This is a genomic window from Enterobacter sp. WPR_3_1, from assembly GCF_003635055.1.
GTDB classification, from domain to species: Bacteria; Pseudomonadota; Gammaproteobacteria; order Enterobacterales; family Enterobacteriaceae; genus Enterobacter; species Enterobacter ludwigii.
In genome coordinates this window covers 1-115,343 of record NZ_RBXU01000016.1, presented here as the reverse complement: position 1 = coordinate 115,343, position 115,343 = coordinate 1, and the positions used below count along the sequence as shown (strand labels likewise).

Annotated in this window: 108 protein-coding genes (1 of these 108 running past the window's edge); 75 read left to right on the top strand and 33 right to left on the bottom strand. The window is 56.0% G+C overall.

Going from position 1 to position 115,343, the window contains the following annotated elements; all coding sequences use genetic code 11:
• The 3 genes from rpoH to livJ all read left to right on the top strand — a co-directional run.
• Positions 1–705, top strand: partial view of an RNA polymerase sigma factor RpoH gene (gene rpoH, locus BJ887_RS22535; RefSeq protein WP_014172011.1) — the 3' portion only. The gene continues 153 nt to the left of window position 1, outside the view; 705 of the gene's 858 nt are visible here — the last part of the coding sequence; the start codon falls outside the window, past its left edge; the stop codon is at positions 703–705.
• Between the two features lie 135 nt (positions 706–840).
• Positions 841–2,106, top strand: coding sequence for a 4-aminobutyrate--2-oxoglutarate transaminase (locus BJ887_RS22530; protein ID WP_121340474.1), 1,266 nt, complete (start codon positions 841–843; stop codon positions 2,104–2,106).
• 196 nt (positions 2,107–2,302) lie between these two features.
• The gene (gene livJ, locus BJ887_RS22525; RefSeq protein WP_074148115.1) at positions 2,303–3,403 is read left to right on the top strand and encodes a branched chain amino acid ABC transporter substrate-binding protein LivJ; all 1,101 of its coding nucleotides are present in this window, start codon (positions 2,303–2,305) and stop codon (positions 3,401–3,403) included.
• A gap of 86 nt (positions 3,404–3,489) precedes the next feature.
• Here the strand turns inward: livJ and panM are convergent, their stop codons facing one another.
• On the bottom strand, positions 3,490–3,882 hold the full coding sequence (gene panM, locus BJ887_RS22520) for an aspartate 1-decarboxylase autocleavage activator PanM (protein WP_020884545.1): 393 nt from the start codon (positions 3,880–3,882) through the stop codon (positions 3,490–3,492).
• Between the two features lie 424 nt (positions 3,883–4,306).
• Here panM and livK point away from each other — a divergent pair, with 424 nt between their 5' ends.
• The 10 genes from livK (at position 4,307) to ugpQ (ending at position 14,307) form a co-directional block, all read left to right on the top strand.
• Complete coding sequence (livK, locus tag BJ887_RS22515) at positions 4,307–5,416, top strand: high-affinity branched-chain amino acid ABC transporter substrate-binding protein LivK (protein WP_020884546.1); 1,110 nt, start codon at positions 4,307–4,309, stop codon at positions 5,414–5,416.
• A gap of 46 nt (positions 5,417–5,462) precedes the next feature.
• On the top strand, positions 5,463–6,389 hold the full coding sequence (livH, locus tag BJ887_RS22510) for a high-affinity branched-chain amino acid ABC transporter permease LivH (RefSeq protein WP_121340473.1): 927 nt from the start codon (positions 5,463–5,465) through the stop codon (positions 6,387–6,389).
• Entirely contained in the window at positions 6,386–7,663 is a 1,278-nt protein-coding gene (livM, locus tag BJ887_RS22505) for a branched chain amino acid ABC transporter permease LivM (protein WP_014172003.1), read from the top strand. Before livH ends, livM begins: the two co-directional genes overlap by 4 nt.
• Positions 7,660–8,427 (top strand): high-affinity branched-chain amino acid ABC transporter ATP-binding protein LivG, encoded by a 768-nt coding sequence (livG, locus tag BJ887_RS22500; RefSeq protein ID WP_014172002.1) that lies wholly within the window; start codon positions 7,660–7,662, stop codon positions 8,425–8,427. The genes livM and livG overlap by 4 nt, the downstream gene beginning before the upstream one ends.
• Position 8,428: 1 nt before the next feature.
• Positions 8,429–9,142 carry a high-affinity branched-chain amino acid ABC transporter ATP-binding protein LivF gene (gene livF, locus BJ887_RS22495; RefSeq protein WP_020884549.1) on the top strand — a complete coding sequence of 238 codons (714 nt, stop codon included), beginning with the start codon at positions 8,429–8,431 and terminating at the stop codon, positions 9,140–9,142.
• A 227-nt stretch (positions 9,143–9,369) separates the two neighbouring features.
• Positions 9,370–10,686 carry a sn-glycerol-3-phosphate ABC transporter substrate-binding protein UgpB gene (gene ugpB / locus BJ887_RS22490; protein ID WP_113656917.1) on the top strand — a complete coding sequence of 439 codons (1,317 nt, stop codon included), beginning with the start codon at positions 9,370–9,372 and terminating at the stop codon, positions 10,684–10,686.
• 73 nt (positions 10,687–10,759) lie between these two features.
• Positions 10,760–11,647 (top strand): sn-glycerol-3-phosphate ABC transporter permease UgpA, encoded by an 888-nt coding sequence (gene ugpA, locus BJ887_RS22485; protein ID WP_014171998.1) that lies wholly within the window; start codon positions 10,760–10,762, stop codon positions 11,645–11,647.
• Positions 11,644–12,489, top strand: a complete 846-nt coding sequence (gene ugpE / locus BJ887_RS22480; protein ID WP_014171997.1) for a sn-glycerol-3-phosphate ABC transporter permease UgpE — start codon at positions 11,644–11,646, stop codon at positions 12,487–12,489. The genes ugpA and ugpE overlap by 4 nt, the downstream gene beginning before the upstream one ends.
• A 1-nt stretch (position 12,490) precedes the next feature.
• Positions 12,491–13,561 carry a sn-glycerol-3-phosphate import ATP-binding protein UgpC gene (locus tag BJ887_RS22475; protein ID WP_020884551.1) on the top strand — a complete coding sequence of 357 codons (1,071 nt, stop codon included), beginning with the start codon at positions 12,491–12,493 and terminating at the stop codon, positions 13,559–13,561.
• Positions 13,558–14,307, top strand: a complete 750-nt coding sequence (gene ugpQ, locus BJ887_RS22470) for a glycerophosphodiester phosphodiesterase (RefSeq protein WP_121340472.1) — start codon at positions 13,558–13,560, stop codon at positions 14,305–14,307. The genes BJ887_RS22475 and ugpQ overlap by 4 nt, the downstream gene beginning before the upstream one ends.
• On the opposite strand, the gene BJ887_RS22465 is transcribed toward ugpQ, so the two are convergent.
• The gene (locus tag BJ887_RS22465; protein WP_020884553.1) at positions 14,288–14,674 is read right to left on the bottom strand and encodes a DUF2756 family protein; all 387 of its coding nucleotides are present in this window, start codon (positions 14,672–14,674) and stop codon (positions 14,288–14,290) included. The genes ugpQ and BJ887_RS22465 overlap by 20 nt on opposite strands.
• Positions 14,675–14,801: 127 nt before the next feature.
• Between BJ887_RS22465 and ggt the strand changes: the two genes are divergently transcribed.
• A complete protein-coding gene (ggt, locus tag BJ887_RS22460) occupies positions 14,802–16,544 on the top strand; it encodes a gamma-glutamyltransferase (protein WP_121340496.1) in 1,743 nt (580 codons plus the stop codon).
• Between the two features lie 39 nt (positions 16,545–16,583).
• On the opposite strand, the gene yhhY is transcribed toward ggt, so the two are convergent.
• A complete protein-coding gene (gene yhhY, locus BJ887_RS22455; protein WP_121340471.1) occupies positions 16,584–17,072 on the bottom strand; it encodes an N-acetyltransferase in 489 nt (162 codons plus the stop codon).
• A gap of 308 nt (positions 17,073–17,380) precedes the next feature.
• On the opposite strand from yhhY, the gene BJ887_RS22450 reads away from it, so the two are divergent.
• The 5 genes from BJ887_RS22450 (at position 17,381) to gntU (ending at position 22,330) form a co-directional block, all read left to right on the top strand.
• Positions 17,381–18,418, top strand: a complete 1,038-nt coding sequence (locus tag BJ887_RS22450; RefSeq protein ID WP_020884555.1) for an oxidoreductase — start codon at positions 17,381–17,383, stop codon at positions 18,416–18,418.
• A 122-nt stretch (positions 18,419–18,540) separates the two neighbouring features.
• On the top strand, positions 18,541–19,236 hold the full coding sequence (locus BJ887_RS22445) for a pirin family protein (RefSeq protein ID WP_014171990.1): 696 nt from the start codon (positions 18,541–18,543) through the stop codon (positions 19,234–19,236).
• Positions 19,237–19,336: 100 nt separating this feature from the next.
• Positions 19,337–20,332 (top strand): gluconate operon transcriptional repressor GntR, encoded by a 996-nt coding sequence (gene gntR / locus BJ887_RS22440; RefSeq protein WP_014171989.1) that lies wholly within the window; start codon positions 19,337–19,339, stop codon positions 20,330–20,332.
• Between the two features lie 126 nt (positions 20,333–20,458).
• Entirely contained in the window at positions 20,459–20,986 is a 528-nt protein-coding gene (gntK, locus tag BJ887_RS22435; RefSeq protein ID WP_020884556.1) for a gluconokinase, read from the top strand.
• A 3-nt stretch (positions 20,987–20,989) separates the two neighbouring features.
• On the top strand, positions 20,990–22,330 hold the full coding sequence (gene gntU, locus BJ887_RS22430; protein ID WP_014171987.1) for a gluconate transporter: 1,341 nt from the start codon (positions 20,990–20,992) through the stop codon (positions 22,328–22,330).
• Positions 22,331–22,380: 50 nt separating this feature from the next.
• Here the strand turns inward: gntU and yhgN are convergent, their stop codons facing one another.
• Positions 22,381–22,974, bottom strand: coding sequence for an NAAT family transporter YhgN (gene yhgN / locus BJ887_RS22425; RefSeq protein ID WP_003861574.1), 594 nt, complete (start codon positions 22,972–22,974; stop codon positions 22,381–22,383).
• 177 nt (positions 22,975–23,151) lie between these two features.
• Here yhgN and asd point away from each other — a divergent pair, with 177 nt between their 5' ends.
• The 6 genes from asd (at position 23,152) to glgP (ending at position 33,860) form a co-directional block, all read left to right on the top strand.
• Entirely contained in the window at positions 23,152–24,255 is a 1,104-nt protein-coding gene (gene asd / locus BJ887_RS22420; RefSeq protein ID WP_014171986.1) for an aspartate-semialdehyde dehydrogenase, read from the top strand.
• Positions 24,256–24,485: 230 nt separating this feature from the next.
• The gene (gene glgB / locus BJ887_RS22415) at positions 24,486–26,672 is read left to right on the top strand and encodes a 1,4-alpha-glucan branching enzyme (protein WP_020884557.1); all 2,187 of its coding nucleotides are present in this window, start codon (positions 24,486–24,488) and stop codon (positions 26,670–26,672) included.
• Entirely contained in the window at positions 26,669–28,648 is a 1,980-nt protein-coding gene (gene glgX, locus BJ887_RS22410; RefSeq protein WP_121340470.1) for a glycogen debranching protein GlgX, read from the top strand. Before glgB ends, glgX begins: the two co-directional genes overlap by 4 nt.
• Positions 28,649–28,665: 17 nt before the next feature.
• Positions 28,666–29,961 (top strand): glucose-1-phosphate adenylyltransferase, encoded by a 1,296-nt coding sequence (gene glgC, locus BJ887_RS22405; protein ID WP_020884559.1) that lies wholly within the window; start codon positions 28,666–28,668, stop codon positions 29,959–29,961.
• Positions 29,961–31,394: a glycogen synthase GlgA gene (glgA, locus tag BJ887_RS22400; RefSeq protein WP_014171982.1), complete on the top strand. Its 1,434-nt coding sequence runs from the start codon at positions 29,961–29,963 to the stop codon at positions 31,392–31,394. The genes glgC and glgA overlap by 1 nt, the downstream gene beginning before the upstream one ends.
• Before the next feature lie 18 nt (positions 31,395–31,412).
• Positions 31,413–33,860: a glycogen phosphorylase gene (glgP, locus tag BJ887_RS22395; protein ID WP_014171981.1), complete on the top strand. Its 2,448-nt coding sequence runs from the start codon at positions 31,413–31,415 to the stop codon at positions 33,858–33,860.
• Between the two features lie 87 nt (positions 33,861–33,947).
• On the opposite strand, the gene glpD is transcribed toward glgP, so the two are convergent.
• Entirely contained in the window at positions 33,948–35,456 is a 1,509-nt protein-coding gene (gene glpD / locus BJ887_RS22390) for a glycerol-3-phosphate dehydrogenase (RefSeq protein ID WP_025202849.1), read from the bottom strand.
• Positions 35,457–35,708: 252 nt separating this feature from the next.
• Here glpD and glpE point away from each other — a divergent pair, with 252 nt between their 5' ends.
• Genes glpE through BJ887_RS22375 form a run of 3 tightly spaced genes read left to right on the top strand, consistent with a single transcriptional unit; the run spans position 35,709 to position 37,694 of the window.
• Positions 35,709–36,041, top strand: coding sequence for a thiosulfate sulfurtransferase GlpE (gene glpE / locus BJ887_RS22385; RefSeq protein ID WP_041162890.1), 333 nt, complete (start codon positions 35,709–35,711; stop codon positions 36,039–36,041).
• Between the two features lie 47 nt (positions 36,042–36,088).
• Entirely contained in the window at positions 36,089–36,919 is an 831-nt protein-coding gene (gene glpG / locus BJ887_RS22380) for a rhomboid family intramembrane serine protease GlpG (RefSeq protein WP_121340469.1), read from the top strand.
• 16 nt (positions 36,920–36,935) lie between these two features.
• On the top strand, positions 36,936–37,694 hold the full coding sequence (locus BJ887_RS22375; RefSeq protein WP_008503060.1) for a DeoR/GlpR family transcriptional regulator: 759 nt from the start codon (positions 36,936–36,938) through the stop codon (positions 37,692–37,694).
• Positions 37,695–37,778: 84 nt separating this feature from the next.
• Here BJ887_RS22375 and malT read toward each other — a convergent pair whose 3' ends face one another.
• Entirely contained in the window at positions 37,779–40,484 is a 2,706-nt protein-coding gene (malT, locus tag BJ887_RS22370) for an HTH-type transcriptional regulator MalT (protein WP_121340468.1), read from the bottom strand.
• A gap of 585 nt (positions 40,485–41,069) precedes the next feature.
• On the opposite strand from malT, the gene malP reads away from it, so the two are divergent.
• Entirely contained in the window at positions 41,070–43,463 is a 2,394-nt protein-coding gene (gene malP, locus BJ887_RS22365) for a maltodextrin phosphorylase (RefSeq protein WP_121340467.1), read from the top strand.
• Positions 43,464–43,472: 9 nt separating this feature from the next.
• On the top strand, positions 43,473–45,554 hold the full coding sequence (gene malQ / locus BJ887_RS22360; RefSeq protein WP_121340466.1) for a 4-alpha-glucanotransferase: 2,082 nt from the start codon (positions 43,473–43,475) through the stop codon (positions 45,552–45,554).
• Positions 45,555–45,606: 52 nt separating this feature from the next.
• Here the strand turns inward: malQ and gntT are convergent, their stop codons facing one another.
• The 3 genes from gntT to gntX form a co-directional block, all read right to left on the bottom strand.
• The gene (gene gntT, locus BJ887_RS22355; protein ID WP_014171973.1) at positions 45,607–46,923 is read right to left on the bottom strand and encodes a gluconate transporter; all 1,317 of its coding nucleotides are present in this window, start codon (positions 46,921–46,923) and stop codon (positions 45,607–45,609) included.
• A 307-nt stretch (positions 46,924–47,230) separates the two neighbouring features.
• The gene (gene nfuA, locus BJ887_RS22350) at positions 47,231–47,806 is read right to left on the bottom strand and encodes a Fe-S biogenesis protein NfuA (protein WP_003861601.1); all 576 of its coding nucleotides are present in this window, start codon (positions 47,804–47,806) and stop codon (positions 47,231–47,233) included.
• A gap of 61 nt (positions 47,807–47,867) precedes the next feature.
• Positions 47,868–48,551, bottom strand: a complete 684-nt coding sequence (gntX, locus tag BJ887_RS22345; RefSeq protein WP_121340465.1) for a DNA utilization protein GntX — start codon at positions 48,549–48,551, stop codon at positions 47,868–47,870.
• 36 nt (positions 48,552–48,587) lie between these two features.
• On the opposite strand from gntX, the gene bioH reads away from it, so the two are divergent.
• Positions 48,588–49,361 carry a pimeloyl-ACP methyl ester esterase BioH gene (bioH, locus tag BJ887_RS22340; protein WP_121340464.1) on the top strand — a complete coding sequence of 258 codons (774 nt, stop codon included), beginning with the start codon at positions 48,588–48,590 and terminating at the stop codon, positions 49,359–49,361.
• 111 nt (positions 49,362–49,472) lie between these two features.
• Entirely contained in the window at positions 49,473–49,742 is a 270-nt protein-coding gene (locus tag BJ887_RS22335) for a YdgH/BhsA/McbA-like domain containing protein (protein WP_025202855.1), read from the top strand.
• A 30-nt stretch (positions 49,743–49,772) separates the two neighbouring features.
• Here BJ887_RS22335 and feoC read toward each other — a convergent pair whose 3' ends face one another.
• The 5 genes from feoC to greB form a co-directional block, all read right to left on the bottom strand.
• On the bottom strand, positions 49,773–50,012 hold the full coding sequence (gene feoC, locus BJ887_RS22330; RefSeq protein WP_121340463.1) for a [Fe-S]-dependent transcriptional repressor FeoC: 240 nt from the start codon (positions 50,010–50,012) through the stop codon (positions 49,773–49,775).
• 10 nt (positions 50,013–50,022) lie between these two features.
• Positions 50,023–52,341, bottom strand: a complete 2,319-nt coding sequence (feoB, locus tag BJ887_RS22325) for a Fe(2+) transporter permease subunit FeoB (RefSeq protein WP_014171967.1) — start codon at positions 52,339–52,341, stop codon at positions 50,023–50,025.
• A 30-nt stretch (positions 52,342–52,371) separates the two neighbouring features.
• Positions 52,372–52,599: a ferrous iron transporter A gene (gene feoA / locus BJ887_RS22320; RefSeq protein WP_020884570.1), complete on the bottom strand. Its 228-nt coding sequence runs from the start codon at positions 52,597–52,599 to the stop codon at positions 52,372–52,374.
• Between the two features lie 292 nt (positions 52,600–52,891).
• Entirely contained in the window at positions 52,892–55,222 is a 2,331-nt protein-coding gene (locus BJ887_RS22315; RefSeq protein ID WP_025202857.1) for a Tex family protein, read from the bottom strand.
• Between the two features lie 88 nt (positions 55,223–55,310).
• Complete coding sequence (greB, locus tag BJ887_RS22310; protein WP_014171964.1) at positions 55,311–55,784, bottom strand: transcription elongation factor GreB; 474 nt, start codon at positions 55,782–55,784, stop codon at positions 55,311–55,313.
• A 232-nt stretch (positions 55,785–56,016) separates the two neighbouring features.
• On the opposite strand from greB, the gene ompR reads away from it, so the two are divergent.
• Positions 56,017–56,736 carry a two-component system response regulator OmpR gene (gene ompR, locus BJ887_RS22300; RefSeq protein WP_006177890.1) on the top strand — a complete coding sequence of 240 codons (720 nt, stop codon included), beginning with the start codon at positions 56,017–56,019 and terminating at the stop codon, positions 56,734–56,736.
• The gene (gene envZ / locus BJ887_RS22295; RefSeq protein WP_014171962.1) at positions 56,733–58,079 is read left to right on the top strand and encodes a two-component system sensor histidine kinase EnvZ; all 1,347 of its coding nucleotides are present in this window, start codon (positions 56,733–56,735) and stop codon (positions 58,077–58,079) included. The genes ompR and envZ overlap by 4 nt, the downstream gene beginning before the upstream one ends.
• 47 nt (positions 58,080–58,126) lie before the next feature.
• Here envZ and pckA read toward each other — a convergent pair whose 3' ends face one another.
• The 5 genes from pckA to BJ887_RS22270 form a co-directional block, all read right to left on the bottom strand.
• Complete coding sequence (pckA, locus tag BJ887_RS22290) at positions 58,127–59,746, bottom strand: phosphoenolpyruvate carboxykinase (ATP) (RefSeq protein ID WP_014171961.1); 1,620 nt, start codon at positions 59,744–59,746, stop codon at positions 58,127–58,129.
• Positions 59,747–60,099: 353 nt separating this feature from the next.
• Complete coding sequence (gene hslO / locus BJ887_RS22285) at positions 60,100–60,978, bottom strand: Hsp33 family molecular chaperone HslO (RefSeq protein ID WP_014171960.1); 879 nt, start codon at positions 60,976–60,978, stop codon at positions 60,100–60,102.
• A 24-nt stretch (positions 60,979–61,002) separates the two neighbouring features.
• On the bottom strand, positions 61,003–61,404 hold the full coding sequence (gene hslR / locus BJ887_RS22280) for a ribosome-associated heat shock protein Hsp15 (RefSeq protein WP_020884572.1): 402 nt from the start codon (positions 61,402–61,404) through the stop codon (positions 61,003–61,005).
• The gene (yrfG, locus tag BJ887_RS22275) at positions 61,401–62,084 is read right to left on the bottom strand and encodes a GMP/IMP nucleotidase (protein ID WP_121340462.1); all 684 of its coding nucleotides are present in this window, start codon (positions 62,082–62,084) and stop codon (positions 61,401–61,403) included. Before yrfG ends, hslR begins: the two co-directional genes overlap by 4 nt.
• A gap of 67 nt (positions 62,085–62,151) precedes the next feature.
• Positions 62,152–64,287: an intracellular growth attenuator family protein gene (locus BJ887_RS22270; protein ID WP_032679110.1), complete on the bottom strand. Its 2,136-nt coding sequence runs from the start codon at positions 64,285–64,287 to the stop codon at positions 62,152–62,154.
• 326 nt (positions 64,288–64,613) lie between these two features.
• Here BJ887_RS22270 and nudE point away from each other — a divergent pair, with 326 nt between their 5' ends.
• A complete protein-coding gene (gene nudE / locus BJ887_RS22260) occupies positions 64,614–65,174 on the top strand; it encodes an ADP compounds hydrolase NudE (RefSeq protein ID WP_014171956.1) in 561 nt (186 codons plus the stop codon).
• Positions 65,175–65,246: 72 nt separating this feature from the next.
• Here nudE and mrcA read toward each other — a convergent pair whose 3' ends face one another.
• Positions 65,247–67,799, bottom strand: a complete 2,553-nt coding sequence (gene mrcA, locus BJ887_RS22255; RefSeq protein WP_020884575.1) for a peptidoglycan glycosyltransferase/peptidoglycan DD-transpeptidase MrcA — start codon at positions 67,797–67,799, stop codon at positions 65,247–65,249.
• Between the two features lie 119 nt (positions 67,800–67,918).
• On the opposite strand from mrcA, the gene BJ887_RS22250 reads away from it, so the two are divergent.
• From BJ887_RS22250 to trpS, 12 genes are all read left to right on the top strand, one after another.
• Positions 67,919–68,695, top strand: a complete 777-nt coding sequence (locus BJ887_RS22250) for a DNA utilization protein HofM (RefSeq protein ID WP_121340461.1) — start codon at positions 67,919–67,921, stop codon at positions 68,693–68,695.
• Complete coding sequence (locus BJ887_RS22245) at positions 68,692–69,180, top strand: PilN domain-containing protein (RefSeq protein WP_121340460.1); 489 nt, start codon at positions 68,692–68,694, stop codon at positions 69,178–69,180. Before BJ887_RS22250 ends, BJ887_RS22245 begins: the two co-directional genes overlap by 4 nt.
• A gap of 3 nt (positions 69,181–69,183) precedes the next feature.
• On the top strand, positions 69,184–69,645 hold the full coding sequence (locus BJ887_RS22240; RefSeq protein ID WP_059305537.1) for a hypothetical protein: 462 nt from the start codon (positions 69,184–69,186) through the stop codon (positions 69,643–69,645).
• Positions 69,635–70,039 (top strand): HofP DNA utilization family protein, encoded by a 405-nt coding sequence (locus tag BJ887_RS22235; RefSeq protein ID WP_047954768.1) that lies wholly within the window; start codon positions 69,635–69,637, stop codon positions 70,037–70,039. Before BJ887_RS22240 ends, BJ887_RS22235 begins: the two co-directional genes overlap by 11 nt.
• Positions 69,951–71,189 (top strand): DNA uptake porin HofQ, encoded by a 1,239-nt coding sequence (gene hofQ / locus BJ887_RS22230; RefSeq protein ID WP_121340459.1) that lies wholly within the window; start codon positions 69,951–69,953, stop codon positions 71,187–71,189. The genes BJ887_RS22235 and hofQ overlap by 89 nt, the downstream gene beginning before the upstream one ends.
• A 286-nt stretch (positions 71,190–71,475) precedes the next feature.
• Positions 71,476–71,997, top strand: a complete 522-nt coding sequence (gene aroK / locus BJ887_RS22220; RefSeq protein ID WP_003861630.1) for a shikimate kinase AroK — start codon at positions 71,476–71,478, stop codon at positions 71,995–71,997.
• 57 nt (positions 71,998–72,054) lie between these two features.
• Positions 72,055–73,143, top strand: a complete 1,089-nt coding sequence (gene aroB, locus BJ887_RS22215; protein ID WP_047355667.1) for a 3-dehydroquinate synthase — start codon at positions 72,055–72,057, stop codon at positions 73,141–73,143.
• A gap of 92 nt (positions 73,144–73,235) precedes the next feature.
• The gene (gene damX / locus BJ887_RS22210) at positions 73,236–74,564 is read left to right on the top strand and encodes a cell division protein DamX (RefSeq protein ID WP_121340458.1); all 1,329 of its coding nucleotides are present in this window, start codon (positions 73,236–73,238) and stop codon (positions 74,562–74,564) included.
• A 67-nt stretch (positions 74,565–74,631) separates the two neighbouring features.
• Entirely contained in the window at positions 74,632–75,444 is an 813-nt protein-coding gene (dam, locus tag BJ887_RS22205) for an adenine-specific DNA-methyltransferase (protein WP_014171946.1), read from the top strand.
• Between the two features lie 41 nt (positions 75,445–75,485).
• Positions 75,486–76,163, top strand: coding sequence for a ribulose-phosphate 3-epimerase (rpe, locus tag BJ887_RS22200; RefSeq protein ID WP_014885523.1), 678 nt, complete (start codon positions 75,486–75,488; stop codon positions 76,161–76,163).
• Positions 76,156–76,917, top strand: coding sequence for a phosphoglycolate phosphatase (gene gph, locus BJ887_RS22195; protein WP_020884582.1), 762 nt, complete (start codon positions 76,156–76,158; stop codon positions 76,915–76,917). The genes rpe and gph overlap by 8 nt, the downstream gene beginning before the upstream one ends.
• Positions 76,910–77,914 (top strand): tryptophan--tRNA ligase, encoded by a 1,005-nt coding sequence (gene trpS / locus BJ887_RS22190; protein ID WP_014171943.1) that lies wholly within the window; start codon positions 76,910–76,912, stop codon positions 77,912–77,914. Before gph ends, trpS begins: the two co-directional genes overlap by 8 nt.
• A gap of 100 nt (positions 77,915–78,014) precedes the next feature.
• On the opposite strand, the gene BJ887_RS22185 is transcribed toward trpS, so the two are convergent.
• From BJ887_RS22185 to nirB, 4 genes are all read right to left on the bottom strand, one after another.
• Positions 78,015–78,185: a YhfL family protein gene (locus tag BJ887_RS22185; protein WP_020884583.1), complete on the bottom strand. Its 171-nt coding sequence runs from the start codon at positions 78,183–78,185 to the stop codon at positions 78,015–78,017.
• A 145-nt stretch (positions 78,186–78,330) separates the two neighbouring features.
• The gene (gene cysG, locus BJ887_RS22180; protein WP_121340457.1) at positions 78,331–79,704 is read right to left on the bottom strand and encodes a siroheme synthase CysG; all 1,374 of its coding nucleotides are present in this window, start codon (positions 79,702–79,704) and stop codon (positions 78,331–78,333) included.
• A gap of 136 nt (positions 79,705–79,840) precedes the next feature.
• Positions 79,841–80,167 (bottom strand): nitrite reductase small subunit NirD, encoded by a 327-nt coding sequence (gene nirD / locus BJ887_RS22175; RefSeq protein ID WP_014171940.1) that lies wholly within the window; start codon positions 80,165–80,167, stop codon positions 79,841–79,843.
• Positions 80,164–82,707, bottom strand: coding sequence for a nitrite reductase large subunit NirB (gene nirB / locus BJ887_RS22170; protein ID WP_014171939.1), 2,544 nt, complete (start codon positions 82,705–82,707; stop codon positions 80,164–80,166). Before nirB ends, nirD begins: the two co-directional genes overlap by 4 nt.
• Positions 82,708–82,947: 240 nt before the next feature.
• Here nirB and BJ887_RS22165 point away from each other — a divergent pair, with 240 nt between their 5' ends.
• Entirely contained in the window at positions 82,948–84,264 is a 1,317-nt protein-coding gene (locus BJ887_RS22165) for a cytosine deaminase (RefSeq protein WP_121340456.1), read from the top strand.
• A 4-nt stretch (positions 84,265–84,268) separates the two neighbouring features.
• Here the strand turns inward: BJ887_RS22165 and tsgA are convergent, their stop codons facing one another.
• Positions 84,269–85,453, bottom strand: coding sequence for an MFS transporter TsgA (tsgA, locus tag BJ887_RS22160; protein ID WP_020884588.1), 1,185 nt, complete (start codon positions 85,451–85,453; stop codon positions 84,269–84,271).
• Between the two features lie 278 nt (positions 85,454–85,731).
• Here tsgA and ppiA point away from each other — a divergent pair, with 278 nt between their 5' ends.
• The 5 genes from ppiA (at position 85,732) to BJ887_RS22135 (ending at position 89,072) form a co-directional block, all read left to right on the top strand.
• A complete protein-coding gene (ppiA, locus tag BJ887_RS22155) occupies positions 85,732–86,304 on the top strand; it encodes a peptidylprolyl isomerase A (protein ID WP_014171936.1) in 573 nt (190 codons plus the stop codon).
• Positions 86,305–86,411: 107 nt separating this feature from the next.
• Positions 86,412–86,579: a YhfG family protein gene (locus BJ887_RS22150; protein WP_014171935.1), complete on the top strand. Its 168-nt coding sequence runs from the start codon at positions 86,412–86,414 to the stop codon at positions 86,577–86,579.
• On the top strand, positions 86,569–87,171 hold the full coding sequence (locus BJ887_RS22145) for a putative adenosine monophosphate-protein transferase Fic (RefSeq protein WP_025202869.1): 603 nt from the start codon (positions 86,569–86,571) through the stop codon (positions 87,169–87,171). Before BJ887_RS22150 ends, BJ887_RS22145 begins: the two co-directional genes overlap by 11 nt.
• Positions 87,172–87,201: 30 nt before the next feature.
• Positions 87,202–87,765, top strand: a complete 564-nt coding sequence (gene pabA / locus BJ887_RS22140; RefSeq protein WP_014171933.1) for an aminodeoxychorismate synthase component 2 — start codon at positions 87,202–87,204, stop codon at positions 87,763–87,765.
• 86 nt (positions 87,766–87,851) lie between these two features.
• Complete coding sequence (locus BJ887_RS22135) at positions 87,852–89,072, top strand: aspartate aminotransferase family protein (RefSeq protein WP_171032977.1); 1,221 nt, start codon at positions 87,852–87,854, stop codon at positions 89,070–89,072.
• Here the strand turns inward: BJ887_RS22135 and BJ887_RS22130 are convergent.
• Both BJ887_RS22130 and crp read right to left on the bottom strand, forming a co-directional pair.
• Positions 89,069–91,156, bottom strand: a complete 2,088-nt coding sequence (locus BJ887_RS22130) for a YccS/YhfK family putative transporter (protein WP_121340454.1) — start codon at positions 91,154–91,156, stop codon at positions 89,069–89,071. The two genes, BJ887_RS22135 and BJ887_RS22130, sit on opposite strands and share 4 nt — an antisense overlap.
• Positions 91,157–91,213: 57 nt before the next feature.
• Positions 91,214–91,846, bottom strand: coding sequence for a cAMP-activated global transcriptional regulator CRP (gene crp, locus BJ887_RS22125; RefSeq protein WP_000242758.1), 633 nt, complete (start codon positions 91,844–91,846; stop codon positions 91,214–91,216).
• A gap of 311 nt (positions 91,847–92,157) precedes the next feature.
• Between crp and BJ887_RS22120 the strand changes: the two genes are divergently transcribed.
• Positions 92,158–92,562, top strand: coding sequence for an OsmC family protein (locus BJ887_RS22120; protein WP_025202873.1), 405 nt, complete (start codon positions 92,158–92,160; stop codon positions 92,560–92,562).
• A 66-nt stretch (positions 92,563–92,628) separates the two neighbouring features.
• Here the strand turns inward: BJ887_RS22120 and BJ887_RS22115 are convergent, their stop codons facing one another.
• The 3 genes from BJ887_RS22115 to BJ887_RS22105 are packed head-to-tail and all read right to left on the bottom strand — an operon-like array spanning position 92,629 to position 94,766.
• A complete protein-coding gene (locus tag BJ887_RS22115) occupies positions 92,629–93,498 on the bottom strand; it encodes a phosphoribulokinase (RefSeq protein WP_014171927.1) in 870 nt (289 codons plus the stop codon).
• Between the two features lie 30 nt (positions 93,499–93,528).
• Complete coding sequence (locus tag BJ887_RS22110; protein WP_121340453.1) at positions 93,529–93,747, bottom strand: YheU family protein; 219 nt, start codon at positions 93,745–93,747, stop codon at positions 93,529–93,531.
• Positions 93,744–94,766, bottom strand: a complete 1,023-nt coding sequence (locus tag BJ887_RS22105; RefSeq protein ID WP_014171925.1) for a hydrolase — start codon at positions 94,764–94,766, stop codon at positions 93,744–93,746. The genes BJ887_RS22110 and BJ887_RS22105 overlap by 4 nt, the downstream gene beginning before the upstream one ends.
• Before the next feature lie 228 nt (positions 94,767–94,994).
• On the opposite strand from BJ887_RS22105, the gene mdcA reads away from it, so the two are divergent.
• The 8 genes from mdcA (at position 94,995) to mdcH (ending at position 102,040) form a co-directional block, all read left to right on the top strand.
• Positions 94,995–96,650: a malonate decarboxylase subunit alpha gene (gene mdcA, locus BJ887_RS22100; protein ID WP_014171924.1), complete on the top strand. Its 1,656-nt coding sequence runs from the start codon at positions 94,995–94,997 to the stop codon at positions 96,648–96,650.
• Positions 96,650–97,507 carry a triphosphoribosyl-dephospho-CoA synthase gene (locus BJ887_RS22095; RefSeq protein WP_020884594.1) on the top strand — a complete coding sequence of 286 codons (858 nt, stop codon included), beginning with the start codon at positions 96,650–96,652 and terminating at the stop codon, positions 97,505–97,507. Before mdcA ends, BJ887_RS22095 begins: the two co-directional genes overlap by 1 nt.
• Before the next feature lie 9 nt (positions 97,508–97,516).
• The gene (gene mdcC, locus BJ887_RS22090) at positions 97,517–97,816 is read left to right on the top strand and encodes a malonate decarboxylase acyl carrier protein (RefSeq protein WP_020884595.1); all 300 of its coding nucleotides are present in this window, start codon (positions 97,517–97,519) and stop codon (positions 97,814–97,816) included.
• Positions 97,809–98,642 (top strand): biotin-independent malonate decarboxylase subunit beta, encoded by an 834-nt coding sequence (locus BJ887_RS22085; RefSeq protein WP_014171921.1) that lies wholly within the window; start codon positions 97,809–97,811, stop codon positions 98,640–98,642. The genes mdcC and BJ887_RS22085 overlap by 8 nt, the downstream gene beginning before the upstream one ends.
• Positions 98,642–99,442 carry a biotin-independent malonate decarboxylase subunit gamma gene (mdcE, locus tag BJ887_RS22080; protein WP_040019062.1) on the top strand — a complete coding sequence of 267 codons (801 nt, stop codon included), beginning with the start codon at positions 98,642–98,644 and terminating at the stop codon, positions 99,440–99,442. Before BJ887_RS22085 ends, mdcE begins: the two co-directional genes overlap by 1 nt.
• 122 nt (positions 99,443–99,564) lie before the next feature.
• The gene (locus BJ887_RS22075; RefSeq protein WP_121340452.1) at positions 99,565–100,524 is read left to right on the top strand and encodes an AEC family transporter; all 960 of its coding nucleotides are present in this window, start codon (positions 99,565–99,567) and stop codon (positions 100,522–100,524) included.
• A gap of 2 nt (positions 100,525–100,526) precedes the next feature.
• Complete coding sequence (locus BJ887_RS22070; RefSeq protein WP_121340451.1) at positions 100,527–101,144, top strand: malonate decarboxylase holo-ACP synthase; 618 nt, start codon at positions 100,527–100,529, stop codon at positions 101,142–101,144.
• On the top strand, positions 101,144–102,040 hold the full coding sequence (gene mdcH, locus BJ887_RS22065; protein ID WP_041162885.1) for a malonate decarboxylase subunit epsilon: 897 nt from the start codon (positions 101,144–101,146) through the stop codon (positions 102,038–102,040). Before BJ887_RS22070 ends, mdcH begins: the two co-directional genes overlap by 1 nt.
• Here mdcH and BJ887_RS22060 read toward each other — a convergent pair.
• Together BJ887_RS22060 and BJ887_RS22055 are read right to left on the bottom strand one after the other, a co-directional pair.
• Positions 102,029–102,979 (bottom strand): LysR family transcriptional regulator, encoded by a 951-nt coding sequence (locus tag BJ887_RS22060; RefSeq protein WP_014171916.1) that lies wholly within the window; start codon positions 102,977–102,979, stop codon positions 102,029–102,031. The two genes, mdcH and BJ887_RS22060, sit on opposite strands and share 12 nt — an antisense overlap.
• A gap of 15 nt (positions 102,980–102,994) precedes the next feature.
• Entirely contained in the window at positions 102,995–104,899 is a 1,905-nt protein-coding gene (locus BJ887_RS22055; protein WP_020884600.1) for an ABC transporter ATP-binding protein, read from the bottom strand.
• A 138-nt stretch (positions 104,900–105,037) separates the two neighbouring features.
• Between BJ887_RS22055 and kefG the strand changes: the two genes are divergently transcribed.
• From kefG to slyD, 4 genes are all read left to right on the top strand, one after another.
• Entirely contained in the window at positions 105,038–105,589 is a 552-nt protein-coding gene (kefG, locus tag BJ887_RS22050; RefSeq protein ID WP_020884601.1) for a glutathione-regulated potassium-efflux system ancillary protein KefG, read from the top strand.
• Entirely contained in the window at positions 105,589–107,394 is a 1,806-nt protein-coding gene (kefB, locus tag BJ887_RS22045) for a glutathione-regulated potassium-efflux system protein KefB (protein WP_020884602.1), read from the top strand. The genes kefG and kefB overlap by 1 nt, the downstream gene beginning before the upstream one ends.
• Before the next feature lie 13 nt (positions 107,395–107,407).
• A complete protein-coding gene (locus BJ887_RS22040; RefSeq protein WP_013099038.1) occupies positions 107,408–107,608 on the top strand; it encodes a YheV family putative zinc ribbon protein in 201 nt (66 codons plus the stop codon).
• A 94-nt stretch (positions 107,609–107,702) separates the two neighbouring features.
• On the top strand, positions 107,703–108,293 hold the full coding sequence (gene slyD / locus BJ887_RS22035; protein ID WP_014171912.1) for a peptidylprolyl isomerase: 591 nt from the start codon (positions 107,703–107,705) through the stop codon (positions 108,291–108,293).
• A gap of 54 nt (positions 108,294–108,347) precedes the next feature.
• Here slyD and BJ887_RS22030 read toward each other — a convergent pair whose 3' ends face one another.
• Positions 108,348–108,566, bottom strand: coding sequence for a protein SlyX (locus tag BJ887_RS22030; RefSeq protein WP_020884603.1), 219 nt, complete (start codon positions 108,564–108,566; stop codon positions 108,348–108,350).
• Positions 108,567–108,803: 237 nt separating this feature from the next.
• Between BJ887_RS22030 and fkpA the strand changes: the two genes are divergently transcribed.
• The 9 genes from fkpA to BJ887_RS21985 all read left to right on the top strand — a co-directional run.
• Positions 108,804–109,625 carry an FKBP-type peptidyl-prolyl cis-trans isomerase gene (gene fkpA, locus BJ887_RS22025; protein WP_014171910.1) on the top strand — a complete coding sequence of 274 codons (822 nt, stop codon included), beginning with the start codon at positions 108,804–108,806 and terminating at the stop codon, positions 109,623–109,625.
• A gap of 166 nt (positions 109,626–109,791) precedes the next feature.
• Positions 109,792–110,514, top strand: coding sequence for a transcriptional regulator (locus BJ887_RS22020; protein WP_014171909.1), 723 nt, complete (start codon positions 109,792–109,794; stop codon positions 110,512–110,514).
• A complete protein-coding gene (gene tusD / locus BJ887_RS22015) occupies positions 110,514–110,900 on the top strand; it encodes a sulfurtransferase complex subunit TusD (RefSeq protein WP_020884604.1) in 387 nt (128 codons plus the stop codon). Before BJ887_RS22020 ends, tusD begins: the two co-directional genes overlap by 1 nt.
• Complete coding sequence (gene tusC, locus BJ887_RS22010; protein ID WP_014171907.1) at positions 110,900–111,259, top strand: sulfurtransferase complex subunit TusC; 360 nt, start codon at positions 110,900–110,902, stop codon at positions 111,257–111,259. The genes tusD and tusC overlap by 1 nt, the downstream gene beginning before the upstream one ends.
• Positions 111,260–111,266: 7 nt before the next feature.
• The gene (gene tusB / locus BJ887_RS22005) at positions 111,267–111,554 is read left to right on the top strand and encodes a sulfurtransferase complex subunit TusB (protein ID WP_014171906.1); all 288 of its coding nucleotides are present in this window, start codon (positions 111,267–111,269) and stop codon (positions 111,552–111,554) included.
• Positions 111,555–111,678: 124 nt separating this feature from the next.
• On the top strand, positions 111,679–112,053 hold the full coding sequence (rpsL, locus tag BJ887_RS22000; protein ID WP_000246815.1) for a 30S ribosomal protein S12: 375 nt from the start codon (positions 111,679–111,681) through the stop codon (positions 112,051–112,053).
• A gap of 96 nt (positions 112,054–112,149) precedes the next feature.
• A complete protein-coding gene (gene rpsG, locus BJ887_RS21995; RefSeq protein ID WP_003861706.1) occupies positions 112,150–112,620 on the top strand; it encodes a 30S ribosomal protein S7 in 471 nt (156 codons plus the stop codon).
• 96 nt (positions 112,621–112,716) lie between these two features.
• A complete protein-coding gene (gene fusA, locus BJ887_RS21990) occupies positions 112,717–114,831 on the top strand; it encodes an elongation factor G (protein ID WP_014171904.1) in 2,115 nt (704 codons plus the stop codon).
• A gap of 69 nt (positions 114,832–114,900) precedes the next feature.
• A partial coding sequence (locus BJ887_RS21985; protein ID WP_001674038.1) for a GTP-binding protein occupies positions 114,901–115,343 on the top strand: 443 nt, incomplete at its 3' end.

Below are 115,343 nucleotides of genomic sequence, written 5' to 3'. Positions count from 1 at the left end.
AAGCTGATCCTGTCTCACCTGCGCTTTGTTGTTCACATTGCTCGTAATTATGCGGGCTATGGCCTGCCGCAGGCGGACTTGATCCAGGAAGGTAACATCGGTCTGATGAAGGCTGTACGTCGCTTCAACCCGGAAGTGGGTGTGCGACTGGTCTCCTTCGCCGTGCACTGGATCAAAGCAGAAATTCATGAATACGTGCTGCGCAACTGGCGTATCGTGAAAGTCGCCACGACAAAAGCGCAACGTAAACTGTTCTTCAACCTGCGTAAAACCAAGCAGCGTCTGGGCTGGTTCAATCAGGATGAAGTTGAAATGGTGGCGCGCGAGCTGGGCGTATCCAGTAAAGACGTGCGTGAGATGGAATCCCGTATGGCCGCGCAGGACATGACCTTCGATATGTCCTCCGACGACGACGGCTCTGACAGCCAGCCAATGGCACCGGTTCTGTATCTGCAGGATAAAACCTCTAACTTTGCTGACGGCATTGAAGAGGATAACTGGGAAGATCAGGCCGCGAACAAGCTGACTTCAGCAATGGAAGGCCTCGACGAACGTAGCCAGGATATTATCCGCGCCCGCTGGCTGGACGAAGACAACAAGTCCACGCTGCAGGAGCTGGCCGACCGCTACGGCGTCTCCGCTGAACGTGTGCGTCAGCTTGAAAAGAACGCCATGAAAAAACTTCGCGCCGCTATCGAAGCGTAATTTCCGCGATGTTCCCGATAACCCTCGAATGCAAATTCGGGGGTTTTGTTTTTTTATCTCCCGCTCTGGCGAATTCCCTCCCCCTGGCAAACACTTACAGATGCGCTAAGCAGGTGACTTTCTCAGGGGGACAGGGTGAAAAACAGTGAACTGAATGACCGGCGTTTGCAGGCGACGCCGCGCGGTATCGGCGTGATGTGTAACTTCTACGCCGATAAAGCCGAAAATGCCACGGTGTGGGACGTCGAGGGTAACGAGTATATCGACTTCGCCGCCGGGATTGCGGTGCTGAATACCGGCCATCGGCATCCAAAAGTCATTGCCGCCATCGAAAAACAACTCCACGCATTTACCCATACGGCATATCAGATTGTCCCGTACGAAGGCTATGTGGCGCTTGCCGAGCGTATCAACCAACGTGTACCCGTTGATGGGCCTGCCAAAACGGCTTTCTTCTCTACGGGAGCAGAGGCGGTCGAAAACGCGGTAAAAATTGCCCGCGCGTATACCCGTCGTCCTGGCCTGATCGCCTTTGGCGGTGCCTTCCACGGCCGTACCTTTATGACGATGGCGTTGACGGGGAAAGTGGCGCCGTACAAACTCGGTTTCGGTCCGTTTCCCGGATCGGTTTATCACGCACACTATCCAAATGATCTGTACGGCGTCAGCACGGCAGAAGCGTTAAAAAGCCTCGAACGCATCTTCAAAGCAGACATTGCGCCGGACCAGGTGGCGGCCATTATCCTGGAACCGGTTCAGGGGGAGGGGGGATTCAACGTTGCCCCCGCCGATTTTATGCAGGCCCTGCGCGAACTGTCCGATACGCACGGAATTTTGCTGATTGCTGACGAAGTGCAAAGTGGCTTTGCGCGAACCGGCAAGCTGTTCTCGATGGAACACCATTGCGTGAAGCCGGATCTGATCACCATGGCGAAAAGCCTGGCCGGCGGGATGCCGCTCTCGGCGGTCTCTGGCCGGGCGGAAGTGATGGATGCCCCCGCACCTGGCGGGCTGGGCGGGACTTACGCCGGCAACCCGCTGGCGATTGCCGCAGCCCATGCCGTGCTGGATGTGATTGATGAAGAGGATCTCTGCACGCGCGCGGCGCATCTTGGCCATCATCTGGTGGAAGTGCTGAACAAAGCGAAGGGGGACTGTCCGTTTATCGCTGATATTCGTGCCCAGGGCTCAATGGTGGCGGTGGAGTTTAACGACCCGCAAACCGGGCTGCCGTCGCCGGAATTCACGCGTCAGGTCCAGGAGCGTGCGTTACAGGAAGGTCTATTGCTGCTGAGCTGCGGCGTGTACGGCAACGTTATCCGTTTCCTCTATCCGCTTACCATCCCCGAAGTTCAGTTCCGTAAAGCGCTGGATATTATCTCCGCGTCGCTGACACGTTAAAGCCCTGGCCCGGCGGTGATCCCTGCCGGGCTTATCATATATTCATTTCAAATTAGCTATTCCAAAATCATAAAAATGGGGTATGTTTTAGCAGAGTATGCTGAAAAAGCGCGACTGTCATACCTATAACTGAAATAAAGCGCTACACAACAACATCACGACAATCGTAATAACCATAATAATGGGGAATCTCAGGATGAATATGAAGGGTAAAGCGTTACTGGCAGGATGTATTGCGTTGGCATTCAGCACGATGGCACAGGCCGATATTAAAGTGGCTGTCGTGGGCGCGATGTCCGGTCCGGTAGCACAGTACGGCGACCAGGAATTTACCGGCGCAGAACAGGCGGTTGCAGACATTAATGCTAAGGGCGGCATCAAGGGCGAAAAACTGCAGATCGTAAAATATGATGATGCCTGCGACCCGAAACAAGCGGTTGCCGTGGCGAACAAAGTGGTGAACGACGGAATCAAATACGTTATCGGTCACCTGTGCTCCTCTTCCACGCAGCCCGCGTCTGATATCTACGAAGACGAAGGCATTCTGATGATCACCCCGGCTGCAACGGCGCCGGAGCTGACCGCACGTGGCTATAAGCTGACCCTGCGTACCACCGGTCTGGATTCAGACCAGGGCCCAACCGCGGCAAAATACATTCTGGACAACGTGAAGCCGAAGCGTATCGCGATTGTTCACGACAAACAGCAGTACGGTGAAGGTCTGGCGCGTGCCGTGCAGGATGGTCTGAAGAAAGGCAATGCCAATGTGGTCTTCTTCGACGGTATCACCGCCGGTGAGAAAGACTTCTCCACTCTGGTGGCACGTCTGAAGAAAGAGAATATTGATTTCGTTTACTACGGTGGCTATCACCCTGAAATGGGCCAGATCCTGCGTCAGGCACGTGCGGCTGGCCTGAAAACCCAGTTTATGGGTCCGGAAGGGGTTGCGAACGTTTCCCTGTCTAACATCGCCGGTGAGTCTGCTGAAGGCCTGCTGGTGACCAAACCGAAGAACTACGACCAGGTGCCTGCGAACAAACCGATCGTAGATGCCATCAAGGCGAAGAAACAGGATCCAAGCGGCGCGTTCGTCTGGACCACCTACGCTGCGCTGCAGTCTCTGCAGGCGGGTCTGAACCAGTCAGCCGATCCGGCTGAGATTGCCACCTGGCTGAAAGCCCACTCTGTCGATACCGTGATGGGTCCGCTTTCCTGGGATGCGAAGGGCGATCTGAAAGGCTTCGAGTTCGGCGTGTTTGACTGGCATGCTAACGGAACGGCGACTGACGCCAAATAAAAGCAAACGGCAACCTTTCGGTTGCCGTTTTAGTATTTGCACCCTCTCCTGTGGGAGAGGGGCGGGGTGAGGGCATCAGGCGGCATTCAGCAAACCTGACGTTTCTCCCACCCGTTTTCCTGCGCCGTAAACCCTAACGCCTGCATAAACGCCGCCATCACGCCGCGGTCTTCCACGCCCACGTCGGCCATCCACCAGGAGGTGACGTTCGGGTTTTCACGGATTATCTCTTCAATTAAATACTGCCCCACACCGCGACGACGGGTCACGTCACGTACGCGCAGTGAGTCCAGCGCCCCTTCGGTGCCGCTCAGGGTCACGCGAACCGCGGCGAGCAGACGCTCGTTAAAGCGTGCGGCGTAGATGCGGTGTGTCTCATCGACGCGGAGTGAAGAAGGGGAATATTCCGGCCAGATCTTGCCCAGGTCGATATGATCCTGGTCGCTAAAGGTCACCAGACGCACGATAGTCAGTTTCATTAGCTGCTTGTCCAAATCAAATTGAGTAGGGGCAGTGTACTCAATTTATTCCCTCAGCGGCTTCCTCTTTTTATCCCGGCTCACCAGGTGATTAGTTTTTTGGCAGCGCGAAGGGCAGTTTGAAAACACATGGATCGAAAAATAAGCAGAATTTTAACCTGAATGGCAGTGAATTATTCGGCGCTTTGTACCGTTATTTTATGCTGTAAACTGCAATTTTATTTGTTTATCTCTGCCCTATTTCAGAATATTATCTTTGCTTAATCGCCTGAAAAATAGAGATTTTAGTCTGGTTTTTATGAAAAAACTGCGCTAAACCATTAAAGGCGCTGGTAAAAATAGCGTTGTGCATTAAAAGTACAGAATGCTTTTTAACCATAATAAAACAAAATATATACACGACATCACGAATGGGGATTCAGAGATGAAAAGGAACGCGAAGACGTTAATCGCGGGGATGGTTGCATTGGCGATTTCGCATGCAGCCATGGCGGAAGATATTAAGGTTGCTGTAGTGGGTGCGATGTCCGGTCCTGTTGCCCAGTGGGGGGATATGGAGTTCAACGGTGCTCGCCAGGCAATCAAAGACATCAACGCCAAAGGCGGCATCAAAGGCGACAAGCTGGTTGGCGTGGAATATGACGACGCCTGCGATCCCAAACAGGCCGTCGCGGTCGCTAACAAAATCGTGAACGATGGCATCCAGTACGTGATTGGCCACCTGTGCTCGTCGTCCACCCAGCCTGCGTCGGATATCTACGAAGACGAAGGCATTCTGATGATTACCCCGGGCGCAACCAACCCTGAACTGACTCAGCGCGGTTATCAGCACATCATGCGTACTGCCGGTCTGGACTCGTCTCAGGGACCAACCGCCGCCCGATACATCCTCGACACCGTCAAGCCGACGCGCATCGCCATTATTCATGACAAACAGCAGTACGGCGAAGGCCTGGCGCGCTCCGTTCAGGACGGGCTGAAAAAAGGCGGCGCGAATATCGTCTTCTTTGATGGCATTACCGCTGGCGAGAAAGATTTCTCCGCGCTGATCGCCCGTCTGCAAAAAGAGAATATCGATTTTGTTTACTACGGTGGCTACTACCCGGAAATGGGTCAGATGCTGCGTCAGGCGCGTTCGGTCGGGCTGAAAACCCAGTTTATGGGACCAGAAGGCGTCGGTAACGCCTCCCTGTCGAACATCGCCGGGGACGCAGGCGAAGGCATGCTGGTGACGATGCCAAAACGCTATGACCAGGATCCTGCGAACAAGGCTATCGTAGACGCGCTCAAGGCGCAGAAGAAAGATCCAAGTGGTCCGTACGTCTGGATCACCTACGCGGCGGTGCAGTCTCTGGCAACCGCGCTGGATCGCACCGGCAGCAAAGAACCGCTGGATCTGGTGAAAGATTTAAAAGCACACGGGGCGAACACCGTGATTGGGCCGCTGAACTGGGATGAGAAAGGCGATCTGAAGGGATTTGAGTTTGGTGTCTTTAAGTGGCACGCCGACGGTTCGTCCTCGGTCGCCAAATAATTATCCCACCGCCCGGACCGCCGGGCGGGTATAAAAAGGTTTGCATATGTCCGAGCAGTTTCTCTATTTCCTGCAGCAGATGTTTAACGGCGTCACGCTGGGAAGCACCTACGCGCTGATCGCCATCGGCTACACGATGGTTTACGGCATTATCGGCATGATTAACTTCGCCCACGGCGAGGTCTACATGATCGGTAGCTATGTCTCCTTTATGACTATCGCCGCCCTGATGATGATGGGTATCGACAGCAGCTGGCTGCTGGTCGCCGCCGGGTTTGTCGGCGCGATTGTGATTGCCAGCGCCTATGGCTGGAGCATTGAACGCGTGGCGTACCGGCCGGTGCGTAGCTCCAAACGCCTGATTGCGCTGATCTCCGCCATCGGGATGTCGATCTTCCTGCAAAACTACGTCAGCCTGACGGAAGGCTCGCGCGACGTGGCGCTGCCAAGCCTGTTCAACGGTCAGTGGGTGGTCGGTGCCAGCGAGAACTTCTCTGCCTCTATCACCACCATGCAGCTGGTGATCTGGGTGGTGACCTTCGTTGCGATGCTCGCCCTGACGGTCTTTATCCGCTACTCGCGTATGGGACGCGCCTGCCGTGCCTGCGCAGAAGATCTGAAGATGGCGAGCCTGCTTGGCATCAACACCGACCGCGTTATCGCCCTGACCTTTGTGATTGGGGCAGCGATGGCGGCGGTCGCGGGTGTCCTGCTGGGGCAGTTCTACGGCGTTATCAACCCGTACATCGGCTTTATGGCCGGGATGAAAGCTTTCACCGCGGCGGTCCTGGGCGGTATCGGCAGTATTCCAGGCGCGATGATTGGCGGCCTGATCCTGGGCGTGGCCGAAGCGCTCTCCTCCGCGTATCTGAGTACGGAATATAAAGATGTGGTGTCGTTTGCCCTGCTGATTCTGGTTCTGCTGGTAATGCCTACCGGTATTCTGGGTCGTCCGGAGGTAGAGAAAGTATGAAACCGATGCATTTCGCAATGGCGCTCCTCTCAGCCGCCATGTTCTTCGTGCTGGCAGGCGTCTTTATGGGCGTCCAGTTAGAGCTGGACGGCACAAAACTGGTGGTGGATACCGCCGCCGACATTCGCTGGCAGTGGATATTCATTGGCACCGCGGTCGTGTTTCTGTTCCAGATGCTGCGTCCTGTGTTCCAGAAGACGCTGAAAAGTGTCTCCGGTCCGAAATTCGTTCTGCCGGCTCTCGACGGCTCAACCGTTAAGCAGAAGCTGTTCTTCGTGGCGCTGCTGGTGGCTGCGGTGGCGTGGCCGTTTGTGGTCTCTCGCGGTACGGTCGATATCGCGACCCTGACCATGATCTACGTGATCCTCGGTCTGGGCCTGAACGTGGTGGTGGGGCTGTCTGGCCTGCTGGTGCTGGGCTACGGTGGTTTCTACGCCATCGGGGCCTATACCTTCGCGCTGCTGAACCACTATTACGGTCTCGGCTTCTGGACCTGTCTGCCGCTGGCGGGCCTGGTCTCCGCCGCGGCGGGCTTCCTGCTGGGCTTCCCGGTCTTACGCCTGCGCGGTGACTATCTGGCGATTGTGACTTTAGGCTTCGGCGAAATCGTGCGTATCCTGCTGCTCAACAACACCGAAGTGACCGGCGGCCCGAACGGGATCAGCCAGATCCCGAAACCGACCTTCTTTGGTCTGGAGTTCAGCCGTACGGCTCGCGAAGGGGGCTGGGATACTTTCAGCAACTTCTTTGGCGTGAAGTACGATCCGTCCGACCGGGTGATTTGGCTCTATCTGGTGGCGCTGCTGCTGGTGGTGCTTACCCTGTTCGTGATTAACCGTCTGCTGCGTATGCCGCTGGGCCGTGCGTGGGAAGCGCTGCGTGAAGATGAAATCGCCTGCCGTTCGCTGGGCCTCAACCCGACCCGCATCAAGCTGACTGCGTTTACCATCAGCGCCGCGTTTGCCGGTTTTGCCGGTACGCTGTTTGCCGCGCGTCAGGGCTTTGTCAGCCCCGAATCGTTTACCTTTGCCGAATCTGCCTTTGTACTGGCGATTGTGGTGCTCGGCGGTATGGGCTCGCAGTTTGCCGTTATCCTGGCGGCCATTCTGCTGGTGGTCTCCCGTGAGCTGATGCGCGACTTTAACGAATACAGCATGCTGATGCTGGGTGGTTTGATGGTGCTGATGATGATCTGGCGTCCGCAGGGCTTGCTGCCGATGACCCGTCCACAGCTGAAGCTGAAAAACGGGCAAGCGAAAGGAGAGCAGGCATGAGCCAGCCATTATTATCCGTTAACGGCCTGATGATGCGTTTTGGCGGCCTGCTGGCCGTCAACAACGTGAATCTGGATCTGCACAAGAAAGAGATTGTCTCCCTGATTGGCCCTAACGGCGCGGGGAAAACCACGGTCTTTAACTGCCTGACCGGTTTCTACAAGCCGACGGGTGGCACCATCAAGCTGCGCGACCAGCATCTGGAAGGGCTTCCGGGCCAGCAGATTGCCCGCATGGGGGTGGTGCGTACCTTCCAGCACGTGCGTCTGTTCCGCGAGATGACGGTGATAGAGAACCTGCTGGTGGCGCAACACCTGCAGCTCAAAACCGGCCTTTTCTCTGGCCTGCTGAAAACCCCGGCCTTCCGCCGTGCTCAGGATGAAGCGCTCGACCGCGCCGCCACCTGGCTCGACCGTATCGGCCTGCTGCAGCATGCGAACCGTCAGGCCAGCAACCTGGCCTACGGTGACCAGCGCCGTCTGGAGATCGTGCGCTGCATGGTGACGCAGCCAGAAATCCTGATGCTCGATGAACCGGCGGCAGGGCTTAACCCGAAAGAGACCAAAGAGCTGGACGAGTTGATTGCCGAACTGCGCGATCATCACGACACCACCATCCTGCTGATTGAGCATGATATGAAGCTGGTGATGGGCATTTCTGACCGTATCTACGTGGTAAACCAGGGCACGCCGCTGGCAAACGGGACGCCGGAAGAGATCCGCAACAACCCGGACGTGATCCGTGCATACCTGGGCGAGGCATAAGATGGAAAAAGCGATGTTAACGTTCGACAAGGTTAATGCTCACTACGGCAAGATACAGGCGCTGCACGATGTCAGCCTGCATATCAATCAGGGCGAAATCGTCACCCTGATTGGCGCGAACGGTGCGGGTAAAACCACGCTGCTCGGCACCCTGTGCGGCGACCCGCGCGCCACCAGCGGGCGGATTGTCTTTGATGGCAAAGATATTACCGACTGGCAAACCGCCAGAATCATGCGTGAAGCGGTGGCGATTGTCCCGGAAGGGCGTCGCGTCTTCTCACGCATGACGGTGGAAGAGAACCTTGCGATGGGCGGCTTCTTTGCTGACCGCGACCAGTACCAGTCCCGCATCAAATGGGTCTATGAGCTGTTTCCGCGTTTGTGGGAGCGCCGTATTCAGCGGGCCGGCACGATGTCCGGTGGTGAACAGCAGATGCTGGCGATTGGCCGCGCGCTGATGAGCCAGCCGCGTTTGCTGCTGCTGGATGAACCGTCGCTCGGTCTTGCGCCGATCATCATTCAGCAGATCTTCGACACCATCGAACAGCTGCGTAAAGAGGGGATGACCATCTTCCTCGTCGAGCAGAACGCCAACCAGGCGTTGAAGCTCGCCGACCGCGGCTACGTGCTGGAAAACGGCCACGTGGTGCTCTCCGATACCGGCGACGCGCTGCTGGCAAACGAAGCGGTGCGAAGCGCCTATCTCGGCGGCTAGATAAAAGCAAAAGCAAAAAGGCAACGTCAGTTGCCTTTTTTCATGCAGGGCACCAGACCGCACCGAACTTACCCCAACCGCCTTCACACAACCATCATCCGCCTGACGTTTTGTTGTCATCTCACTGTAAAGAAACAGTTATTTTTCTGTCATTCGAGCATGTCATGTTACCTCGCGAGCATAAAAACGCGTGATATCGCGCATCCGGCACAATAAGAGAGATGACAATGACATCGTTACGACACACAGCTTTGGGTCTGGCAATGGGGCTGACTTTTGCGGCGAACGCAATGGCTGTCACCACCATTCCGTTCTGGCATTCCATGGAAGGGGAGTTGGGTAAAGAAGTTGACTCCCTGGCGCAGCGTTTCAACGACACCCATCCGGATTACAAAATTGTGCCGGTGTACAAAGGTAACTACGAGCAGAGCCTGAGCGCGGGCATTGCCGCTTTCCGTACCGGTAATGCACCTGCGCTGCTTCAGGTTTACGAAGTCGGTACTGCGACCATGATGGCCTCTAAAGCCATTAAACCGGTCTACGAAGTGTTTAAAGACGCAGGTATCAACTTCGACGAATCTCAGTTCGTGCCGACCGTGGCGGGTTACTACACCGATTCCAAAACCGGTCATCTGCTGTCTCAGCCGTTTAACAGCTCCACGCCGGTGCTGTACTACAACAAAGACGCCTTCAGGAAAGCCGGTTTAGATCCGGAACAACCGCCAAAAACCTGGCAGGACCTGGCGGCGTACACCGCTAAGCTGAAAGCGGCGGGGATGAAGTGCGGCTACGCCAGCGGCTGGCAGGGCTGGATCCAGATTGAAAACTTCAGCGCCTGGCACGGCCTGCCGGTGGCCACCAAAAACAACGGCTTCGACGGCACCGACGCGGTACTGGAGTTCAACAAGCCAGAGCAGGTGAAGCACATCGCTCTGCTTGCCGATCTCAACAAGAAGGGCGATTTCAGCTACTTCGGGCGTAAAGACGAATCCACCGAGAAGTTCTACAACGGTGACTGCGCGATTACGACCGCCTCTTCCGGCTCTCTGGCGGATATCCGTCATTACGCAAAATTCAACTACGGCGTAGGCATGATGCCTTACGACGCTGACGTGAAAGGTGCACCGCAGAACGCCATCATCGGTGGGGCGAGCCTGTGGGTCATGCAGGGCAAAGACAAGGGCACCTACAAGGGCGTGGCCGAGTTCCTCGACTTCCTGGCGAAGCCAGAGAATGCCGCCGAATGGCATCAGAAAACCGGCTACCTGCCTATCACCACGGCCGCGTATGACCTGACCCGCGAGCAGGGCTTCTACAGCAAAAACCCGGGCGCGGATATCGCGACGCGTCAGATGCTCAACAAGCCGCCATTGCCGTTCACCAAAGGCCTGCGTCTGGGGAACATGCCGCAGATCCGTACCATCGTAGATGAAGAGCTGGAAAGCGTGTGGACCGGGAAGAAAACCCCACAGCAGGCGCTGGATTCTGCGGTAGAGCGCGGTAATCAGCTGCTGCGCCGCTTTGAGCAATCAACAAAGTCTTAATCATTTTACCCTCATCCTGTCCCTCTCCCTGTGGGAAGGGCTGGGATGAGGGCTACCTACGCTGAGCTAAACTATGTCCTCATCCCGTCCGGTGTTCCGTTCGCGCTGGCTGCCGTATTTGCTGGTCGCGCCGCAGCTGGTCATCACCGTTATCTTCTTTATCTGGCCTGCGGGCGAGGCGCTCTGGTACTCGGTACAAAGCGTCGATCCGTTTGGGCTTTCCAGCCAGTTTGTCGGGCTGGACAACTTTACCGCGCTGTTCCACGACAGCTATTACCTCGACGCCTTCTGGACGACCATGAAGTTCAGCGCGCTGGTCACTGTCAGCGGCCTTGTCGCATCGCTCTTTTTCGCGGCGCTGGTGGATTACGTGGTGCGCGGCAGCCGTCTGTATCAGACGCTGATGCTGCTACCTTACGCCGTGGCGCCAGCCGTCGCCGCCGTGCTGTGGATCTTCCTGTTTAACCCAGGGCGCGGGCTGATTACCCATTTCCTGGCGGAGTTCGGCTACGACTGGAACCACGCCCAGAACAGCGGTCAGGCGATGTTCCTGGTGGTCTTCGCGTCGGTGTGGAAACAGATCAGCTACAACTTCCTGTTCTTCTTTGCTGCGCTGCAGTCTATTCCGCGCTCGCTGGTTGAAGCCGCGGCGATTGATGGTGCAGGGCCGGTCCGTCGTTTCTTTAGGCTGTCGCTGCCGCTGATTGCCCCGGTGAGTTTCTTCCTGCTGGTGGTCAACCTGGTTTACGCCTTCTTCGATACCTTCCCGGTGATCGACGCCGCCACGGCCGGTGGCCCGGTACAGGCCACGACGACGCTTATCTATAAGATCTATCGCGAAGGCTTTGCCGGTCTGGATCTCTCGGCATCCGCCGCCCAGTCGGTCGTGTTGATGTTCCTCGTCATCCTTCTCACGGTAGTGCAGTTCCGTTATGTCGAAAGTAAGGTGCGCTACCAATGATCGAGAACCGTCGCGGGCTGACGATGTTCAGCCACACCATGCTGATTTTGGGCATCATCGTCATTCTGTTCCCGCTGTACGTGGCCTTCGTTGCCGCCACGCTGGACACCAAAGCGGTGTTTGATACGCCGATGACGCTGATCCCAGGCGGGCATCTTTTCGAAAACATGAAAACCATCTGGACCCAGGGCGTGGGCGCTAACAGCGCGCCATTCTGGCTGATGATGCTGAACAGCTTCATCATGGCGTTCGGTATTACGGTGGGCAAAATCACGGTGTCGATGCTCTCGGCCTTCGCCATCGTCTGGTTCCGCTTTCCCCTGCGTAACCTGTTCTTCTGGATGATCTTCATCACCCTGATGCTGCCGGTCGAAGTGCGTATCTTCCCGACGGTGGAAGTGATCGCCAACCTGAAGATGCTGGACAGCTACGCAGGTTTAACCCTGCCGCTGATGGCCTCGGCCACCGCCACCTTCCTGTTCCGCCAGTTCTTTATGACCCTGCCGGATGAGCTGATTGAGGCCGCGCGTATTGACGGTGCCTCGCCGATGCGCTTCTTCCGTGACATCGTGCTGCCGCTGTCGAAAACCAACCTTGCGGCGCTGTTTGTCATCACCTTTATCTACGGCTGGAACCAGTATCTGTGGCCGCTGCTGATTATTCAGGACGTCAATCTTGGCACCGCCGTGGCGGGCATCAAAGGCATGATCGCCACCGGTGAAGGCACCACGCTCTGGAATCAGGTGATGGCGGCGATGCTGCTCACCCTTATCCCCCCGGTCGTTATCGTTTTAGCCATGCAACGTGCGTTCGTGCGTGGTTTAGTGGACAGTGAGAAATAAGATGGCAGGTTTAAAATTACAGGCAGTGACCAAAAGCTGGGACAACAAAACCCAGGTCATTCAGCCGTTAACGCTCGACGTGGCGGACGGGGAATTTATCGTGATGGTTGGCCCGTCAGGCTGCGGCAAATCAACGCTGCTGCGCATGGTTGCCGGGCTTGAACGTGTGACCAGCGGCGATATCTGGATCGATCGCCAGCGCGTGACCGAGATGGAGCCGAAGGACCGGGGCATCGCGATGGTGTTTCAGAACTACGCCCTTTACCCGCACATGAGCGTGGAAGAGAACATGGCATGGGGGCTGAAAATCCGCGGGATGGGCAAAAGCCATATCGATGAGCGCGTGAAAGAGGCGGCGCGTATTCTGGAACTGGATGGCCTGCTCAAGCGACGTCCGCGTGAACTGTCCGGCGGACAGCGCCAGCGCGTGGCGATGGGGCGCGCCATTGTGCGTGACCCTGCGGTGTTCCTGTTCGACGAGCCGCTCTCAAACCTTGATGCCAAGCTGCGCGTGCAGATGCGCCTTGAGCTGCAGCAACTGCACCGTCGTCTGAAAACCACCTCCCTGTATGTGACGCACGATCAGGTGGAAGCGATGACCCTCGCCCAGCGCGTGATGGTGATGAACAAAGGCGTCGCCGAGCAGATTGGCACCCCGGTGGAGGTATACGAGAAACCGGCCTCCCGCTTTGTGGCAAGCTTTATTGGCAGCCCGGCGATGAACCTGCTGGAAGGGCGGATCAGCAGCGCCGGTACGCACTTTGAGCTGGAAAGTGGGATGGCGCTGCCCGTAAACGGGTACTATCGTGGCTATGCCGGGCGTAAGATGACGCTCGGTATCCGCCCGGAACATATTGGGTTAACCTCACAGGCGGAAGGCGGCGTGCCGCTGGTCATGGACACGCTGGAGATGCTGGGGGCTGACAACCTGGCGCACGGACGTTGGGGTGAACAAAAAATGGTGGTGCGTCTGGCCCATCAGGAGCGCCCTAAAGCAGGCAGCACGCTGTGGCTGCATCTGCCGGAAAATCACCTGCACGTATTCGACGGTGAAACAGGACAACGTATATGAGTAACTGGCCTTATCCCCACATCGTCGCCCACCGGGGCGGCGGTAAACTGGCACCGGAAAACACGCTGGCGGCTATCGATATGGGCGCGCATTACGGTCACACGATGATCGAGTTCGACGCCAAGCTATCGAAAGACGGCGAGATTTTCCTTCTGCATGATGACAACCTCGAACGCACCAGCAATGGCTGGGGCGTGGCGGGAGACCTGCCGTGGCGCGATCTGCTGAACGTCGACGCCGGAAGCTGGTACAGCAGCGCGTTCAAAGGCGAGCCGCTGCCGCTGCTGGCGGAAGTGGCCGACCGCTGTCGCCTGCACGGCATGATGGCCAATATCGAAATCAAACCAACCACCGGCACCGGGCCGCTCACAGGTAAAGTGATTGCGCTGGCCGCGCGTGAGCTGTGGGAGGGCATGACGCCACCCCTGCTGTCGTCGTTTGACATTGATGCCCTGGAGGCGGCGCAGGCGTCCGTTCCGGCGTTGCCGCGCGGACTGCTGCTCGACACGTGGCGTGATGACTGGCGTGAGCTGACCAGCCGTTTAGGGTGTGTGTCGATTCACCTGAACCACGCGTTGCTGGATGAGGCGCGGGTGAACATGTTGAAAGCGGCGGGGCTGCATATCCTGGTCTATACCGTCAACAAACCCCAGCGTGCGGCGGAGCTGCTGCGCTGGGGGGTGGACAGCATCTGTACCGATGCGATTGACGCGATCGGCCCGAACTTTAGTTCTGCGAAGAATTAAGCATCCCGCCATTCGACGGTGACTGGGACGGCAGCATATGCTGCTGTCCGCTGCCCGACGAGGTCATCCCGCCCAGCATTCCGCCGTTCGGGTTAGGCAGCGGCTGCTCACGCACCTGACCCTGCTGTATGCGCTGGGTGTTGGTGTTCATCTGGTTTTGCAGGCTTTGCTGCTGCATCTGGGTCTGCGTTTTCAACTGCTGGTTCAGCATCCCTTTCTGCTGTTGCTGCTGGCTCATCATCTCCGTTTGCATACGCTGCTGGCTTGGAATGACGTAGCCCTGCTGGTTCGGGTTGTTCATCGTATTGAGTGGCTGTGCGAGCGCGGCAAACGGAAGCAGCGCCGTAAGAATCAGTAAGCGTTTCATTGTCATCTCCCTTCTTTTGAGGCTTCTCTTAAGTTTACCCTGATTTCACCATGACGATGATTTTTTAGGAGTTGTGAACCAGGCTTAAGCGGGGAATATGGCCCTCTTCACCTGGAGAACAATAATGATGAAACCAACGTTTTTGCGCTGGATAGCGATCGCCGCGCTGATGGCAGGCGGCACATTTAGCGTGGCGGCCAACCCGCCAGCGGCTCCGCCAGTCTCGTACGGCGTGGAGGAAGATGTTTTTCATCCCGTGCGGGCAACGCAGGGTATGGTGGCGTCGGTGGATGCGCTGGCAACGAAAGTGGGCGTCGATATTCTCCGGCAGGGCGGTAATGCGGTGGATGCGGCAGTCGCGGTGGGCTATGCGCTGGCGGTGACGCATCCGCAGGCGGGGAACCTGGGCGGCGGCGGCTTTATGATGCTGCGGACCAAAGACGGCAAAACCACCGCCATCGACTTCCGTGAGATGGCCCCAGGACAGGCTTCCCGCGATATGTTCCTTGACGATCAAGGCAACCCGGACAGCAAAAAATCCCTGACCTCGCATCTCGCCTCCGGTACGCCGGGCACCGTCGCAGGCTTCTCCCTGGCGCTGGAAAAATATGGCACCCTGCCGCTCAACAAAGTGGTACAGCCTGCGATTAAGCTCGCCCGCGAAGGTTTTGTGGTGAATGACGCCCTGGCTGACGATCTTAAAACCTATGGCAGCGAAGTGATTCCGAATCACGAAAACAGCAAGGCTATCTTCTGGAAAGACGGCGAACCGCTGAAGAAGGGCGATAAGCTGGTGCAGAAGAACCTGGCGAAAAGTCTGGAGCTGATCGCGGAGCACGGCCCGGATGCGTTCTACAAAGGGGCGATTGCCGACCAGATTGCCGAAGAGATGCAAAAGAACGGTGGGCTTATCACCAAAGCGGATCTCGCGGAGTACAAGGCCGTCGAGCGTGAGCCGATTCACGGAAGCTATCGCGGCTATGACGTTTTCTCGATGCCACCGCCGTCTTCCGGCGGCATTCACATCGTGCAGATCCTCAACATTCTTGAAAACTTCGATATGCACAAGTTCGGCTTCGGCAGTGCGGATGCCATGCAGGTGATGGCAGAGGCGGAAAAACGCGCCTACGCCGACCGTTCAGAATACCTGGGCGACCCGGACTTCGTGAAGGTGCCGTGGCAGGCGCTGACCAATAAAGCCTATGCCAAATCGATTGCTGATGAGATTGACATCAACAAGGCCAAACCGTCGAGCGAGATCCGCCCGGGCAAGCTGGCACCGTATGAGAGCAACCAGACCACCCACTTCTCGGTGGTGGATAAAGACGGTAACGCGGTGGCGGTGACCTATACCCTCAACACCACCTTTGGTACAGGCATCGTGGCAGGCAACAGCGGGATTCTGCTCAATAACGAGATGGATGACTTCTCGGCCAAACCGGGCGTGCCGAACGTCTACGGACTGGTGGGTGGGGATGCGAATGCGGTCGGACCGAAGAAGCGTCCGCTGTCGTCCATGTCGCCTACCATCGTGGTCAAAGACGGTAAAACCTGGCTGGTGACAGGCAGCCCTGGCGGCAGCCGTATTATCACCACGGTGCTGCAGATGGTGGTGAACAGCATCGACTTTGGAATGAATGTCGCCGAAGCGACGAACGCACCGCGTTTCCACCATCAGTGGCTGCCGAACGAGCTGCGTGTTGAGAAGGGCTTTAGCCCGGACACCTTAAAACTGCTGGAGCAGCGCGGACAGAAGGTGGCGCTGAAAGAGGCAATGGGCAGCACCCAGAGCATTATGGTCGGCCCGGACGGCACGCTGTTTGGGGCCTCGGATCCGCGTTCGGTGGATGATTTGACGGCGGGGTTCTGATTTTATTGCCCGGTAAGCGTCGCGTTACCGGGCAATTTATCACTTCAGCCGGGCCATGTAATACGCGTCCACATAGTCGCCGTTACGCAGGGCGAAGTTCCTGCCGGCCCCTTCGATTTCAAACCCAAACTTCTTATACAGCGCCAGTGCCGCAGGGTTATCCGCAAAAACCGTGAGCTCAATGCGTTCAATGCGCAACCAGTTGTCGCAGAGATTGACCATTTCGCGCATGAGCGCACGACCCACACCGCGTCCCTGTACATCAGCGGCCACGCTAATGCCGAACGTTGCAACGTGGCTGCGGCGGGGATTTTCCATCACATCGAGTGCCATATGGCCAACCACTCGCTGGTCAAGACAGGCGACGAGATGCCGTCTTCCCGGTTTCGTCGCGACCCGGTCATGCCACATATCCATTGAGGGATGGGGAAGTTGTAGCGTGTCGTGATACACCCCAGGATGCGACATAATGTCACGTAACGCTTCTGCATCGCGGGCTTCGATATGGCGTATCACAATCTCACTCATTCCTTCATCCTCAGTCAGTTAAACGTCCATTCCAACATCAGTGAGATTAAAATTTGAGTCAACTGCTAATTTTTGCAAAAAAGATTGGACAAGTGCGAATGAGAATGATTATTATTGCTCTGCGTTCAGGAAGACCCCTACGGGAACCTGAAAGCACGACATTGCTCACATTGCTTCCAGTATTACTTTAGCCAGCTTTACGCTGGCTTTTTTTTGTCTTTTTTCGCCCGCTCCCCATGGAAGAGGGCTGGGGTGAGGGCAAAACTTGCGCTATGGTTGCACTCAGTAACCTTAAAAAGGACTGAGCCATGACATTACATTGCGCATTTATTGGATTTGGCAAAAGCACCACGCGTTACCACCTTCCGTATGTTCTCAACCGCAAAGACAGCTGGCACGTTGCCCATATCTACCGGCGTCGCGCGAAGCCGGAAGAGCAGTCTCCCCAGTACTCCCATATTCATTTCACCTGCGATCTTGATGAGGTCCTCAACGATCCGCAGGTCAAACTGGTGATTGTCTGTACCCATGCTGACAGCCATTTCGAGTACGCAAAACGCGCGCTGGAGGCGGGCAAAAACGTGCTGGTGGAAAAGCCGTTTACCCCGACAATGGCAGAGGCGAAAACGTTGTTTGACCTGGCGAAGCGCAAAGGGCTGACCGTCACGCCGTACCAAAACCGCCGCTTTGACAGCTGCTTCCTGACGGCAAAAAAAGTGATTGAGAGCGGTAAACTGGGTGACATCGTCGAGATTGAAAGCCACTTTGATTACTACCGTCCGGTGGCCGAAACGCATCCCGGCCTGCCGCAGGATGGCTCATTCTATGGTCTGGGCGTGCATACGCTCGATCAAATCATCTCTCTGTTTGGCCGACCGGACCACATGGCGTACGATATCCGCAGCCTGCGCAACAAAGCCAATCCGGATGACACCTTCGAAGCCCAGCTGTTTTACGGCGACCTGAAAGCCATCGTCAAAACCAGCCATCTGGTGAAAATTGACTACCCGAAATTTATCGTTCACGGCACCCGAGGCTCGTTTATCAAGTACGGTATCGACCAGCAGGAGACCAGCCTGAAGGCGAACATTATGCCCGGCGACCCGGGGTTTGCGGCGGATGACTCCGTGGGCGTGCTGGAGTACGTCAACGCAGAGGGCATCACCGTTAGAGAGGACGTGAAACCCGAAGCGGGTGACTACGGACGCGTTTACGATGCGCTGTATGAGACCCTGACTAACGGTGCGCCCAATTACGTCAAGGAATCTGAAGTTATGACCAATCTCGAACTCCTTGAACGGGCCTTCGAACAGGCCTCTCCTGCCACGATAACCCTCGCCAGATAAGAAAACATGACTCCTCTTTGCTTGTTCTAAATTTTTGAACAGAGGAGTCAATTTTCACCCTCTATGATCCCAGGCCGTTTGCGTCCACACTTACTCCATCGAAACGAACTGAGGGTGAAACAATGATCTACTTACGCAAAGCAAACGAACGTGGTCACGCGAATCATGGCTGGCTGGACTCATGGCATTCATTCTCGTTTGCTGACTACTACGACCCGAACTTTATGGGCTTCTCCGCACTGCGCGTCATTAACGATGACGTGATTGATGCAGGCCAGGGCTTCGGTACTCACCCGCACAAAGACATGGAAATCCTGACGTATGTGCTGGAAGGGGCGGTTGAGCACCAGGACAGCATGGGCAACAAAGAGCAGGTTCCGGCGGGCGAGTTCCAGATTATGAGTGCGGGTACCGGGGTGCGTCACTCTGAATACAACCCAAGCAAAACGGAAAAACTGCACCTGTATCAAATCTGGATCATTCCGGAAGAAACCGGCATCACCCCGCGCTACGAACAGCGCCGCTTTGATGCTAAACAGGGCAAACAGCTGGTGCTCTCTCCGGATGCGCGTGACGGTTCGCTGAAAGTGCACCAGGATATGGAACTGTACCGCTGGGCGCTGGCAAAAGACGAACAGTCTGTCCATCAGATTGCCGCTAACCGCCGCGTCTGGATCCAGGTGGTGAAAGGCGAGGTGTCTATTAACGGCACGAAAGCTACCACGGCGGATGGTCTGGCAATCTGGGATGAGCAGGCACTGTCCGTGCATGCCGACAGTGAAAGCGAAATTCTGCTGTTTGATCTGCCACCGGTGTAATAAATCATAAATAAATGCCCATCCTTCCCTTTGACAGGGGAAGGATGGGCTTTGTCCGTGATAAACTGAGCAAATCTATCACTTACGATTTCTCAGGACGATGAAAAAGAAACGCCCCGTACTTCAGGATGTAGCCGATCGCGTCGGTGTGACCAAAATGACGGTCAGCCGGTTTTTACGTAACCCGGAACAGGTTTCCGTGGCGTTGCGTGGCAAGATTGCCGCTGCCCTCGATGAACTGGGGTATATCCCTAACCGCGCCCCCGATATTCTTTCGAATGCGACCAGCCGCGCGGTTGGCGTCCTCCTGCCTTCCTTAACCAACCAGGTTTTTGCCGAGGTGTTGCGCGGCATTGAAAGCGTGACCGATGCCTTTGGCTATCAGACCATGCTCGCTCACTATGGGTACAAGCCGGAACTGGAAGAAGAACGTCTGGAATCCATGCTCTCCTGGAACATCGACGGTCTGATTTTAACCGAACGTACTCACACCCCCCGTACGCTAAAAATGATTGAAGTGGCAGGCATTCCGGTGGTGGAGCTGATGGACAGCCAGTCGCCGTGTCTCGATATTGCGGTGGGCTTTGATAACTTCGAAGCGGCGCGCCAGATGACGGCGGCTATCATCGCCCGCGGCCATCGGCATATTGCCTACCTGGGTGCACGTCTGGATGAACGTACTATCATCAAACAGAAGGGATACGAACAGGCAATGCTCGACGCCGGTTTAACACCGTACAGCGTGATGGTTGAGCAGTCGTCATCCTATACGTCGGGTATTGAACTGATGCGTCAGGCACGACGCGAGTATCCGCAACTGGACGGTATTTTCTGTACCAACGATGACCTTGCGGTCGGTGCAGCGTTCGAATGCCAGCGTCTGGGGCTGAAGATCCCCGAAGACATGGCGATTGCCGGTTTCCACGGCCACGACATCGGCCAGGTGATGGAACCCCGTCTGGCGAGCGTCCTGACACCGCGTGAACGTATGGGCCGTATTGGCGCAGAACGCCTGCTGGCGCGCATACGTGGCGAGACGGTGACGCCGAAAATGTTAGATTTAGGTTTCACCTTGTCACCGGGTGGATCTATTTAAGCTGACAAATTTGAAGTGGGTCACACTTATTCACTTCGCGCACGTTTGGATATTGCTTCTCTTTTGCCCCAGCAGGACAATGTTACCGATAACTGTTACCCGTAACAATTGACTGAGGGACACCCTTTGAGCACGACTAATCATGATCACCACGTTTACGTCCTGATGGGCGTTTCCGGTAGCGGTAAATCTGCCGTGGCCAGCGAAGTGGCGCATCAACTTCATGCGGCGTTTCTTGATGGCGACTTCCTCCATCCGCGCAGCAATATCATGAAAATGGCCTCCGGCGAGCCGCTGAACGATGACGACCGCAAACCGTGGTTGCAGGCGCTGAATGACGCCGCGTTCGCGATGCAGCGTACCAACAAGGTCTCCCTGATCGTCTGCTCCGCGCTGAAAAAAACCTACCGCGACCTGCTGCGTGACGGCAACCCGAACCTCTCTTTCATCTATCTGAAAGGCGATTTCGAGGTGATTGAAAGCCGTCTGAAGGCGCGTAAAGGCCACTTCTTCAAAACCCAGATGCTGGTGACGCAGTTCGAAGCGTTGCAGGAGCCGGGTGACGATGAGAAAGACGTCTTAGTGGTTGATATCGATCAGTCACTGGAGGGTGTTGTTGCCAGCACCATCGAGGTCATTAATAAAAGGCAGTAAGTTTTGAGTACATTAACGCTAGTTTTAACAGCAGTTGGTTCCGTATTGCTGCTGCTGTTTTTAGTGATGAAAGCGCGTATGCATGCTTTCGTTGCCTTAATGGTGGTGTCTATTGGTGCAGGTCTCTTTTCCGGTATGCCGCTCGATAAGATCGCAGCGACGATGGAAAAAGGGATGGGAGGCACGCTGGGTTTCCTGGCCATTGTGGTCGCGCTGGGCGCGATGTTTGGCAAGATCCTGCATGAGACGGGCGCAGTCGACCAGATTGCCGTCAAAATGCTCAAATCTTTCGGACACAGCCGTGCGCACTACGCGATTGGCCTCGCCGGTCTGATTTGTGCGCTGCCGCTGTTCTTCGAAGTGGCCGTGGTGCTGCTGATTAGCGTGGCGTTCTCGATGGCGCGCCATACCGGCACTAACCTCGTGAAGCTGGTGATTCCGCTGTTTGCGGGCGTGGCGGCAGCGGCGGCGTTCCTGCTGCCTGGGCCTGCGCCGATGCTGCTGGCTTCTCAGATGCACGCCGATTTTGGCTGGATGATCCTGATTGGCCTGTGTGCAGCGATCCCGGGAATGATTATTGCCGGCCCGCTGTGGGGCAACTTCATCAGCCGTTACGTTGAGCTTCACATTCCGGATGACGTCACCGAGCCGCACCTTGGCGAAGGCAAAATGCCGTCCTTCGGCTTCAGCCTGGCGCTGATCCTGCTGCCGCTGGTGCTGGTGGGGCTGAAAACCATCGCCGCGCGTTTCGTGCCGGTGGGGTCTACCGCGTACGAATGGTTTGAGTTTATCGGCCACCCGTTCACCGCGATCCTGGTGGCGTGTCTGGTGGCGATGTACGGCCTGGCGATGCGCCAGGGCATGCCGAAAGACAAAGTGATGGAAATCTGCGGCCATGCGCTGCAGCCGGCGGGTATCATTCTGCTGGTGATCGGTGCCGGTGGCGTGTTCAAACAGGTGCTGGTGGATTCCGGCGTGGGTCCGGCGCTGGGCGAAGCCCTGACCGGCATGGGGCTGCCCATTGCGGTGACCTGTTTCGTACTGGCTGCGGCGGTGCGTATCATCCAGGGCTCTGCGACGGTGGCATGTTTAACCGCCGTGGGTCTGGTGATGCCGGTGATTGAACAGCTTAACTACTCCGGTGCCCAGATGGCCGCGCTCTCAATCTGTATTGCGGGCGGTTCGATTGTGGTGTCACACGTCAACGACGCCGGCTTCTGGCTGTTCGGTAAATTTACCGGTGCGACCGAAGCGCAAACCCTGAAAACCTGGACGCTGATGGAAACCATCCTCGGCACGACGGGTGCCATTGTCGGGATGATTGCGTTTACGCTGCTGAGTTAAACCCGGCTAAAAGCAAAAGGACAACGTGAGTTGTCCTTTTTTGTTTTTACCTAGCCCTTCATCCACGCGCGGATCCCGTCCAGGAACATCTGCGTCGCCATCATCACCAGAATCAACCCCATCAGGCGCTCCAGCGCGTTTACGCCTTTCTCACCCAGCAGGCGCAGGAACAACGACGACTGCAGCAGAATGATAAACGTCCCGCCCCAGGCAATCAGCAAGGCAATCACCAGATGGCTCATCTGATTAGGGTACTGATGCGACAACAGCATCAGCGTTGCCAGAATCGTCGGTCCGGCGACGAGGGGAATCGCCAGCGGCACAATAAACGGCTCTTCCCCCGCGGGCAGGCCGCTGCTGCTGCCTTCGGCGCTCGGGAAAATCATCTTAATCGCTATCAGGAACAGGATAATCCCACCGGAAATCGAAACTGTTTCGGCACGCAGATTCAGGAAGGCGAGGATTTTCTCACCGGCAAACAGGAAGATGAACATCACCAGCAGCGCGATAAGCAGCTCGCGGATCATGATCGCCCGACGGCGTTTGGGTTCGGTGTGCTTCAGCACCGACATGAAGATAGGCAGGTTGCCCAGAGGATCCATTATCAGGATCAATAAAACCGCCGCGGATATGATTTCACTCATTAAAATTATCCCTGAAACTCTCTATGGTTATTATGATGATTAGCGCTATTTCTGATTGGCGGGCCATCATCGATTAATTTCGCTTGCGACTTTGGCAGCATTTTGTAATGTGAAGCATATCCCAGTTGAATACTGGTTTGCACAATCAGCACACACCCTCTGCAGGAAAAAAATGCTATGAAAAACGTTGGTTTTATCGGCTGGCGCGGTATGGTCGGCTCTGTTCTCATGCAACGCATGGTTGAAGAGCGCGATTTTGACGCCATCCGCCCGGTCTTCTTCTCCACTTCCCAGCTCGGCCAGGCTGCACCTTCTTTTGGCGGCAGCACCGGTACGTTGCAGGATGCTTTCGATCTGGAAGCGCTGAAGGCACTCGACATTATTGTCACTTGCCAGGGCGGCGATTATACCAACGAAATTTATCCAAAGCTGCGTGAAAGCGGCTGGCAGGGCTACTGGATTGATGCGGCGTCTTCACTGCGCATGAAAGACGATGCCATCATCATTCTCGACCCGGTCAACCAGGACGTCATCACCGACGGCCTGAACAACGGCGTAAAAACCTTTGTCGGCGGTAACTGCACCGTCAGCCTGATGCTGATGTCCCTCGGCGGCCTGTTCGCACAGGACCTGGTGGAGTGGGTCTCCGTGGCGACTTACCAGGCCGCATCCGGCGGCGGTGCGCGCCATATGCGCGAGCTGCTGACGCAGATGGGCCAGTTGCACCACAGCGTTGCGACCGAGCTGGCAAACCCGGCCTCCGCTATTCTCGATATCGAGCGTAAAGTCACCGAGCTGACCCGCAGCGGCGAGCTGCCGGTGGATAACTTTGGTGTACCGCTGGCCGGTGGTCTGATCCCGTGGATCGACAAACAGCTGGATAACGGCCAAACCCGCGAAGAGTGGAAAGGTCAGGCTGAGACCAACAAAATACTCAATACCGCGAACACCATTCCAGTTGACGGTCTGTGCGTACGTATCGGCGCGCTGCGCTGCCACAGCCAGGCCTTCACGATTAAACTGAAAAAAGATGTGTCGATTCCGACCGTGGAAGAGCTGCTGGCTGCACACAACCCGTGGGCGAAAGTGGTTCCAAACGATCGCGACATCACCATGCGTGAATTGACCCCGGCTGCCGTCACCGGCACGCTGACCACCCCGGTTGGTCGTCTGCGTAAGCTGAACATGGGGCCGGAGTTCCTTTCTGCATTCACCGTCGGCGACCAGCTTCTGTGGGGCGCAGCCGAGCCGCTGCGTCGCATGCTGCGCCAGCTGGCGTAATAATTTGTTAAACCCCGGGGGTGATTTTCACCCCCTTTTCCGCGTACTACATGGAGTAAAACGCATATGTCTTATTTTTTATCAGGAGTCATTTAGAGCGTTGGCTATGCTTTAAGGAAGAGTTATTTCTTACCTGAGGTTAGGACGGGGCTGAGAGGATGCCCGTTCAGGTCACATTAAAGTCGTCCCAGGCGCTAAAAAAGGACGACATAAAAAACAGGATGAATACCATGTCCGATCGTGTGGATAGAGACGTGATTAATGCGCTTATTGCGGGTCATTTTGCCGACCCCTTTTCCGTACTGGGGATGCACCGTACCGAGGCCGGGCTGGAAGTCCGGGCACTGTTACCGGATGCCACAGAAGTGTGGGTTATCGAACCCAAAACCGGCCGCAAGGTCGGCAATCTGGAATGCCTCGATTCTCGTGGCTTCTTTTCGGGCGTAATGCCCCGTCGTAAAAACCCTTTTCGTTATCAGCTTGCCGTTATCTGGCATGGTCAGCAAAATCTCATCGATGATCCCTACAGCTTTGGGCCTCTTTTACAGGAGATGGACGCGTGGCTGCTGTCTGAAGGTACCCACCTGCGACCTTATGAAACGCTGGGTGCCCATGCCGATACGATGGATGGCATCACCGGCACGCGGTTTGCCGTGTGGGCGCCTAACGCCCAGCGAGTCTCCGTTGTCGGCCAGTTCAACTACTGGGATGGCCGTCGTCACCCGATGCGTCTGCGCCGTGAAAGCGGTATCTGGGAGCTGTTTATCCCCGGCGCGCACAACGGCCAGCTGTATAAATTCGAGATGATCGATGCGCACGGCAAGCTGCGTATTAAGTCCGACCCGTACGCCTTCGAAGCGCAAATGCGTCCGGAAACCGCGTCAATGATTTGCGGCCTGCCGGAAAAAGTTGTCCAGAGTGAAGAACGCAAGCAGGCCAACCGCTTTGATGCGCCAATTTCCGTCTACGAAGTGCATCTCGGTTCCTGGCGTCGCCATACTGATAACAACTTCTGGCTCAGCTACCGGGAGCTTGCCGACCAGCTGGTTCCGTACGCGAAATGGATGGGCTTTACCCATCTTGAGCTGCTGCCAATTAATGAACACCCGTTCGACGGAAGCTGGGGTTATCAGCCGACCGGGATGTATGCCCCGACGCGTCGCTTCGGCACGCGCGATGACTTCCGCTATTTTATCAATGCCGCGCACGCCGCCGGGTTAAATGTGATCCTCGACTGGGTGCCGGGCCATTTCCCGTCCGATGATTTTAGTCTTTCAGAGTTTGACGGCACTAAGCTGTACGAGCACAGCGACCCGCGCGAAGGCTATCACCAGGACTGGAACACGCTGATCTACAACTACGGTCGTCGTGAAGTGGCAAACTACCTCGTGGGCAATGCGCTGTACTGGATTGAGCGCTTTGGCATTGATGCCCTGCGCGTTGATGCCGTGGCGTCGATGATCTACCGCGACTACAGCCGCAAAGAAGGCGAGTGGATCCCGAACGAGTATGGCGGCCGTGAAAACCTGGAAGCGATTGAGTTTCTGCGCAACACCAACCGTATTATCGGCGAGCAGGTAGAAGGTGCGGTGACGATGGCGGAAGAGTCCACCGACTTCCCTGGCGTCTCCCGTCCACCGTCAACCGGCGGACTGGGGTTCTGGTACAAATGGAACCTGGGGTGGATGCACGACACGCTCGACTACATGAAGCTGGATCCCGTCTACCGCCAGTATCACCATGACAAGCTCACCTTCGGGCTGCTCTACAACTACACCGAGAACTTCATGCTGCCGCTGTCGCATGACGAAGTGGTGCATGGCAAAAAATCCATTCTCGACCGCATGCCGGGCGATGCATGGCAGAAGTTCGCCAACCTGCGCGCCTACTACGGCTGGATGTTCGCCTTCCCGGGTAAAAAACTGCTGTTTATGGGCAATGAGTTCGCCCAGGGGCGCGAGTGGAACCACGACACCAGCCTCGACTGGCATCTGCTGGAAGGGGGCGACAACTGGCACCACGGCGTACAGCGTCTGGTGCGGGACCTGAACCTGACCTACCGTCACCACAAAGCCCTGCATGAGCTTGATTTTGACCCGTACGGTTTCGAGTGGCTGGTGGTGGATGACCATGAGCGCTCGGTGTTTGTCTTTGTGCGACGGGATAAAGCCGGCAACGAAATTATCGTCGCCAGCAACTTTACCCCTGTACCGCGCCATCATTATCGCTTCGGGATTAACCAGGCCGGCAAGTGGCGTGAAATCCTGAATACAGATTCCACGCACTACCACGGCAGCAATGCCGGTAACGGTGGTCTGGTGCAAAGCGATGCCATTGAAAGCCACGGGCGACCGAATTCCCTGAGCCTTACGCTACCGCCGCTCAGTACCATCTGGCTGATCCGGGAGGGGGAATGACCCAGCTTACGGCAGGTAAACCCGAACCGCTCGGGGCACGTTTTGATGGAAAGGGGGTGAATTTCACGCTCTTTTCTGCCCATGCGGAGCGGGTTGAACTGTGCGTATTTGACGGCGAGGGTAATGAACATCGTTACGACCTGCCGTCTCGCACAGGAGATACCTGGCACGGCTACCTGGCCGGGGGACGGCCAGGAATGCACTACGGCTATCGCGTACACGGCCCGTGGGCACCTGCGCAGGGGCACTGGTTTAACCCGGCGAAGCTGCTGATCGATCCGTGTGCGCACCGCGTGGATGGCGAGTTTAAAGACGACCCTATTTTCCATGTCGGCTACGGTGAACCCGACCACCGCGACAGCGCCCCCGCCCCCGTGGCGCCTAAAAGCGTGGTGGTGAACGATCTCTACGACTGGGAAGACGATGCCCCACCGCGCACGCCGTGGGGCAACACCGTTATCTACGAGGCGCATGTTAAAGGGCTGACGTATCTGCATCCGTCAATCCCGAAAGAGATGCGCGGCACCTACAAGGCGCTCGGTCATCCGACCATGATTGCCTACCTCAAGCACCTCGGGATCACGGCCCTGGAGCTGTTGCCCGTCGCGCATTTTGCCAGTGAACCTCGTCTGCAGCGGCTGGGGCTCAGTAACTACTGGGGCTACAACCCGCTGGCGATGTTTGCGCTCGAACCCCGCTATGCCACTCATCCGGACAAGGCGCGGGACGAGTTTCGTGATGCGGTAAAGGCGCTTCATGCGGCAGGCATTGAGGTCATTCTGGACGTGGTACTGAACCACAGTGCGGAAAGCGATCTCGATGGACCGACGCTCTCCATGCGCGGAATTGATAACCGTAGCTATTATTGGATCAGGGACGATGGCGATTACTTCAACTGGACCGGTTGCGGTAACACGCTCAATCTCAGCCACCCGGCGGTCATGCATTTCGCGTATGAATGCCTGAAGTACTGGGTGGACACGTTCCACGTCGACGGTTTTCGTTTTGATCTGGCACCCGTTATGGGGCGTACGCCGGCCTTCAGCCAGCAGGCGCCGCTGTTTGAAGCGATCAAAAACTGTCCGGTGCTGTCACAGGTGAAGCTCATTGCCGAGCCGTGGGACATCGGTGAAGGGGGTTATCAGGTCGGGAATTTCCCGCCCCTGTTTGCCGAGTGGAACGATCACTATCGCGATGCCGCGCGCCGCTTCTGGCTGGAACGGAATCTGTCGCTGGGGGAGTTCGCCGGACGCTTTGCCGGGTCCAGCGATCTTTTTAAGCGCGATGGCAAACGACCGTCTGCGACGATCAACCTGCTGACGGCGCACGACGGTTTTACGCTCCGGGACTGCGTTTGTTTCAATCAGAAACACAATGAAGCGAACGGCGAGGAGAATCGCGATGGCACTAACAATAACCATAGCTTCAATCATGGTATAGAAGGGTTAGGCGGAAGCCTTGATGTTATCGAGCGGCGACGCGCCAGCGTGCATGCGCTGCTGACAACGCTGTTATTGTCGCAGGGCACGCCGATGCTGCTGGCAGGCGATGAACATGGTCACAGTCAGCATGGTAACAACAATGCGTATTGCCAGGACAACACGTTGACCTGGCTCGACTGGGGTGAAGCGAACAGCGGGTTGATTCACTTTACCGCTGCGCTGATCCATCTTCGCCAGCAAATTCCCGCGCTCACCGCCGATCGCTGGTGGGAAGAGGGCGACGGTAATGTCCGCTGGCTGAATCAAGACGCGCAACCCTTAAGCGCGCAAGAGTGGCAACACGGCGTACCACGCCTGCAAATCCTGCTTTCGGAGAGGTGGCTGGTCACGCTGAACGCGACGGATGACGTCGCTGAGATTGTTTTACCTGACGGGGAATGGCGCGCTGTTCCCCCATTTGCCGGAGCGGATAATCCGGTAGTAATGGCTGTCTGGCACGGGCCTGCGCACGGAGTGTGCGTATTCCAAAGATGATAAAAAAGGAGTTAGTCATGGTTAGATTAGAGAAGAACGATCCCTTAATGTTGGCACGCCAGCTACCATTAAAAACTGTTGCCCTGATACTCGCAGGCGGGCGTGGTACTCGTCTGAAAGATTTGACCATCAAACGCGCCAAACCTGCCGTCCACTTTGGTGGTAAGTTCCGTATTATCGACTTTGCGCTCTCCAACTGCCTGAACTCAGGCATTCGCCGCATTGGCGTCATTACGCAGTATCAGTCGCATACTCTGGTGCAGCACATCCAGCGCGGCTGGTCATTCTTCAGTGAAGAGATGAATGAGTTTGTCGATCTTCTGCCTGCCCAGCAGCGCGTTCACGGTGAGAACTGGTATCGCGGGACGGCGGATGCGGTGACGCAAAACCTCGACATTATTCGCCGTTATAACGCGGAATACATCGTGATCCTCGCGGGCGATCATATCTACAAGCAAGACTACTCCCACATGCTGATCGACCACGTCGAAAAAGGGGCGCGTTGCACCGTGGCATGCCTGCCTGTGCCTGTTGCTGAGGCGACGGCATTTGGGGTGATGCACGTCGACGCCGACGACAAGATTATCGATTTTGTCGAAAAACCGGCGAACCCACCGACAATGCCAGGGGACGATACCAAATCGCTCGCCAGCATGGGGATCTATGTCTTTGATGCCGATTATCTTTACGCGCTACTGGAAGAAGACGACAAAGACGAAAACTCCAGCCACGACTTCGGCAAAGACATCATTCCGAAAATTACCAAAGCTGGCATGGCGTATGCACATCCCTTCCCGTTGTCCTGCGTACAGTCTGATCCGAATGCTGAACCTTACTGGCGCGACGTCGGAACGCTGGAGGCCTACTGGAAAGCAAACCTCGATCTCGCGTCGGTGACGCCTGAACTGGATATGTACGACCAGAACTGGCCAATCCGTACCCACATGGAATCGCTGCCGCCGGCGAAATTCGTTCAGGACCGCTCCGGCAGTCACGGCATGACGCTGAACTCGCTGGTGTCCGGCGGATGCATTATCTCGGGGTCGGTGGTGGTGCAGTCGGTGCTGTTCCCCCGCGTGCGCGTGAACTCATTCTGTAATATCGATTCGGCGGTGCTGCTGCCGGATGTCTGGGTCGGACGCTCATGCCGTCTGCGCCGTTGCGTTATCGACCGTGCCTGCGTCATACCTGAAGGCATGGTGATTGGTGAAAATGCGGAAGAAGACGCGCGTCGTTTCTACCGTTCGGAAGAGGGGATCGTGTTAGTAACACGGGAAATGTTGCGGAAGCTGCAGGTCAAACAGGAGCGATAATGCAGGTTTTACATGTATGTTCTGAGATGTTCCCGTTGTTAAAAACGGGCGGTCTGGCGGATGTTCTTGGCGCATTGCCTGCGGCGCAAATCGCCGGGGGTGTAGATACCCGAGTTCTGTTGCCCGCTTTTCCGGATATCCGGCGTGGTATTCCAGATGCAAAGGTGGTCACTCGTCGTGAAACCTTCGCCGGACGCATCACCCTGCTGTTTGGACATTACAATGGCGTAGGCATTTACCTGATTGATGCGCCGCATTTATACGATCGACCGGGTAGCCCGTATCACGATACGAACCTGTTCGCCTATACCGACAACGTGCTGCGTTTCGCACTGCTCGGCTGGGTCGGTGCTGAAATGGCAACCGGGCTGGATCCGTTCTGGCGCCCGAATGTTGTACACGCTCACGACTGGCACGCCGGGCTTGCACCGGCGTATCTGGCGGCGCGCGGCCACCCGGCGAAATCGGTCTTTACCGTTCACAACCTGGCGTATCAGGGCATGTACTATGCCCATCACATGAATGACATCGATCTGCCATGGTCGTTCTATAACATGCACGGGCTGGAGTTTAACGGGCAGATTTCGTTCCTGAAAGCCGGCATCTACTACGCCGATCACATTACGGCCGTGAGCCCGACCTACGCCCGGGAAATTACCCAGCCGGAGTTTGGTAACGGTCTGGAAGGGTTGCTGCGACAGCGCCATCGTGAGGGCCGCCTGTCGGGGATCCTCAACGGCGTTGATGAGCAGATCTGGAATCCGGAGACCGATCTTCTGCTGGCGGCACGCTATGGCCGCGATTCCGTGGAAGACAAAGCGGAAAACAAACGCCAGCTGCAGATTGCGATGGGGCTGAAGGTGAACGATAAAGTGCCGCTGTTCGCCGTCGTCAGCCGTCTGACCAGCCAGAAAGGGCTGGATTTAGTGCTGGAGGCGCTGCCGGGCTTACTGGAGCAGGGGGGACAACTGGCGCTGCTCGGTGCCGGCGACCCGGTGCTGCAGGAAGGTTTCCTTGCGGCAGCGGCGGAACACCCCGGGCAGGTAGGGGTGCAGATTGGCTATCACGAAGCGTTTTCGCACCGGATTATGGGCGGTGCTGACGTCATTCTGGTGCCGAGCCGTTTCGAACCGTGTGGCCTGACGCAGCTTTATGGCCTGAAATACGGCACGCTGCCGCTGGTACGTCGTACCGGCGGGCTGGCGGATACCGTATCGGACAGTTCTCTGGAAAACCTTGCGGACGGTATCGCCAGCGGGTTTGTCTTTGAGGACAGTAATGCCTGGTCGCTGCTGCGGGCGATTCGGCGTGCTTTCGTCTTGTGGTCCCGTCCATCTCTGTGGCGTTACGTTCAGCGTCAGGCGATGTCTCTGGACTTTGGCTGGCACGTTGCGGCGCAGTCATACCGCGACCTTTATCAACGCTTGATGTAACGAGGCGAAGTTACTGATATGAATGCTCCTTTTAGCTATTCTTCACCCACGCTCAGCGTTGAGGCGTTAAAGCACTCTATCGCCTATAAGCTGATGTTCACCATCGGGAAAGACCCGGTCATCGCCAACAAACACGAGTGGCTGAACGCCACGCTGTTTGCCGTGCGTGACCGCTTAGTGGAACGCTGGCTGCGCTCTAACCGCGCCCAGCTCTCGCAGGAAACGCGGCAGGTTTATTACCTGTCGATGGAATTTTTGATTGGCCGCACGCTGTCCAATGCGCTGTTGTCGCTCGGTATCTATGACGACGTCAAAACCGCACTGGAAGAGATGGGGTTAGATTTAGAAGAGCTCATTGACGAAGAGAACGACCCGGGCCTCGGTAACGGCGGCCTGGGGCGTCTGGCCGCCTGTTTCCTGGACTCGCTGGCGACGCTGGCCCTGCCGGGCCGCGGCTACGGGATTCGCTACGACTACGGCATGTTCAAACAGAACATTGTGGAAGGCCGACAGAAAGAGTCTCCGGACTACTGGCTTGAGTACGGCAACCCGTGGGAATTCAAACGACACAATACGCGCTACAAAGTGCGCTTTGGTGGCCGTATTCAGCAGGAGGGAAAAAAATCCCGCTGGGTTGAGACGGAAGAGATCCTGGCCGTGGCCTATGACCAGATTATCCCCGGCTACGACACCGATGCCACCAATACCCTGCGCCTGTGGAGCGCCCAGGCCAGTAGCGAAATCAACCTCGGTAAATTCAACCAGGGCGACTATTTTGCGGCGGTGGAAGATAAAAACCACTCTGAAAACGTCTCCCGCGTACTTTATCCGGATGACTCGACCTATTCCGGACGCGAACTGCGTCTGCGTCAGGAGTATTTCCTTGTGTCCGCGACGATTCAGGACATCCTGAGCCGTCACTATCAGCTGCACAAAACCTACAGTAACCTGGCGGAAAAAACCGCCATTCACCTCAACGACACCCACCCGGTGCTTTCGATCCCCGAGCTCATGCGTCTGCTGATCGACGAGCACAAGTTCAGCTGGGATGATGCGTTTGAAGTGACCTGCCAGGTCTTCTCGTACACCAACCACACCCTGATGAGCGAAGCGCTGGAAACCTGGCCGGTCGACATGCTCGGTAAAATTTTGCCGCGCCATCTGCAGATTATCTTTGAGATTAACGACTACTTCCTGAAGACGCTGCAGGAGCAGTATCCGAACGATACTGGCCTGCTGAGCCGGGCTTCAATCATTGATGAATCCAACGGTCGCCGCGTGCGTATGGCCTGGCTGGCGGTGGTGATCAGCCACAAGGTGAACGGGGTTTCCGGACTGCACTCGAACCTGATGGTGCAGTCGCTGTTTGCTGATTTCGCGAAGATCTTCCCGACGCGTTTTTGCAACGTGACGAACGGTGTTACCCCGCGTCGCTGGCTGGCGCTGGCTAACCAGCCGCTCTCCGACGTCCTGGACGAACATATTGGCCGCACCTGGCGTACCGATTTGAGTCAGCTGGGCGAGCTTGAACAGCACCTGGATTTCCCGGCGGTGAACAAAGCCGTGCGTGAAGCCAAGCTTCTGAACAAGAAGCGGCTGTCGGTGTATCTTGCGCTGCACCTGAACGTAGTGGCCAACCCGAAAGCGTTGTTTGATGTGCAAATCAAGCGTATCCATGAGTACAAGCGACAGCTCATGAACGTGCTGCACGTCATCACGCACTACAATCGCATCAAAGCCGACCCAACGGCCGACTGGGTGCCACGGGTGAAAATCTTTGCCGGTAAGGCGGCGTCGGCATACTACATGGCGAAGCACATTATTCATCTCATCAATGATGTGGCGAAGGTGGTCAACAACGATCCGGATATCGGTGACAAGCTGAAGGTGGTCTTTGTCCCGAACTACAGTGTGAGTCTGGCGCAGTTGATCATTCCGGCGGCGGACCTGTCTGAGCAGATTTCCACGGCCGGTACGGAAGCCTCCGGCACCAGTAATATGAAGTTTGCCCTGAATGGCGCACTGACCATCGGTACGCTGGATGGCGCGAACGTTGAGATGCTGGAGCATGTCGGGGCAGAGAATATCTTTATCTTCGGTAACACGACGGAGGAGGTGGAGGCGCTTCGCAGGAAGGGCTACTCGCCGCGCGAGTACTACGAAGAAGATGAAGAGCTGCGTCAGGTGTTGACGCAAATCGCCACCGGCGTGTTTAACCCTGAAGAGCCGAGCCGCTATCGCGATCTGGTCGATTCACTGATTAACTTTGGTGACCACTATCAGGTGCTGGCGGATTACCGCAGCTATGTCGACTGCCAGGACAACGTGGACGAGTTGTACCGTCAGCAGGAGAAGTGGACCAGCGCCGCGATGCATAACATCGCCAATATGGGGTATTTCTCATCAGACCGTACTATCAAAGAATATGCTGAAACTATCTGGCATATTGATCCCGTGCGGTTATAAAAAAACAGAGCCGGGTGGCGGCTTCGCCTGACCCGGCTTGTGCGATCTGCAGGCCCGGGAAGCGTAACGCCACCGGGCCTTTTTACATCACGATGCTAATGACAGCTCACGCTTTCCCGCGTTCTGCGCCAGCCACTGCGCCACGCGCGACTGCTGCTCGGCATCCAGCCACATCCCTTCTTTGGTACGACGCCAGATGGCATCATCCAGGCGGCGCACCCACTCGTTCTCAACCAGATAGCGCAGTTCGGCTTCGTAGAGTTCGTGACCGAAATGTTCACCCAGGTCGGCAAGCGTTTTGGCTTCACCCAGGATCCATTCCGTATTACTGCCGTAGGTACGGGCGTAGTGACGCGCCATCCCTTCGGTGATGAACGGGTAACGACGGCGCAGTTTCGCGGCATAATCATCGCGGTTATCCCCAATATCGCCGCCAGGCAATACGGCACCTTTAGTCCAGGCCGGGCCAATGCCCTTGTAGTACGGCACCAGTTTTTCCAGTGCGTGTTCGGCCAGCTTACGATAGGTAGTGAGCTTGCCGCCAAAGACCGACAGCAGCGGTGCCTGGCCGTCCACGTCATGAATATCCAGCGTATAGTCGCGGGTGATGGCCTGCGGTGAGTCCGATTCGTCATCACACAGCGGACGCACGCCGGAGTAAGTCCAGACCACGTCATCGCGTGCCAGCTGTTTTTTGAAGTGCGCGTTATACACTTTCAGCAGGTAGCTGACTTCACTTTCGTCGATCTCGACATTTTTCGGATCGCCTTTGTACTCCACGTCGGTGGTGCCGATGATGGAGAACTCGTCCATCCACGGGATCACAAACACGATACGTTTATCTTCGTTTTGCAGGATATAGGCCTGCTTCTGGGTATGCACGCGTGGCACGACAATGTGGCTGCCTTTGATCAGGCGGATGCCGTACGGCGAAGGCAGGTGCATTCCCTCATCAAAGAACTGTTTCACCCACGGACCGGTGGCGTTTACCAGGCCGCGCGCTTTCCAGCTGAACTTCTCGCCGGTATCCACGTCTTCCGCTTCAACAATCCACAGGCCGTTTTCACGACGGGCAGCCGTGGCGCGGGTGCGGGTTTTCACCTCGCCGCCTTTTTTCACCACCATCTGCGCATTGGCAAGGACCAGACGCGCATCGTCTACCCAGCAGTCGGAATATTCGAATCCGCGCACGATTTCAGGTTTAAGGACCGATTCTGAGCCAAAACGCAAACCGGTCGATCCTGGCAGGCTGGTACGTTTGCCCAGATGATCGTACATAAACAGACCGATTCGAATCATCCACGCCGGACGCAGATGCGGGCGGTGGGGCAGGCGAAAGCGCATCGGAATCGCCAGATGCGGGGCCATTTTCAGCAGCACTTCACGTTCGGCCAGGGCTTCGCTGACCAGGCGGAATTCGTAGTGTTCCAGGTAGCGCAGGCCACCGTGGATCAGTTTGGAGCTGGCGGACGAGGTCGCGCAGGCGAGATCGTTAGCTTCCAGCATCAGCACGGATAAACCGCGTCCTGCAGCATCGGCCGCAATCCCGGCACCGTTGATGCCACCGCCTATCACAATCAGATCTTTGGTTTCCATAACACCCTCACGCACTTTCGTTAAAGCTCAGAAATGTTCGATATCGCTCATAATAGCAAAGGAACGCGCTTTTGGTAACATCAAAAAAACAATTTAGAGTGATATGGATAACATAATGGCGTTAACCCGCCGCCAGGACGTACACTACGGGGTAAAATAGTGCCGCTTGATGCCCTCGCCCATCCTTCTCACTTCAGGAGAGAGTGGGGGTGAGAGGAAGCGCACCACACCTGAATATAAGATGAGAGCACCATGGATCAGTTTGAATGTATTAACGTAGAAGAAGCCCATCAGAAAATGCACCAGGGAACGGCTGTGCTGGTGGACATCCGCGATCCGCAGAGCTTTGCGATGGGCCACACGCCAGGCGCGTTCCACCTGACCAACGACTCCCTGGCCGCGTTTATGCGCGATAACGACTTCGACACGCCGGTGATGGTCATGTGCTACCACGGCAACAGCAGTAAAGGTGCAGCGCAGTACCTGCTTCAGCAGGGCTACGATGCGGTTTACAGCGTTGATGGCGGCTTCGATGCCTGGCATCGTCATTTCCCGGCAGAAGTTGAATACGCGTTTGAGCGCTGATACCGCTATACTGTCCCCTTTTGTGTGGAAATAAGCGACGGCTGCCCATGTTGATGATCACCTCTTTTACCAACCCGCGCGTCGCCCAGGCGTTTGTCGACTATATGGCGACGCAGGGCGTTATTCTGACCATCCAGCAACATCATCAGACCGATGTGTGGCTGGCCGACGAGAGCCAGGCCGCGAGGGTAAATGAGGAGCTGGCGCGATTCCTTGAGAACCCTGGCGACCCGCGCTATCTGGCCGCAAGCTGGCAATCAGGCCAGACGGGCAGCGGGCTGCACTATCGTCGTTTTCCCTTCTTTGCCACCGTGCGCGAACGCGCGGGTCCGTTTACGCTGCTGCTGATGGCGGCCTGCATTATCGTGTTCATTATGATGAACGTGGTCGGCGACCAGAGCGTCATGATCGCCCTGGCATGGCCCTATGACTCTTCACTGGACGTTGACGTCTGGCGCTATTTTACCCACGCGCTGATGCACTTCTCGGTGATGCATATTCTCTTTAACCTGCTGTGGTGGTGGTACCTTGGCGGTGCCGTCGAGAAGCGTCTGGGCAGCGGGAAGCTGATTGTGATCACCGTCATCAGTGCCCTGTTGAGTGGCTATGTGCAGCACAAATTCAGCGGCCCGTGGTTTGGCGGATTATCAGGTGTTGTGTATGCCCTGATGGGCTATGTCTGGCTCAGAGGTGAGCGCGATCCTGAAAGTGGCATCTATCTGCAACGCGGGTTAATAACCTTTGCGTTAATATGGCTAATTGCCGGATGGTTTGATCTGTTTGGTATGTCTATCGCCAATGGTGCACACGTCACCGGGCTGGCCGTTGGGCTGGCGATGGCGTTTGCCGACACGCTCCATGCGCGAAAACGAACATAATTCTCAGGGATAATTGATGAAACAAACACAACGTCATGACGCCATTATCGAACTGGTTAAAAAACAGGGATATGTCAGCACCGAAGAGCTGGTCGAGCAGTTTGCCGTCAGCCCGCAGACCATTCGTCGTGACCTGAACGACCTTGCCGATCAAAACCGTATTCTGCGCCACCACGGCGGGGCGGCGCTGCCGTCCAGCTCGGTCAATACCTCATGGCATGACCGTAAAGCCACGCAAACGGCGGAGAAAGAGCGCATTGCGCGGAAAGTCGCCAGCCAGATCCCTAACGGGGCGACGCTGTTTATTGATATCGGCACCACGCCGGAAGCGGTCGCCCATGCGCTGCTGGATCATGAAAACCTGCGCGTCGTGACCAATAACCTGAATGTCGCGAATACCCTGATGCAGAAAGACGATTTCCGCATCATTCTTGCGGGCGGCGAGTTACGCAGCCGCGACGGCGGCATCATCGGTGAAGCGACGCTCGACTTTATCTCTCAGTTCCGTCTCGATTTCGGCATTCTCGGGATCAGCGGTATCGACAGCGATGGCTCCCTGCTGGAGTTTGATTATCATGAAGTCCGCACCAAGCGCGCGATTATTGAGAATTCACGCCACGTTATGCTCGTGGTGGACCACTCCAAGTTTGGCCGTAACGCGATGGTGAATATGGGCAGCATCAGCATGGTTGATGCGGTTTATACCGACGTGATGCCGCCGGCAGGCGTGATGCAGGTGATTAAGGATAATAATCTGCAGCTGGAACTGTGCTGACGTAAAAGCAAAACGGCAACCGAAGGTTGCCGTTTTTAGTTTCTGCAAAACAGGCCCGGGTGAGGGCACCCACGCGCACCGGAATTACACGCCGTACCCCATCATCTTCAGCAGCTGCTGTGCATGCTGCACCGCATCCTGACGATGGGCGACGCCAAGCTTCTGATAGAGATTGCGGATATGGGTTTTGATGGTCGTCGCCGCCACCGCCAGTTCACCGGCGATCTGCTCGTTGCTGTAGCCTGAGTAGATCAGCCCCAGCACCTGCCATTCGCGCTGAGTGAGCGGGCTGGTGCGGATCAGTTCCGGTACTTCCGGATGGTTCAGCAGACGTTCCACGAAGTTCTCATCAAAGTGCGCAAACTTATGGCGATGGTGCTGGTTAATCTCGCGCAGAATACGCTGGGCACGATGCTGATCCAGCTCTGGCAGCGTATTGAGTTGAATCAACTGTCGCAGCTGCTGGGCCATCACTTCACCTTCAATGACAAAGTGGCTGATAAACCCGGTGCGGTTCGCCAGCTGCAGCGCTTCCAGCAGGACGCGCTGGGCATCGTTTTTGCGGCCCGCCTGCCAGTAAAGCTGGTTCAGCAGAAGCAGGTTGCGGTTGAGATCGCTCATCAGACGCAGGCTGCGGGCGTTTTCATTAAGCTCTTCCAGCACGATTTCGGCAGGGTCTAATTCACCGAGCAGGATCTGGACGCGGGCAATGTTGCGCCACTGGCTCTGCAGGAAGTGGTTGTTGGCAAATTCCGGTTTAGGGGTCTGACGTAACCAGTTGGCGGCGGATTTTTTGTCGCCGGTCATCTGCCAGTAAATCACCCGCACCTTATCGGCGTTGGACACCCAGTCGCTATGGTACTGACCGTTACCGAGCAGGTTTTCCAGACGGTTAAGGTGGTTGCGGGCGTTATCGAGATCGCCACGCGCCAGCGAGCACTGGACCAGCAGCGCCAGACACTGCAATTGCTGCTGTGGCTGGAAGTTGGAGAGAACGTCCACACCCTGACGGGCGCAGCTTTCCGCTTCATCCAGACGCGACCATGCCCAAAGAAGCTGTGCACGAATGCGCAGCAGGAACTCGTGCATCGGCAGCTGTTCCAGATGCTGCTCACGAATCAGCTGGAAGGCCTTTTCCTGGTTTTCCCAGGCGGCCTGCAGGAACCCCTGCGCAAACAAAATTTCACTTTGCTGGATCAGGCTCCACAGCGCGTAATGCCAGACATCGTGGCGACGGGCCATCTGTTCAGTTTGTTGCATGAGCGAAAGGGAGCGCGTCAGCTCGCCTTTGCAGTGCAGAACTTCACCGTGTACCGAGGTGGCAACAATACGGCTGTAGAAATTGGCTAGCGGCAGTTCATCCAGCGCAACCATCGCCAGGCGCTCTGCCTCTTCCGGGTCACCGTCGTTAATCGCCACCTGCGCCCGCAGGGCGTTGAATTCGCCGTGCAGGGTGGCATCCATATCGCTTTCCATCTCCTGCTCGGCACGTGCCAGCAGGGTATTTACTTCACTGTAGCGATGCTGGCTCTGCATCAGCCAGGCCTGCAGCAGCACCAGGCGCGGATTCTCCAGCAGGCTCTCCCACGGCAGGGCTTTCAGTGACTCTTCAAGCAACGTCAGCTCGCTGTGGTTAAACAAGCCCCATGCGTGGTTAAGGAGGATATCGCGCAGCATGCCGGCATCACCGGCGGCAAGCGCGTGATGAATCGCCTCGCTCGGGAAACCTTGTGCCATCCAGCTTTCGGCGGCGGCGCGATGGATTTCAGGCAGTTCCGTCGCAAGCTCCCACTGACAGCGCTGGCGCAGGAAGCTGCCAAACAGTGGGTGATAGCTGAACCACTCGCCGGGATCGTCCATTCGGGTCAGGAACAGGCCCTGGCGTTCAATCTCTTCCAGCTGCAGTTGACCGTTTTCACAGCCGGTCACGCGCACGATCAGCGCGTCGTTCATGGAACGCAGCAGAGAACTTTTGAGCAGGAAATTTCGGGTCGACGGATCAACGCTGTTCAGCACTTCGTCGACGAGATAATCAGAAAGATGGCTCGCGTTAATCCCCGCCAGGCGACGCGCAGACTGGTGCGTCGGGCTGTTATTTTGCCGGGCAGAGAGAGCAATCAGCTGCAGCGCCGTCGCCCAGCCGGCGACATCATCACACAGGCGGCTGCTTTCGGAGGCCTCAATTGGCGAGTTCAGTCGACAGTCAAAAAACTGTTTGGCTTCCTGATGGGTAAAGGCCAGCTGCTGGCTGCCGACTTCCAGCAGCTGATCGCGCACGCGCAGGTTGGCGATGCCCAGTTGCGGCAGGTTACGCGACAGCACGACCAGGGTCAGGTTTTCCGGCTGATGACGCAGGAAGAAACGCATCGATTCATGGATAACCGGGTTAGTGATGAGATGATAATCATCAATCACCACGTACAGCGGGCGATGCCATTCGGCCAGTTCGATAAACAGCTGCGAGAAAAGGGAAGACAGGCTGGCGTACTGGCGCTTTTGCACCATGACCTCACTGGCGACGCAGTGTCCGTTGGTTGCCTGCTGAATGGCGGCAATCAGATAGCTGGCAAAACGCTCTTGCTGGTTATCGCCCTCATCAAGGGAGTACCAGCCAAGGTCGCTCTTACCTGCGGCCCATTGCGAAATGAGCGTTGTTTTTCCATAACCTGCAGGGCTCGTAACCAGCGCCAGTCGGAAATTATGCGCGCCGGAAAGTTTAGCCAGCAGACGCTCGCGGACCACTGTATGGTCAAGACGAACCGGGCGACTTAATTTAGACGGAATCAACATAGTTTTCACTTCACTGTGGGGAACGAGAGAATTTATTTTTTTTGCGCTTCGTAATTAATAGCTATAAGGTCGGCCAGAAAGAGAACTATTGCAAGTTATGTCTGGGTTTTGTGGCTCTGAATTTGCACTCTGTCACAAAACATTCAGGCGAGTACCGGAACTTTTCCAGAATGGCTTTAACACCGCGTCAGCGCTGGCTTGTCCCAGTGTCACACGGTTACGCTGAAACTGGTTTCAGAAAGGTATAGTGACGTCAAATTTAATAAAGTTCGGGTAAAGTTGAGTGAGATTAATAATCCCCTTAGGTAATGCCCCATTGCAGAAATATTATTCTGCGTAAGTAATCATTTCGGCGCGGATTAATTTCATCCGAAACTGTATTTCATTTTTTTGACATTCTCCCCGGTTATCTTTTTTTCTTCCTGGCACACTCGCACTATGCTCTCAGAGTGGCCTTGATCACACTTTTATGCTCATCCCCGCTACTCCTCCCTGCCTAATCCCCTGCGGGATGAGGAAGAGGCGAAATGAGCCTGGCACACTAGCGCCAACATGTGTTTTCTCTCTACAGGATGCCAATTCCCTATGTCACAGCCTACCTTTAACAAAGCTCAATTCCAGGCTGCCCTGACGCGTCAGTGGCAGCGTTTTGGCCTTCACGCTGCAAACGAGATGACGCCTCACCAGTGGTGGCAGGCAATGAGCGGTGCGCTCGCGGAGCAGCTGGATGCTCAACCGTTGGCAAAACCGGCGAAAGACCAGCGCCACGTTAACTACATCTCAATGGAGTTCCTGATTGGCCGTCTGACAGGTAACAACCTGCTGAACCTCGGCTGGTATCAGGAGGTGGGTGATGTGCTGAAAGAGCATGACATTAACCTGACCGACCTGCTGGAAGAAGAGATTGACCCGGCGTTGGGTAACGGTGGTCTGGGACGTCTGGCGGCCTGTTTCCTTGACTCGATGGCCACCGTCGGTCAGTCGGCCATTGGCTACGGTCTGAACTACCAGTACGGCCTGTTCCGTCAGTCGTTTGCTGATGGTCATCAGATGGAAGCGCCGGATGACTGGCACCGCAATACTTACCCCTGGTTCCGCCACAATGCACAGCTTGATGTGCAGGTAGGCATTGGTGGTAAAGTCACGAAGCAGGGGCTGTGGGAGCCTGCGTTTACCCTGACCGGCGAAGCCTGGGATCTGCCGGTGCTGGGCTACCGTAACGGCGTGGCGCAACCGCTGCGTCTGTGGCAGGCAAAGCACGCTCATCCCTTCAACCTGACCAAATTCAACGACGGCGATTTCCTGCGTGCCGAGCAGCAGGGGATCGACGCTGAGAAACTGACCAAAGTCCTTTACCCGAACGACAACCATCTGGCGGGCAAGAAACTGCGTCTGATGCAGCAGTACTTCCAGTGTGCCTGTTCCATTGCGGATATTCTGCGTCGTCATCACCTGGCGGGCCGCAAGCTGGCGCAGCTGCCGGACTTCGAAGTGATCCAGCTTAACGATACGCACCCGACGATTGCGATTCCTGAACTGCTGCGCGTGCTGATTGACGAGCACCAGCTGAGCTGGGATGACGCGTGGGCGATCACCAGCCGTACGTTTGCCTACACCAACCACACCCTGATGCCTGAAGCGCTGGAGTGCTGGGATGAGAAGCTGGTGAAAGCCCTGCTGCCGCGTCATATGCAGATCATCAACAAGATTAACGACGCGTTTAAAAAGCAAGTGGATAAAACCTGGCCGGGCGACAAAGCGGTGTGGGCGAAGCTGGCTGTGGTACATGACAAACAGGTGCGCATGGCGAACATGTGCGTGGTGAGCGGTTTTGCGGTGAACGGTGTGGCGGCGCTGCACTCGGATCTGGTGGTGAAAGACCTGTTCCCGGAATACCACCAGCTGTGGCCGACCAAATTCCATAACGTGACCAATGGCATCACGCCGCGTCGCTGGATTAAGCAGTGCAACCCGCTGCTGGCCGGCCTGCTGGACAAAACCCTGAAGAAAGAGTGGGCCAACGATCTGGACCAGCTTATCAATCTGGAAAAGTATGCCGACGACGCGGCATTCCGCGAGCAGTACCGCGCCATTAAGCTCGAAAACAAAGTGCGTCTGGCGCATTTTGTCAAAGCGCGTACCGGCATTGAGATCAACCCGAACGCCATTTTCGATATTCAGATCAAACGTCTGCATGAGTACAAACGCCAGCATCTGAACCTGCTGCACATTCTGGCGCTGTATAAAGAGATCCGCGAGAACCCGCAGGCTGACCGCGTACCGCGCGTGTTCCTGTTTGGGGCGAAAGCCGCACCGGGCTACTACCTGGCGAAAAACATTATCCTCGCCATTAATAAAGTGGCCGCGGCCATCAATAACGATCCGAAAGTGGGTGACAAGCTGAAGGTGGTGTTCCTGCCGGACTACTGCGTCTCTGCAGCTGAGATGCTGATCCCGGCGGCGGATATCTCCGAGCAGATCTCCACGGCAGGGAAAGAAGCTTCCGGTACCGGCAACATGAAGCTGGCGCTGAACGGTGCGCTGACCGTCGGTACGCTCGACGGCGCGAACGTCGAGATCGCCGAAAAGGTGGGGGAAGAGAACATCTTTATCTTCGGCCATACCGTCGAAGAAGTGAAAGCCCTCAAGGCCAAAGGTTACGACCCGGTGAAATGGCGTAAGAAAGACAAAGTTCTTGATGCGGTTCTGAAAGAGCTGGAAAGCGGTAAGTACAGCGATGGCGATAAACATGCCTTTGACCAGATGCTGCACAGCATGGACAAACACGGCGGTGACCCGTATCTGGTCATGGCGGACTTTACGGCCTATGTGGACGCGCAAAAACAGGTCGATGTGCTGTATCGCGACCAGGAAGCGTGGACCCGGGCGTGCATTCTGAACACCGCCCGCTGCGGGATGTTCAGTTCTGACCGCTCAATCCGTGATTATCAGGCTCGTATCTGGCAGGCAAAACGCTAAGGAAGCGCGATGGAGAGTAAACGTCTGGACAGTGCCGCGCAGGCGGCGGGGATCAGCCTCAGTTACATTAATGCTCACGGCAAACCACAGTCTATTGGCGCCGACACCAAAAGACGTTTGCTGGATGCCATGCACAAGACCGACGCGAAAGCGTCGGTTGCTCCGGTGCCGAACGTGAAGGTGTTTACCGCCGGTAAAAAGATGCCGCTAACGGTAAACGGGCGCGGCGAATTTAGCTGGCTGCTCACGACCGAAGAGGGGCAACAGCACAAAGGCCACGCCACCGGTGGCAAAGCGCTTAACCTTCCGGCAAAACTGCCGGAGGGCTATCACACGTTAACCCTCACGCAGGACGACCAGCGTTTTCATTGTCGGGTGATTGTTGCGCCAAAACGCTGCTATGAGCCGCAGGCGTTGCTCGAGGGTAAAAAGCTGTGGGGGGCCTGCGTGCAGCTCTACACGCTGCGCTCTGACAGCAACTGGGGTATCGGCGATTTTGGCGACCTGAAAAAGATGCTGGCGGATGTGGGCGAGCGCGGCGGTGCGTTTATCGGCCTCAACCCCATTCATGCGCTCTATCCGGCGAACCCGGAAAGTGCCAGTCCGTACAGCCCGTCATCCCGTCGCTGGCTGAACGTGATTTACATTGACGTGAATGCCTTAGACGATTTCAAAAGCAGCAAAGAGGCGCAGGCGTGGTGGAACCTCACGACCACTCAGCAGGCGCTGAAGCAGGCGCGCGAGACGGACTGGGTAGACTATGCCACCGTCACCGCACTGAAAATGGCCGCGTTACGTCTGGCGTGGAAAGGTTTTTCGCAGCGTGATGACGAGCAGATGTCGGCTTTCCGCCACTTTGTGGCCCAGGAAGGTGAGAGCCTTTACTGGCAGGCGGCGTTCGATGCATTGCACGCTTATCAGGTAAAAGAGGACGAAATGCGCTGGGGCTGGCCGGTATGGCCGGAAGCGTATCAATCTGTCGATACGCCCGAAGTGCAGGCGTTCTGCAAAAAATATGCTGACGAGGTGGATTTCTTCCTCTGGCTGCAGTGGCTGGCTTACAGCCAGTTTGCCGCCTGCTGGCAGGTGAGCCAGGGCTATAAAATGCCGATCGGCCTGTACCGCGATCTGGCCGTTGGCGTGGCGGAAGGCGGGGCGGAAACCTGGTGTGACCGCGAGCTTTATTGCCTGAAGGCCTCCGTGGGCGCACCGCCGGATATTCTTGGCCCCCTCGGCCAGAACTGGGGTTTGCCGCCGATGGATCCGCACGTCATGGCTGCGCGGGCTTACGAGCCGTTCATCGACCTGCTGCGCGCCAACATGCAAAACTGCGGCGCGCTGCGAATTGACCACGTGATGTCCGTCCTGCGTCTGTGGTGGATCCCTTATGGTGAAACGGCTGACCACGGCGCGTATGTACAGTATCCGGTTGACGATCTGCTCTCGATCCTGGCGCTGGAGAGTAAACGTCATCAGTGCATGGTGATCGGCGAAGATCTCGGTACCGTGCCGGTTGAGATTGTCAGTAAGCTCCGCGACAGCGGTGTTTACTCCTATAAAGTGCTCTATTTTGAAAACGACCATGAGAAAACCTTCCGCGCGCCGAAAGCGTACCCTGAACAGTCAATGGCAGTCGCGACGACGCATGACCTTCCTACGCTTCGTGGCTATTGGGAAAGCGGCGATCTGACACTCGGTAAAACGCTGGGTCTGTATCCGGATGAAGAGGTCTTACGTGGGCTGTATCAGGATCGCGAGCTGGCGAAGCAAGGGTTGCTTGATGCGTTACACAAGCATGGCTGCCTACCGAAACGCGCCGGGCATAAGGCATCACTGATGTCGATGACGCCTACGCTCAACCGCGGATTGCAGCGCTATATCGCCGACAGCAACAGTGCCCTGCTGGGTCTGCAGCCGGAAGACTGGATTGATATGGCGGAGCCGGTGAACATTCCGGGTACCAGCTATCAGTACAAGAACTGGCGTCGCAAATTGTCCATCACGCTTGAGAAGATGTTTGCCGATGACGGGGTGAACAGGCTGATTAAGGATTTGGATAAGCGCAGAAAAGCGGTGGGTAAAACGCGGTAGTCTCGCAGAGAGAAGAAAGCCGGGTAAGCGCAAGCTACCCGGCTTTTTGATATCAGATAACCATGTTCAACAGCAGAACCCCGACCAGACCACACACCGAAATAATGGTTTCCAGTGCAGACCAGGACTTGATGGTTTCACCGATAGTCAGGTTGAAATATTCCTTGAACAGCCAGAAGCCCGGATCGTTCACGTGAGAGAAAATCACGCTACCGGAACCTACCGCGATAACCATCAGCTCAGGGCTCACGCCCGTCGTCGCAATCAGCGGTGCAACGATACCACCGGCGGTGATTGCTGCAACGGTTGCAGAGCCGAGCGCGATACGCAGCACCGCAGCGATAGACCACGCCATCAGCAGCGGTGACACATTGGTTTCATGCATCATGGCCGCGATGTATTTATCCACGCCGCTGTCGACCAGCACCTGCTTGAACGCACCGCCACCACCGATAATCAGCAGCATCATGGCAATGATTTTGATGGAAGAGGTCAGCGTGTCGTTAATCTGATCCATTGAACGACCACGGTTCAGGCCGAAGGTGAACATCGCAATCAGTACCGCAATCAGCGTCGCCATCACCGGGTCGCCCAGGAATTCGGCAACGGACAGGAACGGGTGGCCTTTTGGCAGGATCATTTCCGCCACGGCACGCATCGCCATCAGGATGACCGGCACCAGAGAGGTCCAGACGCTGACGCCAAAACCAGGCATCTCTTCTTCCGTGAAGGTTTTCGCGCTGTACAGACCTTCCGGGATAGGCTTATCAATCCCTTTCAGGAAGCGGGCATAAACCGGGCCGGCCAGGATCACCGTCGGGATTGCCAGAATCGTACCGAACAGCAGGGTTTTACCCATATCGGCATGGAAGATGGTGGCGATGGCGGTTGGACCCGGGTGTGGTGGCAGGAAACCGTGCGTAACGGACAGCGCGGCGGCCATCGGTACACCGACATACAGCAGTGGAATGTTCGCTGCCGCTGCGATGGTGAACACCAGTGGCAGCATCAGGACGAAGCCCACTTCATAGAACAGTGCGAAACCGACGGTAAACCCGGTTAACACGACCGCCCACTGAATATTCTTCTTACCAAATTTGGCAATCAGCGTGGTGGCAATACGCTGGGCGCCCCCACAGTCTGCCAGCATTTTGCCGAGCATAGCGCCAAAGCCCATGATCAGTGCCAGGCTACCGAGCGTGCCGCCGACACCGGCTTTAATGGAGCTGATGACTTTCACCAGCGGCATCCCTTGCATCAGACCGACTGCAAGTGCCACCAGAACCAGAGCGATAAACCCGTTCATTTTGAAACGGATCATCAAGAGCAGTAATAACACAACACCGATAGCAACGATGACTAATGGCATGATTTACCTGGCCTTTGAATTGTTATGGGTAACGTCATTGTTTCAACGACAAATTCCGATTGTCCCAACTGGGAACAGAGTGTTAACGGCACTAATACTGTTGCCTCGGAAACTATTAAGTTTAGTCGGCTGTTATGAAGGTGCTTAGTGCCCACGAGAATGATACGGGTAACATGTTGTGGTTGAGAATCACCCTGGGGGGCTAAATTTGAATTATGAGACGCAGGTCAACATATGGGGAGGCAAGGCAGGGAGGGGAAAGCAGGCCCGGTAAGCATAGCGCCACCGGGCAAAAGCAGGCGGACGCTTAGTAGTAAGAGTGCTCGCCGCGCTGGTGTTCGGTCAGATCGCGCACACCTTTCAGTTCCGGGAATTCGTTCAGCAGCTGCTTCTCGATCCCTTCTTTCAGCGTGACATCAACCATTGAACAACCGTTACAGCCGCCGCCGAACTGCAGGATCGCCAGGCCGTCTTCAGTGATTTCCATCAGGGAAACACGACCGCCGTGGCCCGCCAGCTGTGGGTTGATCTGAGACTGCAGCAGGTACTCGACGCGCTCCATCAGGGGGGCATCGTCAGACACTTTACGCATTTTGGCGTTTGGCGCTTTCAGGGTCAGCTGAGAACCCAGCTGATCGGTGACGAAGTCGATCTCCGCATCTTCAAGATACGGTGCGCTCAGCTCATCAACGTAAGCCGTGAGCTGTTCAAATTTAAGGGCAGTGTCAGTCGCTTCCACTGCGTCCGGAGGACAATAAGAGACACCACATTCTGCATTCGGAGTGCCTGGATTGATCACAAACACGCGGATCTGCGTCCCTTCTTCCTGATTTGCCAGCAGTTTGGCAAAGTGCGCTTGTGCAGAATCGGAAATACGGATCATAGCTTTGGCCTAATAGTTGACTAAATTACCTGGGTATAATCATACGCCCATTGAAGAAGGGCTACAAGGTACGGCACAGACACCATACCTGAACCGACGCGGCGCCGCTTTGCAAAAGCAGTCGGGAAAGTTCAGCAACGGTACTGCCTGTGGTGACGACATCATCCACAATCGCGATATGGAGGCCTTTGACCGGGAATTCAAGACGAAAGGCATTTTTGAGGTTCCTTTTGCGAAGCCGGGCCGTGAGCTGATGCTGGATGGCCGTATTATGGACGCGTTTGAGCGCACGGGCGTCGTACCGGCAACCGAGCCATCGCGCGAGCGGGCGGCAAAGCAGGTCACTTTGGTTGTAGCCGCGTCGCCAGTGTCGGCGACGGTATAAAGGCACGTTAACTACCATGTCGATGTTCGGCAGGCCGCGGGTGCGTCGCGCCTGTAAAACGGTCAGCAGTAACAGGCGGGCGAGGGGACGCGCCAGCACACTCTGGCCGGCAAACTTCAGCGCATGTATAAGGCCGCTTAACGGCGCAACATAATCATCCACAGCCACCAGGGCACACCACGGCGGCGCTTTTTTCAGGCAGCGGCCGCAGGGAACGTCTCGCCCGGTGGCCGCTAGCCCACACTGCGGACACGTCATCGCCTGCCTTTTCAGCGAGCGGGTGCAAACGGAGCAGACGCCCCATGCGCTGAGGGCAAGCGGCATCCGGCATAGCCAGCACAAGCCAGGCACTGTTAACATGTGCAACCTCCATGTGAAAAAAGAGAACAGTAACTGATGAAGACGCTGTGGTGGCAGACCGTAGGGACGGGAAATTGCCATCTTGTGCTGCTGCACGGATGGGGCCTGAATGCCGAAGTATGGAATTGCATAACCGGGGAACTCGCCTCGCAATTTACCCTGCATCTGGTGGATTTACCGGGCTTTGGCCGCAGCCGCGGCTTTGGGGCAATGTCGGTCGAGGAGATGGCGCAGCAGGTGCTGGACGCTGCGCCGCAACACGCCATCTGGCTGGGCTGGAGCCTGGGCGGGCTGGTGGCGAGCCAGATGGCGTTGACCCATCCCGAGCGCGTGCGTGCGCTGGTCACGGTAGCCTCGTCACCGTGCTTCAGTGCAAAGGACGACTGGCCGGGCATAAAACCGGATGTGCTGGCCGGGTTCCAGAAACAGCTGAGCGAAGACTTCCAGCGGACCGTTGAGCGTTTCCTGGCCCTGCAGACAATGGGAACCGACACCGCGCGTCAGGATGCCAGAGCGCTGAAGCAGACCGTGCTTTCCCTGCCGATGCCGGACGTTGAGGTGCTTAACGGGGGCCTTGAGATCCTCAAAACCGTCGATTTGCGTCAGCCGCTGGCCGCGCTGGCGATGCCGCACCTGCGTATCTACGGCTACCTCGACGGGCTGGTGCCGCGCAAAGTGGTTCCAGTGCTGGATTCACTCTGGCCACAAAGTGAGTCTCTGGTGATAAACAAAGCCGCGCATGCGCCGTTTATCTCTCATCCGGCGGAGTTTTGTTCAGCGCTCGTTGCGTTAAGTCAACGTTTAGACTGATTATTTTCTATCCAGCCTGGAAAAAGTTTCACACCGCAACCATACTCCAGATGTCGTTGCGGTTGTTCTGCCTACGATAATCAAAACAACAATCCTATGGAGAGTCAGGCTATGAAACTTGTTACAGGTATCGTCACTTCTCTGGTTATTGGGTCACTTTCATTTGGCGCCTTTGCGGCACAAGAGCTGGAAAAAGATAAAGTTGCCGGGATGAATCTGACCAAAGTTGGTGAGATTTCTACGTCTGACACGACCGCGCCGATGGACGCCAAAAAAGAGCTGTCTAAGAAAGCGGATGAGCTGGGTGGGAAGTACTACGTCGTCACCAGTGCAGAAAAACAGACCAAAAACGTGCGCGCAACGGCGGACGTCTATAAGTAATACGATAATGCCGGGCAGCGATGCCCGGCTTTATGCGCGCAGTGCCCACCACTCTCTGAGGCAGGCTTTTCCTTCCGGGCATCTTTTACAACTGCCGGACAGGCAGCCTTCCGCCTCTTCCTGAATACGCACCGCTTTTCCCATGGCTTCCAGCCTTTCCAGCATGGCATCGATCATCGGCTGCGGGGTATGCAGGGTGAGGCTCAGCTGTTTCGCCTCCATTCGCCCTTGTAACGCCAGCAGGTCACGTACCTGAATCAACGATGCCATGGCTTACCCCTTAGTGACAGTCGCCCGCCGGGCTGTTGCAGCAGGTGGCAGCCGTTTTGCGGTTTGCCAGCAGGTTGATATCAACCCGGCTGCGTGCCCGGCGTAGCAGGCCGAGAACGAGCACGTTAAACAGCACAACCGCCAGGATGCACACCAGGCTATAACGCGGGTGCTGGCTAAAGTTAACGGTCTGATAAAAGAGCGTCGCCAGCGAGTACGCGATGTTGAGCCCCCACAGAATGGAGAAGCCCATCCAGCCACGGCTGGACTCGCGGGCAATCGCGCCCATGACGGAGATGCACGGAATATAGAGCAGAACAAAGATGAGGTAGCTGTAGGCCGCAGAGGCGCTGCCAAATTTCTCGCTCATCACGCCCATGGCACCCGTTGCCATTTCGCCGTCACCTTTACTGGCCTCGATAGGGTTCGCCAGCACGCTCAGGCTGAAGGTGTCTTTCAGGCTCTGCCATGTCTCTTCGACGGCGCCCAGCAGTTCGTTACCGAGATGAAACTCTGCCGGATTGAACGCTTGCTCCTGGATGTTCTCCGCGGTGTAGAGCGTATTCAGGGTCCCGACGACCACCTCTTTCGCCATCGCACCGGTGAACAGACCGACGGTCGCCTGCCAGTTATCGTCATGGACGCCAATCGGTTTGAAGACCGGGGTTATGACGCGGCTGACGGAGGCGAGGGCGGAGTCGTTGATGTTATCCGCAGCCTGTCCGCTCAGGGTGAAGCTGTTCAGCGCGCTCAGGAAAATACTCACGATAACAATCACTTTACCGGCACGCAGGACGAAGCCTTTCAGGCGCTGCCAGGTCTGGATCACCAGGCTTTTAAGATGGGGGACGTGGTAGACCGGCAGTTCCATGACGAACGGCGACGCTTCGCCGCGCATGATGGTGTGTTTCAGCATCAGCCCCGTGAGAATGGCCATGACGATACCCAGCACGTACAGCGAGAAGACCGCCAGCGCCCCCTGCTGCCCAAAGAAGGCCGCGGCAAAGACCGCGAAGATAGCCAGTCGCGCACCGCAGGACATAAACGGTGCCATCATAATGGTCATCAGACGTTCACGCGGCGCATCCAGCGTACGGGCACCCATAACCGAGGGCACGTTACAGCCGAAGCCCACGATCAGCGGCACGAAGGATTTGCCTGGCAGACCGAGCGCCTGCATCAGGCGATCCATGACGAAGGCGGCGCGTGCCATGTAACCGGAATCCTCAAGGAAGGAGAGGAACAGATACATCATGCCGATTTGCGGCACCAGAGGCAGTACGGTGTTGATACCACCGCCAATCCCCTGGGCAAGGAAGATGGTCAGCCATTCCGGGAAATGCAGGGTGTAACCCACCCACTGAATGCCATGAACAAAGATAGCAACGGAACCGGCATCGAAAATCGGCTGGAGTGCGCCACCAATGTTAATGGCGAGCAAGAACATCAGGTACATCACCAGCAAGAAGACCGGCAAACCGAGGAAGCGGTTAAGCACAACCTTATCCACGGCAGCGGTGAAGCGGCTCGGTTCCGCCGTCAGGGCGTTACTGACCACGTCGCAAATCGCGGCGATGGCCTGATAGCGAGCATCAGCGATATGCAGGGCCGGGTCATCCAGCTCGTCGCTCAGACGGGCGAGGACCACGTCCAGTTTATCTGCCGCATGACCAGCATAGGCGCGGCTGTAGATATCCCCTTCCAGCATTTGCAGGCCGAGCCACAGGCGCTGTTTCGCGGGCATGCTTTTGTCCATCTCTTGCGCCAGCAGATCCGCTTCGCGCAGGAGCGGCTGGGCGTAGTGCACCAGCTCAACGTTACGATTTCCCGCGTGGCGATCGATAGCCAGTTTCAGGGCATCAATACCGCGGGCGCGCGTCGACACCAGCGGAACGACCGGGCACCCCAGCCGTGCGGAGAGGGCATCGACGTCGATACGCAGTTTCTGTTTCTCTGCAATGTCCAGCATGTTGAGCGCCACGATGCAGGGAATGCCCAGCTCCAGCAGCTGCAGCGTCAGGTAGAGGTTACGCTCAAGGTTTGAGGCATCAACCACGTTGATGAGCAGATCCGCGTCGCCGCTAAGAATATAGTGGCAGGCAATCTGCTCATCGAGCGAAGTTTGCGAGGAGATCGTGGTTAAGGAGTACGTGCCGGGCAGGTCAACCAGTGTGACCTGGTGATCTGTTGTTGAGAACAGGCCTTCTTTACGTTCAACCGTTACGCCAGCCCAGTTACCGACGCGCTGGCGCGCACCCGTGAGCTGGTTAAATAGCGTTGTCTTGCCGGAATTAGGATTGCCAATTAAGCCAATAGTTAATTTTTTCATTTTTCTGGACTCACTGAAACCGCTGGCTTGTTATCGGGATAAGGCTTCGACTTCTATTAATGCGAGATCTTTTTTACGCAATACCAGATTTACGCGTCGGGTTTCGATATGCACCGGATCACCTAACGGGGCGACGCGCACGACCTGAAATGACGAGCCGGGCAGCATGCCCAGCGACAGCAGCTTTTGTCGGTAGGCCGGGCTAATTTCGTGGGTAAAACCGGTAATTTTCCATGCACTGTCTGGAGTGAATTGCATAATGCCTGATTCCACGAGAGGTTAAAATATCTACTATGGGATGATAATGAGAATAGTTTTTATCAGCAATAATAAAACTGTGACGGAATGTTGTTTGCGGTATTAATTTACGGCCTGTTTGACCTTGCTCAATATTTACTGATTCTGCGGCAGGGAGAGGAAAGGCTTATTTGTTAATAGTGTGATCACTGATAGTTGAAATATAGATATACAACCGGTTTCATATTTTACAATTAATTTCGGCGGGATATCGGCCCGGTGAGTGACGCATCACCGGGCCTTTTTTATGCGGTTAGCGTTTCTTACCCATTGCTGCCGCCAGCGCATCCATCATGGCGCTGTTGCCCGCAGGCTGGGCGTCACGTCCGCGTGGCTTCGCCGCTTTTGCGGCCGGGCGCTGCTGCTCGCGTCCGCCGCCGTTACTGCCGCGGCGCGCGTTGGTTTCACCTGGCTGCTCGTCCAGACGCATCGTCAGGGCGATACGCTTACGCTGCAGATCCACTTCCATCACCTTCACCTTCACAATGTCGCCCGCTTTGACCACGGTATGCGGATCTTCAACGAATTTATCGGCAAGGGAAGAGATGTGGACCAGACCATCCTGATGCACGCCGATATCGACAAACGCGCCAAAGTTGGTGACGTTAGTGACCGCCCCTTCGAGTACCATGCCTGGAAGCAGGTCATTCATGGTTTCAACGCCGTCGGCGAAGGTCGCGGTTTTAAACTCAGGACGCGGATCGCGGCCCGGTTTTTCCAGCTCTTTGATGATGTCCGTGACCGTCGGCACCCCGAACTGTTCGTCGGTAAAATCGACCGCCTTCAGGTTGCGCAGCGCGCTGCTGTCGCCCATCAGGTCTTTCAGCGCCTGCTGGGTTGCGGCCAGAATGCGTTCCACTACCGGGTACGCTTCCGGGTGAACGGTTGAGGCATCCAGCGGGTTATCGCCGTGGTTGATGCGCAGGAAGCCTGCACACTGCTCAAACGCTTTTGGCCCCAGACGGCTCACCTTCAGCAACTGCTGGCGGTTCTGGAACTGGCCGTTTTCATCACGCCAGGCAACGATGTTTTGCGCCATCATGCGGGTTAAGCCCGCCACGCGGGTCAGCAGGGGAACAGAGGCCGTGTTCAGGTCAACGCCGACGGCGTTTACGCAGTCTTCCACGACCGCATCCAGCTTCCGGGCCAGCTGAGTCTGGCTCACGTCATGCTGATACTGGCCGACGCCGATGGATTTCGGGTCGATCTTAACCAGCTCCGCCAGCGGATCCTGCAGACGACGGGCGATAGAAACTGCACCGCGCAGGGAAACGTCCAGGTCCGGGAACTCCAGCGCGGCCAGTTCAGACGCCGAATAGACGGAAGCGCCCGCCTCGCTGACAATCACTTTCTGTGCGGTGACTTTCGGGAACTGTTTCTGCACGTCGAGGTAGAAACGCTCGGTTTCACGGGAGGCCGTACCGTTGCCGATGGCCACCAGCTCCACGTTGTATTTCTCGCACAGCGCCGCAACCACGACGGCAGCCTTCGCCGCCTGGCCGGTATGCGGATAAATGGTGTCGGTAGCCACCAGCTTGCCGGTACCGTCAACCACGGCCACTTTTACGCCGGTACGCAGACCCGGATCGAGACCCATGGTGGCGCGCAGGCCGGCAGGTGCGGCCATCAGCAGGTCGTGCAGGTTACGGGCGAAGACGTTGATTGCTTCGTCTTCGGCGCGTTCACGCACGGTGCCCATCAGTTCGGTTTCAAGGTGCATCAGCACCTTGATGCGCCACGTCCAGCTCACCACGCCTTTGCGCCAGCTGTCTGCCGGCGCGTTGTTCAGGCGCAGGCCGAGGTGGTCGATAATGATCTGCTCGCAGTGGCTCTCTTTTGGTGGCTCGTCAAACTGTGGGTCGGCATTCAGGGAGAGCTGGAGCACGCCTTCGTTGCGGCCGCGGAACATCGCCAGCGCGCGGTGTGAAGGGGTGGTAGAGATGGGTTCGTGATGATCAAAATAATCGCGGAACTTGGCGCCTTCTTCCTCTTTCCCGCTGACCACGGTAGAGACGATGTGGGCGTTTTTCCACAGATAGTCACGCACTTTCGCGAGCAGGGCGGCATCTTCGGAGAAGCGCTCCATCAGAATATAGCGCGCGCCGTCGAGTGCGGCTTTGGTGTCTGCAACCCCTTTATCGGCATCGATAAACTTCGCGGCTTCGGTTTCCGGGTCGTGGGACGGTTCGTTCCACAGCAGTTCGGCCAGCGGCTCCAGGCCTGCCTCAATGGCAATCTGTCCACGGGTACGGCGCTTCGGTTTGTACGGCAGATAAAGGTCTTCGAGTTCGGTTTTGCTCAGGGTTCCGTTGATTGCGGTTTCCAGCTCGCTGGTCAGTTTTCCCTGTTCGCCGATGGATTTGAGGATCGCCTGACGACGGTCTTCCAGTTCGCGCAGGTAACCGAGACGGGTCTCCAGGTTACGCAGCTGCGTGTCATCCAGACCGCCGGTGACTTCCTTACGATAACGTGCAATAAACGGCACGGTGTTCCCTTCATCAAGCAGGCGAACGGCAGCTTCTACCTGTTCGGCTCTGGCCTGAAGTTCACCCGCAATAATGCGGCAGAGCGAATCTTTCATCATGGCTTTATCATCTGTTGAGTCGAAAAAATCAGGGGATAGTTATACGGGCTGACACGGCAAAATGCCAGCCGCGGAGGGCGCTCTCGGACTATTTAACGTACGTAATTTCGTTGACGTACCAGCTGGCTTCGCCGCCAGGGGTCTGCACGACGGCCAAATCGCCCACTTCCTTTTTCAGCAGCGCACGGGCCATTGGTGAGTCGATAGAGATGTAATCCTTACGACCAAAAATTTCGTCATAGCCGACGATACGAAAACGCAGGGTGTCGCCATCGTCGTTCTCAATCTCGACCCACGCGCCGAAAAACACTTTGCCTTCCTGCTGTGGGGAGTAATCCACTATTTTGAGGTTCTCAAGGCATTTGGTCAGATAGCGGACCCGGCGGTCGATTTCACGTAACCGTTTTTTGTTGTACTGGTAGTCAGCATTTTCACTGCGATCGCCCAGGCTTGCGGCCCAGGTCACTTTCTTGGTCACTTCAGGACGCTCTTCGCGCCACAGGTAATCCATCTCTTTTTTGAGTTTCTCATACCCTTCGCGGGTGATCAGGGGCGTTTTCATGGGGTGACCTTAAGACTCGACATCATTGCATTCTTTGCGCACATTACGTATCACGTAGTCTAACAGACAACGTTAATAATGATTTATGTGATGAAATGTGCAGATAAGCTGCTGTTAAATATGCTTTGTAACAATTTCGACTAGAATTTATACCAGAATTAGCTGGTCGAACACGTGCACTTTTTTAGAATACGCTGTTATTAGACTATCCGAACCTTTGGGAGTACACACAATGCAAGAGAACTACAAAATTCTGGTCGTGGATGACGACATGCGCCTGCGTGCGCTGCTTGAGCGTTATCTGACCGAGCAGGGCTTCCAGGTTCGTAGCGTGGCCAACGCTGAGCAGATGGATCGTCTGCTGACCCGCGAATCTTTCCATCTTATGGTACTCGACCTGATGCTGCCTGGTGAAGACGGGCTTTCCATTTGCCGCCGTCTGCGTAGCCAGAGCAACCCTATGCCGATCATCATGGTGACGGCGAAAGGGGAAGAGGTTGACCGCATCGTTGGTCTGGAAATCGGTGCTGACGACTACATTCCAAAACCGTTCAACCCGCGTGAACTGCTGGCCCGTATTCGCGCCGTGCTGCGCCGTCAGGCGAACGAACTGCCTGGCGCACCGTCGCAGGAAGAAGCGGTGATTGCGTTTGGTAAGTTCAAGCTCAATCTCGGTACCCGTGAGATGTTCCGTGAAGATGAACCTATGCCGCTCACCAGCGGTGAGTTCGCGGTGCTGAAAGCGCTGGTCAGCCACCCGCGTGAGCCGCTTTCACGTGACAAGCTGATGAACCTGGCGCGCGGCCGTGAATACTCCGCAATGGAACGTTCCATTGACGTGCAGATCTCCCGTCTGCGCCGCATGGTGGAAGAAGATCCGGCGCATCCTCGTTATATTCAGACCGTATGGGGTCTGGGCTACGTGTTTGTCCCGGACGGCGCTAAAGCATGAGGCGAATGCGCTTCTCTCCGCGAAGCTCATTTGCCCGTACGCTGTTACTGATTGTCACCCTGCTGTTCGTCAGCCTGGTGACAACCTATCTGGTGGTGCTGAACTTTGCGATCCTGCCGAGCCTCCAGCAGTTCAATAAGGTTCTGGCATACGAAGTGCGTATGCTGATGACCGATAAACTGCAACTGGAGGACGGCACGCAGTTAGTTGTTCCCCCGGCGTTTCGCCGTGAAATCTACCGTGAGCTGGGTATTTCGCTTTACTCCAACGAAGCGGCAGAAGACGCTGGCCTGCGCTGGGCGCAGCATTATGAGTTCCTCAGCCAGCAGATGGCGCAGCAGTTAGGTGGCCCGACGGAAGTGCGCGTTGAGGTCAACAAAAGCTCGCCGGTCGTCTGGCTGAAAACGTGGCTGTCACCCAATATCTGGGTGCGCGTCCCGCTGACCGAAATTCACCAGGGTGACTTCTCACCGCTGTTCCGCTACACCCTTGCCATTATGCTGCTGGCGATAGGCGGCGCGTGGCTGTTTATTCGTATACAGAACCGACCGCTGGTCGACCTGGAGCACGCTGCGCTGCAGGTCGGTAAAGGGATTATTCCTCCGCCACTGCGTGAGTACGGTGCCTCAGAAGTGCGTTCCGTGACGCGGGCCTTTAACCATATGGCGGCTGGCGTGAAGCAGCTGGCGGACGACCGTACGCTGCTGATGGCGGGCGTGAGTCATGACCTGCGCACGCCGCTCACGCGTATCCGTCTGGCGACGGAGATGATGGGCGAAGAGGATGGTTATCTTGCGGAGTCCATTAACAAGGACATCGAAGAGTGTAACGCCATTATCGAGCAGTTCATTGACTACCTGCGTACCGGGCAGGAGATGCCGATGGAGATGGCCGATCTGAATGCGGTACTCGGTGAAGTGGTCGCGGCGGAAAGCGGCTACGAGCGGGAAATCGATACCGACCTGCAGGCCGGTGAAATTCAGGTGCGGATGCACCCGCTTTCCATTAAACGTGCGGTGGCCAATATGGTGGTTAACGCGGCCCGTTATGGCAATGGCTGGATTAAAGTCAGCAGCGGATCTGAGCTCAATCGCGCCTGGTTCCAGGTGGAAGATGACGGTCCGGGCATTAAGCCAGAGCAGCGTAAGCATCTGTTCCAGCCGTTTGTGCGGGGCGATAGCGCGCGCAGTACCAGCGGAACCGGCTTAGGCCTGGCGATTGTGCAGCGTATTGTGGATAACCATAACGGCTTGCTGGAGATTGGGACCAGTGAGCGGGGCGGTTTAAGCATTCGCGCATGGTTACCGGTGCCGGTGACGCGCGGGCAGGTGAGAGAGAGTTAAAAAAGGGTGGCAAAAGCCACCCTTTTTTTTGCAGGTCGTGTCAGCTGTTACAGCTTCGGACCCGCACTCACCAGCGCTTCACCTGCCGGGGTATCGGTATACTTCTCGAAGTTCTCAATAAACAGTTTCGCCAGCGATTCTGCTTTCTCACGCCACTGCTCCGGTGAACCGTAGGTATTGCGTGGGTCGAGAATACGGGTCTCTACGCCCGGCAGCGCCGTCGGGATTGCCAGATCAAACATCGGCAGCGTGAAGGTTTCGGCGTTATCGAGTGAACCATCCAGAATGGCGTCGATAATGGCGCGGGTATCTTTGATGGAGATACGTTTGCCGGTGCCGTTCCAGCCGGTATTCACCAGGTACGCCTGCGCACCGGACGCCTGCATGCGTTTAACCAGCACTTCCGCGTACTGCGTCGGGTGCAGCGACAGGAACGCTGCGCCGAAGCAGGCGGAGAAGGTTGGCGTTGGCTCCGTCACGCCGCGCTCGGTACCGGCCAGTTTGGCGGTAAAACCAGACAGGAAGTGGTACTGCGTCTGGCTGGCGGTCAGGCGGGACACCGGAGGCAACACGCCGAACGCATCTGCCGTCAGGAAAATCACCTTCGTCGCGTGGCCCGCTTTTGACACCGGCTTCACGATGTTGTCGATGTGGTAGATAGGGTAAGACACGCGGGTGTTTTCGGTTTTCGAAGCATCGTCGAAGTCGATCGTTCCATCGGCACGCACGGTGACGTTTTCCAGCAGCGCATCGCGGCGGATGGCATGGAAGATATCTGGCTCCGCTTCTTCAGACAGGCGAATGGTCTTCGCGTAGCAGCCCCCTTCGAAGTTAAACACGCCGTCATCATCCCAGCCGTGCTCGTCATCGCCAATCAGACGACGTTTCGGATCGGTAGAAAGGGTGGTTTTACCGGTGCCGGACAGGCCGAAGAACACCGCCACATCCCCTTTTTCACCGACGTTTGCCGAACAGTGCATGGAAGCGATACCGCGCAGCGGCAGCAGGTAGTTCATCACCGAGAACATCCCTTTCTTCATTTCGCCGCCGTACCAGGTACCGCCGATCAGCTGAATACGCTCGGTCAGGTTAAAGGCGATGAAGTTTTCGGAGTTAAGACCCTGCTCTTTCCACTGTGGGTTCGTGCATTTCGCCCCGTTCATCACGATGAAGTCAGGGGTGAAATCCTGCAGCTCTTTGTCGTCAGGACGAATAAACATGTTTTTCACGAAATGCGCCTGCCAGGCCACTTCAGTGATAAACCGCACGGAAAGACGGGTGTCGGCGTTAGCGCCGCAGAAAGCATCAACGATAAACAGACGCTTGCCGGAAAGTTGATGGGTAACGAGCCCTTTCAGATGCTGCCAGGTTTCCGGAGAGAGCGGTTTGTTATCGTTCTTCCCTTTGCCTTTATCAGCCCACCACAGTGTGTCGCGGGTGGTCTCGTCTCGGACGATGTATTTATCTTTCGGCGAACGACCGGTAAAGATACCGGTATCGACGGCGATAGCACCAAGGTTAGTCAACACACCTCGCTCGTATCCTTCCAGTGCTGGATTGAGCTCTTCCTGATACAGCGTATCGTAATCGGGGTTGTAGACGATTTCCTGGACGTCGTGAATACCATAAGCCTTGAGATCTTGCGGGGTTAAACCAGTAACACGCATATCACTGCTCCTTAGCCAATATGTACTGTCTGAAATTGTAGGGTTTTTGTGAGGTTGTTAACCGCGACGGGGCTCATAGATTTACGCATCTGGACAAAACCCTTACTAACGGAAAACGCTGCGACTCCAGTCACAGGGCAGGCGGATTATCGCAGGAATCGCTTTTTGGTTGGGGAAAATGTTCCGAAAAGGTTAATGGGTGGTGATTTTATCGGAAGGAATGTGAATGTAATCGCATACACGTAAGAAAATTACGTAAGAGTTACAGTGTTAAAAACGATTCAGCCAGAGAGGGCTTTTTTGCACTTTGCCCTCTCGCAAAAGGGAGAGGGCAAAGTGAGGGCAGGCTTTGCTTAGTGGACCTGAGGATCCGCCGGGGAGGCGTTGTTGCGGATCTCAGCAATATCCATCGAATTGAACACGTAGTGCGTACCGCAGTAGTCACAGTGCATATCGATTTCGCCGTCTTCCGCCATGATGCTGTCGATCTCTTCATCCGGCAGGGTCTTCAGCGCGCCAGCGCAGCGTTCACGTGAACAGGTGCACTTAAATTCCACCGACTGTGGGTCGTAAACCGTCACTTCTTCTTCGTGATAAAGACGCCACAGGACATCGGTCGCCGACAGGGTGAACAGCTCTTCTGCTTTGACGGTTTCCGTCAGGGTCGCGAGGTGCTCGAAGTCGTTGGTCTGCGCGTCCTGCGCAGGCAGAACCTGCAGCAGCATACCGCCAGCAGCAGGCTGACCGTCTACTTCACCGGTGCGGATGAACAGACGCGTTGGCAGCTGTTCTGAACGCATGAAGTAATCTTCCAGGCAGGCCGCCAGCGTATCGCCTTCGAGGCCAACCACGCCCTGATAGCGCTCACCTTCCTCCGGGGAGATGGTGATGACCAGATAGCCATTACCCACCAGCGTTTTCAGGTCCGCGTTTTCAGGAACATCGCCCTGTACGCGCGCCACGCCACGCATCTGCTGCTGGTTATTACCGTTGATGACCGCCAGGGTCATAGGGCCATCACCCTGCAACTGCACGGTGATATCCCCGGCAAATTTCAGGGTGGCAGTCAGCAGGCTGGTGGCAACCAGCAGTTCGCCCAACAGGGTTTTCACCGGCAGCGGGTAGTTGTGGTTTTCCAGAATCTGTTTCCAGGTTTCGGATACGGTGACCAGCTCGCCGCGCACGGCGAATTGTTCAAACAGGTAGCGGTGTAATTGGTCGTGTTGGGCCATAATAGTCTCTCGTGCAGGTGAGGGTTACTCGGTCTCACCGTGTTTAAATTTCATCAGATCGCGGCGCTCTTTTTTATCCGGACGCCGGTCCGGGTGGGGCATTGTCAGCGCATTCATTTTGCGCGCCAGCGCGGTCTTCTCGCGTTTTTCAATGCTCTCAGCCGTCTCTTCATACAGCAGGACGGCTTCGGTTGCGGGCCGTCGTTGTTCAGTAATGGCTTTAATCACCACGGTACGTTCATCGTTGCCCTGACGCAGCGTTAAGGTGGCATTCAGTTCGACCAGCTTGCTCGGTTTGCTGCGCTGGCCGTTGTAATGCACTTTACCGCCGTCGATCATGTCGCGGGCAAGGGCGCGCGTTTTATAAAAACGGGCCGCCCACAGCCATTTATCCAGTCTTACCCCTTCAGAGGGTTTTTCTTTCATGGCCTCTCCTTCACGGTCAGTGAGGGGATCATCTGGCGATAGTCGTTCAGCCCCGGATGGCGCAGATAGCTTTTTTCAGCCAGGCCAGAGTCAGGATTGGTAACGCCCAGACAATAGCGAATGCCAAACCTGGCCGCGGAATCCAGAATAGGCTCGCTGTCATCAATAAACAGCGTACGTTCCGGCTGCAAACCGGTCTCTTCCGCCACCGCATGCCACAACCGCTGATCCTCTTTCGGATAACCAAATGTGTGGGTGGAAAGTAATAAATCAAGGTGCGAAGCAAGACCCGTATGCTCCAGCTTCACGGCCAGATTGTGAGGATGGGCGTTGGTCAGCAAGATACGGCGCTTGCCGCTCGCTTTCAGCGCATCCAGAAAAGGCACGGTATCCTCACGCAGTACGGCGCGCGGGCCCTGGGCGGTGGTCATGGCACAAATATCCAAACCGAGGCGCTCGCTCCAGTAGTCAAGACAGTACCAGTTTAGCGTATGCTGCACCGCGCTATATTGCGAACGAATGAATTCCTGCGCTTCTGCCGCGGAGATCCCCTGCTGTTCACCATAGGTTTCCGGAACCAGCTTTTGCCAGAAATAGTTATCAAAGGCGAGATCGAGCAGCGTGCCGTCCATATCCAGCAGAACGGTATCAACCTCCTGCCAGGCGATATCAAGATGCATAAGGGGGAACTCCAGCCTGAAGAAACGTGCGCGACAGGGTAGCACATCTTGTCGCGCATCGACGTTATCAGATCAGGCTCTCAGAGGAGGGGATCAGCTTAGGGTTAAGGCAATTTTCGTAATACTGCTGGATGTCGGCAAGCCTGGTACGAGAGCGCTGATAGCGACGCAGCGCCATAAAACCGTTCCAGCAAATGCATACCAGCATCGCAATCATCAGCAGCGAGGTGCCGATGTAGCGCCACAGGCCTGCGCTGTCCGGCATGCGGTGCAGGCCGATGTGGCGCGTGCCGTTGGCATCGGTAAAGATACTCGTCACAATCCCTTCAGCGCTAAACGGCGTCTGCATCAGCATCTGCGCCAGGCGCTGGAACTGGCCCCACTGTTCCTGAGCCGGGTAGTCATAAAGTGCGACCTGCGGGTATGGCTGATCGACCAGGTCGCTCCCTTCATCACTGACGATCACAAAGCCGCCCGGTGCCGGGCTGTTCAGCGCCTGCGCCGCGCGGGTGGTTTCGCGCATCACGAAGGGTGCGGTTGACGTGGCGACCAGATTATCCAGCGACTCGGCGCTGACCGGACGCAGCAGCACGTTAACGCCATCCAGCCGGCCCGCTTCCGCGCGTTTCACCAGCGAATCCCAGTCTTTACTGTTACCCAGGTTCACAAGGGCGTTTTTGAGACGTACGCATTCGTCCTGAGCGGAACACAAATCCTGTGTTTTCAGAACGATGTCACCAAAGTCGTCCAGAAGCACCATCCCCGATTTCTGAATGGCCGAGCGCAGGGCAGGGCTCACGCGTGAGTCGTCATCGGGTTTCGGGTGCAGCTGGCGGTTGACCGTCTGGGTAAGCGACGTGGCTTTATTAACAACCTCAGATTCAGGTAGCGGCAGCGGCGGCGCATCATTCCAGATAATTTGCGAGCAATCGAACGGCATGAACGGCGAGCTCTGACGCGTATTCCATGCGCCAGGCGTATGAATGTTACACATCCCGGTGCCCTTCAGGCGCAGCGTATCACCGACCCGCACGCCAGCCTCGTCCAGCTGGTTGACGCTGGTTGCCTCAATGGTTTGCGCCCCTTTTATCCATGACAGGGTAAATTTAATGGGCATATCCAGCGGGACAAACAGCAGGAGCATGATAAAGACCAGCGCTGCCCCCCCGGCAATGACCGCACTGCGTAACCAGTGCTGAAGCGGGAAGTTTTTTACTTCATCATGCAGGGATAAAAAGCGCCCCTGGCGCACCACATGGCGGTCAAGGTAGATATCGATATCGGTTTTCTGCCCTAAATCCTGGGCAATCCACGGCTGCCAGTGGCGCGGGTAGATAAGATCGATAATACCGAGCGAGATATTATTGAGGTGCTCCTGGTCACTCTCACCGAACAGACCCCAGCGCTTAGGAGTACCGCGCAGGCAGTGGATCTCACGTAGCGAGGTTTTTGCCGGCGGGGCAAAGAGCCCCCACAGCCCGGCCGCCAGCAACAGTACGGCACCGCCAGCCAGCCAGGGGACAAACACATCCGGCGTCAGCAGGCAGATGAAAAAGAGCAGGAACGCGGCCACGATCAGAATCGCTTCGCGAATGCCGTCAGGGCGGCTCAGGGCGTACTCTTCATGCGTCTCCTGGCGAATGTTCAGCAGCTCGATCTGCTCTGTCTCTTCGCCACGAATGGAGGCCTGCGTTGAACTTGCGCGTTCCAGCGCAAAACGCGGGGCTTCCTGAAGATATTCATTCAACGTATGGCCGTTGAGTGAGATAACCAGCGGCAACGAATCGGTATGGATCAGCTCTACGCTGTTTTCGTCATTAATGTACTGCTCCCAGGACGGGGGCAGATGCACTTCAACCGAATCCAGATAATAGCGCCATTTGTTGGGATCGTCTGTGGTGATGCCATAGCGGGTGATGGAGCGCGTCACACTGAGCACTGTGTCACTTTGCGCATTTAACTTGAGCGCCACCGGCGCAGCAGTTGCCCCCGTCGGCCCAGGTGTTAACTGAGAACGGTTCAGTGTTTCGAGATAGTTTTCTACTGCATCGCGCTCTTCTTGCGTCAGTTTACGCGTCGTCGCACCGGCAAAGGCGTTTAAAAAGGGCAGCCGGTAACGACGCCTTACGCGACGCCTGTATACCCACCCTGCAACCAATGCGCCGGCCAGCATAGCAGCGAGAACAATCAAAATGGTGCTCATGCTTTCCCCATCTTACTTATCTTCTTACAGGTGTAGTCAGTAGCACCTTTAACATTGAATGAGAGTCTGTGGTTGGCTATCGGCAAGTATGGAGTCGAACTTGAGCATTCTGAAGCGCATCCCAGTGACCGATGATGATAGCAAAGCCTGTTATGGCGCGATATCAGCAAATTCCTGGAAACATTTCAACCTCTTGACATTTGTTTTGAATTGAGGATTGATTCCTGTTACGTTGCATAAATGTAAATACAGAACAATTGACATTGCCGAAACCGTGCGGCGTATCGCACAATAAAGCCAGTTCCCACTGCTAAGACCCCATCACGATGAGCAAACCACTACAAAAACCCACCATTCTGAATGTTGAAACAGTCGCAAAATCGCGCCTGTTTAATGTCGAAAGTGTGGATCTGGAGTTCAGCAACGGTGTGCGTCGCGTTTACGAACGTATGCGCCCTTCTTCGCGCGAAGCGGTGATGATTGTTCCTGTCGTCGACGACCATCTGATCTTAATCCGCGAGTATGCCGTGGGAACCGAATCTTACGAACTTGGGTTCTCGAAAGGGCTCATCGATCCGGGTGAAACGGTCTTTGAGGCGGCCAATCGCGAGCTGAAAGAAGAGGTCGGTTTTGGCGCGAACGAACTGACGTTCCTGAAAAAACTGAGCATGGCACCCTCCTATTTTTCCAGCAAAATGAACATTGTGGTTGCTGAGGATCTCTATCCAGAATCGCTGGAAGGGGACGAGCCGGAGCCACTGCCACAGGTTCGCTGGCCGCTGGCCCATATGATGGACCTGCTCGAAGACCCTGACTTTAACGAGGCCCGCAACGTGAGCGCGCTGTTCCTGGTACGCGAATGGCTGAAGGGGCAGGGGCGGTTATAACAGCCTGATGTCTACAACGTGTGAGAGAACAAAAAAAACGGCAACCTGAGGTTGCCGTTTTTACGTTGCCCGTTAGAACAACTCGTGCGTTTCGCCGTTATCAATGATTTCTGTACCCACCTCATGCACCGCCTGTGTGGTTGGCTGCGTGCCCTCGATGAAATACTCTGCACGGCTATTGCCGCCATTGGCGAGCTGCCCGGTGCTGCGGTCGATATTGACGGTAACCACGCCCGGTGGTGGCGTCAGCGGTTGCTCCGGAACGCCTTCCAGCACGGATTTCATATAGGCATCCCAGGCCGGTTGCGCACTCTTCGCGCCGCCTTCGTAGCCAGAAATCTGATCTTTAATCGCGCCTGAAGCCGTGGTGCGGCCTAAATCACGGCGATGATCGTCAAAACCGATCCAGACTGACGTCACCACGCCCGGGCCGTAACCGGAGAACCACGCATCTTTCGAGCTGTTTGTTGTCCCCGTTTTACCGCCGATATCATGGCGCTGTAAATCACGTCCTGCCCGCCAGCCGGTCCCTTGCCAGCCAGGTTCGCCGAAGATGTTGGTGTTCAGCGCGCTCTTTATCAGGAACGACAGCGGCGTGTTGATGACATGCGGTGCATACTCCTGCGCCCCGCTCTGCGCTACCAGCGACTGGTTAGCCTGTTCCAGCTGCGGCTGCGGCAACACAGGGTTCGTCTGCTCCTGAGACACGGCAACGTCTTCCATGTCTTTGTTTTCAATCACCTCAGATTTTGGTGTATTGCCGTAAATGACCGGAATATCGCAGTCAGGGCAGGCAATTTTCGGCTTCGCTTCAAACAGCACGCCACCCTGGTCGTTCTCGATTTTACTGATGAAGTACGGGTCAATCAGGAAGCCGCCGTTAGCCATCACCGAGTACCCGCGCGCCACCTGAAGCGGCGTAAAGGACGCAGACCCTAACGCCAGCGATTCGGTGCGCACGATGTTCTGAGCCGGGAAACCGAAGCGTTGCAGATATTCCGCGGCATAGTCGACACCCATCGCACGCATTGCGCGCACCATCACCACGTTTTTCGACTGCCCAAGACCCTGACGAAGACGAATAGGGCCTGAATATTCCGCCGGTGAGTTCTTCGGCTGCCAGTCAGAACCGGCACCAGCATCCCAGCGGGAGATAGGCACGTCGTTCAGGATACTGGCGAGAGTCAGTCCCTTATCCATTGCTGCGGTGTAGAGGAACGGCTTGATGTTAGAGCCAACCTGACGCAACGCCTGGGTGGCGCGGTTAAATTTGCTCTGGTTAAAATCGAACCCACCGACCAGGGCCAGCACGGCACCGTTCTGCGGATTGATGGACACCAGGGCCGAGTTAACGTCTGGCACCTGCGCCAGCCACCAGCTGTCGCCCACCTTGCGTACCCAGATTTGCTGTCCGGTCTGGACGACATCCGTCACTTTACGCGGCGTCGGGCCTTGCAGGGTGTCTGAGCGGTACGGGCGAGCCCAACGGATCCCGTCCATACGCAGGGAGACAGACGTTCCATCCGCCAGCGTTGCCACCGCTTCCTGCGGATCGGCCTGAGTCACCACGGCGGGAAGGAGCGGGCCATAGGTGGGCAGCGCTTTCAGCGTACTGGTGATTTTTTTGCTGTCCCAGGCGCTTTCGCCGACTTTCCACAGCACATTCGACGGGCCGCGATAACCGTGGCGCATGTCGTAATCCATCACGTTGTTACGCACCGCTTCCTGAGCCGCCTGCTGAACGTTGCGGGTCACGGTGGTGTAAACGCGGTAGCCATCTTCGTAGGCTTTATCGCCGTAGCGGCTCACCATCTCCTGACGCACCATTTCGGTGAGATAAGGGGCAGAGAAGGCAATCTCCGGCGCATGGTAGTTGGCATCGATGACATCGTTGCGCGCCTGTTCGTACTCGCTCTGGCTGATATAGCCTTCGCTCAGCATACGTGACAGGACGACGTTACGACGCGCCGTGGCGCGTTCAAGCGAGTAGAGCGGGTTGAAGGTCGATGGCGCTTTAGGCAGACCGGCAATGGTCGCCATTTCGCTTAACGTCAGCTGCTCGACAGGTTTACCAAAGTACACCTGCGCGGCCGCACCAACACCGTAGGCGCGGTAGCCGAGGTAGATTTTATTGAGGTACAGCTCAAGGATCTCGTCTTTGCTCAACAACTGCTCAATACGGATCGCAAGGAACACCTCTTTGATCTTACGGGTCAGGGTCTTTTCTGGGCTAAGGAAGAAGTTACGCGCCAGCTGCTGTGTAATGGTGCTTGCCCCCTGAGAGGCATGACCGGAGAACAGCGCAATACTTGCAGCACGGAAAATCCCCACCGGATCGACACCGTGGTGCTCGTAAAAACGGCTGTCCTCGGTAGCGATAAAGGCTTTGACCATCACGGGCGGAATTTGATTTAAGGTCAGCGGGATACGACGCTTTTCGCCGTACTGCGCCATTAACTCGCCATCGGCGCTGTAGACCTGCATCGGGATCTGGAGTCGCACATCGCGAAGCGTAGCGACATCAGGCAGCTGCGGCTCAATATATTTGTACAAACCATAAATCGAGCCTGCTCCCAGCAGAATGCAACAGACTGCAAGGATTAATAAATACTTTACGAACTTCACCGGAGATTTCCCATTTGGTTTCACTTGGGCAGTTTCTAAACAATCGCGCGGTAGTATAAAGGCAAGCCTGATTCATTGATATAGCCGTCACCTGACGGGCGATAAGGAGATCGTGAAGCATGGCTTTCAAAATATGGCAAACAGGCGTTCATATTCAACAGGATAGGGTGCAGATAGTGGCGCTGGCCCGGGAGCGGTCGGGCTGGCGTTTGTGCCGCTGGTGGGCTATCACTCTGGCCGACGGGATTATCCGGGATGGCAAAATTTGCCAGCCTGAACAACTGGTTGACGCCCTGCGCGACTGGCGGAAAACGTTGCCACACTCCCATCGGGTGTTTCTCTCATTTCCGGCGGCACGCACGCTGCAACGATCGCTTCCTCGTCCGGGCGTGGCGCTGCGCGACAGCGAACAGCTCTCCTGGCTGGGGGCGACGCTCGCGCGTGAACTGGAGATGGCTGCTGACACGCTCTGTTTTGATTATGTGCAGGATACGTTCAGCAATACATTCCATGTCACCGCTGCACAAAACAACGAGATTCACCCCCTGCTGACGCTGGCAAAGATGTTGCGTTTACGGCTCGTGACGATCACCCCGGATGCCAGTGCGCTGGCGAACCTTCTCCCTGCGGTAGCGCCGGCGCAGTGTGTCGCCTGGCGGGATGGGCATCAGTGGCTGTGGGCGATGCGCCATCAGTGGGGACGGCGTTTTACCACGGAAGCGGAAAACGTGGCCGATCTCGCGGCACTGCTGGCCCTCACGCCGCAGGACATTGCCCTCTTTGATAGCCAGCGAGACCCCTGGGACGCCCTGGTTCGTTGCCATGCTCCTCTGCCGGTATGCGGCGCTGATTATACCGTCGCGCTGGCGCTGGCCATGAGTGAGGTGCCGGAATGAGCATGACGAACTTTCTGCCGTGGCGGCGGCAGCGGCGCGTGCGCTGCCTGCGATTCTGGGGCGTACTGTTTGTCGCTACGTGGCTGCTGATACTGATGGGGGTTTTCAGCCTGCGGATGAATCCTCTCGTGATGACACGTGCGTTGCATATTCAACTGGCGGGCATGCAGTCCGTGCAGCAGGTGCTGGTGTCTCGTACAAGGTCAGGCACAGAGACGCCCGCGCCAGCGCCTCAACGACGCGCCTGGCAGCCGGTGCTGGAGTCCTTTGCCGGGATGATGCCATCCCAGGTCTGGCTGACCGAACTGCGCTATCAGCCCCCTTCACTGATGTTAACCGGATATGCCGCAACACTCCCCGCGCTCTCTGCTCTGCGGGATGGGCTCGGAAAGATGGCGGGGTTTACCCCCGGGCCGACGGGGGAATTACAGCAGGATGACCTGGGGCGCTGGATGTTCACTTTTCATCTGAGAAGCGAGGGCTAACGCGTGGAAACCTTGTTCGAACGCTGGTGCGAAAGCAGCCCCCGATGGCGGGTGCTGTGCTGGTGTCTGAGCGTTCTCTTTCTGGGGAGTACGACGTGGGGCATGGTGCTTCGACCGGTAACAAAGCAGGTGGCTGAACTTCAGCGGCAGGTCAGCGAGGCCGCACAGGCTAATGTCTCGCTATGGCCCGCCGCCAGTCAGGTGCCGCAGCGTCACGCCCCCCGTGAAGCCACGGTAATGACGCCTTTTTCGCCACTCGAGTTTCAGGGGGCGGGTACAAGACTGGTTCACTGGAAGCCGTCGCAAAACGGAGGGGAACTGACGCTGGATGCTGAATGGCAGGCCATCCCGACTGTTTTCAGCCGGCTGGCGCAGCGGGATGTTCAGGTTGCCGCCTTTGCTCTCTCTGCACAGGGTTCGGCATTACGCCTGCGGGTGGAGCTGGAGGAGCAGCATGCGAAATAGCGCGCGTTGCCTGCTGGTGAGTTGCGCCCTGTTAGTGACCGGGATGCGGGATCCTTTTCGCCCGCCGGATGACCCTTGTGCGGTAGGGCAACTGGCGCAGTGGCATTACCACGGGATGGTGGGCGGCACTCAGGACACTGGCATTTTACAGGACGGGCAAAAGCGCTGGCATCGCCTGACACCGCAACAGCGTCTCCCGGTGGGCTGGCGGGTAACGGCCCTCAATGAAAGGGAACTGGTCGTCGATGTGGGGGATGCATGTGAACCCAGACAATGGACGTGGCAACGAGAAGGAACGAAAAAGAATGAACATAAGGATAACGCTGTGGCTGCTGGCGTTCAGTCATCCGCTGTGGGCCGCCGCGCCAAAGCCGGTCACGCTGGTGGTGGATGAGGTACCGGTGGTGCAGGTGCTACAGGCGCTGGTCGCACAGGAGAACCGTAATCTGGTGGTATCGCCAGATGTCAGCGGCACGCTGTCGCTCAATCTGACACGCGTCCCCTGGCGACAGGCGCTACAGACGGTCGTCACCAGCGCCGGGCTTGTTCTGCATGAAGAAGGGGGCATTTTTTATGTTCACACCGCAGCCTGGCAGCGTGAACAGCTGGAACGCAAAGAGCAGGAGCGGACACGCCGACAGCTTGATGCGCCGTTGGTCTCGCACAGCATACCTTTTTCTTACGCTGACGCCGGGGAGCTGCAAAAAGCGGCGGAAAAACTTCTCAGCCCAAAAGGGAGTTTGTCTGTCGACAAGCGCACGAACCGTCTGCTGATACGGGATAACCAGGCGGTGCTTGATACGCTGCAGCACTGGGCGACACAGATGGATATCCCTGTCGAGCAGGTGGAACTGGCGGCGCATATCGTGACCATCAATGAAAAAAGCCTGCGTGAGCTGGGGGTGAAGTGGAATCTCGCAGACGCAACGGAGGCGGGCAAGGTCGGGCAACTCACAACGCTTGGCAGCGATTTGTCCGTGGCAAACGCCACCACCCATGTGGGTTTTAACATTGGGCGGATTAACGGCAGGCTGCTGGATCTGGAGTTGTCGGCGCTGGAGCAAAAGCAGCAGGTCGATATCATCGCCAGCCCACGACTGCTGGCCTCGCATATGCAACCGGCCAGTATTAAGCAGGGCAGTGAGATCCCATATCAGGTCTCCAGCGGTGACAGCGGGGCTACCTCCGTGGAATTTAAAGAGGCGGTGTTAGGCATGGAGGTGACGCCGGTGGTGCTGCCCGGAGGTCGCGTACGCCTGAAGCTGCACATCAGTGAAAATATGCCAGGACAGGTGCTGCAGCAGGCCGATGGTGAAACGCTCGCCATCGATAAACAAGAAATTGAAACCCAGGTGGAAGTAAAAAGTGGAGAAACGCTGGCGCTGGGCGGAATTTTTTCGCAAAAGAATAAAACCGGAAGCGATCGCGTGCCTGGGCTGGGCAACATCCCGTGGCTTGGACAGCTTTTTCGCCATGACGGAAAGGACAATGAACGACGGGAGTTAGTGGTGTTTATTACACCACGACTGGTCGGTATTCTCTGAAGAGTCACGATCCTCCCAATGATTTTGCATTCAGATTGTTGCAGATGTTTGACGTGGGGCATGAATTAGCATACAAGGAGTACCGATTTGAGTTGGACTTACGTCTTATTGCCTTATGCGTCTGGTGCGGTGATTTAATCAGTTGCCAAACAAGCCGGAGTATTGAGATAATTTTTAGTCTGACTCTCGCTCTATTGCATATGAGGTTTCAGTTCATGTCCTGCTACGCCGGGTGTCTGCGAAGCGGGGATTACCATTAACGAATAGTCTTAGTAGTACCGATAAAATGGCAGAGAAACGCAATATCTTTCTGGTTGGGCCTATGGGTGCCGGCAAAAGCACTATTGGGCGTCAGTTAGCTCAACAACTCAATATGGAATTTTACGATTCTGATCAAGAGATTGAGAAACGAACCGGAGCTGATGTGGGCTGGGTTTTCGACGTAGAAGGCGAAGAAGGTTTCCGTGACCGAGAAGAAAAAGTGATCAACGAACTCACGGAAAAGCAGGGCATTGTTCTGGCAACAGGCGGTGGCTCTGTCAAATCTCGCGAAACCCGCAACCGTCTCTCCGCCCGTGGCGTAGTGGTCTATCTCGAGACGACCATCGAAAAACAGCTGGCACGTACGCAGCGCGATAAAAAGCGCCCGCTGCTGCAGGTTGAAACGCCACCACGCGAAGTTCTGGAAGCGTTGGCCGATGAACGCAATCCGCTGTACGAAGAGATTGCTGATGTGACCATTCGTACTGACGATCAGAGCGCTAAAGTGGTTGCAAACCAGATTATTCATATGCTGGAAAGCAACTGATTCTGGCTTTATATACAATCGCCTGCGGGTAAAAGCATTAAAGGTGGATGTCGCGTCATGGAGAGGATTACAGTTACTCTCGGGGAACGTAGTTACCCAATCACCATCGCGGCTGGTTTGTTTAACGACCCAGCTTCCTTTTTACCACTGAAAGCGGGTGATCAGGCGATGCTGGTCACCAATGAGACGCTGGCTCCGCTTTATCTCGACCGCGTTCGCCACCTGCTTGAACAGGCGGGCGTTAAAGTCGACAGTGTGATTCTGCCCGATGGCGAGCAGTATAAAAGCCTGGCGGTACTGGATACCGTCTTTACCGCATTGCTGCAAAAACCGCATGGTCGCGATACAACACTGCTTGCCCTGGGCGGCGGTGTTGTGGGCGATCTGACGGGCTTTGCGGCTGCAAGTTATCAACGTGGTGTGCGTTTTATTCAAATCCCTACCACGTTACTGTCTCAGGTCGACTCTTCTGTCGGCGGCAAAACGGCCGTTAACCATCCGCTCGGTAAAAATATGATTGGCGCGTTCTACCAGCCGGCATCGGTGGTGGTGGATCTCGACTGTCTGAAAACCCTACCGAAACGCGAGCTGGCTTCCGGCCTGGCTGAAGTGATCAAATACGGCATTATTCTGGATGGCGAGTTCTTTGACTGGCTGGAAGAGAATATGGATGCGTTGCTGCGCCTGGATGAGGCGACACTGGCTTACTGCATTCGTCGTTGTTGTGAGCTGAAAGCGGAAGTTGTCGCTGCAGACGAGCGTGAAACGGGCTTACGTGCTTTACTGAATCTTGGGCATACGTTTGGTCACGCGATTGAAGCCGAAATGGGTTACGGTAACTGGCTTCACGGTGAAGCAGTCGCTGCCGGAATGGTAATGGCTGCCCGCACTTCTGAACGTCTGGGGCAGTTTAAACCGGAAGAGACGGCACGCATCATCACGCTGCTTGAGCGTGCGGGCTTGCCGGTAACCGGGCCGAAAGAAATGTCGGCACAAGCGTATTTACCCCACATGATGCGCGATAAAAAAGTATTGGCAGGTGAGATGCGTCTTGTACTCCCGCTTGCAATAGGGAAGAGTGAAGTACGCGGCGGAGTGCCGCATGATGTGGTTCTTGGCGCTATTGCTGACTGTCAGCAGGCGTAACAACTAGAAAGGTCAGGCCACTGTTACAGGTGGTCGTTTAGCTTCAGGCGAAATGCAAAGTCGTTGGCATAAGCCTTTGAGTGGGGTGTTAAATGGATGAATTCAAACCAGAAGACGAGCTGAAACCCGATCCCAGCGATCGTCGTACTGGTCGTTCTCGTCAATCTTCAGAACGTGATAACGAGCCGCAGATCAACTTTGACGATGTTGATCTGGATGCAGACGATCGTCGCCCTTCGCGTAGCCGCAACGCGCGTGATGAGCGAGAAGAAGAAGAGGGTTATGAGTCCGAAGAAGATTCAATGGACGAAGAGCCTGTAGAGCGTCGCCCACGTAAACGTAAAAAAGCCGCTGCGCAGAAACCCGCCTCCCGCCAGTACATCATGATGGGACTCGGCGTTCTGGTGCTCGTGCTGCTGATTGTCGGTATTGGTTCTGCGTTAAAAGCGCCTTCGACCCCTTCCGGTGAGCAAGCGGCATCCACTGAGAAGAGCATCAGCCTCTCTGGTAACGATGCGACCGATCAGGCGAATGGTGCACAGCCAGCGCCGGGTACCACCTCCGCCGAGCAGACTGCCGGAAATACAACACAGCCGCAGGATGTTTCTCTGCCGCCAGTTTCTTCTACCCCCGCACAGGGTCAGGCACCTGCCACGCCGGAAGGCCAGCAGCGTGTAGAAGTTCAGGGCGACCTGAACAATGCCCTGACGCAGCCGCAAAATCAGGCGCAGGTGGACAATGCCGTGGTTAACTCTACGCTGCCAACTGAACCTGCGACCGTTGCGCCGATCCGCGGTGGTAACGCTCAGCCGCAAACGGCTGCAACCGAAACCAAACCGCGCCAGACGCAACCTGCGACCCGTCCTGAACGTAAGCAGGCTGTGATTGAACCTAAGCGTGAAACCAAACCTCAGGCAGTCGTCAAAGCGCCTGAAGTGAAAGCGCCAGCTCAGACAAAACGTACTGAAACGGCCACGGTGAGCGAACCGGCAAAAGCACCGGTTACGCAGACAGCACCGAAAGCAACGGCGACCACCACGGCACCAACTGCCACTTCGGCACCAGCTGCAACTGCACCTACTGCAACTGCACCTGCAGCCACGGCAACAACCAGCGCCGCAGCAGGCAAGACTGCAGGTAACGTCGGTTCGCTGAAGTCAGCCCCGTCCAGCAATTACACGCTGCAGCTGAGCAGTTCGTCTAACTATGACAACCTCAACGGTTGGGCGAAGAAAACAAATCTGAAAAACTATGTGGTTTATCAGACGACCCGTAATGGTCAGCCGTGGTACGTGCTGGTAAGTGGCGTTTATGCTTCAAAAGATGAAGCGAAACGTGCTGTCGCAACGCTGCCAGCCGACGTTCAGGCGAAAAACCCATGGGCTAAGCCAATTCATCAGGTTCAGGCTGATCTGAAGTAATGTTTAAAGCGCAGGATGCTGTCGGAGCTTTCTCCACAGCCGGAGAAGGTGTAATCAGTTAGTCAGCATGAAAAAAAATCGCGCTTTTCTGAAATGGGCAGGGGGAAAATACCCCCTGCTCGATGATATTAAAAAGCACCTGCCGAAAGGCGAGTGTCTTATCGAGCCCTTTGTGGGCGCTGGATCGGTATTCCTGAATACCGATTTTTCTCGTTATATCCTGGCGGATATCAACAGCGACCTCATCAGCCTCTACAACATCGTCAAGCTGCGGACCGACGAGTACGTGGAAGAGGCTCGGAAGCTGTTTACACCCGAGCACAATAATCCGGACGTTTACTACCAGTTCCGCACTGAATTTAATCAGAGTCAGGATCCGTTCCGTCGGGCGCTGTTGTTCCTCTATCTCAATCGACACGGCTACAACGGCCTGTGCCGGTATAATCTTCGTGGTGAATTTAACGTGCCGTTTGGCCGTTATAAGCGTCCGTATTTCCCACAGGATGAGTTGTATCACTTTGCTAAAAAAGCGCAGAATGCCGAATTCCACTGCCTCTCCTATGAAGAGTGCATGGAGCTGGCAGGCGTAAACTCGGTGGTCTATTGCGACCCGCCTTACGCACCGCTGTCCGCGACGGCAAATTTCACCGCTTATCACACCAACAGCTTCAGTCCGGCCGAGCAGGCCCGTCTGGCGGAGATGGCGGAAAAGCTGGTCAGCAAAAGAATTCCGGTGTTAATTTCGAATCACGATACCCCTGATACGCGCGAATGGTACAAAGCCGCGAAGCATTTTCAGGTTAAAGTGCGGCGTAGCATAAGCAGCAACGGCGGCACACGTAAAAAGGTGGACGAACTCCTGGCTCTTTATCGCCCCTGAGCCGTTTTGCCCGCCGGTAAACACATTTCAAGGAGATGCGGATGAAACAGTTTTTGATTGCTCCCTCAATTCTGTCGGCCGATTTTGCCCGCCTGGGTGAAGACACTGCAAAAGCACTCGCGGCGGGCGCGGATGTCGTCCATTTCGACGTTATGGATAACCACTACGTTCCTAATCTGACCATTGGCCCGATGGTGCTTAAAGCGCTGCGTAACTACGGTATTACCGCGCCGATTGACGTTCATCTGATGGTGAAACCTGTTGACCGTATCGTGCCTGATTTTGCCGCTGCGGGAGCCAGTATCATCACCTTCCACCCTGAAGCGTCTGAACATGTGGATCGCACGCTGCAACTCATCAAAGAGAATGGCTGTAAAGCGGGTCTGGTTTTCAACCCGGCTACGCCGCTGAGCTATCTCGACCATGTGATGGATAAGCTGGATGTCATTTTGCTGATGTCCGTTAACCCGGGCTTTGGCGGTCAGTCGTTTATCCCTCATACGCTGGATAAACTGCGTGAAGTGCGCCGTCGTATTGATGAGTCAGGTTACGACATTCGTCTGGAAGTCGACGGTGGCGTAAAAGTGAATAACATTGGTGAAATTGCGGCAGCGGGCGCGGATATGTTCGTTGCAGGTTCAGCGATTTTCGACCAACCGGATTACAAAAAAGTCATTGATGAAATGCGCCGTGAACTGGCGAAGGTAAGTCATGGATAAATTGCAGGCAACCCGGGGTATCGCATTTGACCTCGACGGCACGCTGGTCGACAGCGCGCCGGGCTTAACCAGCGCCGTAGACCAGGCGCTGTATGCTCTTGAACTGCCCGTTGCGGGCGAAGAGCGTGTCATCACGTGGATTGGCAATGGCGCCGATGTCCTGATGGAGCGCGCGTTGACATGGGCCCGCCAGGAGCGTGTGTCCCAGCGTTCCGCACAGGGTAAACCGAGCGTGGATCATGCGGATATCCCGCAGGAAGAACAGCTGCGTATCCTGCGTAAATTGTTCAATCGTTTCTATGAAGAGACGGTCGAAGAGGGCAGTTTCCTGTTCCCGGATGTCGCAGAAACGCTGAGTGCGCTTCATGCCAACGGCATTCCGCTGGGGCTGGTGACAAACAAACCGACACCTTTTGTCGCCCCTCTGCTGGAAGCGCTGGATATCGCGAAGTATTTTTCCGTCATTGTTGGCGGTGATGATGTGCAGAACAAAAAGCCGCATCCGGAACCGTTATTGCTGGTGGCAGGAAAATTATCCTTAACGCCCGCGGAGCTGCTCTTTGTCGGTGATTCCCGCAATGATATTCTGGCTGCCAGAGCGGCGGGTTGTCCTTCAGTGGGATTAACCTATGGCTACAACTACGGTGAGGCCATCACGCTGAGTGAGCCGGACGTCGTGTTCGACCACTTCAAAGATTTGTTGCCCGCACTCGGGCTTTCGCACAGTGATAATCAGGAATTGAATAATGACTAAGCCCATCGTTTTTAGTGGCGCACAGCCGTCAGGTGAATTGACCATTGGTAACTACATGGGTGCGTTACGTCAGTGGGTCAGCATGCAGGATGATTACCATTGCATTTACTGCATTGTGGATCTGCATGCTATCACTGCACGTCAGGATCCTGAGAAGCTGCGTAAAGCCACCCTGGACACCCTGGCGCTGTATCTGGCCTGCGGAATTGATCCTGAGAAGAGCACCATTTTCGTTCAGTCTCACGTTCCAGAGCATGCGCAGCTGGGCTGGGCGCTGAACTGCTACACCTACTTCGGCGAACTGAGCCGCATGACGCAGTTCAAGGATAAATCCGCGCGCTACTCAGAAAACATCAACGCCGGTCTGTTTGATTACCCGGTACTGATGGCAGCAGATATTCTGCTGTACCAGACCAACCAGGTGCCGGTTGGCGAAGATCAGAAACAGCATCTGGAACTGAGCCGCGATATCGCCCAGCGCTTTAACGCGCTGTATGGCGACGTGTTCAAAGTGCCTGAGCCGTTCATTCCAAAATCCGGCGCACGCGTGATGTCGCTGCTGGAGCCAACCAAGAAGATGTCCAAGTCTGACGATAACCGCAACAACGTTATCGGCCTGCTGGAAGACCCGAAATCGGTCGTTAAAAAGCTCAAGCGTGCGGTGACCGACTCGGATGAGCCACCTGTTGTGCGTTACGACGTGCAGAACAAAGCGGGCGTCTCCAACCTGCTGGATATCCTCTCCGGTGTGACGGGCCAGAGCATTCCTGAGCTGGAACAACACTTCGAAGGCAAGATGTATGGTCACCTGAAAGGGGAAGTGGCGGATGCTGTTTCCGGCATGCTGACCGAGCTGCAGGAGCGTTATCACCGCTACCGTAACGACGAAGCTTTCCTGCAGAAAGTGATGAAAGAGGGCGCGGAAAAAGCCAGTGCCCGCGCGTCTGAAACCCTTAAGGCGGTGTACCAGGCGATTGGGTTTGTGGGTAAACCATAACCCTGTTTTGTCGGGTAAGCATGAGCGCTCCCCGACAAAAAACGCGCTGAGCCAGACAAAAAACCGGGACATTCCCGGTTTTTTTACGCCTGAAAAACGCTTACTGCTGTGCGGCCGGGCCGCAGCCACCGATGATCTTCGAAATGGAAATTGCCGGGTGCAGCAGGTAATCATAGCTGCAGTTATTTTTGGTATTTTGAACGTGACCGGTGCAGGCGGTCAGAGTCGATAACATGCCTACCAGAACGGCGGCTTTTGCCAGTTTAAACATACGCATTCCTTGTCTGAAAAACCGAAAATTGGATCTAACGTGAGGGAATAAATGGAAAAATTCCATTTCGCGGGCGGTATGTTATCGGGAGCGGTAAGAGGGGAGTAGTCCGCATAAGGACTACTCCGGGAAGGGGGAATATGCGTTAGTGATTCGAGAACCAGTTCAGTTTATCGCGCAGCTCCACCACGCGTCCGACAATAATCAGCGCCGGGCTTTCAACCTGCTGTGCCAGCTCACCTAACTGCGTCAGCACGCCGTTCACCACGCGCTGCTTAATGGACGTGCCGTTTTCCACCAGCGCGACGGACATATCCTCTTCCATGCCGTGCTCAAGCAGTTTGGCCTGAATGGTCGCGGCCTGGTTTAACCCCATATAGAACACCAGCGTCTGTTTTTCGGCGGCCAGGTTATGCCAGTCCAGCTCACTGCCGGTTTTCAGGTGTCCCGTCACCAGGCGTACGCTCTGGGCATAGTCACGGTGGGTCAGCGGAATGCCCGAGTAAGCTGAGCAGCCGGAGGCAGCCGTGATGCCCGGTACCACGGAAAACGGAATGCCCGCGTTGCACAACGTTTCCAGCTCTTCACCGCCGCGACCAAAGATAAACGGATCGCCACCCTTGAGGCGTACCACGCGTTTTCCTTTTTGCGCTTCACGCAGCAGGATCTGGTTAATCTCCTCCTGCGGTACACAGTGGTACCCGGCACGTTTACCGACAAATACGCGGTCAGCATCGCGGCGGACCAGGTTCATTATCTCATCGGAGACCAGACGGTCATAAACCACAATATCCGCCTGCTGGATCTGCTGCAGCCCTTTCAGCGTCAGCAAACCGGCATCGCCCGGGCCGGCACCCACCAGCACCACTTCACCGCGATGATCCAGCGGCTCGCAGAGCAACTGCGCCGTCGTCTCTTCCACCGCTTTATGATCCTGATTCGCCAGCGACTGGGCCAGCCTGTCATTCACAAAGAATTTTTCCCAGAAGCGACGGCGTTCGCCCACGGTCGCGAAGGTTTGCTTAACCCGGGAACGCAGCTGCCCGGCATAGTGGGCAATCTGGCCAAGATGCTGCGGCAGGATGGCTTCCAGTTTTTCCCGCAGCAGGCGGGCCAGAACGGGAGAGCGGCCGCCGGACGATACCGCAATCATCAGCGGCGAACGGTCAATGATCGACGGCATGATAAAGCTGGCTTCCTTCGGGGCATCCACCACGTTACAGAAGATGCGGCGCGCTTCACAGGCGTCGCTGACGCGCTGATTCACTTCATCGTCATCCGTGGCGGCAATGGTCAGCCAGCAGGTATCAAGCAGGGATTCATTAAACCCCCCCTTCACCAGCGTGAGCATCCCTTCTTTTTCCCAGGCCTCAAACTGTGGGGCAAAGGCCAGGGCGTTAACGGTGAGTCGGGCTCCTGCTTCTAACAGCAAGCGCGCTTTGCGTTCAGCCACATCGCCGCCGCCTACAAGCAGACAGTCGCGATGGCGTAATTGACAGAAAATCGGCAGGTGGTCCACGACATTACCTCACAGCATTCAAGGAGGGGGTAAGAAATTGAGGTCAGGATAACAGCAGGAATCGTACAGAACATACGGTTTTTCCTGCCGTTACCCATAAGGGGTCATAAGCTTTTCATATTGAAAAGGCGAGAGATTAGCCTTTCAGCTGCACCTTACCGTCCTTCACGCGGACATCGTAGGGCTTCACGGAATAACGCTCATCTTCCATGCAATACCCGTCGCGTAAACGAAAACGCTGTTTCTTCAACGGGCTGGCGACCCAGAGTTCACCCTGATGCTCTGCGATTAATCCCCGGGACAGGACGCTGGCCTCAAAGAACGGGTCGACATTGCTGATGGCAAAAACCTGTTCATCATGGCGAGGGCGGAATATCGCGACCTGCTCGTTACCCAGCAGGGCACAGACCCCGGTGGCAGGCAGAATGTCGTTAATGTTGCAGATGTTTACCCACTGGCTCATGCGTTTTCCTCCACCAGAGTCACCGGAATACGTTCATAAGGTGTCGCCGGACGATGTTGCTCGCGTTCTGCCACAACCTGCACATTCGGGTCGCGCTGGGTGCTGTTGATAAAGTGTCTGAAGCGAGTCTGCGCCGCCGGGGTGTTGACGGTTTCAGTCCACTCGCAGATCACCGCCTCGCGCAGGCGCGCCATTTCCGCTTCCAGATGGTCGTTCAGGCCCAGTTTGTCGTCAATGATGACTGATTTCAGGTATTCGATGCCGCCTTCCAGGTTATCGAGCCAGGACGCGGTACGGGTCAGCTTATCGGCGGTACGGATGTAGAACATCATAAAGCGGTCGAGATACTGAATCAGCGTATCGCGGTCGAGGTCTGCCGCCAGCAGGTCTGCATGGCGTGGTTTCATGCCGCCGTTACCACAGACGTACAGGTTCCAGCCTTTCTCGGTGGCGATGATACCCACATCTTTACCCTGCGCTTCCGCACATTCGCGGGTACAGCCGGAGACGCCAAACTTCATTTTGTGCGGTGTACGGATGCCTTTGTAGCGGTTCTCCAGCTCCACACCAAAGCCGACGCTGTCGCCTACGCCGTAGCGGCACCAGGTGCTGCCCACACAGGTTTTTGCCATACGCAGCGCTTTCGCGTAGGCGTGGCCGGTTTCGAATCCCGCGTCAATCAGCTGACGCCAGATTTCAGGCAGGTCATCTTTTTGTGCACCAAACAGGCCGATACGCTGAGAGCCGGTGATTTTGGTATACAGGTTAAATTCGCGCGCGATACGGCCAACGGCGACCAGCCCTTCCGGGGTGATTTCGCCACCGGCGGAGCGTGGGATGACGGAGTAAGTCCCGTCTTTCTGAATGTTCGCCAGGAAGTTATCGTTGGTATCCTGCAGCGGCGTATGTTCTGGTTTGAGAACGTACTCGTTCCAGCAGGAGGCCAGCAGGGAACCCACGGTAGGTTTACACACTTCACAGCCATAACCCTGACCGTGTTTCGCCAGCAGTTCGTCGAAGGATTTGATGCCTTCCACGCGGATCAGGTGGTACAGCTCCTGGCGAGAGTAAGCGAAATGCTCGCACAGGTTATTGTTGACTTCGATACCCTGTTTCGCCAGTTCTGCGTTCAGAACCTGTGTGACCAGTGGGATACACCCACCGCAGCCGGTACCGGCTTTGGTTTCTGCCTTTAGGGCCGCGACGGTATGGCAGCCTTTATTGATGGCCGAAATCAGCATGCCTTTGGTCACATCGAAACAGGAGCAAATCTGCGCGCTGTCGGGCAGTTTATCCACGCCGATGGACGGCTTACCGCTGGACGCATGCGCCGGAAGGATCAGCGCGTCCGGGTTTTCCGGCAGTTCGATGGCGTTCAAGACCAGCTGGAGCAGGTTACCGTAGTCGCTGGTATCGCCCACCAGCACCGCGCCGAGCAGGGTTTTGTTGTCCTGACTGACGATAAGACGCTTGTACACCTCTTTGCTTTCATCGAGGTAAACATAGCTGCGTGCGCCCGGCGTGCGGCCATGCGCATCGCCAATACCGCCTACGTCTACGCCCAGCAGTTTCAGCTTGGCGCTCAGGTCAGCCCCTTCGAAGGCGTTCTGGTTGCCGAGAATATGGTCAACGGCAACCTGCGCCATTTTGTAGCCAGGCGCGACCAGACCGTACACGCGGTTGTTCCAGCTGGCGCATTCGCCGATGGCGTAGATATCCGGGTCGGAGGTCTGGCAGGTATCGTTAATCATGATTCCGCCGCGCTGAGCGACGGCCAGACCGCACTGGGTGGCCAGCTTGTCGCGTGGGCGAATACCGGTAGAGAAGACGATAAAGTCCACTTCCAGTTCGCTGCCATCGGCAAAGCGCATGGTTTTCCGCGCTTCGGTGCCTTCCTGCACAATCTCTTTGGTGTTTTTGCTGGTGTGAACCTTTACGCCCATGCTTTCGATTTTACGGCGCAGCTGGTCACCACCCATGTGGTCAAGCTGCTCTGCCATCAGCATCGGGGCAAATTCGATGACGTGGGTTTCAACACCGAGGTTTTTCAGCGCACCGGCGGCTTCCAGACCCAGCAGCCCCCCCCCGACCACGGCGCCACGTTTACTGCGGCGGGCACATGATTCGATCGCATTGAGATCTTCGATGGTACGATAAACGAAGCAATCCTGCGTTTCCGAGCCTTTGATCGGCGGGATCCACGGGTACGAGCCAGTCGCCATGATCAGCTTGTCGTAAAAAACCGTTCGTCCGGCGCTGGAGTGAATCACTTTTTCCTGACGGTTGATGGTGATAGCGCGTTCGCCCACCAGCACTTTCACGCCATGCTTCTCGTAGAAACCATCGCGCACCAGAGAGAGCTCTTCAGCGGTATGATGGGAGAAGTAGGAAGACAAGTGCACACGGTCGTACGCCTTGCGGGGTTCTTCACAGAACACGGTAATATCGAACTGGTTAGCATCGGCTTTATCGAGAAGATCCTCAATAAAGCGGTGGCCGACCATGCCGTTACCGATGATAGCGAGTCTGACTTTGCTCATTTTTGCCTCGATTTCTTTTCTATTACTGCCTACCTTAACGATTCAGCAGGGGCACTTATTGATGCAAATCAAATACGCCTTCGCCTACTCCTTAGGTGGTATATGACTGATTTGTCAGGATTTTTATAAGTTGTGGAAATCGCTGGCTTTTCGAGGTCGCCGATTTTGTGTACAAATTAAGGGGCGCGTTGTCAAAAATGCGTACTCCCAAATTTCAGCCGCGTTTTTCAGGGGAAAGGTATGTCTACAACACCGCTTGGGCTTATCCAGAATGTTCGCTTACCGGGTCGCGAAGGGCTGTGGCAAATCGCCATTGAGCAGGGTCGTTTTGGTGGCATAACGCCGATGGGCGATACCGAAGACGAAAACGTAAGAATCTTAAACGCGCGTGGCGGCCTTGCCATCCCCCCGTTTATAGAACCGCATATCCACCTTGATACCACCCAGACGGCAGGCGAGCCGAGCTGGAACCAGTCCGGTACGCTGTTCGAAGGCATTGAGCGCTGGGCGGAGCGTAAGGCACTGCTTAGCCATGAGGATGTAAAAGCGCGCGCCTGGAAGACGCTGAAAGGGCAAATTGCTAACGGTATTCAGTTTGTGCGCACCCACGTGGACGTCTCTGACCCGACGCTCACCGCCCTGAAGGCCATGCTGGAGGTGAAGCAGGAGGTTGCGCCGTGGATCACGCTGCAAATCGTGGCGTTCCCGCAGGAAGGCATCCTTTCTTACCCGGACGGCGCGGCGCTGCTTGAGGAGGCGTTGAAGCTGGGCGCCGATGTGGTCGGGGCAATCCCGCATTTTGAATTCACCCGCGAGTATGGCGTGCAATCGCTGCACATTGCCTTTGAACTGGCGAAGAAATATGACCGTCCGCTGGATATCCACTGCGATGAAATTGACGATGAGCAGTCCCGATTTCTGGAAACGGTGGCCACCCTGGCTTATGAATCAGGGATAGGCCCGCGGGTCACGGCCAGCCATACCACGGCGATGCACTCCTATAACGGGGCATACACCTCGCGGCTTTTCCGCCTGCTGAAGATGTCAGGCATCAACTTTGTCGCCAATCCACTGGTGAATATCCATTTACAGGGACGCTTTGATGATTATCCCAAACGACGCGGGATTACCCGAGTGAAGGAGCTGCTGGAGGCGGGGATCAACGTCTGTTTCGGGCATGATGATGTCTTCGACCCGTGGTACCCGCTTGGCACCGGCAATATGCTGCAGGTACTGCATATGGGGTTGCATGTGTGTCAGATGATGGGGTATTCGCAAATTGACAACGGTTTGAACCTGATAACCCACAACAGCGCCCGAACCTTCGGCCTGACGGATTACGGTATCGAAACGGGAAATCTGGCTAACCTGATCGTGCTGCCTGCGGAGAGCGGGTTTGAAGCGGTGCGCTGCCAGGTGCCGGCGCGCTGGTCGATTCGGGAGGGGCGAGTGATTGCCACGACGCAGCTTGCGCAGACGTGGATCAAAATGGACGACGTTGTGGAAGAGCACATCTTCACGAAAAACAGCCCCTTCGCTGAGCGCAAAGGGGCGTAGGGGATCAGTGGGACGCCGCTGCCGTATTATGCTGGCGGTGGCGGGTCACAAAGCCCAGAACCAGGCACATCACAAACACCACCGCGTACAAACCGTTAGCGGTATGCAGCGCGGCCAGCGGGCCGCTGTGGGCGACGATCGGGCCGGTGACCACGAAGGTCAGCATGGTGCCGATGGTGCCGCAGGTCAGCACGAAGTTCACCAGTTTCGGTGACGCCACTTTGGTCTGCAGAGAGCCCAGCGTAATGATAGAGGTGTAAATCGCACTGGAGAAGAAGCCCAGGGTCAGGATGAACCACGGCATATGCTCCGGTGAACCGTTAATGAACAGGTACATCAGCACGGTTGCCATGCCTGCCAGCACGGTCAGAATGCGCTGCAGGTCGAAGAAGCGCAGGATGAAGCTAAACGCCCACATGCCGAACATGTAAGACATCCAGAAATCGCTCACCAGTTTACCCGCGTCGTTCAGGCTCATGCCCAGGCCTTTGGCGTATTCCGGTACCCAGGAGATAAAGCCCAACTGACCGAGGATGTAGCACAGTGCGGCCACGGAGAGGAACAGTACGCCGATACCCCATTTCTCTTTCGCGACCGGCTCGTCCGTGGATTGCGCTTTTTTGCCCAGAACCGGGAATTCACAGCCGAAGGTCAGAATAAAGATTGCCACGTAGACCAGACCGATACAGGCATAAACCCAGTACCACTCAATGCTGCGTGCCAGCAGAACGGCCGCTACCATCGGGAAAATCATCCCCGCCATGCTGAAGAAGGAGTCGGTAAACAGCAGACGTGCGCCACGCTGACGGCCTTCATACATGTGGGTAATCAGGAACGTACCGATGGACATCGTGATACCGCTCACCAGACCCAGCACAAACATGGCGGCAGAGAACAGGGCGATGCTGTGGCTCACCATTAAACCCGCGACCGCGGCGACCATCAGCACGAAACCAAAACGCAGCTGCGTTTTCAGTGGAACAATTTCCATCAGCCAGGCATTCAGGAAAATGGAGATCAGGATCCCGGCGTTGAGGAAGGTAAAGGTGTTACTCATGCTGGAAACGGGCAGCTGGAAGTAGTCTGCGATATTACCCATCACCATCCCGGTGACGATCACCAACGCGCCGGTCAGGGCGTAGGAGAAGAAGCTGATCCATGTGAGCTTGATACGATTGCTGTTAGTCATGTCTGGCCTGTTCAGGAAAAGAAAAGCGCCCGAGGGGCGCTGAGAGCGGGCAGATTTTAGACATTAAAGTGATCCATTCATATCTTTTAAGAGAAATTCGATCGCTATTGCAGGTTTTTATGTGATTCAGATCACATTAATAGGCGTCATAACCAATCGTTTGCGTGGTTACAACTGTTTCAATTTCGTAAAATTAGGTAAAAGGCTGGTCTCCGTTCATACTGCTCTTTAGAATCAAGCCATTCGCTTTTTATACTGCGCTTTGTTAAGGAATTCTCATGCTCAAATCAACGCTGGCGGCTGTCGCAGCTGTGTTTGCTCTTTCTGCCGTTTCCCCTGCTGCGCTGGCAGCCAAAGGAGACCCTCACGTTCTGCTGACCACCTCCGCCGGGAATATTGAGCTGGAACTGAATAGCCAGAAAGCTCCGGTTTCTGTGAAAAACTTCCTCGACTACGTGAATAACGGTTTCTATAACGGCACCACATTCCACCGTGTGATCCCGGGCTTTATGGTGCAGGGTGGTGGTTTTAACGAGCAAATGCAGCAAAAGCAGCCTAACGCACCGATTAAAAACGAAGCGGATAACGGCCTGCGCAACACCCGCGGTACCATCTCTATGGCGCGTACGGCAGATAAAGACAGCGCCACCAGCCAGTTCTTTATCAACGTGGCGGATAACGCCTTCCTCGACCACGGCCAGCGCGACTTCGGTTACGCGGTCTTCGGTAAAGTGGTGAAAGGGATGGATGTGGCTGACAAGATTTCTCAGGTGCAGTCCCATGACGTTGGCCCGTACCAGAATGTGCCGACAAAACCGGTTGTGATCCTCTCTGCAAAAGTTCTGCCGTAACCTTCTTTGACACGGGCGTTTCTCGCCCGTGTTTCGCTCCCCTCCCTGCGAAAGCGCGTTTTGCTGCTTATACTTGTGGCACACGGACATCTTCAGGGAGGCGTTAAGTGAAAAAACTCACCGATAAGCAAAAATCCCGTCTCTGGGAGCAGCAGCGAAACAGTAATTTCCAGGCCAGCCGCCGCCTTGAGGGGGTTGATAGCCCGCTCGTTACGCTAAACGCCCAGGATGCGCAAAGCCGTCTTGAAGAACTCAGGAGGCACTATGAGCGATAAAATCGGTGACGATCGTGACCCGTATCTCTACCCGGGTCTGAATGTGATGCGTAACCGTCTGAATATCCGCCAGGCTGACCGTCTTGCAAAGGCATCCTATGAGATCACCGCGCTGCGGGTGGCGACGCTCGGCTTAGGCCCGTCGGCGCCGGGGTTGCCGCATCTCTGTGCAATCCACCGCCACCTTTATCAGGATATTTTTGACTGGGCGGGCGATATCCGCGAAATCGATATTTATCAGGGCGACACCCGCTTCTGCCACTTCGCCTACATCGAGAAAGAGGGCAATGTCCTGATGCAGGATCTCGAGGAAGAGGGGTATCTCAACGGTCTGCAGAAAGAGGAGTTTGTGGCCCGCCTGAGTCACTACTACTGTGAGATCAACGTGCTCCATCCCTTCCGGATTGGCAACGGTATCGCTCAGCGGATCTTCTTCGAACAACTTGCCATCCATGCAGGCTATCAGCTGAGCTGGAAAGATATCGACCCGGGCAAATGGGCGGCGGCCAACCAGAGCGGCGCAATGGGCGATTTAACGGCCCTGAACGCCATCTTTGCCAAAGTAGTGAGCGAAGCGCGGGAAACTGAGTAGAATAGGGCGGCACGTTTTTCGGGAGCCGCCATGATTCTGCTGATTGATAACTACGATTCCTTCACCTGGAACCTTTACCAGTATTTTTGTGAACTGGGTGCAGAGGTGGTGGTCCGCCGCAACGACGACATCAGCCTGGCCGAAATCGACGCGCTTGCCCCGCAGAAAATCGTTATCTCTCCGGGGCCCTGCACGCCGTCGGAATCGGGCATTTCGCTGGATGTCATTCATCATTACGCCGGTAAGCTGCCCATTCTTGGCGTCTGCCTGGGCCACCAGGCCATTGGGCAGGTGTTTGGTGCCACCATTGTGCGCGCCGCCAAAGTGATGCATGGCAAAACCGCGCCGGTGACCCATACCGGCACGGGCGTGTTTACGGGGCTTAATAATCCGCTTACCGTGACGCGCTACCATTCGCTGGTCATTGACCCGTCAACGCTGCCGGAATGCTTTGAGGTTACCGCCTGGAGCGATACCCGGGAGATCATGGGGATCCGACATCGTGAATGGGACCTCGAAGGGGTGCAATTCCACCCGGAGAGTATCCTCAGCGAGCAGGGACACCAGCTGCTGGCAAATTTCCTCAATCGTTGAATAGTGGTTGCCTTGCTGTGATTTTTTATGCATATTTTGTGATTATATTTTCACAATCACTGTGACATAAAATGGATGGTCATTACATGGCAACTGAACAATCTGCAATTACCCGCGCGACATTCGATGAAGTCATTCTGCCGATTTATGCACCGGCTGAGTTTATCCCGGTAAAAGGGAAAGGCAGCCGAGTCTGGGATCAGCAGGGGAAAGAGTATGTTGATTTCGCCGGCGGGATTGCGGTGACGGCGCTGGGTCATTGCCATCCTGCGCTGGTGGAGGCGCTGAAAACCCAGGGGGAAACCCTGTGGCATACCAGCAACGTCTTTACCAACGAACCGGCGCTGCGTCTGGGCCGCAAGTTAATCAGCGCGACCTTCGCCGAACGCGTGCTGTTTATGAACTCCGGTACCGAAGCGAACGAAACCGCCTTCAAACTGGCGCGCTACTATGCCTCCACGCGCCACAGCCCGTACAAAACCAAAATCATTGCTTTCCACAACGCCTTCCACGGTCGCTCGCTGTTTACCGTTTCCGTCGGCGGACAGCCAAAGTATTCCGACGGTTTTGGACCAAAACCGGCCGATATTATCCATGTGCCGTTTAACGATCTGCATGCGGTAAAAGCGGTAATGGATGACCACACCTGCGCGGTGGTGGTGGAGCCGATCCAGGGAGAGGGCGGCGTAACGGCTGCCACGCCTGAGTTCCTGAAAGGGCTGCGCGACCTGTGCGATGAGCATCAGGCGCTGCTGGTATTTGATGAAGTGCAGTGCGGGATGGGCCGTACCGGCTCCCTGTTTGCCTACATGCATTACGGCGTTACGCCGGATATTCTGACCAGCGCCAAAGCGCTCGGCGGCGGCTTCCCGGTCAGTGCGGTATTAACGACGCAGGAGATTGCCTCCGCGTTCCATGTGGGTTCCCACGGCTCCACATACGGCGGCAACCCGCTGGCGAGTGCCGTCGCGGGTGCCGCGTTCGACATTATCAACACCCCTGAGGTTCTGAGCGGCGTCAACGCGAAGCGTGAGCTTTTCGTGAAACATTTGCAGCAGATTGATGACCAGTATGACGTCTTCAGCGAGATCCGCGGGATGGGGTTACTGATCGGCGCGGAGCTGAAGCCACAGTACAAAGGCCGCGCGCGCGATTTCCTGCACGCCGCCGCCCATGAAGGGGTGATGGTGCTCAATGCCGGGCCGGACGTGATGCGCTTTGCGCCGTCGCTGGTGGTCGAAAATCAGGACATTGAAGACGGGTTAAACCGTTTTGCCGCGGCGGTCGCGAAGATCGTAAACGCTTAAGACTCCGTTCGCGTTAAGCGACGGGTTAACCATATCCCATGGTGAGGGCGCTGACGCCATGCTACCGACGAAATGGTGTGCATGGTGTTCAGATGCCCGAGAACGCGCTGCAGATGCTGCTCCAGGGTGCTCATTGGCCCGTGGGTGAGCGTCTCTGGCGCCTCCAGAATGTTCGAATCCCCTGACTCGCCAGGCGCGTCATACTCGAGTCGCTGCTGACACCGCTGCAGGGCAATCTCACACGACTGCAGGTAGCGCTGCGCCAGATCGGGCGTCAGCATCGTATGTTCCCGCGCCAGCGTGGTCATGGCGTTGATGTGCTCAACGATAAACTGGCTGTGCGTCACCCAGAGCTTCATGTCCGCCAGATAGTGCGAGTTAAAGCCGGGCTCCTGCATTGCCTGATTCAGCGAGTTAAACAGGGCGTTATGCGCCTGGTTGACCTTCATCCGCTGATACGCCAGCGGAGAGGGCTGCGGGTCGTCACTCAGGATCAGGCGAATGGCCTGCTGGTCGGCCTCCAGCGCATCATGGGCGTTCTGTCTGAGCAGCCCGCTTTGCCACTGAGGCCACAGCCAGACCATGCCGCCAAAGGCAATCAGGCAGCCGATCAGGGTATCGACCAGCCTGGCGATAATAAACTGCTCGCCGTTGAGCGTGAGCAACTGCAGGGTATACACCGCCGTTACCGTAAAGCCCACCATCGCCCAGCCGTAGTTTTTGCGGATGATCAGGTAGCTCACCATCGTGATCACCAGCATCCCTGCCAGCGTATAGCCTTCCGGCACGTGAAAGTGCAGCGTAACGCCCGCAATGATCAGCCCCGCCATCGTTCCGCCTGCCCGGTGCAGAATGCGCACCCGCGTCGCGCCATAGCCGTTCTGGGTGACAAACAGGATGGTCATTAAAATCCAGTACGGTTTGGGCAGATGCAGCGCCATGCCCATCAGGCTGGCAATGCTCAGCATCACGCTAATTCGCGCGGCGTTGCGCAGGGCAGATGATTTAAGGGAGAGGTAGCTTCTGAGCGCCGGCAGCAGCGGCAGGCGTTTTTGTTTGTCGGCCATCAGGTCGCGCGGATAAAGCGGACGCTGGGTTCGTAACACGCGGGCGATACGGCTGAAGTGCCAGGCGGCAAACTGGCCCACCGGGTTGTCTTCATGCTGACGGGCAATCTTCTCCAGCGCGCCGAGCTGTTTGTCCATGTTAAAGCGCGTGGGGTAGCGGTGATACAGAATATCGTCAGCCAGCACCCGAAGGCGCGCGGAGACGGTTTGCGCGTTCCAGCGGATCACCGCTTCGGCATGGCTGCGCTCGACCAGTTTTTGCACCTCCTGCGGCTGGTGCAGGCTCACGGAGATATGCTCCTGTAAGTCCAGCCCCACCTGAAAGACGCGCAGCAGCCGCTTATATTCGTGGTTCTTATTGGCGGCGAGCATATGCAGCTGTTGATAACACTGGCTTATCAGGTCCACCACCTTTTGCTGACGCGTCAGCAGGGGCGGCAGTGATTTTTCTGGATCGGTATGCTGGGTGAGCAAGGTGTATTTGGCTTCACAGTAATCCGCCAGCTGCACGTAGAGCAGGCTCAGGGATTCCCGCAGCGGCTGCTCCCGCCACAGCCAGAACCAAAACCAGTTAAACAGCCCGTACCACAGCGTACCGAGGGCGTAGATCAGCAGCGGCTCCCACACCGGCATGTTGCCCGCAAGGCTCAGCGTGAAGATGGCGGCAATCAGCGACGCGGGAAGCAAACGCGCGTGCAGTGAGCTGATTTCAGCGGTTACGCCCAAGGTCATCGCCAGGACGGTGAGGATCAGCGGCAGCGGGATATCGCGGGCCAGCGAAAGCTGCACGGCGAGGCTACAGCCCGCAAACAGCGAGCCGCCCACGATCAGCCGTTTGAAAAAGCGCTTATGCGGTGTATCCAGACCGGCAATGTTGCAGCAGGCGGGAACGAGAGAGAAGAGCAGACCTTGCTGAAGATGGCCCAGAATCAGGCCCACGGCCACAGGAAGGCACAACACCAGCGTTTGTCGCAGTGCGTAGTTAACTTCCGGGTGATAAATCAGCCTGCGCCACATGGGGAATAGAGACAAAAACGGCGTGACACCTTGCGATGGCACGCCGTTTGAGCGGAATTAACGTGTTCCGTAAACCACAATGGTTTTACCGTGTGCGGAGATCAGGTTCTGATCTTCCAGCATTTTCAGAATACGGCCCACTGTTTCACGGGAGCAACCGACAATCTGACCGATTTCCTGACGGGTAATTTTAATTTGCATGCCATCAGGGTGAGTCATCGCATCGGGTTGTTTCGCCAGATTCAGCAGGGTCTGAGCGATACGGCCGGTCACGTCCAGGAAGGCGAGGTTACCCACTTTCTCAGATGTCACCTGCAGACGGCGCGCCATCTGCGAAGAAAGACGCATCAGGATGTCAGGGTTAACCTGAATCAACTGACGGAATTTCTTGTAGGAAATTTCAGCCACTTCACATGCTGTCTTTGCACGAACCCAGGCGCTACGTTCCTGGCCTTCTTCAAACAGGCCCAGTTCACCGATGAAATCGCCCTGGTTCAGATAAGAAAGGATCATCTCTTTCCCTTCTTCATCTTTGATCAGCACTGCCACCGAGCCTTTGACGATGTAATACAACGTTTCCGCTTTTTCACCCTGGTGAATCAGCGTGCTCTTCGATGGGTACTTATGAATGTGGCAATGAGACAAGAACCATTCGAGAGTCGGGTCTGTTTGCGGTTTGCCAAGCACCATGCGCTGTTATCCTCTGTTATAAGCTGTCACCAGAGTCATAAGATGCATCCGGACTCTGGGGTTGCAATCGAATTCTTACCCATACCCTGGGAAGTCGGCTATCGTAACGTTTCGCAGCCAGTAAAGTTTGATGTCCTCTGCATACATGTGTAACGTCAATGTATTACTGTAGCATCCTGAGTGTTTTAGCATAGCTTTCGCCGCGTGTCTCCTGGTGTCTCGCTTCAGCATGACGCAGGTCGCCTTCCATTGCGAGAAATGTAACGCACGCGTAATCTGTCACCAAAAATGCAACGTTGGAGTGAGTGAATATGCAAGCGCGTGTGAAATGGGTTGAAGGTTTAACGTTCCTGGGCGAGTCCGCTTCAGGACACCAGATTTTGATGGATGGTAACTCCGGCGATAAAGCACCAAGCCCAATGGAAATGGTGCTGATGGCAGCAGGTGGATGCAGCGCAATTGATGTGGTGTCGATCCTGCAAAAAGGCCGTCACGATGTGACCGACTGCGAAGTAAAACTCACCTCAGAACGCCGCGAAGAGGCACCACGCCTGTTCACCCACATTAACCTGCATTTCATCGTCAGCGGGAAAGAACTGAAAGACGCGGCGGTCTCACGCGCGGTCGATCTTTCAGCGGAGAAATACTGCTCGGTCGCGTTAATGCTCGAGAAAGCGGTAAAAATTACGCATTCGTATGAAGTGATCGACGCCTGATATTGGGGGGCATCGTTCACCCCGATGCCCTCACCGAAGCCCTCTCCCACGCGGAGAGGGAAATCATCAGGCGATTTTCTTCCCTTCTATCAACCGCTGTACCAGCGGCATCATAATTAATTCCATTGCCAGCCCCATTTTTCCGCCCGGAACCACTAACGTATTCATGTGCGAAATAAACGAGCCCTGCAGCATCGCCAGCAGCCAGGGGTAATCAATGCCGTCGAGATTGCGGAAATGGATAACCACAAAGCTCTCATCCAGCGACGGGATACTTTTGGCCGCGAACGGGTTAGAGGTATCGACTGTCGGTACGCGCTGGAAGTTGATATGCGTGCGGGAGAACTGCGGCGTCAGATAAGTAATGTAGTCTTCCATGGAGCGCACGACGGAATCCATCACCGCCTCGCGTGAATGGCCGCGCTCGCTGATGTCACGCGTCAGCTTCTGGATCCACTCAAGGTTCACGATGGGCACCACGCCAACCAGCAGATCCACGTGACGCGCCACGTCATGCTGCGGCGTCACCACGCCACCGTGCAACCCTTCGTAAAACAGGACGTCGGTCGGTTCCGGCAGCGGTTGCCAGGGGGTAAAGGTGCCTGGCACCTGGTTCCAGGGAACGGCTTCATCGTAGGTGTGCAGATATTTGCGTGACTGCCCCTTGCCGCTCTGGCCGTACTCCTGAAAGGTTTGCTCCAGCAGGCCGAAGTCATTGGCCTCCGGGCCGAAGTAGCTGATGTGTTTACCCAGATCGCGCGCCTTGCGGATAGCCATATCCATCTCCGGGCGCGTGTAGCGGTGAAAGCTATCGCCTTCGACCTCCGCCGCACGGAGATTCAGTTGGGCGAAAATCTTACGAAAAGCGAGGCTGGTCGTGGTGGTTCCCGCACCACTCGAACCCGTAACGGCAATAACCGGATGTCTGGCAGACATAGCAACTCCCTGACTGGAAAGGTTTAAAGATCAGCCATGAAACGCGTTGCGGGGCATGATATTGATCGTCTCATGCAGTTCAGACCATACCAGCACCACGTCGCCGCTTTTGAGCTGGCGCTTCACATCGTTGACCTTTTGCTCAAGCGAACGTTCATGTTCACCATAATCGGTACCTTCGCGCAAGACAAAGCTTTCAATCAGATTATCGAGCGTTTCGGGGGAGAGGTCCTGCCACGGAATAATCATTTTGCACCGTCCAGATAAGGGGTAAGCCAGTCAGGAATACGCGACTCCAGCCACATTTTCGGGCGGCGCAACGTTCCACCGATGAACCCCACGTGACCACCATGCTCTGTCAGCTGGTAGTGAACGTTGGCAGGCAAAAATTCCTGCGCGGGGATAGAGTGATGATCCATAAACGGGTCATCTTTGGCATGAATGATAAGCGTCGGTTGCGTGATCTTGCTGAGCAGCGGCATGGCGCTGCACTGACGGTAGTAGTCAATCGCATCGGCAAAACCGTGAATTTTGGCGGTGATCAGATCGTCGAACTCGCGGATGCGACGGACCTTTTTCAACTGACGCAGGCTCACCGGCAGCGTATCCGGATAGGCCTTCAACTTGCGCGCCGCGTTGGCTTTCAGCAGGTTGAGCAGGTAACGCTGATAGACCCGGGAAAAGCCTTTCTCCATATGGTAGCTGCACTGCTCCAGCATAAAGGGCGCGGAGACAATGACGGCCGCGTCCAGCGGCACGGTGTCGCCCTCTTTTGCCAGCAGGCACGCCAGCATATTGCCGCCCAGCGAGTAGCCCACGGCCGCCGTCGGGACGGTACCAAAGTTTTCCCGTAACCAGTGTAAAAACCAGGTGCCGTCTTCGGTTTCACCCGAGTGATAGATGCGCTTCTGGCGATTCGGTTCGCCGCTACAGCCGCGAAAGTGCATCACCACGCCGAGCCAGCCCCGCGCTTTGGCTGCCTGGATGAGCCCGTGTGCATAGGGACTGTGCAGACTGCCTTCCAGACCGTGAAAGACCACCAGACGCGGCTTGTGGCGCGCCTGTTCTGGCTCTTCGCTCCATGCCAGGTCCAGAAAGTCACCGTCCGGTAAGTCCAGCCGTTGCCAGTGCGGCGTAAACTGAACCTTACGGCGGATGAGTCGCGGCAGCATGGTCTGCAGATGGCAATTGGCCACGCCGCGCATGGGCACGAACTCGGTGCTGTCTTCGGCGATGATGTCGAAGTCTGATGGAATGATTTGGCTCATAACGGCGATGCTAATTCTTGTCAGTTATTTTCTGTTCTTTCCGAATTGTACCCCGTTTAGCCTGGTTTTCCGAAACATGAACTGATCTCGATCACAAATATTTACCTTGATTATTACTCTCAGGCTAATGATTCCGCCCTGCGCTTAATTGATGACTTCCTCACCACAGCGCACACTTTACTCAACGTTAAGCAAATCAGAATGATGTGCTGAATCAGGAGGTTAATAATGTTATCTGGGCAAACACCCACCCGGCAATGGAACACACGACGCACCGAGAAAGCGCGTCGTCTGGCCTCCGTACCGGTGCAGGGCAAGGTACTGCCAACCGGCGATCTTGTCGCCATGCTGGAAAAACTGATCGCGCCTGGCGACAAAGTCGTTCTGGAAGGTAATAACCAGAAGCAGGCCGATTTCCTTTCACGCTCGCTGGCTGAAGTGAACCCGCAAATCGTGCATGACCTGCACATGATTATGCCAAGCGTGGGCCGTAGCGAGCATCTGGATATCTTTGAGAAAGGTATCGCCCGCAAGCTGGACTTCTCCTTCTCCGGTACCCAGAGCCTGCGCATCTCGCAGCTGCTGGAAGATGGTCAGCTCGAAATTGGCGCTATCCATACCTACATAGAACTCTATTCACGTCTGTACGTGGATCTCTCGCCAAACGTGGCGCTGATTGCCGGCTTTAAAGCGGACCGAAAAGGTAATCTTTATACCGGCGCAAGCACCGAAGATACCCCCGCGCTGGTGGAAGCGGCTGCATTCCATGACGGCATTGTCATCGCACAGGTGAATGAGCTGGTGGACGACGAATGCGACCTGCCGCGCGTTGATATTCCCGGCTCCTGGATTGACTTCGTGGTGGTGGCCGACAAACCGTTCTTTATCGAACCGCTGTTTACCCGCGACCCGCGTCTCATCAAACAGGAACATATCCTGATGGCGATGATGGCCATTAAGGGCATTTATGCGGAACATCAGGTGCAATCCCTGAACCACGGGATTGGTTTCAATACCGCGGCGATTGAACTGCTGCTGCCGACCTACGGTGAACAGCTCGGCCTGAAAGGCAAAATCTGTAAACACTGGACCCTTAACCCGCACCCAACCCTGATCCCGGCGATTGAAAGCGGCTGGGTGGAAAGCGTGCACTGCTTCGGCGGTGAGCTGGGGATGGAAGAGTACATTCGTGCACGTCCGGATATCTTCTTTACCGGTGCCGACGGCTCTATGCGTTCCAACCGCGCTTTCTGTCAGCTGGCAGGCCAGTACGCCGTTGATATGTTCATCGGGTCAACCCTGCAGGTTGACGGGTATGCCAACTCCTCAACCGTGACCCGTGGTCGTCTCTCTGGTTTCGGCGGTGCGCCAAACATGGGCCATGACCCGCATGGTCGTCGTCATGCCACCCCGGCCTGGCTGAACATGATCACCGAACCTGATCCGATGCAGCGCGGTAAAAAACTCGTCGTCCAGATGGTGGAAACCTTCCAGGCAGGCGTGAAACCGACCTTTGTGGAAAAACTCGATGCTGTTGACGTTGCGAAAGCGTCCGGGATGCCTCTGGCTCCGGTCATGATCTACGGCGACGACGTTACACATGTGCTGACGGAAGAGGGGATTGCTTACCTCTATCGCGCAGAAAGTCTGGAAGAGCGCCGGGCGATGGTTGCGGCCGTCGCGGGGATCACCGATATCGGTCTGGGCGTCGATGCCAAACGTGTGGCGCAGTTGCGCCAGAGCGGCAAAGTGGTTTACCCGGAAGATATGGGGATTCGCCGCACCGATGCCACCCGTTCTCTGCTGGCAGCAGGCAGCGTGTCAGACCTGGTTGAATGGTCTGGCGGTCTTTACAACCCACCTGCGAAATTCCGGAGCTGGTAATGAAACTTCTGCCCCAGATTCAGGTTGAAGGCGGTGCCGAATGGCTGGCGCGAACCGCCACGCAGTGTCTGATTGACGAAGCACAGTTAAGCCCGAAACCCGGTCTGGTGGACAGTCGGGGGAACGGCGCGCACCACGATCTGTCGCTCGCGTTGATGGAGCGTTCCGCGCGCAGCCTGACCCCCACGTTTCAGGCGCTGGCGCAACACAGCTGGCAGCGTCCGGCGGATATTGCGCTCAGGCAAACCATAGGGCGGCTCGGCCGTGAAGGTGAGCAGCAGATGATGGCGGCTACCGACGGTGTAAATACCCACCGCGGCGCGATTTGGGCGCTGGGGCTGCTGGTCAGTGCCGTGGCGATGCTCGGTGGCGATGCCAGCGCGCAGGCGGTAGCGAATACCGCGGCACAGCTGGCGAAACTGCCCGATGACGCGGCGCCGAAAGTGTTCAGCAAAGGGCTACGCGCCACGCGCCGCTACCGGGTTCCGGGCGCACGTGAAGAGGCCCAGCAGGCATTTCCACACGTGATGCAGCGTGCTCTGCCGCAGCTTCGTCTGAGCCGTCTTAACGGCAGCAGCGAAACGTACGCAAGGCTCGATGCGCTGATGGCCATCATGACGTCGCTTACCGACACCTGCGTGCTGTCGCGCGCCGGGATGGCGGGGCTGGAGGCCATGCAGAACGGTGCGCGTGCGGTGCTGAGCGCCGGAGGATGCGCGACATCCGCAGGCCAGATGGCGCTGGCGAGATTAGACCGTCACATGCTGGCACTCAATGCCTCACCGGGCGGAGCAGCCGACCTGCTTGCCGCCACGCTGTTTCTCGATCGCATCGAAACGCCTTATTCAAAGCATTAAGAGGATGTTATGGAAAAAATCACATTAACCATGCCAGCGAGCCGCGCGTTAAGCGGCAAAGCGCTCGCAGGGGTTGTTGGTTCCGGGGATATGGAGGTGCTGTTTGCCGCCGAACCGGGCCAGACGTTAACCATTGATATCACCACGTCCGTCGACAACAGCCGCGGTCGCTGGGAGGCGTTGTTCAACCGCCTGCACACCGTCAGCAGCCTGCCTGCAGGAAAACTGACGATCCACGACTTTGGCGCGACGCCGGGGGTGGCACGCATTCGTATCGAACAGGTTTTTGAAGGGGTGAGCCATGCGTGATGATCGGAGTTTTATTGAATTAAAAGCTCGCCAGCGTGCGCAGGCATTGCTGGACGACGGGAGCTATCGCGAACTGCTGGATCCTTTTGAAGGCATTATCTCCCCGTGGCTGGGGCCGCAGGGCATCGTTCCTCAGGCCGATGACGGCATGGTGGTCGCCAAAGGCACCCTCAACGGCCAGCCTGCGGTAGTGGTGGCGATTGAAGGTGCATTCCAGGGCGGCAGCATGGGCGAAGTGTCCGGCGCCAAAATGGCAGCGGCGCTGGAGCTGGCGGCAGAAGATAACCGCAACGGGATCCCGACGCAGGCGGTACTGTGTCTCGAAACCGGCGGCGTGCGTCTGCAGGAAGCCAACCTGGGCCTGGCGGCCATTGCCGATATTCATGCAGCAATTGTTGACCTGCGCCGTTACACCCCGGTGGTCGGGATTGTGGCCGGGACCGTGGGCTGCTTCGGTGGGATGTCTATCGCTGCTGCACTGTGCAGCTACCTGATTGTCACCCGCGAAGCGCGTCTCGGTCTGAATGGTCCTCAGGTTATCGAGCAGGAAGCGGGAATTGAAGAGTATGACTCCCGCGACCGTCCGTTTATCTGGAGCATGACCGGTGGAGAAGTCCGCTATGAAAGCGGCCTGGTGGATGCGCTGGTTGGCGATGGCGTGAACGCGGTGAAAGCGGCGATGAACGACGCGATTGCCAAAGGCGTGCCTGCAAAACATCGCACCGATAACTATGACGATTACCTGAACCGTCTGACGAATTTCGACACCCGCAAACAGGCCGATGCCGAACAGATTAAAGCGCTCTTTGCCCGGGAGGTGAAATGATGACTAACTCAGTAAGCCGTGGCGAACTCTGGCTGCAAACGCTCGCGCCGAACGCCAGACGCCTGGAAGGGTTATGCCCGTCCGTACAGGCGGCCGATGGTGAACTTAACGGTGAAACGGTACGTTTTGTTGCCGTGGTACCGGATGCCAACAACCACTTCCCGCGCGCGGCGAAAGGGGAAGTCGGTCTGCTGGAAGGCTGGACGCTGGCGAAAGTGGTGAGCGAAACCGTTGCCGCCGATGCCAACAGCGCCGTGAAGCGCCCGATCGTGGCGGTGATTGATGTGCCAAGCCAGGCCTATGGCCGTCGTGAAGAGGCATTTGGTATTCACCAGGCGTTGGCCGGCGCGGCGGCGGCCTATGCTAACGCGCGTCTGGCCGGTCATCCGGTGATTGGGCTTATCGTTGGTAAAGCGATGTCCGGCGCGTTTCTGGCGCACGGGTACCAGGCAAACCGCCTGATTGCCTTTAACGATAAAGGCGTGCTGATCCATGCCATGGGTAAAGAGTCTGCGGCGCGTATTACGCTACGTACCGTGGATGCGCTGGAAAAACTGGCGGCAACGATCCCGCCAATGGCCTATGACATCAGCAACTACGCCACACTGGGGCTGCTTTCCAACCTGCTGGATATCACCAACCCGGATGCCCCTTCTGAAAACGATCTGACGCAGGTGAAAACCACGCTGCAACAGGCCATCCATGACGCTCGTCAGGACAACACCCTGAAAAACCGTCTCGGTGCTGACAATCGCCGCAGCTCTGCCCTCGTACGCGAACGCATGCGGGCAAGCTGGTAAGTAAAAAGAGACCTGCCAGATGCACTCCCCGCGGACGTAACCGTTACGTCCGCGCGGGAACCTGCATCCTGAAAATAATAATCATCGCGCCAGTGCTTAAACTTTTTTACTACAGGTGAATTATGACTTACGTAATTGTTCATGCTCTTGCACCGATTTTCGTCATCATGCTGCTGGGATTCTGGGCCGGTAAGGCAAAGATGGTCGATAACAAAAATGTCTCCCTGCTCAATATCTTCGTCATGGATTTTGCTTTGCCTGCCGCGCTGTTCAGCGCCACGGTGCAAACCCCGTGGACTGGCATCGTAGCCCAGTCACCGCTGATTCTGGTGCTGACCCTGGCGATGTGGATAACCTACGCGGCCATTTACTTCCTCGCGACCTGCGTCTTTAAAAAATCCCCACAGGATGCCGCCGTGCTTACGCTGACGGTTGCGCTGCCAAACTATGCCGCGCTTGGCTTGCCGATTCTGGGCAGCGTGCTGGGTGAAAGTTCTTCAACCTCACTGTCCGTGGCGGTCTCTATTGCCTGTGGTTCGGTACTGATGACGCCGTTCTGCCTGCTGATTCTGGAACGTGAAAAAGCGCGTGCCGAAGGCAATAACTCCGGTTCAACGCTCTCGATGCTGCCGGTGCTGATGTGGCGCTCGATTAAAAAACCGATTGTGATGGGTCCCCTGCTGGGTGTGATTTTGTCTGCTATCGGCATCAAAATGCCTGAACTTGTTCTGGCCGCCATTAAGCCACTGGGGCTTTCTGCAACGGCTGCCGCGCTGTTCCTGACCGGGGTGATCCTCTCTGCGCGTAAGCTGCAGATCAACACCATGGTGATTACCTCAACCGTAGCCAAGCTGCTGATCCAGCCTGCGATTGCCTGGGGTATCGTTCTGATCTTCGGTCTGCACGGCTCCGTGGCGATCACCGCTATCCTGATGATTGCGCTCTCAGCCGGTTTCTTCGGCGTGGTGTTCGGTAACCGCTTTGGCGTGCAGTCTCCGGATGCGGAAGCGGTGCTGCTGTTAAGCTCGGTACTGTGTATCCTGTCGCTGCCACTGTTTATCTCGCTGACTTCAGGAATGTAATCATGACCACAACATTACGCCCTCACGACCTCATCTGGCTTAACGCGCGTGACGCGCTGGAAGGCATCACTGACGACTGGGTGGATACGGTATGGCATACCGGTTTGCCGGTGGTCGTGCGGCGTGATGTTGATAACGCTGGCCGTATTCCCGTTGGCGTACGCGGTTTACGCCGCGACCAGCGGGCGGCCGGTTGGGTGAAGCCAGACAACGTCGTGCGGGTGGTCTCACCCGAGGCGTTGAGCGTGACCGCCGATCTTCTGCGTTCACCGTTTGTGACTCAGCCACCGGTGCAGGTGGCATCGCAACTTTCTCAGCAGGCATGGCCGTGGACGTGGGGAATTACGGGCAGCACGGGCTACGCCCTGGCGACCGGTATCCCGGTCATTCATGCCGACAGCGATCTCGATCTGCTGGTGCGAGCCCCTCAGCCTCTGTCGGCTGACGCTTTTCGTGTCTGGGCGTCACAGCTCAGCCGCGCGTTATGTCGGGCAGACACCCAGGTCGACACCCCTGAAGGCGGCTTTGCGCTGACGGAGTGGCTGCGCGACGGCAAAACGTTGCTGAAGACCCGCCGTGGGCCGCGCCTGGTGGCGGACCCGTGGCACAGGGAGGAGTGATGAAAATACTGTTTACCTTTCCAGGGCAGGGCACCCAGCATGTCGGTATGCTGCAAAACCTGCCTGGCACGACGCTGGAGCAGGCCCGCGAGGTATTGGGTGGCGAAGTCGATATGCTGGATACCGCGGCAGCGTTAACCCACACGCGAGCCGTTCAGCTTTCGTTGTTAATTGCCGGTGTTGCCTGGGCGCGTGAGCTTGAACAACGCGGCGTGGCACCGGATATCGTCAGCGGTCTGTCTATTGGCGCGTATCCGGCCGCGGTCATTGCCGGTGCGCTGGAATTTGCCGACGCGCTGAAGCTGGTCGCGCTGCGTGGCGATCTCATGGAGCAAGCCTATCCGCACGGTTATGGCCTGACCGCGATAATGGGGCTGACCCTGCCTCAGGTTGAAGCGTTGCTGGAAGGCACCGGAACGTATATCGCCAATTTGAACGCGGAAACACAGATTGTGATCGCCGGCACCGATGAGGGGATGGCGCAGGTGGCGAAACGCGCGCTGGCAAAAGGGGCTAATAAGGCGCATCGGCTGACCGTCAGCGTGCCTTCCCATTGCGAACTGCTGGCGGAGCCGGCGCACAAGCTGGTGGAGGCGTTCACATCCGTCACGCTCACACGCCCGCGCTGTGCTTACCTGAGCGGCAGCACAGGACGCGTGCTCTGGACGCCTGAGAAAATCGCGGACGATCTGGCGATGAATATGGCGCGCACGGTGCGCTGGCAGGAAGCGGTGATTTCTGCCAACGAGCGTGAAGCTCGGCTGGCGATTGAAATGCCACCTGGCGGAGTACTGACCTGCCTGACGCGTCAGGCGGCCTGGGAAGGGGAGTCAGTTTCGCTGGAGCGCAGTGGTGTTGACGTGGCGGTACACCTGGCTAAGCGGCTACAGCGGTAGGGTCTGCGCAGGGTCGGTGGCGATACTGCGGGCATACATTCGCCCTTCGGCTGCCAGTGCCCGCAGGCTGGGGTCTTGCTCGCGGTTGCGGGCAAACACAATGGCAATCAACTGCTGCATTTGATATGGCTGAGCCAGCTTCAGTAGCTGTACTGAGTTCTCATACACTTTCTTCATTCTGCCTGGCATGAGCGTAAAGCCCACGCCCGCCTGCACCAGACTCAGCATCGAGAAAATGTCATTTACGCGGGTGACGATTTCCGGTTCGAAACCGGCAATATGAAACGCCTCCTGAAACCCGGCGTAGGTGGCAAACCCTTCCGACAGCGCGACAAACTTCTGGTCTTTGTAATCACGTAAGTCGGCAGGCCCGCTGGTGTTCAGCGTGGCAGAGGCAGGCGCGGCAAGAAAAATGTCGTCATGGAACAGGGGGAGCACTTCCAGACTGTTGCGATCGATATCGCTTTCGGAAATAGAGATGAGGATGGCGTCGAGCAAACCGTCGTCCAGCATACGCAACAGGGTCTCGTTAGAGCCCATCGTCAGGTCCATCTCCAGGTCCGGACGGCGCAGTTTCATCCCCATAATCAGGCGTGGCACGGTTTCCAGCGTCAGCGAGTAGAGCGTGCCGACACGCAGTCGTCCCTGGCCAACGCCGGCCGTTTTGCGCGCTTCTTCCAGCCCGCGCGCCATTACCTGCATCACTTCCTGACAATATTCCAGCAGCGTCCAGGCTGAAGGCAGCGCAATGAGATTGCGACCTTTGTGCGTAAAGAGCGGGCAGCGCACATTTTCTTCGAGAGTATGCAGCGCGCGGTGCACGCTAACGCCGCTCAGGCCAAGCGCTTCGGCGGTACGGGCGATATTGCCCTTCTCCATAAAGGTCATGAAGATGCTGAGTTTACGAAATGTAATGTCGCTCGTGATATCGAAACTCATAACCCTCCCGGGGATTTAGTCGGCCTGCAGCATGGCTTCCAGCTGTTCCTGGGCGTCCAGCCACGCCATCTCGCACGCTTCGAGGCTGGATTTCGTCTTCGCCTGAGTCTGCAGGCAGTCGGTCAGTTCCGCCTTACGGCTCTGGTCATACAGACCGCTGTCGCCCAGCTTCTCTTCAACGGTAGCCAGCAGAGCGTTAAGTTTCTCCATCTCCTTTTCGAGACGGGCAATCTCTTTACGCAGCGGCTGGGTTTGAGTACGCAGTTCCGCTTCACGGCGCTTCTGGTCTTTACGCGCCTGGGCGCTGTTGGCGTTATCTTTCGACGAGTCGTCCGGCTGGTTTTCCTGCTTCTGCACGTCCGTCAGCCACTGCTGGTAGTCTTCCAGATCGCCATCGAACGGCTCGACTTTGCCATCGTGCACTAAATAGAGATCGTCCGTTGTGGAGCGGATCAGGTGACGATCGTGCGAGACGACAACCAGCGCGCCTTCAAACTCAATTAACGCTTCGGTCAGCGCCTGACGCATGTCGAGATCGAGGTGGTTTGTAGGCTCATCGAGCAGCAGCAGGTTCGGGCGCTGCCAGACGATAAGCGCCAGCACCAGACGTGCTTTCTCGCCGCCGGAGAAACGTTCGGTGTTTTCGGTGACTTTATCGCCCTGGAAGCCAAAGCCGCCAAGGTAATCGCGCAGCTTCTGCTCCATCTCCTGCGGCGCCAGTCGCGCGAGGTGCTGGATGGGCGATTCATCCGCGCGTAAGAATTCCAGCTGATGCTGGGCGAAGTAGCCAAGCTTAATGCCTTTTGCCAGGCCGATCTCGCCGCTGACCGGGTTAAGCTCGCCCGCCAGCAGTTTAATCAGCGTCGATTTACCGGCGCCGTTACGCCCCAGCAGACCAATACGTGAACCCGGCACCAGGTTGAGCTTGATGGAGTCGAGAATAATGCGATCGCCGTAGCCAGCGCTCACCTTTTCCATCTTCAGCAGTGGGTTCGGCAGGCTCTCGGGCTCGCGAAAACTGAAGTGGAACGGGTTATCGACGTGCGCCGGGGCGATCATCTCCATGCGTTCCAGCATCTTGATGCGGCTCTGGGCCTGCTTGGCTTTAGACGCTTTTGCCTTGAAGCGGTCAACAAAGCTTTGCAGATGCGCCACGCGCTGCTGCTGGCTTTCATACATCGCCTGCTGTTGAGCAAGGCGCGTCGCGCGCTGGCGCTCGAATGAGCTGTAGTTGCCGGTGTATTCAAACAGGCTTTGCTGTTCGATATGAATGATTTTATCCACCACCGGGTCGAGGAAGTCGCGGTCGTGGGAGATCAGAATCAGAGTGCCCTGATAGCTCTTGAGCCACTTCTCCAGCCAAATAACCGCATCGAGATCGAGGTGGTTAGTGGGTTCATCAAGCAGCAGCAGGTCGGAACGGCAAATCAGTGCCTGCGCCAGGTTAAGGCGCATACGCCAGCCGCCGGAGAAGTCGCTGACGGGGCGTTCAAGCTGTTCGTTGCTGAAACCCAGACCGTGCAGCAGGCTGGAGGCGCGGGAGCGAATGGTCCATGCGTCGATGGCGTCCAGCTTACCGTGGACGGTGGCGATAGCATGACCGTCATTACGCTCGTTGGCGGCGTTCAGTTCAGCTTCCAGCTTACGGTATTCACGATCGCCGTCGATAACATAGTCGAGAGCGGGTTCGCTCAGGGCAGGCGTCTCCTGATTTACCCAGGCAAGCTGCCAGTTGCCCGGATAGGTAAAGTTACCGCCGTCAGCGCTAATCTCGTTTTTCAGCAGCGCAAGCAGGGTCGATTTTCCGCAGCCGTTTTTGCCGACCAGACCCACTTTTTGACCGGGATTGATGGTGGCGGAGGCGTTATCCAGCAGGACGCGCACGCCGCGGCGAATTTGTAACGAGGAGAAAACAATCATAGAAGCGCCGTATGTTCCGACTATGTTAATTTGTCATTATGATAATGTAAGGTGTGGGCCATTTTCCGCACCGGGCCGCCATGGTAGCCCAAAACAACGACGATACACAAAAACAGAAACAGAACCGGGAGGGGAGTGATGTCTCAGACAGCGAAAGTGCTGCTGCTGTATGCCCATCCGGAATCTCAGGACTCGGTGGCAAACCGGGTTCTGCTTAAGCCGGCTACTCAGCTCAGCAATGTGACGGTGCACGATCTCTACGCGCACTATCCTGATTTCTTTATTGATATTCCTTACGAGCAGGAACTGCTGCGTCAGCATGACGTGATTGTGTTCCAGCATCCGCTTTATACCTATAGCTGTCCGGCACTGCTGAAAGAGTGGCTGGACCGTGTGCTGAGCCGGGGGTTCTCCAGCGGGGTGGGGGGCAACCAGCTGGCGGGAAAGTACTGGCGCAGTGTCATTACGACCGGTGAGCCAGAGAGCGCTTACCGCCACGACGGTCTTAACCGTTATCCCATGAGCGATATCCTGCGGCCGTTTGAGCTGACGGCCGCGATGTGCCGCATGCACTGGATGAGCCCGATTATTGTCTACTGGGCGCGTCGCCAGAAGCCTGAAGCGCTGGCGAGCCACGCCAGAGCGTATGGCGATTGGCTGGCATCACCGATTTCGGCGGGAGGTCGCTAATGGAAGGATCGAATTTACTCCTGGCCGGCGTGCTGTTTTTATTTGCCGCAGTGGTGGCGGTTCCGCTGGCCGCCCGGCTGGGCATTGGCGCGGTGCTGGGCTACCTGCTGGCCGGGATCGCCATTGGCCCCTGGGGGCTGGGGTTCATCAGCGATGTGGATGAAATTCTCCACTTCTCTGAACTGGGCGTGGTGTTCCTGATGTTCATCATTGGCCTCGAACTGAACCCGTCAAAACTGTGGCAGCTCCGGCGATCGATATTTGGCGTGGGGGCGGCGCAGGTCTTGTTCAGTGCTGCGATTCTGGCCGGGCTGTTAATGCTGACCAACTTCTCGTGGCAGGCGGCGGTGATCGGCGGAATAGGTCTTGCGATGTCGTCGACAGCGATGGCGCTGCAGCTAATGCGTGACAAAGGGATGAACCGCAACGAGGCAGGACAGCTGGGCTTTTCGGTACTGCTGTTTCAGGACCTGGCCGTGATCCCGGCGCTGGCACTGGTGCCGTTACTGGCAGGCTCTGGTGACGATCATTTTGACTGGGTCAAAATCTCCATGAAGGTGCTGGCCTTCGCCGGCATGCTGATTGGCGGACGTTTCCTGCTGCGGCCGGTGTTTCGTTTTATTGCCGCCTCTGGCGTGCGCGAGGTGTTTACTGCCGCGACGCTGCTGCTGGTGCTGGGCTCGGCATTGTTTATGGACGCGCTGGGGCTGTCGATGGCGCTCGGTACGTTTATCGCCGGGGTGCTCCTTGCCGAAAGCGAATATCGTCACGAACTGGAAACGGCTATCGATCCGTTTAAAGGGCTGCTGTTAGGGCTGTTCTTTATTTCGGTGGGAATGGCGCTCAACCTGGGCGTGCTCTATACCCATTTGCTGTGGGTGGTGATGAGCGTTGTTGTGCTGGTGGCGGTAAAAACGCTGGTGCTGTACGTCATGGCACGGATATACGGGCTGCGCAGTTCCGAGCGCATGCAGTTTGCCAGCGTCTTAAGTCAGGGCGGAGAGTTCGCGTTCGTGCTGTTCTCCACCGCCTCCTCCCAGAAGCTGTTTAAAGACGATCAGATGGCGCTGCTGCTGGTAACGGTCACGCTGTCGATGATGACCACCCCGCTGCTCATCAGGCTGGTGGATAAGCTGCTCTCGCGGCGCTTAAATCCGACAGAGGATGAAGATGAGATGCCGTGGGTGGAGGATGATAAGCCGCAGGTGATTGTGGTGGGCTTTGGCCGCTTTGGGCAGGTGATTGGACGTCTGCTGATGGCGAACAAAATGCGCATTACGGTACTGGAGCGCGATATCAGCGCGGTGAACCTGATGCGTAAATACGGCTACAAGGTTTACTACGGCGACGCGACCCAGCTCGAACTGTTGCGTTCAGCGGGAGCAGAAGCGGCAGAATCCATCGTGATTACCTGCAACGATCCGGAAGATACGATGAAGCTGGTGGAACTGTGTCAGCAGCATTTCCCGCATCTGCATATTCTGGCGCGTGCGCGTGGACGTGTTGAAGCGCACGAACTGCTGCAGGCAGGTGTGAAACACTTCTCCCGTGAGACATTTTCCAGTGCGCTGGAGTTGGGGCGTAAAGCGCTGATTTCGCTGGGCATGCATCCCCATCAGGCTCAGCGGGCTCAGATGCATTTTCGCCGGCTGGACATGCGAATGCTGCGCGAATTAATGCCGGTACACTCTGATACGGCGCAGATCTCCCGCGTGCGGGAAGCGCGTCGGGAGCTGGAAGAAATTTTCCAGCGTGAGATGCAACAGGAACGACGCCAGCTCGATGGCTGGGATGAATTTGAATAAAGGGTAACGAAAGATGGCTGTACGTAAACGCTTTATTGCGGGCGCAAAATGCCCGAGCTGCCAGGCGCAAGATACGCTGGCGATGTGGCGGGAAAATAATATTGATGTCGTAGAGTGTGTTAAGTGCGGTCATCAGATGCGCGAGGCGGATAAAGAAGCCCGCGATCATGTTCGCAAAGAAGAGCAAGTTATCGGGATTTTTCATCCGGACTAGCGATATGCCCTGAGTTTTTTTAAGCTAAAGGGTACACGGGTGCAGATTTCCGCTACAATCTGCGCCAGCAATTTTCCCTTGCTCAGGAGATATCATGAAAGTAGCAAAAGACCTGGTGGTCAGCCTGGCCTATCAGGTACGTACAGAAGACGGTGTGTTGGTTGATGAGTCTCCGGTGAGTGCGCCGCTTGACTACCTGCATGGTCACGGTTCCCTGATTTCCGGCCTGGAAAACGCGCTGGAAGGTCATGACGTTGGCGACAAATTCGACGTTGCTGTTGGCGCGAACGACGCTTACGGTCAGTACGACGACAACCTGGTGCAGCGCGTTCCTAAAGACGTGTTCATGGGCGTTGACGAACTGCAGGTTGGCATGCGCTTCCTGGCGGAAACTGACCAGGGTCCGGTTCCTGTTGAAATCACTGAAGTGGAAGACGACCACGTTGTGGTTGACGGCAACCACATGCTTGCTGGCCAGAACCTGAAATTCAACGTAGAAGTTGTTGCGATCCGTGAAGCGACCGAAGAAGAGCTGGCTCATGGCCACGTTCACGGTGCGCACGGTCACGACCATGACCACGATCACGGCCACGACGGCTGCTGTGGTGGTCACGGCCACGATCACGACCATGGTCACGACCACGGTAAAGGTGGTTGCGGTAACGGCGGCTGCGGTTGCCACTAATTCCGTTATGCGGAAAATAAAAAAGCGGGATAATAATCCCGCTTTTTTTACGCCTCAATAATGAGGTGGTGGCGTCTCTTCTGACTGAGAGGCAATATGTGACGGCTGTGTGGCCTTCAGTTTGTCCGTCAGCAGGCGCATGAGATCCCGCAGTTTCGCCATTTCCAGTTCATGTGCGGTCACGGTCTGGTTTAGCTCTTCGATGGTGATGTCCTGAAAAGCCAGGCGGCTTTCCAGCTCAGCCATTCTCGCTTCTAACATTGTGTCCTTCATCATTCACCTCGTTGTATCTCATTAACCACAATCGGCCAGCGGCGGCGAAGTTTAACTGAGTTTATCCTTAAGTTCAGTATCTATCCCCTTGGCAAGAAACTTATTTAAACAAAAATAGTCTGAAAAGTGGCGAGAATCGGGAGAGTCTGTCTGTAGATTTCTTCCGCAACGTTTTATAGTACGTAACTCATTTACGTTTAACGCTGGGGTGAGAGTCCCCAGGCCCTGGAGATATGGATGAAATCACTGTTTAAAGTAACGCTGCTGGCGACGACGATGGCTGTTGCGCTGAACGCGCCGCTGTCCTTCGCTGCTGATACTGCTGCGAAGCCTGCTGCAACTGCAGACAGCAAAGCGGCGTTCAAAAATGACGACCAGAAATCCGCCTACGCACTTGGCGCATCTCTGGGTCGTTACATGGAAAACTCTCTGAAAGAACAAGAGAAACTGGGCATTAAACTGGACAAAGCTCAGCTGATCGCGGGCGTTCAGGACGCATTTGCAGATAAGAGCAAACTGTCTGACCAGGAAATTGAACAGACTCTGCAGGCGTTCGAAGCACGTGTGAAAGGTGCCGCTCAGACTAAGATGGAAGCGGATGCAAAAGACAACGAAGCGAAAGGCAAAGCCTACCGCGATACCTTTGCTAAAGAGAAGGGCGTGAAAACCTCCTCTACGGGTCTGGTGTACAAAGTTGAGAAAGAAGGTACCGGTGATGCGCCTAAAGACAGCGATACTGTCGTGGTTAACTACAAAGGTACGCTGATCGACGGTAAAGAGTTCGATAACTCTTACACCCGTGGTGAGCCTCTCTCCTTCCGTCTGGATGGTGTGATCCCAGGCTGGACTGAAGGTCTGAAAAACATCAAGAAAGGTGGCAAGATCAAACTGGTTATTCCACCGGATCTGGCATATGGCAAAACCGGCGTTCCAGGTATCCCTGCTAACTCTACCCTGGTCTTTGACGTAGAGCTGCTCGATATCAAGCCAGCGCCGAAAGCTGATGCGAAACCAGAAGCGCAGGCAGAACAGAAAGCTGCGACAGACGCGAAGAAGTAATGGAATGAAAACCGCCGCCTTTAAGGCGGCGGTTTTTTTTATTGTGGGGCAGATATAATTAACACTGGAAAGCGTTATGCACGCTGTATTAATTTAGTTGTCCGTGTAGATAATGAGCCTGCCCTGAAAACCTAACGACAGGCTCCTGAAAAGGAGTGTTTTTTTCATGTCCAGGTCGCTTTTAACCAACGAAACCAGTGAACTTGATTTACTGGATCAACGTCCTTTCGACCAGACCGACTTCGATATTCTGAAATCCTACGAGGCGGTAGTGGACGGGTTAGCGATGCTCATTGGGTCCCACTGCGAAATCGTATTGCACTCCCTGCAAGATCTTAAGTGTTCCGCCATCCGCATTGCTAATGGTGAGCATACTGGCCGTAAAATTGGTTCGCCAATCACCGACCTTGCATTGCGTATGCTGCATGACATGACCGGCGCGGACAGCAGCGTCTCCAAATGTTATTTCACCCGCGCCAAAAGCGGCGTACTGATGAAATCAGAAACCATCGCGATTCGAAATCGCGAGCATCGCGTGATCGGTCTGTTGTGCATCAACATGAACCTTGATGTGCCGTTCTCGCAAATCATGAGCACTTTCATACCGCCTGAAACGCCGGACGTTGGGTCCTCAGTTAACTTTGCCTCCTCTGTTGAAGATCTGGTGACGCAGACGCTTGAGTTCACTATCGAAGAGGTGAATGCCGATCGCAACGTATCGAACAACGCCAAGAATCGTCAGATCGTGCTGAATCTCTATGAGAAAGGGATTTTTGACATCAAAGACGCCATTAACCAGGTGGCCGATCGCCTGAACATTTCCAAGCATACGGTCTACCTCTACATCCGCCAGTTCAAAAGCGGTGATTTCCAGGGGCAAGACAAGTAATGCGTTTTTCGCTGATGGTGACAGGCCCGGCGTATGGTACTCAGCAGGCCAGCAGCGCGCTGCAGTTTGCGCATGCGTTACTGGCTGCCGGACATGAGCTGGTGAGCGTCTTCTTTTATCGGGAAGGGGTGTATAACGCCAACCAGTTTACCTCACCGGCCAGCGATGAATTTGATCTGGTGCGCGCCTGGCAGACGCTGAACGAGACAAGGGGGGTTGCGCTGCATATCTGCGTGGCGGCAGCCCTGCGTCGCGGCGTGACCGATGCCACCGAAGCTGAACGTCTTGGCTTGCCAGGGGCCAACCTGCAGCCGGGGTTTACGTTGAGCGGTCTGGGCGCACTGGCACAGGCTGCGTTAACCTGCGACAGAGTGGTGCAATTCTGATGAAACGCGTGGCGTTTGTTTTTTCATCTGCTCCGCACGGTAGTGCGTCCGGCAGAGAAGGGCTGGATGCGTTGCTCGCAACATCAGCGCTGACCGAAGACATCGGTGTCTTCTTTTTAGGGGATGGCGTGTTCCAGCTTCTGGCGGGCCAGCAGCCGCAGGCTATTCTGGCGCGGGATTACATCGCGACCTTTAAAGTGCTGCCGCTTTACGACATTGAAACCTTTTTTGTCTGCGCTGATTCTCTGGCTGCGCGCGGTCTGAGCGATAAGACGTCTTTCGTGCTGGATGTAACACTCCTCCCGGCCGACGCGCTGCGCGACCAACTTTCCCATTACGACACTGTTCTGAATTTCTGAGGCTGACATGCTCCATACCCTGAGCCGTTCACCGTGGCATTGTGATATCGACGCATTACTGAGCATGCTGCGCGAAGGTGATGACCTGCTGCTGATTCAGGATGGCGTACTGGCTGCGCTTGAAGGGAGTCGTTTCGTTGAAATTCTCAGCAATGCCCCCATATCCGTCTCTGCGCTGAAAGACGATCTTGAGGCGCGAGGTCTTTCTGGTCAAATTTCAGCCAAAATTGACGTGGTTGGCTATACTGATTTCGTCAATCTTACTGTGACACACGCCAGTCAAATGAACTGGTGATCCGAGATCGCTGTATATTTCTTGACACCTTTTCGACGTAGCCCTAAAATTTCGCGTCCTCATATTGTATGAGGTCGTTTTATTACGTGTTTACGAAGCAAAAGCTAAAACCAGGAGCTATTTAATGGCAACAGTTAACCAGCTGGTACGCAAACCACGTGCGCGCAAAGTTGCAAAAAGCAACGTGCCTGCACTGGAAGCCTGCCCGCAGAAACGTGGCGTATGTACTCGTGTATATACCACCACTCCTAAAAAACCAAACTCCGCACTGCGTAAAGTATGCCGTGTGCGTTTGACTAACGGTTTCGAAGTGACTTCCTACATCGGTGGTGAAGGTCACAACCTGCAGGAGCACTCCGTGATCCTGATCCGTGGCGGTCGTGTTAAAGACCTTCCGGGTGTTCGTTACCACACCGTTCGTGGTGCGCTGGACTGCTCAGGTGTTAAAGACCGTAAGCAGGCTCGCTCCAAGTACGGCGTGAAGCGTCCTAAGGCTTAATGGTTCTCCGTTAAGTAAGGCCAAACTGATTTATCTTAATGTCAAACTAAACTCGTAGAGTTTTGGACAATCCTGAATTAACAACGGAGTATTCCCATGCCACGTCGTCGCGTCATTGGTCAGCGTAAAATTCTTCCAGATCCGAAATTCGGATCAGAACTGCTGGCAAAATTTGTAAATATCCTGATGGTAGATGGTAAAAAATCTACTGCAGAAGCAATCGTATACAGCGCGCTGGAGACCCTGGCTCAGCGCTCTGGTAAAAATGAACTGGAAGCTTTCGAAGTCGCTCTCGACAACGTGCGCCCGACTGTAGAAGTTAAGTCTCGCCGCGTTGGTGGTTCTACTTATCAGGTTCCAGTTGAAGTTCGTCCGGTTCGTCGTAATGCTCTGGCAATGCGTTGGATCGTTGAAGCTGCTCGTAAACGCGGTGATAAATCCATGGCTCTGCGTCTGGCGAACGAACTTTCTGATGCTGCAGAAAACAAAGGTACTGCAGTTAAGAAACGTGAAGACGTTCACCGTATGGCAGAAGCCAACAAGGCGTTCGCACACTACCGTTGGTAATCCCTTCGGAGTATTAGTCACCAGGCGGGCGCTTCAGCGAAGCTGCCCGTCCTGGGTTACTTAACTGAACGCCTAAAGAAACAAACGAGGAATCAAATGGCTCGTACAACACCCATCGCACGTTACCGTAACATTGGTATCAGTGCGCACATCGACGCCGGTAAGACCACTACTACCGAACGTATTCTGTTCTACACCGGTGTAAACCATAAAATCGGTGAAGTTCATGACGGCGCAGCCACCATGGACTGGATGGAACAGGAGCAGGAGCGTGGTATTACTATCACCTCCGCAGCGACTACTGCATTCTGGTCAGGTATGGCTAAGCAGTACGAACCGCATCGCGTTAACATCATCGACACCCCAGGGCACGTTGACTTCACCATCGAAGTAGAACGTTCCATGCGTGTTCTTGACGGCGCGGTAATGGTTTATTGCGCAGTTGGTGGTGTTCAGCCACAGTCTGAGACCGTATGGCGTCAGGCGAACAAATATAAAGTTCCACGCATCGCGTTCGTTAACAAAATGGACCGTATGGGTGCTAACTTCCTGAAAGTTGTTGGTCAGATCAAATCCCGTCTGGGCGCGAACCCTGTTCCGCTGCAGCTGGCAATTGGTGCTGAAGAAGGCTTCACCGGCGTTATCGACCTGGTGAAAATGAAAGCCATCAACTGGAACGATGCAGACCAGGGCGTTACCTTCGAATACGAAGATATCCCAGCTGAGATGCAGGATCTGGCTGACGAATGGCACCAGAACCTGATCGAATCCGCTGCTGAAGCTTCTGAAGAGCTGATGGAGAAATACCTGGGTGGTGAAGAACTGACTGAAGAAGAGATCAAAAAAGCTCTGCGTCAGCGTGTTCTGAACAACGAAATCATCCTGGTAACCTGTGGTTCTGCATTCAAGAACAAAGGTGTTCAGGCGATGCTGGATGCGGTAATTGATTACCTGCCATCCCCGGTTGACGTTCCTGCGATCAACGGCATCCTGGACGACGGTAAAGATACTCCGGCTGAACGTCACGCAAGCGACGAAGAGCCGTTCTCTGCACTGGCGTTCAAAATTGCTACCGACCCATTCGTGGGTAACCTGACCTTCTTCCGCGTTTACTCTGGTGTGGTTAACTCCGGTGACACCATCCTGAACTCCGTGAAAACGGCGCGTGAACGTTTTGGCCGTATCGTACAGATGCACGCTAACAAACGTGAAGAGATCAAAGAAGTTCGTGCGGGCGACATCGCTGCAGCAATCGGTCTGAAAGACGTGACTACTGGTGACACCCTGTGTGACCCGGATCACCCGATCATTCTGGAGCGTATGGAATTCCCTGAGCCGGTAATCTCCATCGCGGTTGAACCAAAAACCAAAGCTGACCAGGAAAAAATGGGTCTGGCTCTGGGCCGTCTGGCGAAAGAAGACCCATCATTCCGCGTATGGACTGATGAAGAATCTAACCAGACCATCATCGCTGGTATGGGTGAACTGCACCTGGACATCATCGTTGACCGTATGAAGCGTGAATTCAACGTTGAAGCGAACGTGGGTAAACCTCAGGTTGCTTACCGCGAAGCGATTCGTGCGAAAGTTACCGATGTTGAAGGTAAACACGCTAAGCAGTCTGGTGGTCGCGGTCAGTACGGTCACGTTGTGATCGACATGTACCCACTGGAGCCGGGCTCTAACCCTAAAGGTTACGAGTTCATCAACGACATCAAAGGTGGTGTAATTCCTGGCGAATACATCCCAGCCGTTGATAAAGGTATCCAGGAACAGCTGAAAGCGGGCCCTCTGGCTGGCTATCCGGTTGTTGACATGGGTGTCCGTCTGCACTTCGGTTCTTACCACGACGTTGACTCCTCTGAACTGGCGTTTAAACTGGCTGCGTCTATTGCCTTTAAAGAAGGCTTTAAGAAAGCAAAACCAGTTCTGCTTGAGCCAATCATGAAGGTTGAAGTAGAGACTCCTGAAGAGAACACCGGTGACGTTATCGGTGACTTGAGCCGTCGTCGCGGTATGCTGCGCGGTCAGGAATCCGAAGTAACTGGCGTTAAGATCCATGCTGAAGTTCCGCTGTCTGAAATGTTCGGATATGCAACTCAGCTGCGTTCTCTGACCAAAGGTCGTGCATCATACACCATGGAATTCCTGAAGTATGATGATGCGCCTAACAACGTTGCTCAGGCCGTTATCGAAGCCCGTGGTAAGTAATCCACAGGATTAAAACCTAAGTCCCGTGCTCTCTCCGAAGGGGAGAGCACTATAGTAAGGAATATAGCCGTGTCTAAAGAAAAATTTGAACGTACAAAACCGCACGTCAACGTTGGTACTATCGGCCACGTTGACCATGGTAAAACTACCCTGACCGCTGCAATCACTACCGTACTGGCTAAAACCTACGGCGGTGCTGCTCGTGCATTCGACCAGATCGATAACGCACCAGAAGAAAAAGCGCGTGGTATCACCATCAACACTTCTCACGTTGAATATGACACCCCGACTCGCCACTACGCACACGTAGACTGCCCAGGCCACGCCGACTATGTTAAGAACATGATCACCGGTGCTGCGCAGATGGACGGCGCGATCCTGGTTGTTGCTGCGACTGACGGCCCAATGCCTCAGACTCGTGAGCACATCCTGCTGGGTCGTCAGGTAGGCGTTCCTTACATCATCGTGTTCCTGAACAAATGTGACATGGTTGATGACGAAGAGCTGCTGGA

Bases quoted from the DNA above. Each gene is read 5' to 3' on its own strand.
- livJ (WP_074148115.1), top strand. From the start codon at position 2,303: ATGAATATGAAGGGTAAAGCGTTACTGGCAGGATGTATTGCGTTGGCA.
- panM (WP_020884545.1), bottom strand. From the start codon at position 3,882: ATGAAACTGACTATCGTGCGTCTGGTGACCTTTAGCGACCAGGATCAT.
- livK (WP_020884546.1), top strand. From the start codon at position 4,307: ATGAAAAGGAACGCGAAGACGTTAATCGCGGGGATGGTTGCATTGGCG.
- livH (WP_121340473.1), top strand. From the start codon at position 5,463: ATGTCCGAGCAGTTTCTCTATTTCCTGCAGCAGATGTTTAACGGCGTC.
- livM (WP_014172003.1), top strand. From the start codon at position 6,386: ATGAAACCGATGCATTTCGCAATGGCGCTCCTCTCAGCCGCCATGTTC.
- livG (WP_014172002.1), top strand. From the start codon at position 7,660: ATGAGCCAGCCATTATTATCCGTTAACGGCCTGATGATGCGTTTTGGC.
- livF (WP_020884549.1), top strand. From the start codon at position 8,429: ATGGAAAAAGCGATGTTAACGTTCGACAAGGTTAATGCTCACTACGGC.
- ugpB (WP_113656917.1), top strand. From the start codon at position 9,370: ATGACATCGTTACGACACACAGCTTTGGGTCTGGCAATGGGGCTGACT.
- ugpA (WP_014171998.1), top strand. From the start codon at position 10,760: ATGTCCTCATCCCGTCCGGTGTTCCGTTCGCGCTGGCTGCCGTATTTG.
- ugpE (WP_014171997.1), top strand. From the start codon at position 11,644: ATGATCGAGAACCGTCGCGGGCTGACGATGTTCAGCCACACCATGCTG.
- BJ887_RS22475 (WP_020884551.1), top strand. From the start codon at position 12,491: ATGGCAGGTTTAAAATTACAGGCAGTGACCAAAAGCTGGGACAACAAA.
- ugpQ (WP_121340472.1), top strand. From the start codon at position 13,558: ATGAGTAACTGGCCTTATCCCCACATCGTCGCCCACCGGGGCGGCGGT.
- BJ887_RS22465 (WP_020884553.1), bottom strand. From the start codon at position 14,674: ATGAAACGCTTACTGATTCTTACGGCGCTGCTTCCGTTTGCCGCGCTC.
- ggt (WP_121340496.1), top strand. From the start codon at position 14,802: ATGAAACCAACGTTTTTGCGCTGGATAGCGATCGCCGCGCTGATGGCA.
- yhhY (WP_121340471.1), bottom strand. From the start codon at position 17,072: ATGAGTGAGATTGTGATACGCCATATCGAAGCCCGCGATGCAGAAGCG.
- BJ887_RS22450 (WP_020884555.1), top strand. From the start codon at position 17,381: ATGACATTACATTGCGCATTTATTGGATTTGGCAAAAGCACCACGCGT.
- BJ887_RS22445 (WP_014171990.1), top strand. From the start codon at position 18,541: ATGATCTACTTACGCAAAGCAAACGAACGTGGTCACGCGAATCATGGC.
- gntR (WP_014171989.1), top strand. From the start codon at position 19,337: ATGAAAAAGAAACGCCCCGTACTTCAGGATGTAGCCGATCGCGTCGGT.
- yhgN (WP_003861574.1), bottom strand. From the start codon at position 22,974: ATGAGTGAAATCATATCCGCGGCGGTTTTATTGATCCTGATAATGGAT.
- asd (WP_014171986.1), top strand. From the start codon at position 23,152: ATGAAAAACGTTGGTTTTATCGGCTGGCGCGGTATGGTCGGCTCTGTT.
- glgB (WP_020884557.1), top strand. From the start codon at position 24,486: ATGTCCGATCGTGTGGATAGAGACGTGATTAATGCGCTTATTGCGGGT.
- glgX (WP_121340470.1), top strand. From the start codon at position 26,669: ATGACCCAGCTTACGGCAGGTAAACCCGAACCGCTCGGGGCACGTTTT.
- glgC (WP_020884559.1), top strand. From the start codon at position 28,666: ATGGTTAGATTAGAGAAGAACGATCCCTTAATGTTGGCACGCCAGCTA.
- glgA (WP_014171982.1), top strand. From the start codon at position 29,961: ATGCAGGTTTTACATGTATGTTCTGAGATGTTCCCGTTGTTAAAAACG.
- glgP (WP_014171981.1), top strand. From the start codon at position 31,413: ATGAATGCTCCTTTTAGCTATTCTTCACCCACGCTCAGCGTTGAGGCG.
- glpD (WP_025202849.1), bottom strand. From the start codon at position 35,456: ATGGAAACCAAAGATCTGATTGTGATAGGCGGTGGCATCAACGGTGCC.
- glpE (WP_041162890.1), top strand. From the start codon at position 35,709: ATGGATCAGTTTGAATGTATTAACGTAGAAGAAGCCCATCAGAAAATG.
- glpG (WP_121340469.1), top strand. From the start codon at position 36,089: ATGTTGATGATCACCTCTTTTACCAACCCGCGCGTCGCCCAGGCGTTT.
- BJ887_RS22375 (WP_008503060.1), top strand. From the start codon at position 36,936: ATGAAACAAACACAACGTCATGACGCCATTATCGAACTGGTTAAAAAA.
- malT (WP_121340468.1), bottom strand. From the start codon at position 40,484: ATGTTGATTCCGTCTAAATTAAGTCGCCCGGTTCGTCTTGACCATACA.
- malP (WP_121340467.1), top strand. From the start codon at position 41,070: ATGTCACAGCCTACCTTTAACAAAGCTCAATTCCAGGCTGCCCTGACG.
- malQ (WP_121340466.1), top strand. From the start codon at position 43,473: ATGGAGAGTAAACGTCTGGACAGTGCCGCGCAGGCGGCGGGGATCAGC.
- gntT (WP_014171973.1), bottom strand. From the start codon at position 46,923: ATGCCATTAGTCATCGTTGCTATCGGTGTTGTGTTATTACTGCTCTTG.
- nfuA (WP_003861601.1), bottom strand. From the start codon at position 47,806: ATGATCCGTATTTCCGATTCTGCACAAGCGCACTTTGCCAAACTGCTG.
- gntX (WP_121340465.1), bottom strand. From the start codon at position 48,551: ATGTTAACAGTGCCTGGCTTGTGCTGGCTATGCCGGATGCCGCTTGCC.
- bioH (WP_121340464.1), top strand. From the start codon at position 48,588: ATGAAGACGCTGTGGTGGCAGACCGTAGGGACGGGAAATTGCCATCTT.
- BJ887_RS22335 (WP_025202855.1), top strand. From the start codon at position 49,473: ATGAAACTTGTTACAGGTATCGTCACTTCTCTGGTTATTGGGTCACTT.
- feoC (WP_121340463.1), bottom strand. From the start codon at position 50,012: ATGGCATCGTTGATTCAGGTACGTGACCTGCTGGCGTTACAAGGGCGA.
- feoB (WP_014171967.1), bottom strand. From the start codon at position 52,341: ATGAAAAAATTAACTATTGGCTTAATTGGCAATCCTAATTCCGGCAAG.
- feoA (WP_020884570.1), bottom strand. From the start codon at position 52,599: ATGCAATTCACTCCAGACAGTGCATGGAAAATTACCGGTTTTACCCAC.
- BJ887_RS22315 (WP_025202857.1), bottom strand. From the start codon at position 55,222: ATGATGAAAGATTCGCTCTGCCGCATTATTGCGGGTGAACTTCAGGCC.
- greB (WP_014171964.1), bottom strand. From the start codon at position 55,784: ATGAAAACGCCCCTGATCACCCGCGAAGGGTATGAGAAACTCAAAAAA.
- ompR (WP_006177890.1), top strand. From the start codon at position 56,017: ATGCAAGAGAACTACAAAATTCTGGTCGTGGATGACGACATGCGCCTG.
- envZ (WP_014171962.1), top strand. From the start codon at position 56,733: ATGAGGCGAATGCGCTTCTCTCCGCGAAGCTCATTTGCCCGTACGCTG.
- pckA (WP_014171961.1), bottom strand. From the start codon at position 59,746: ATGCGTGTTACTGGTTTAACCCCGCAAGATCTCAAGGCTTATGGTATT.
- hslO (WP_014171960.1), bottom strand. From the start codon at position 60,978: ATGGCCCAACACGACCAATTACACCGCTACCTGTTTGAACAATTCGCC.
- hslR (WP_020884572.1), bottom strand. From the start codon at position 61,404: ATGAAAGAAAAACCCTCTGAAGGGGTAAGACTGGATAAATGGCTGTGG.
- yrfG (WP_121340462.1), bottom strand. From the start codon at position 62,084: ATGCATCTTGATATCGCCTGGCAGGAGGTTGATACCGTTCTGCTGGAT.
- BJ887_RS22270 (WP_032679110.1), bottom strand. From the start codon at position 64,287: ATGAGCACCATTTTGATTGTTCTCGCTGCTATGCTGGCCGGCGCATTG.
- nudE (WP_014171956.1), top strand. From the start codon at position 64,614: ATGAGCAAACCACTACAAAAACCCACCATTCTGAATGTTGAAACAGTC.
- BJ887_RS22250 (WP_121340461.1), top strand. From the start codon at position 67,919: ATGGCTTTCAAAATATGGCAAACAGGCGTTCATATTCAACAGGATAGG.
- BJ887_RS22245 (WP_121340460.1), top strand. From the start codon at position 68,692: ATGAGCATGACGAACTTTCTGCCGTGGCGGCGGCAGCGGCGCGTGCGC.
- BJ887_RS22235 (WP_047954768.1), top strand. From the start codon at position 69,635: ATGCGAAATAGCGCGCGTTGCCTGCTGGTGAGTTGCGCCCTGTTAGTG.
- hofQ (WP_121340459.1), top strand. From the start codon at position 69,951: ATGAACATAAGGATAACGCTGTGGCTGCTGGCGTTCAGTCATCCGCTG.
- aroK (WP_003861630.1), top strand. From the start codon at position 71,476: ATGGCAGAGAAACGCAATATCTTTCTGGTTGGGCCTATGGGTGCCGGC.
- aroB (WP_047355667.1), top strand. From the start codon at position 72,055: ATGGAGAGGATTACAGTTACTCTCGGGGAACGTAGTTACCCAATCACC.
- damX (WP_121340458.1), top strand. From the start codon at position 73,236: ATGGATGAATTCAAACCAGAAGACGAGCTGAAACCCGATCCCAGCGAT.
- dam (WP_014171946.1), top strand. From the start codon at position 74,632: ATGAAAAAAAATCGCGCTTTTCTGAAATGGGCAGGGGGAAAATACCCC.
- rpe (WP_014885523.1), top strand. From the start codon at position 75,486: ATGAAACAGTTTTTGATTGCTCCCTCAATTCTGTCGGCCGATTTTGCC.
- gph (WP_020884582.1), top strand. From the start codon at position 76,156: ATGGATAAATTGCAGGCAACCCGGGGTATCGCATTTGACCTCGACGGC.
- trpS (WP_014171943.1), top strand. From the start codon at position 76,910: ATGACTAAGCCCATCGTTTTTAGTGGCGCACAGCCGTCAGGTGAATTG.
- BJ887_RS22185 (WP_020884583.1), bottom strand. From the start codon at position 78,185: ATGTTTAAACTGGCAAAAGCCGCCGTTCTGGTAGGCATGTTATCGACT.
- nirD (WP_014171940.1), bottom strand. From the start codon at position 80,167: ATGAGCCAGTGGGTAAACATCTGCAACATTAACGACATTCTGCCTGCC.
- nirB (WP_014171939.1), bottom strand. From the start codon at position 82,707: ATGAGCAAAGTCAGACTCGCTATCATCGGTAACGGCATGGTCGGCCAC.
- BJ887_RS22165 (WP_121340456.1), top strand. From the start codon at position 82,948: ATGTCTACAACACCGCTTGGGCTTATCCAGAATGTTCGCTTACCGGGT.
- tsgA (WP_020884588.1), bottom strand. From the start codon at position 85,453: ATGACTAACAGCAATCGTATCAAGCTCACATGGATCAGCTTCTTCTCC.
- ppiA (WP_014171936.1), top strand. From the start codon at position 85,732: ATGCTCAAATCAACGCTGGCGGCTGTCGCAGCTGTGTTTGCTCTTTCT.
- BJ887_RS22145 (WP_025202869.1), top strand. From the start codon at position 86,569: ATGAGCGATAAAATCGGTGACGATCGTGACCCGTATCTCTACCCGGGT.
- pabA (WP_014171933.1), top strand. From the start codon at position 87,202: ATGATTCTGCTGATTGATAACTACGATTCCTTCACCTGGAACCTTTAC.
- BJ887_RS22135 (WP_171032977.1), top strand. From the start codon at position 87,852: ATGGCAACTGAACAATCTGCAATTACCCGCGCGACATTCGATGAAGTC.
- BJ887_RS22130 (WP_121340454.1), bottom strand. From the start codon at position 91,156: ATGTGGCGCAGGCTGATTTATCACCCGGAAGTTAACTACGCACTGCGA.
- crp (WP_000242758.1), bottom strand. From the start codon at position 91,846: ATGGTGCTTGGCAAACCGCAAACAGACCCGACTCTCGAATGGTTCTTG.
- BJ887_RS22120 (WP_025202873.1), top strand. From the start codon at position 92,158: ATGCAAGCGCGTGTGAAATGGGTTGAAGGTTTAACGTTCCTGGGCGAG.
- BJ887_RS22115 (WP_014171927.1), bottom strand. From the start codon at position 93,498: ATGTCTGCCAGACATCCGGTTATTGCCGTTACGGGTTCGAGTGGTGCG.
- BJ887_RS22110 (WP_121340453.1), bottom strand. From the start codon at position 93,747: ATGATTATTCCGTGGCAGGACCTCTCCCCCGAAACGCTCGATAATCTG.
- BJ887_RS22105 (WP_014171925.1), bottom strand. From the start codon at position 94,766: ATGAGCCAAATCATTCCATCAGACTTCGACATCATCGCCGAAGACAGC.
- mdcA (WP_014171924.1), top strand. From the start codon at position 94,995: ATGTTATCTGGGCAAACACCCACCCGGCAATGGAACACACGACGCACC.
- BJ887_RS22095 (WP_020884594.1), top strand. From the start codon at position 96,650: ATGAAACTTCTGCCCCAGATTCAGGTTGAAGGCGGTGCCGAATGGCTG.
- mdcC (WP_020884595.1), top strand. From the start codon at position 97,517: ATGGAAAAAATCACATTAACCATGCCAGCGAGCCGCGCGTTAAGCGGC.
- BJ887_RS22085 (WP_014171921.1), top strand. From the start codon at position 97,809: ATGCGTGATGATCGGAGTTTTATTGAATTAAAAGCTCGCCAGCGTGCG.
- mdcE (WP_040019062.1), top strand. From the start codon at position 98,642: ATGACTAACTCAGTAAGCCGTGGCGAACTCTGGCTGCAAACGCTCGCG.
- BJ887_RS22075 (WP_121340452.1), top strand. From the start codon at position 99,565: ATGACTTACGTAATTGTTCATGCTCTTGCACCGATTTTCGTCATCATG.
- BJ887_RS22070 (WP_121340451.1), top strand. From the start codon at position 100,527: ATGACCACAACATTACGCCCTCACGACCTCATCTGGCTTAACGCGCGT.
- mdcH (WP_041162885.1), top strand. From the start codon at position 101,144: ATGAAAATACTGTTTACCTTTCCAGGGCAGGGCACCCAGCATGTCGGT.
- BJ887_RS22060 (WP_014171916.1), bottom strand. From the start codon at position 102,979: ATGAGTTTCGATATCACGAGCGACATTACATTTCGTAAACTCAGCATC.
- BJ887_RS22055 (WP_020884600.1), bottom strand. From the start codon at position 104,899: ATGATTGTTTTCTCCTCGTTACAAATTCGCCGCGGCGTGCGCGTCCTG.
- kefG (WP_020884601.1), top strand. From the start codon at position 105,038: ATGTCTCAGACAGCGAAAGTGCTGCTGCTGTATGCCCATCCGGAATCT.
- kefB (WP_020884602.1), top strand. From the start codon at position 105,589: ATGGAAGGATCGAATTTACTCCTGGCCGGCGTGCTGTTTTTATTTGCC.
- BJ887_RS22040 (WP_013099038.1), top strand. From the start codon at position 107,408: ATGGCTGTACGTAAACGCTTTATTGCGGGCGCAAAATGCCCGAGCTGC.
- slyD (WP_014171912.1), top strand. From the start codon at position 107,703: ATGAAAGTAGCAAAAGACCTGGTGGTCAGCCTGGCCTATCAGGTACGT.
- BJ887_RS22030 (WP_020884603.1), bottom strand. From the start codon at position 108,566: ATGAAGGACACAATGTTAGAAGCGAGAATGGCTGAGCTGGAAAGCCGC.
- fkpA (WP_014171910.1), top strand. From the start codon at position 108,804: ATGAAATCACTGTTTAAAGTAACGCTGCTGGCGACGACGATGGCTGTT.
- BJ887_RS22020 (WP_014171909.1), top strand. From the start codon at position 109,792: ATGTCCAGGTCGCTTTTAACCAACGAAACCAGTGAACTTGATTTACTG.
- tusD (WP_020884604.1), top strand. From the start codon at position 110,514: ATGCGTTTTTCGCTGATGGTGACAGGCCCGGCGTATGGTACTCAGCAG.
- tusC (WP_014171907.1), top strand. From the start codon at position 110,900: ATGAAACGCGTGGCGTTTGTTTTTTCATCTGCTCCGCACGGTAGTGCG.
- tusB (WP_014171906.1), top strand. From the start codon at position 111,267: ATGCTCCATACCCTGAGCCGTTCACCGTGGCATTGTGATATCGACGCA.
- rpsL (WP_000246815.1), top strand. From the start codon at position 111,679: ATGGCAACAGTTAACCAGCTGGTACGCAAACCACGTGCGCGCAAAGTT.
- rpsG (WP_003861706.1), top strand. From the start codon at position 112,150: ATGCCACGTCGTCGCGTCATTGGTCAGCGTAAAATTCTTCCAGATCCG.
- fusA (WP_014171904.1), top strand. From the start codon at position 112,717: ATGGCTCGTACAACACCCATCGCACGTTACCGTAACATTGGTATCAGT.